This window comes from Streptomyces hawaiiensis (genome assembly GCF_004803895.1).
GTDB lineage: Bacteria > Actinomycetota > Actinomycetes > Streptomycetales > Streptomycetaceae > Streptomyces > Streptomyces hawaiiensis.
In genome coordinates this window covers 2,334,653-2,449,995 of sequence record NZ_CP021978.1, presented here as the reverse complement: position 1 = coordinate 2,449,995, position 115,343 = coordinate 2,334,653, and the positions used below count along the sequence as shown (strand labels likewise).

Below are 115,343 nucleotides of genomic sequence, written 5' to 3'. Positions count from 1 at the left end.
GGGCCTGCGCCTCGGTCTTCGCCAGCAACGGCGGGACCTTGGTGAACTGGCCGGAGTTGATGTACCAGACGCCCGCGCCGACGCCGAGGACCAGCAGCAGGGCGACGACGATCGAGACGGCACCACGGCGCGGCAGTCGCCGCCGGGGTGGTGGCGGAGGCGGTGTCTCCAGCCGGCTGGTGCGGTGCACCACCGGCTCGGCGTCCTCGTTGACGGGCAGGAGCCGCGGCACCGTCAACGAGCGCGGGATCACACTCGTACGGTCGTCGGCGTTGTCGTGCTCCAGGACGACCGCCTGCGGCGGCAGCGCGTCCAGCTGGTCCGCGCCGAGTTCCTCGCGCGACTGACGGGTCTGCGCGAGCAGAGCCACGGCGTCGTACGGGCGCAGATCGGGGTTGCGTGCGGTCGCCGACGCGACCAGCTCGTCCAGCTCGTAGGCCAGACCGGGCACGGCGGCCGAGGGCGGCGGCACGTCCTCGTGCAGGTGCTTGTAGAGGATCACCGCGGGGGAGTCCCCGTCGTGCGGCTTGTCGCCGGTCAGCATCTCGTACAGCATCACGCCGCACGCGTACACGTCGACGCGGGGATCGGCGGTGCCGTCCTCTATCTGCTCCGGGGCGAGGTACGCGACCGTGCCGAGGACGGTGCCGGTGGTGTTCGTCACCGTGTCCACGGCCCGGACGAGTCCGAAGTCGGCGACCTTGACCCGGCCGTCGTCACCTATGAGGACGTTCTCGGGCTTCATGTCGCGGTGCACGAACCCGGCGCGGTGCGCGGCGCCCAGCGCGGCCAGCACCGGCTCCAGGATGTCCAGGGCGGCGCGCGGCTGCAGGGCCCCGCGCTCGCGCAGCACGTCGCGCAGGGTGCAGCCCGCGACGTACTCCATCGCCAGGTACACGTACGAGCCGTCGGTGCCCTGGTCGAAGACCTGCACCACGTTCGGGTGGGCCAGCCGGGCCACGGACTTCGCCTCGCGGATGAACCGCTCGACGAACGAGGCGTCGACCGCGAGCGCGGGGTGCATCACCTTCAGCGCGAGGACCCGGTCGAGCCGGGTGTCCACGGCCCGGTAGACCGTGGCCATCCCGCCGACCGCGATCCGCGCGTCGATGCGATACCGGCCGTCGAGCACCTGCCCGACCAAGGGGTCCTGAAGGGTCGTGTCCACGCAGGCGAGTGTACGAGCCACGACCGACAGCCCCGTCCCCCCGGCGGTTTTCGCGGCGGGACTGCAGCCGACCTGTGACGTGTGTCGCGCGCCCTACCGGAACGCGGGCCGCTCCGGGTCCAGCGCGGGCATGCCCTCCGTCGGTGAGGAGGCCTCCGCGAAATGCCGCCGTGGGATACGCCCGGCCCGGTACGCCAGCCGCCCCGCCTCCACGGCATGCCGCATGGCGTCGGCCATCAGCACGGGCTCCTGTGCCCGCGTCACCGCCGAGGCGAGCATCACAGCCGCACACCCCAGCTCCATCGCCAGCGCCGCGTCCGAGGCCGTACCGGCGCCCGCGTCCAGGATCACCGGCACGCGCGCGTGCTCCACGATCAGCTGGAAGTTGTGCGGGTTGCGGATCCCGAGCCCGGAGCCGATCGGCGAGCCCAGCGGCATGATCGCCGCACAGCCCGCGTCCTCCAGCTTCCGCGCCAGCACCGGGTCGTCGTTGGTGTACGGCAGCACCGTGAACCCGTCGTCGACCAGTGTCTCGGCGGCCTCCAGTGTCTCGATCGGGTCCGGCAGCAGGGTGCGCTCGTCGGCGATGACCTCCAGCTTGACCAGGTCCGTGCCCAGGGCCTCGCGCGCGAGGCGGGCCGTGAGGACGGCCTCGCCGGCGGTGAAGCAGCCCGCCGTGTTGGGCAGCACCCGGATGCCGAGCCGGTCCAGGACGGACAGCACCGAGCCGTGCACCGAGGCGTTCACCCGGCGCATCGCGACCGTCGTCAGCTCCGTCCCGGACGCGACCAGCGACCGCTCCAGCACGTCGAGGCTGGGCGCCCCGCCCGTGCCCATGATCAGACGGGATGTGAAGGACGTACCACCGAGGACAAACGGATCATCGGCCATGGTCAGCCTCCTTGGACGGCGGTGAGCACTTCCACGCGGTCTCCCTCGGCGAGGGATGTGGCGGGCCACCGCGTGCGCGGGACGACGGTTTCGTTGAGGGCGGCGGCCACGCCCGAGGGCGAGGCGGTGAGCGACTTCACGACGGTGTCGAGAGCGGTGCCGGGCCGGACGTCCCGGGGCTCCCCGTTGACGGAGATGTTCATGCGGGCTGCTCCGTGAGTGCGGTGGCGGGGCTGAAGCGCTTCGGGCTGAAGGGGCGGGCCTCCTCGGGGAGTTCACCCGTCGCCAGGACGTGCGCCATGGCGTCGCCGGTCACCGGGGTGAGCAGGACGCCGTTGCGGTAGTGCCCGGTGGCCAGCAGCAGGCCCTCCAGACCGGTCGGGCCGAGCAGCGGCGCGTTGTCCGGGGAGCCGGGCCGCAGTCCGGCCCGGGTCTCGGTGAGCGGCAGCTCGGTGATGCCCGGGACCAGCTCGTGCGCGTCGCGCAGCAGCTCGTACACGCCGCCCGCGGTCACGGTGGTGTCCCAGCCCAGCTCCTCGCTGGTGGCCCCGACGACCAGTTCACCGCTCGCGCGCGGCACCAGGTAGACGTGGCTGCCGCGCACCACCGCGCGCACGGTCCGGCTCAGGAACGGCCCGTGCCGCTGCGGCATGGTCAGCCGTAGGACCTGCCCCTTCACCGGGCGCACGGGAGGCAGCACATCCTGCGGTACGCCCGCCAGCCGCCCGCTGAGGCTGCCCCCGGCGAGCACCACCTGCCCGGCGGCCGGCTCGGTCCCGTCGGCCAGGACGACACCCGTGACCCGGTCCCGTACGACGGTCAGCCGCTCCGCCCACACCCGGTGGAAGACCACGCCCGCCCGCTCGCACGCGGCGACCAGGGCACCGGCCAGCCGCCGCGGGTCGATCTGGTGATCGCCGTCGACCCGCAGCCCGCCGCGCACGCCCGGCGCGAGCATCGGCTCCAGGCGCCGGCACTCGCGCCCCGACAGCCACTGCGACTCCAGGCCCGACTGCTGCTGCAGGGCGTGCAGTTCGCGCAGGTGGGCCCGGTCGTCGGCGTCCAGGGCCACGGCGAGGGTGCCGCAGCGGCGGTAGCCGAGGTCCTGGCCGGTCAGCTCGGTGAGCTCGGCGGCGAAGTCCGGGTAGCGCCGGGCGGAGGCGAGGTTCAGGCCGAGCAGGGTCTGCTCGCCGTAGTGCAGTTCCGTGACGGCGGCCAGCATGCCGGCGGCCACCTGCGCGGCTCCGCCGCCCGGCTCGGGGTCCACGACGGCCGTGGCGAACCCGCGTTGCGCGGCCCGCCAGGCCGTGACCAGGCCGATGATCCCGCCCCCGATGACCAGGACGTCTGACGATGTGGACGTAGGCGACATGGGCGTCCAGCCCCTCCCTTCGCCGGCATGACCCGGATCAGGTTCGTACGGTCGGAGGCCGCCAGCCTCCCTCTCAGCCCGGTGCGTCCGGGCTCCCGCGAGTGCTTTACGTTGGCCACCCTAGCCCGATGCCGTGTGCCGCAGTAAGGGAGCCTCCGCCCATGGCCCGATCCCTCGACGGTCTCGTCCTCGCCCCGGTCGCCGACCAGGCACCGGGCCAGGTGGGCACCCGCACCCGGTTCACCTACCACGAGCGGGAGGGCGAGATCTGGGCCGAGTACGCGGGCGGCGACGTCGTACGCGGGCATCTCGTGGGTACCCGGGAAGGTGACCGGCTGGACTTCCGGTACGTCCAGCTCAAGCGGGACGGCACCACCTCCTCGGGGCACTGCGTGTCCACGGTCGTGGAGCTGCCCGACGGGCGGGTGCGGCTGGAGGAGACCTGGGAGTGGGAGTCCCGGCGGGGCAACGGCACGAGCGTTGTGGAGCAGGTCACGGCGCATGAGCACTGACTGACAATTCGTCAGGTGTCTATGGTGATCAGGTGAGCGAGCAGACGCAGGAACCAGGTTCGTCCGCGCCGCGGCGCGTCGTCGTGGCGGGTGCGGGCATGGCCGGCGTGCAGACCGCCGTCGCGCTGCGTGAGCAGGGCTTCGCCGGCGACGTGATCCTGATCGGCGCCGAGCCCCACCAGCCCTACGACCGGCCCCCGTTGTCCAAGGCCGTCCTGCTCGGCAAGTCCGAGGGTTCCGCCTTCGACGTCGACTTCGAAGCCCTCGGCATCGAACTGCGGCTCGGCTGCGAGGTACTGGGCCTGCGCCCCTCCGACCACGAGCTGGACACCGAGGACGGGCCCGTGCCGTACGACGTCCTGGTCGTCGCGACCGGCGCCGAACCGGTCGGGCTGCCCGGCGCGGAGGGCGTGCCCGGCGTGCATCTGCTGCGCACCCTGGACGACGCCGAGCGGCTGCGGCCGGTGCTGGCCCGCCGACACGCCATCGTGGTCGTCGGCGCGGGCTGGATCGGCGCGGAGTTCGCCACGGCCGCCCGCGAGGCGGGCTGCGCGGTGACCGTCGTGGAGGCCGCCGAACGGCCGCTCGCCGGGGCCCTGCCCGCCGAGGTCGCCGCCCCGATGGCCGGCTGGTACGCCGACGCGGGCGCGGTCCTGCGGACGCACGCGCGCGTGACGCGCGTCGAGCCGGGCGCGGTCCTCCTGGACGACGGCTCGCGGCTGCCCGCGGACGCGGTCGTCGTCGGTATCGGCGCCCGCCCCGCGACGGCCTGGCTGGCCGGCTCCGGGATCGAGCTCGGCTCCCACGCGGAGATCGTGGCCGACCAGCATCTGCGCACGGCCGTGCCGGATGTGTACGCCGTCGGCGACTGCGCCTCCTTCCCCTCGGCGCGCTACGGCGAGCGCCTGCTGGTCCACCACTGGGACAACGCCCTCCAGGGGCCGCGCACGGTCGCCGTGAACATCGTCGGCCGGGCCACGGGGGAGACACCGGCGGTGTACGACCCGGTGCCGTACTTCTGGTCCGAGCAGTTCGGGCGGTTCGTCCAGTACGCCGGGCACCATCCGGCCGCGGACACCACCCTGTGGCGGGGTGACCCCGCAGGACCGGCCTGGACGGTCTGCTGGCTGCGCGGTGAGCGGCTGATCGCACTGCTGGCGGTGGGGCGGCCCCGGGACCTGGCGCAGGGCCGCCGTCTGATCGAGTCGGGCACGCCGATGAACCGGGTGCTGCTGGCGGATCCGGCCAGGCCCATGAAGGCCGCGACGGCGTAGGCGCCGGGGCCGTCGCGGAGGGCCGGGGACGGCGCTGCCGGGTCCGACGCGTCCGCCCGGGTGGGCCGGGCCGACTTCCGACTGTCAGTGGCAGATGGCAGGCTGGTTTCCGTGACCGAGATTGACGCAAAGATCGATGCTCTCGTCCCCGCCTGGCTCACCCTCCCCGACATCGCCGAACAGTTCGGTGTCGAGGTGACGCGTGTGCGGCAGCTGGTCAAGGACGGCCAGCTCATCGCCGTACGCCGCGGTGAGAACCGCGCGCTGCACGTCCCCGCCGCCTTCATCGACGGGGACAAGGTCGTCAAGGGCCTGTCCGGGACCCTGACGCTCCTGCGGGACGACGGCTTCACGGACGAAGAGATGCTGGAGTGGCTCTTCACCCCGGACCCCAGCCTGCCCGGCACCCCCGCGCAGGCGCTCAGTGAGAATCGCGGCACGGAGGTGAAGCGCCGCGCCCAGGCGCTCGCGGTCTGACCCGGCCGCGACGGAACAACCGTCCGGTGCCGTGTGAGCGGGGCCGGACCTGAACAACCGCCCGATGTGGGGGCCGTGGCCGAGAGGTCACGGCCCGGGTCGGCCCGCGCCCTGTCGGGGGCTTTGGACGCCCCCGACGGGCCGGATCTACGCTGCTGACGCACGTGCGGGCCCACCCGGCCCGCATGCCACGACACCCTGGGGGACACGCATGACCGCCGCCGCCACCGCACGGGCCCAGCTCGCCGACGCCCGGGTCTATCTCTGCACCGACGCGCGCAAGCGGCAGGGCGATCTCGGGGAGTTCCTCGACGCCGTGCTGGCCGGCGGGGTCGACATCGTGCAGCTGCGGGACAAGGGCATGGAGGCCGGTGAGGAGCTGGAGCACCTGGCCGTCTTCGCCGACGCCTGTGCGCGGCACGGCAAACTGCTCGCGGTCAACGACCGGGCGGACGTCGCCCACGCCGCCGGCGCCGACGTCCTGCACCTCGGCCAGGGGGACCTGCCGGTCCCCGCGGCCCGTGCGCTCCTCGGCGACGCCATCCTGATCGGCCGCTCCACCCACGCCGAGTCCGAGGCCGCCGCGGCCGCCGTCCAGCAGGGCGTGGACTACTTCTGCACCGGCCCGTGCTGGCCGACCCCCACCAAGCCCGGCCGCCACGCGCCCGGCCTGGACCTCGTCCGGTACACCGCCGCCCTCGGCACCGACCGCCCCTGGTTCGCCATCGGCGGCATCGACCTCGGCAACCTCGACCAGGTCCTGGAAGCGGGGGCCCGGCGCGTCGTCGTCGTACGGGCGATCACCGAGGCCGACGACCCGGGTGCCGTGGCGGCCGAGTTCGCCAAGCGACTGCGGGAGGAGTAATCAGGACGGATTGTCCAAGGGGTGGACAGCGAGTGGACAATTCGGGCAAATGTCGGCCCACTGTTGGGGGACCGACCGCCCCTGGCTAACCTGCCGGTATGGCCCTCGGCACCGCATCCGTCAGATCGGACCACGCTCGCACCGTCCGCGACATGCTCGCGGCCGGCAAGACGACGTACTCGTTCGAGTTCTACGCCCCCAAGACCCCGAAGGGCGAGCGGAACCTGTGGAACGCGCTGCGCCGGGTCGAGGCCGTGGCGCCCGACTTCGTCTCCGTCACCTACGGCGCGGGCGGCTCCACCCGCGCGGGGACGGTCAAGGCGACCGAGGCGATCGCCTCCGACACCACCCTCACCCCGATTGCCCACCTCACCGCGGTCGACCACTCGGTGGCCGACCTGCGCAACATCATCGGCCAGTACGCCGACGCCGGGATCCGCAACATGCTCGCCCTGCGCGGCGACCCGCCCGGTGACCCGATGGGCGACTGGGTGCCGCACCCCCGGGGCCTCGCCTACGCCGCCGAGCTCGTCGAGCTGATCAAGGCGTCCGGCGACTTCTGCGTGGGCGTCGCCGCCTTCCCGGCGATGCACCCGCGCTCCGCCGACTGGGAGACCGACGTCCGCCACTTCGTCGACAAGTGCCGGGCGGGCGCGGACTACGCCATCACGCAGATGTTCTTCCAGCCGGAGGACTATCTCCGGCTGCGCGACCGGGTCTCGGCCGCCGGCTGCGACACCCCGATCATCCCCGAGGTGATGCCGATCGCGAGTGTGAAGACGCTGGACCGGATCGGGTCCCTCACCAACGCCGCGTTCCCGGCTGCCCTGAAAGAGCGGATCCTCACAGCAAAAGACGATCCGGCCGCTGTACGCTCCATTGGGATCGAATTCGCCACGGAGTTCTGTGCGCAGCTGCTCGCCGAGGGCGTGCCCGGCTTGCACTTCATCACGCTCAACAACTCCACCGCGACACTGGAAATCTACGAGAACCTGGGCCTGCACCACTCACCGCAGGCCTAGACCGTTCGCACGGGTCTACGACACACTGCGTAGCGGCCACTGGGAGAGGGGCGTACATGGGCTGGGCGGTCCTCTACATCGCGTTCGGCATCGTCGCGCTGTGGCTTCTGGGCGAGGTGCTGCTGCAGTACAAGGCGCGGCTGCGCTGGCGGCTGCTGGCCTTCGCCGGGTTCCTCGGTGTCGTCGTCGGTGTCCTGATCCCCTCGGTCGTCGTGATCGGACTGGGCGCGGCCGCCTTCGCGGTCGGGCAGACCTACGTCACCCTGTCGTTCCGCAGCGGCTTCGCGGCCGGCTGGGCGATGAACGCGCCCGCGCTGGGCGGCAGCAAGCGCCGCCGCGGTGAGCGCGGCCGTCAGGAGCCGACCCTGGAGGTCTCCGGCCTGGAGGCCGAGGGCCGCCAGGACGACGAGGCCGGCGGCTACCGCCGCGACCCCGCCGCCTACGGCCAGGACGACGACTACGACCGCGACGACGTCTTCACCCCCGCCCGCCCCGCCCACCGGCCGACGGCCGGCGAGACCACCGCCGTCTACGATCCGCAGCCCATGCCCGAGGACACCGGCTCCTACGGCGTCTACGACAACGGGTACCAGGCCGGGGAACAGCAGCCCCAGGACCAGTACGCCGCCCAGGCCGCCGACCAGTCCTACGGCTACGACTACTCCGGCTACGGCCAGCAGCAGGGCTACGACGCCACCGGTCAGCAGCAGTACGCCGCCTACTCCGACCCGTACATCGGCTCGTCGAACTACGGCCAGGCCGCCTACGACGGCACGTACGGCGACCAGCAGTACTACGGCCAGCAGGGCTACGGCCAGGACCAGTACGCCGGCACCTACGCCGGCGAGGCCCCGCCCGGCGGGGTCTGGGTCCCGCAGCAGCGCAACACCGACGAGTACGGGCAGGAGCTGCCGCCGGAGCAGCCGTACCCGTACCAGGGCGGCGGGCAGCAGCCCCAGGGGAACGGTTTCGACGAGCAGTACCGTTTCTGAAGCCTGAGTCCCGCCGGGGCGTCCCGCTCACTGCGAGCCGCGGAACTCCGGGCCCTCCACGATCAGTCCCGCGACCAGCGCCCCCGACATGCCCGCGTGCGGCAGTCCGCCGCCGGGGTGGGCCCAGCCGCCCACGGTGAACAGACCGGGCAGCCGCGTGCTGTTGGACGGATGCAGCAGCCGTCCGCCGGCCGCCGCCAGGGCCGGCACCGGCACCGCCCCGCCCTCCGCACCCGTCGCCTCCGCGATGTCGGCGGGGGTGCGCACCTCGTGCCAGAGGAGGCGCCTTCGCAGGCCCAGTACGGCGCGTTCGGCGACGGTGAGCATGTGATCCACGAGGTCGCCGTGGGGCCGGCCGGGCCGCGCGGGCACCACCGTCGTGAGGGTGACCGCCTCGTGGTCCGCCGGGGCCAGGCGCGGGTCGTCGGGCCGCAGCACCGTGACCGTGGGACTCGGATTTACGGCCGCCGTGCCGAACAGGGCGTCCAACTCGGCCTCGCGGTCCCGGGTGTGCACCACCGTGCGGTGCGCCGTGCCCCCGGGGCGGGGGCCGCGCAGGGCCAGCAGGAGGGTCAGCCGGGCGGCCGCCGCGGGCTGCGCGAGCACCTCGCCCTCGCCCCGGACGACGCTTCCCGACGTCAGCCGGTCCAGGACACCGGGCGCGACGCCGGCGACCACGAAGTCCGCCTCCGCGACCGACCCGTCGGCGAGTTCCACCCCCGACGCCCGGCCGTCCTTCTCCAGCACGCCGGTGACGTCCGCGCCGAAGTGGAACTCGACCCTGCGGGCCAGACACCGCTCGTACACCGCCCGCGCCAGCTCGCGCAGGCCGCCGCGCACGTACCAGATGCCGAAGGCGTGCTCCAGGTACGGCAGTACGGCCGCGCTCGCCGGGGCGGCCCGGGGATCCAGGCCGTACCCGAGGGCGTGGCTCTCCAGGAGTGCCGCGAGCCGGGGGTCGCGCAGCTCCCAGGCGCCGATCTCGGCGAGTGTGCCGGCCCGGCGGGTGCGCAGCAGCCGCTTGTGGGGCACCGACGGGTAGGGCTCGCGCTCGGCCAGCACCTGCCAGTTCGGCCAGAGCGGCTCCTCCAGCAGGGGCCGGCGGGTCCGGTCCCAGGCCTCGCGGGCCCGGACCAGGAAGTCGCCCCAGCGCTGTCCGGCGCCCGCGCCGAGCCCCTCGTCCAGGGCGGCGACGACGCCCGCGCGCGAGGCGTTCGGCAGCGACACCTCGGTGCCGTCCGCGAACACGTGCCGGGACGACGGGTCGACCTGGACCACCTCGACGCAGGACTCCAGCGGCTCCTTGCCGGTCTTGACGAACAGGTCGCGGTAGACGGCGGGCAGCGGCAGCAGGGCGGGACCCGTGTCGAAGGAGAACCCGTCGCGCTCGAAGCGGCGCAGCGCTCCGCCGTAGGTGTCCGTCCGCTCGTACACCGCCACCCGGTGGCCCGCGACGGCCAGCCGGGCGGCAGCCGCCAGCGCGCCCATCCCGGCGCCGATCACCGCAATCCGTGCCATGCCGGCGACTTTATCGGCCCCCGCTGACAGCCCCCGCCGGCCACCCCCGAGTACGGGCGCGGGCGTGATCGTGACCAGGCGGCGGTGGAGCGTTCTGGGCCCGGGTGCGCAGGAGTGAGTACCGCGTACCTAGCCGGGGAGTTGAGTACGCGCGCGGATGGGGGACGACCTGCGCGGACGAGAGAGTGGAGACACGGAGAGGGGCACGGCTCCGGCACCGGCGACACGGGGCGCCGGAACGGAGCCGGCCCATGATCCGCTCCTTCCGCCGGCGGTGTCGGCGGGAGCGAGGCACGGGGGAGTACCGGGGGACGACCGAACGGGGGTCCTGCGGGGGGACGTACGGGGGAGCAGGGAAGGCGCCGGTTCGAGGTGGCCCGCGGGGGACGCGGCCACACCGGACCGGCGCTTTCACCTGTGCACCGGGAGTTCGGTCAGCGGCGGCCGCTCACCCGGCCCTGAAGCAGCCGGGACAGTGCCGCGTGGACGTCGTCCAGGGAGCGTTCCGGCTGGAAGGACTTCCAGTCGAGGGCCGCCACCAGGACCATGCCGACCAGCGCGGACGCCGTCAGAGAGACATCGATCTCCTCGCTGAACTCGCCGCCCGCCACGCCGTCGCGCAGGACGTCCTCCACGACCGCGACGGCCTGCTGCCGGACCACCATCAGCGTGGACTGCCAGGCCCGGTTGGTGCGCCACAGCTCGGCCACGTACAGCTGGGTGAAGGCCGGGTAGCGGTCGATGAAGACCAGCCCCGCGCGGATCATCGCGTCCAGGGCGTCGACCTTGCTGCCGCCCTCCCGCGCCGTCCGCTCGGCCGCTTCCCGCAGGGAGGCGGTCAGCAGACCCACTCCGTGCCGCAGCAGTTCCTCGAAGAGGACGGACTTGCTCGCGAAGTTGTAGTAGACCGTGCCCTTCGCGACTCCCGCACGCTCGGCGATCTCGTCCACGGTCGTGGCGGAGAACCCCTGCTCGGCGATGAGCGTGACGGCCGCCTCGTAGAGCTTTTGCCGGGTGGCCTCGCGGCGCGTGCTGCCGCCCGACGCGGCACTGCTGCTTTCCATGGCCCTGATTGTCACAGGAACCTTTCCGGGGGAAGTGACGGTGGTGCTCCTGACGGTGGGGCTCACAGGCTGAGCTCCGGGTGCAGCCGGTCCAGCGTCCACACCTGGCGCCGGCGGGCCGCCACGGCGGTCAGCGCGAGGGCGCCCGCGGTGAACGCCGTCAGCACCACGCACGCGTGCCACACCGGTGCGAGTCCACCGCCGGTGATGAGCCGCCTGAGGGCCTCGACGACGTAGCTCATCGGGAGGAACGGGTGGAGCGCGTTGAAGAACCCGGGGCTGGTCTGTACGGGGTACGTGCCGCCCGCCGAGGTCAGCTGGAGCATCAGCAGCGCGAGGACGAGGATCCGGCCCGCCGCCCCGAAGCGCGCGTTCAGCCATTGCACGATTGCCGCGAAGCAGGCCGTCACCAGGAACAGGAATCCCACCGTCCCGGCCGCTCGCGCCATCTGAAGGCCGACCGCCCAGTGCAGCACCGACATCAGCGCCACCGTCTGCAACACGCCGATCGCCACCACCGGCAGCCAGCCCGCCAGCGCGATCCGCCACGCCGAGGCGCCCGCGGCGAGCGCCCGCCGGTTCATGGGCGCGATCAGCATGTACGCCACCATCGCGCCCACCCACAGGGACAGCGGGATGAAGTACGGGGCGAACCCGGTGCCGTAGTTGGGCGCCTTGTGCAGGTCCTGGGAGGCGAGCCGCACGGGATCGGCCATGACCTCGGTGCGCCGGTCGCGGTCCCGCTCGTCGTAGTCGGGGATCTGCTCCGCCCCGTCGTGCAGGCCGCCGGCGAGCTTCCCGGAGCCGTCGACGAGCTTGAAGATGCCCCCGTTGAGGTCGTCCGCGCCGGTCTTCAGCTTGCCGACGCCCTTGTCCAGGTCGACGGCGCCGGTCTTGGCCGTGCCGATCCCCTTGTGCAGCTTCTTCGCCCCGGCGGCGACCTCGGCCGCCCCGTCGTTCAGCTTGTTGATCTTCTTGACGGCGTCGGCGAGGTCCTCGGAGAGGTGTGGCGCGCGGTTCGCGAGGGCCTGGGACTGCTTCTGGAGAGTGGCGAGGTTCTTGTCGAGCTTGTCCAGATCGCCGTCCTGGTCCGCGATCAGCGTGTTGAGGTCGTCCGCGATGACGGTCACGTCGGCGGCGGCGTCCTTGGCCTTCTTCAGGTCGGAGCAGGCCGCGTCGGGCAGGACGGGATCGTCGCAGCGCCGGGCGTACACGTCGTTCAGGGTGCCGGACGCCGCGCGGGCGCCCTTCGCGGCGGTCGGGGCCGTCTTCACCAGGGTGTCCAGATGCTTGCGGATCACCCCGGAGGAGTCGGCGACCAGCTGGGCGGTGTCACCGATGGTCTTCTCGTTGCCCTTCAGGAAGGGACCGATCTTGTCGGAGGTGCCGTTGACCCGGTCGGCGAGCTTCTGTGTGCCCTCCGCGACCCGCTTCGAGCCGTCCTCCAGGTCGCCCGCGCCGGTGTTGAGCTTCTTCAGGCCCGTGGACAGCTTGCCGCTGCCGTCCTTGGCGTCCTTCAGGCCGTCGGCGAGGTCCTTGGAGCCCTTCTCGGCCTTGCCTATGCCGCCCTTGAGCCGGTCGGCGCCCTTCGCCGCCTTCACGGTCTTGCCGTGGATGTCGGAGAACGACACGAAGATCTTGTCCAGGAACGACCGGGACGTCTTCGTGGACGCCGCCTGCCGCACCTCGCCGAAGACCGTCCGGGAGATCTGCCCGACGATGTAGTTGTTCGCGTCGTTCGTGCGCACCTGGAGGGCGCCGGTCTCCGGGGTGTTCCCGGAGCTGGAGGCGATCCGCTCGCTGAAGTCGGCGGGCATGGTGAGCGACAGGTAGTAGCTGCCGTCCTCGACGCCCCTGCGGGCCTCGGCGGCGCTCACCTCCTGCCAGTCGAAGGTCTTGCTGTCGCGCAGGCCCTTCGTGATGTCGTCGCCCGCCGTGATCTCCTTCCCGTCGGCGGTCGCCCCCTTGTCGTCGTTCACGAGCGCCACGGGGATCCGGTCCAGACGGCCGTACGGGTCCCAGAACGACCACAGGTACAGCGCGCCGTACAGCAGCGGCAGCATCAGCAGCGCTACCAGCGCGGCGCGCGGAAGCTTCCCCCGCCCGAAGCGGCGCAGCTCAAGCGCGGCCAGTCTCGGCGAGCGCATCGGCCTTCTCCTCTCCCTGATCGGCCTGATCGGCCTGATCGGCCTGGCCTGCCTCGGCGGCCGGCTCTTCGGGGCTCTCCGCGGTGGAGACCCTGACGGCCCCATCGGGGACCTCGCTGCACACGGCCACGACCGTCGTCCCGGCGTCGGCGAGGGACCTGAGCAGCGCCCAGACCTCCTTCCGCTCCCCGTCCGAGAGCTTGAGGTCGGTGTCGTCGATGCCGAGCAGCCGCGGCCCGCCGACCAGGGCGAGCGCCACCGACAGCCGCAGCGCCTCCAGGCGCTCCAGGTCCCGTACGGCCGTGCGCGGCCCCTTGGGCAGGGCCTCCAGGTCGAGCCCGGCGGCTTCGAGTGCGGCGTCGACGTGCTGCCGGGCCTCGGCCGCCCGCTCGGCGCGGGGTCGCAGGAGGCCGCGCAGCGAGGCGCCGAACCGGCGCTGGAGCAGCGCTCGTTCCCGCAGGTGCTCGCCGACGGTCAGCGCCGGGTCGAGGTCGGTGACCCCCGGGACGTGCGCCAGCGCGCTGAGGCCCCGCACCGCCGCCATCTGCTTCGGCAACCGCGCGTCACCGACGGCGGCCGTGCCCTCCGAGACCTTCATCCGCCCCGTCAGCGCGAGCAGCAGGCACGTACGGCCGGACCCCGACGGGCCCTCGACCACGATGAGTTCCCCCGGCCCGGCGTCGACGGAGATCCCCCGGACCGCCCACCCCCGTGGCCCCTTGATCCCGAGGCCGTCGGCGGTGACCCGCACCCCTCCCGCTTGTTCCCCCACGAGGCTCCCTCGCATGTGCGTGGAATTGAACTGACTGGTCAGTGCAAAAACTACTCCGAACCTACGAGCGAAGCAAAACACCAGGTCAGAACGGATTGTCAGTGCCATACCTCACGATGGGTCACATACGGCACTTCGTGACCGGACGTGCCGTCACACAGACGACAGGAGGTTCGTCATGGCCAGCTACCACGCAGCAGCCGCCCGTCGGCGCCGCGCCACCGGCCCTGCCCCCTCACTGACCGGACCGGCGAGCGACGTGCACCCCGTGCTGCGCCGGGCCACGGCCCCGCCCGCCGCCCTCGACCTGCTCGCCCAGGCCCGCGCGAGCCTCGACGAGGCCACCGCCCTGGAAACACCGAACGAGCGCTACGCGACGGCCCACCTCGCCGCCCTGCGCACCGCCGCCGCGGTACTCGCCGCCCGGGGGCGCCCGGAGACCTCGCCCCGGGCCCGGGCCAAGATCCGGAGCGCCTGGGAAGTGCTCCCCGAGATCGCACCCGAACTGACCGACTGGAGCGCCCTGTTCGCCTCCGGCGCCCGGCGCCGGGCCCGGGCCGAGGCGGGCATCCAGGGCGCGGCCACCGGCCGGGACGCCGACGACCTGATACGGGACGTGGCGATGTTCCTGCGCCTCGTCGAGCGGATGCTGGTCCTCCAGCCGGTCCTCCCACAGCCCCGCCCGGACCAGGACCAGCCGGACCCCGGCACGGGAAGGGGCATGCCGGACGCGGGCTGACCGGGCAGCGGCGGTCCTGGTCCTGGGCTGATCAGGTGCCGTGCTGATCGGTGGCCGGCGGTCCGGGCCCGCCCGGTGGCACGGGCTCGTCCGACCCGTGAGCCATCCCGGCACCGGGTCATCCGGACGCCTCGGCCGAGGCAATAGGGTGGGGGACGCCTGAAGTCTTCCCTCCCCGTGGCCGGGGCCGGGAAGACGCCCCGTTCGCGCCGCCGTGCCAGAGGCGGTGCCGCGCCGAGGAGTCAACTGCCGTGTCGGACCCGATGCGCCCCCGCGCCTCACTCCGTACCGCCGTGGTCTGGGAGGTCCTCCAAGACGCCCTGGACCGCCGGGTCAAGGCCACGGGTCGGGAGTCGCTGGACGTCCTCGACACCGGAGGCGGCAGCGGCAACTTCGCGGTGCCCGTCGCCCGTCTCGGTCACCGGGTCACCGTCGTCGACCCCAGCCCCAACGCCCTGTTCGCCCTGGAGCGACGCACCGCCGAGGCCGGCGTCGCCGACCGGGTCAAGGGCGTCCAGGGCGACGCCCACGGCCTCTTCGACGTGGCCGAGCGCGGTGGCTATGACGTGGTGCTGTGCCACGGCGTCCTGGAGTACGTGGACGACCCGGCCGAGGGCGTCCGCAACGCGGTGGCGGCCCTGCGCGCGGAGGGCGTCCTCAGCCTGCTCGCCGCCGGCCTCGGCGGTGCCGTGCTGGCCCGCGCCCTCGCCGGGCACTTCAAGGAGGCCCGGCAGGCGCTCGACGACCCGAACGGACGATGGGGCACGGGTGACCCCGTGCCGCGCCGTTTCACCGCCGAGCAGCTCACGGGACTGGTGGAGGCCGCGGGCCTGCGCGTCGGTGCCGTGCACGGGGTGCGGGTCTTCGCCGACCTCGTGCCCGGCGTGCTCGTGGACACCGAGCCCGGCGCCCTGGAAGCGCTGCTGAAGCTGGAGGAGGCCGCGGCCGAGCTCCCCGCGTTCCACTCGGTGGCCACGCAACTGCATGTGCTCGGTGAAACCGGCGGGACTGGTGCGACAGGTGATGCTGGCGAGACCGATGGGGCGGTCGAGGCCTGAGCCGTTTCGTGAGGTACGGCCGCTGATCAGCGCCTTGGCTGCGCATGGAGTACGCCACAGGCCCCCCGAACGGGGGCGGCGCGCCGTATGATCGAGGGAGACCGTTCCGGCATGACGGGTCGGCCGCCGGGGAATGGAAGCCTCAGCGAGCCGGGACGCGCATGGCGGGTTCCGGTTGGTCAATTGGCGCAGAGGGGCGGGTTTCACGGGGGCGATTCCCTGCCTATCCTGAAGGGACCCCCCGGGTCGCCCCGGCGACTGCACGATGAGGAGGACTCCGTGCCGCTCTCGGAGCACGAGCAGCGCATGCTCGAGCAGATGGAGCGAGCGCTGTACGCCGAAGATCCCAAGTTCGCGACAGCGCTCGAGGGAAGCGGGCTGCGCACGTACACCCGGCGACGGGTCTACCAGGCGGTCGCGGGCTTCCTCGTAGGTATCGCGCTCCTCATGGCTGGAATGGTCGCCAAGCAGGTCTGGCTCAGCGTCGTGGGCTTCCTCGTCATGCTGGGCTGTGCGGTGCTCGCCGTGACCGGCTGGCGCAAGGCTCCCAAGCCGGGCGAACAGACGGCCGGTGCCGCCGGGCCCCAGGCCGGCCGACAGGGCCGGCAGCGCCGGTCCGTGATGGACCGCATCGAGCAGCGCTGGCAGAAGCGCCGCGATGAGCAGGGCGGCCACTAGCCCTCCGCGCAGCCTCTCCAAACCTACGTGAACACGTACGTCAGGGGGTGACCACCGGTTCGGTGGTCACCCCCTGACGCATGCCACGCACCGGCAGCCGGGACCAGGCCCTCGTACGCCGCCCCCCGGACACACACATGGCCGGCCGCCCCGGACGCGACCAGGCCGGCCGGCGCACCCGCGCCGGCCGGCCTGAGCCGCACGTACTCCTCAGCCCTGCTGGCCCGACGCCTTCCACCACGTCGGCCGCATCGCCACGGCGCGTTCCCGGACCCTCGTCCACCAGGCCGACGCCGCCCACACCACACGCACGGTGGAGCGGGGGACCAGCAGCGCGCGGAGCCTGGCCGCGCGGCCGGCCGCCGCGCCGAGACCCGCCGCCGCACGGTGGACGTCGTCCGTGAGCCCGGCCGCCGGGCGGGGGTGCGGTGCGTAAAGGACCTGCTCCACCGCGTTCGCCACCCGGTGCACCGAGGCCGCGGCCGTCGCGTCGAGGTCGCCCAGCCGGACGATACGGGCGGCCGCCGTGCGCGGCGTCTGCGACTCGTCCGGCACGATGCCGAAGTCCCACGCCGTGTCGGTCAGCTCCTGCCAGACGGCCAGCGTGCGCAGCGCCACGTCCGCCTCGTTGCGGCCGTGCGCCCCGAGCCGTACCGCCCGCGTCCGCTGCCGCCACAGCATCGGTGCCAGGGGGAGCGCGAGGACGGCGAGACCGGCGAGGGCCCACAGCAGGAACGCGTACCACTTCGGCCCGTCGTCGTCCGTGGGCAGCGCCGCCTGCGGCGACTCGCTCGCGCAGCCGCCGTCCAGCTTCTTCTGCTCCGGCGTGCAGCTCTCGCTCGCCGAGGGCGTCGCGGAGGGCGCGGTGGACGCCGCCTGGGACGGACGCGCCGGGTCCGGGACCGAACCGTCGGGGCTGTCCGGCAGGGTGTACGACGGTATCGAGCCGCGGTTCGGAGTGGGCTCGAAGCGGGTCCAGCCCACGCCCTCGAAGTACAGCTCCGGCCAGGCGTGCGCGTCCCGCAGCCCCACCGACACCGAGCCGTCCGCCTGCGGGGAACCGGGCGCGAAGCCCACGGCGACCCGGGCCGGTATGCCCAGGGAGCGGGCCATCGCCGCCATCGCGAAGGAGAAGTGCACGCAGAAGCCCTGCTTGTCCTTCAGGAAGCGGGCGATGGCCTGCGAGCCGCTGCCGACCTGCACCTGCGTGTCGTACTCGAAGCCGCCGGTCACGGCGAACCAGTCCTGGAGCTTGACCGCCTGGTCGTAGGGGTCGGCCGCCCCCGCGGTGACCTGCCGGGCGGTGCGGCCCACCACCGACGGCAGTGAGTCGGGCAGCTCGGTGAAGTCACGTTCGACGTCCGCGGGCGGTGGACCCGCCGAGGCCAGCTGCTCCGCCGACGGCCGCACGTCCAGGCTCCTGACCTGGTACGTCAGACCGCGGGTGTTCTGGCCGTGGTCGCCGACCAGCGTCATGCCCTGCGGCTCGTACCGCCAGTTGCCGCTGATGCGGACGTCGCTCGGCGGGTACGGCATGGGCAGCCAGTCCTGGGCATACCAGTCGGCCGCCGAGATCGTGGTGTCGACCTCCGTGCGCTTGACGTCCGGGCTGAGGCCGACCGGGGCCGGGAACGGGCCGTCCGGGACGGCGGTGATGGACCGCCTCGACGGCTTCCACGTGGTGCCGTCGAAGTCGTCCAGGGACACGATCCGCAGATACAGGTCCGAGACGTCCTCCATCTCGGTCTTCACGGACAGGACCTGCTGGTCGTCGTCCGCGTTCAGGCTGTCCCGCAGCGACACCAGCGGGTTCACCGCGGAGATCGTGCCCCCGCCGCCGGGGCCGCCGCCCGCGCCCGCGCCCACCGAGTCCAGCAGGCCGCCGTTCATCGCGGGCAGGCCCAGCGGCACCACCAGGGCGATACCCAGCGCGACCACACCGATGCGCCGGCCGGTGCGGACCGGGGCCACGGCACCGCCCGGCTCCCCGCCTGCCCCGCGCGGGGCACCACCGAAGACCCGCCCCCACTGCGAGAGCCGGTCCCGCCCCTCGGCCAGGAGCAGCATCAGATAGCCGGCCGCCGCGACCAGGAACCACAGCCAGTCGGTGCCCCCGTCGGACAGCCCGGCGGCCACGGAGTACAGGGCGAGCAGGGGCAGCCCGGCCGGGGCGGCGCTGCGGAAGGTCACCGCGAGGGTGTCCACCAGCAGTCCGATGACCAGGACCCCGCCGATGAGCATCAGCCGGATGCCGTCGGACTCCAGGGGCGCCGGGATCGCGTACCGGGCGATGTCGTCCCCGCCCTGCTGGAGCAGGAGCGCGAAGCGGTCGAAGGCCTGCGGCCCGGGGATCAGTCCGGCCAAGGCCTGCTCGCGGGCGAACACGAAGGTCAGCAGCATGACGGTGACCACGGCCTGCGCCGCGACGGTCAGCGGCCGGGCCAGCGGCACCCTGCGGGCAGCGGCACCCACACCCGACTGCAGGGCCAGCAGGAAGGCCGCCTGCACGATCCACGTGGCCGGCTTCACCAGGGGCAGCAGGGCGCAGGCGGCCATCAGCGTGGCCGCCCAGGCGCCCAGCGTCAGTCGTACCCGCCCGCTCATCACGGTCCCTCCCCGCCGCTCGCGGCGGCCACGCCCCTGCGCTCGCGGTCGGCCTGCCGCCACACCTCGTCCACGGAGGCGCCCCGCGGCACACGCAGGGCCGTCCAGCCTGCCTCACGCAGCATGCGCAGCCGTTCTCCGCTCCTGTCCGACGGGCCCGGGACGTCGCCCGGTTCCCGCGCCCAGGTGTCACTGTCCAGCACGAAGGCGACCGCGCCCGGGCTGCGCTGCCGCATCCGGCCCAGCACGGCCGCCTGGTCCTCGTCCAGGTCGCCGAGGAAGGCCAGCAGCAGCCCCTCGTTCCCGCCGCGCAGCACGTCGTAGGCCCGGGACAGGCCGGCGCCGTCGGAGTGGTCGATCACCGCGAGGGTGTCCATCATCAGCCCGGCCGCGTCCGCCGTCTCCTGACTCGCGCCCGCGAAGCCGTCACCGCCCTCGCCGGGCACCGCGTTGCCGGTGTCCGTCAGCAGCCTCACGGAGTAGCCGCGTTCGAGCATGTGCACCAGCACGGACGCGGCGCCCGACACGGCCCACTCGAAGGCCGAGTCCGGTCCCGCGCCCTGATAGGCGATGCCCCGGGTGTCCAGCAGCACCGTGCAGCGGGCGCGCTGCGGCTGCTCCTCGCGGCGCACCATCAGCTCGCCGTAGCGGGCGGTGGAGCGCCAGTGCACGCGGCGCAGGTCGTCGCCGTAGCGGTAGCCGCGCGGGATCAGGTCGTCCTCGCCGGCCAGGGCGAGGGAGCGCTGCCGCCCGTCGCCGTACCCCTTCGCCTCACCGCTGAGGCGCACCGGCGCCAGCGGCTCCACGCGCGGGATGACCGTGAGGGTGTCGTGCGCCGAGAAGGACCGGGTCAGCTCGCACATGCCGAACGGGTCGGTCAGGCGCAGCTGGAGCGGGCCCAGCGGGTAGCGGCCGCGCAGGTCGGAACGGACCCGGTAGGACACCTCGCGCCGGCCGCCCGCCTCCACCCTGTCGAGCACGAAGCGGGGCCGGGGGCCGAGCACGTACGGCACCCGGTCCTGGAGCATCAGCAGGCCCGTGGGCAGCCGCGAGACGTTGTCCATCCGCAGGTGGACCCGGGCCTCGCTGCCCGCGGGCACACGCGCGGGGGAGAGCCGGCGGCTGCCCGCGACCCGGTAGCGCGTGCGGTACAGCACCGCCGCGCACACCAGCGGCAGCACCGCCAGCAGCAGACCCACGCGCAGCAGGTCGCTCTGTCCGAGCACGTACGAGCAGATCGCGGCCGCGACGCCGGCGGCCAGGAAGGAGCGTCCGCGGGTGGTCAGACCGGCCAGGGCGGTGCGGATGCCGCCCTTCTCGCCCCGGTCGGCTTCCGCGTGCCCCGTCCCCGCGGTGGTCATCACAGCCTCCGCGGCGGCTGCTGAGGATACGCCGGCGCCGTACGGCCGAGGCCGCCGAAGCCGCTCTGCTGCGGCGCCGCCGGCACCGGGGTGCGCTGCAGGATCTCCTCGACGACCTGCTCGGCGGTGCGGCGGTTGAGCTGTGCCTGGGCGGTGGGCAGCAGCCGGTGGGCCAGGACTGCGGGGGCGAGGGCCTGCACGTCGTCCGGCAGCGCGTACTCCCTGCCGCTGAGGGCCGCGGACGCCTTCGCCGCGCGCAGCAGGTGCAGCGTCGCGCGCGGGGAGGCGCCGAGTCTCAGGTCGGGGTGCGTGCGCGTGGCGCCGACCAGGTCGACGGCGTAGCGCCGGACCGGCTCGGCGACGTGCACCCCGCGCACCGCCTCGATCAGCTTGAGGATCTCGTGCGCGTGGGCCACGGGCTGGAGGTCCTCCAGCGGCGAGACGCCGCCGTGCACGTCCAGCATCTGCAGCTCGGCCTCCGCGCTCGGGTAGCCGACCGAGACCCGGGCCATGAAGCGGTCGCGCTGGGCCTCCGGCAGCGGGTAGGTGCCCTCCATCTCGACCGGGTTCTGCGTGGCCACCACCATGAAGGGGCTGGGCAGCTCGTAGGTGGTGCCGTCGATGGTGACCTGGCGCTCCTCCATCGACTCCAGGAGCGCGGACTGCGTCTTGGGCGAGGCACGGTTGATCTCGTCGCCGATCACCACCTGCGCGAAGATCGCGCCCGGCTTGAACTCGAAGTCGCGGCGCTGCTGGTCCCAGATGGACACACCGGTGATGTCCGAGGGCAGCAGGTCCGGCGTGAACTGGATACGCCGCACCGAGCAGTCGATGGACCGCGCCAGCGCCTTGGCCAGCATCGTCTTGCCGACACCCGGGACGTCCTCGATCAGCAGATGTCCCTCGGCGAGCAGTACGGTCAGCGAGAGCCGTACGACCTCGGGCTTGCCCTCGATCACGCCTTCGACCGACTCCCGCACGCGCTCCACCACGGCGGTCAGATCATCCCCCACCCTCGAATACGCTCGGTCGGGGGCGCCCCCATGGCTCGCACGATCCTCATAGGTCGTCACCCGGCCCTCCTCGGCCTTTCCCGCGCTCTCAGGGAGCACGGGATACCCCATTTTCCCGGGCCGACGCCGCATGACGCGGGCCGGCCCACCCCGAACCACGGACACCACGCGTGAAAAGTTCCGCGCGACGCCACACCCGCATTCTTGCTGCCGTTACCGTTTCGTGTCACTCGACTGTGGACAACTGGCCGCGATATGTCGGTCTTACAGTCATTCGAACGCGTGACTGACAGGCTTTCGACAGCTACAGCAGGTGGCCTTGCGGGGCGGGCGGCCCGCGGCGCCCAGTCGGCAGGCGGGTCAGGAGGCCGGGTCGACCTCCCGCAGCAGGCCGGTCTTCACGTCGAACACGAAGCCGCGCACGTCGTCGGTGTGCGGCACGAACGGCGAGGTGCGCACACGCTGCATCGACTGCCGTACGTCCTGGTCGACGTCCCGGAAGGACTCCACGGCCCACGCCGGGCGCTGGCCGACCTCGGCCTCCAGCTCGTTGCGGAAGTCCTCGGTGAGGCTCTCCAGACCGCAGCCGGTGTGGTGGATGAGCACCACGCTGCGGGTACCGAGCTTGCGCTGGCTGATGGTGAGGGAGCGGATCACGTCGTCGGTGACGACGCCGCCCGCGTTGCGGATCGTGTGGCAGTCGCCGAGCTCCAGGCCGAGCGCCGCGTGCAGGTCGAGACGGGCGTCCATGCAGGCCACGACGGCGACGTGCAGCACGGGCCGGGCGTCCATCCCCGGGTCGGTGAAGGCGTCGGCGTACCGGGCGTTGGCCTCGACGAGGCGGTCGGTGACCGTGCCGCCCGCCGCTATGGCGCTCTCCGAACCTGTGGGAACCGATGCAGAAGTCGTCATAGGTATGACGCTACTGGTCACACCCCGTCCATGCCTCCTGTGGGAGTGGACAAAGAATGACGCCGAGGGGCGGTTGTGAGGTAACCCACAAGGGTGGTGCCCTGGTCTGCGTGCGAACGGCGGCGACGCGCAGGCCGGTTGATTGACCGGGCGACAGGGTGGACTAAAGTGACGCGAAGCGGGAGGCGAGACTCTCCCCGCTGGACTGAATTTCTTCGGAGACCCCGGCGACGACCGGAGATCTCCCCGCGTGCGCGGCGCGTACGTACGGCTCGGCCTCCTCCCGCTCCCGGTGGGCTGACGCTTCCGGCGCCGGCAGGCCTCCCTTTCACCGGGGCCCCAGCGAAGCTGGCGGCGGGCGGAGACCCGGCGGTGCGTACGGCCGCGCCGGATCTGAGAGGGCCCCTTGAGCGAGAGTCGACACGTCCCGGTGATGCTCCAGCGGTGCCTGGATCTGCTGGCACCCGCCCTGGAGGGCCCGGAGGCCGTGGTCGTCGACTGCACCCTCGGCCTCGGCGGGCACAGCGAGGCACTCCTCGAGAGGTTCCCCGACGCCCGGCTCGTCGCCCTGGACCGCGACAAGGAGGCCCTGCGGCTGTCCGGCGAGCGCCTCGCGCCCCACGGCGAGCGCGCCACCCTCGTCCACGCCGTCTACGACGAGCTCCCCGAGGTGCTCGACAGGCTCGGCATCGCGCGCGTGCAGGGCGTCCTGTTCGACCTGGGCGTGTCCTCCATGCAGCTCGACGAGGCCGGCCGCGGTTTCGCGTACGCCCAGGACGCCCCGCTCGACATGCGCATGGACCAGACGACCGGCGTCAGCGCCGCCGAGGTCCTCAACACCTACCCGCCGGGCGAACTGGTCCGCATCCTCCGGGCGTACGGCGAGGAGAAGCAGGCCAAGCGGATCGTGAGCGCGATCGTGCGCGAGCGGGAGAAGGAGCCGTTCAGCAACAGCGCGCGCCTGGTCGAGCTGATCCGCGATGCTCTGCCGCAGGCCGCCAAGCGCACCGGAGGCAACCCGGCCAAGCGCACCTTCCAGGCCCTGCGCATCGAGGTCAACGGCGAGCTCTCCGTCCTGGAACGGGCGATCCCGGCCGCCGTGAAGGCGCTCGACGTGGGCGGCCGGATCGCCGTGCTGTCGTACCACTCGCTGGAGGACCGGCTGGTCAAGCAGGTCTTCGCGGCGGGCGCCGCCACCACCGCGCCGGCCGGACTGCCCGTCGTCCCCGAGCGCTACCAGCCGCGGCTCAAGCTGCTCACGCGCGGTGCCGAACTCCCCACCGACGAGGAGATCGCCGAGAACCGGCGAGCGGCGCCGGCGCGGCTGCGCGGGGCCCAGCGCATCAGGGAGGACGTCGAGTGAGGCGCGTGCAGGCCGGACCGAGGGAGCGTGCGTGAGCGGCAAACCCGAACTGAAGGGGAGGGCGGCCCGACTCGCGCGGCTCCTCCCGACCGGCTCCGGGCAGGCGGCCCGCACGCCCTTCGTCCTCCTGGTCGTCCTCCTCCTCGGTGGCGGTCTCATCGCCCTCCTGGTGCTGAACTCGGCCCTCAGCGAAGGCGCGTTCAAGCTCGACGACCTCCAGCGCGGGACCAAGAACCTCACCGACGAGGAGCAGGCCCTCCAGCGGGACATCGACGCCTACTCCGCTCCCGGCGCCCTGCAGCGCCGCGCCCGCGAGCTCGGCATGGTGCCCGGCGGCGACCCCGCCTTCCTCGGTCCCGACGGCACCGTCAAGGGCGTCCCCAGCGCCGCCCCCGGCATCCGGCAGTCCTCCGTGCACACCCCCCTGGTCCTCGCCCCCGAGGCCATGACCGACGGCCCTACTCCGACCCCCGGCAGGTGACGGAAGTGTCCGACAGGGAACCGCCACGTCGCCGCGTGCCCGGCCCGGCCAGGCCCGCCCGCCCCGACGCCCGGCGCCGCCCCGGCCCCGGTGCCCGTCCGGCCCGTCGGCCGGGGCAGGGCCGCCCGGCGGCGCCCCGACCGCTGAGGCTCGGCAGCCCCCGCCCCCGCCTGCGCCTGGTCGGACTCGCGCTGACCCTGGTCCTGAGCGCCTTCGTCGTACGGCTGTTCCAGGTGCAGGCCGTCGACGCGAGCACATACGCCGCCAAGGCCGAGCAGAACCGCTACGTCGGGCAGATCCTCGCCGCGGACCGGGGCGAGATCACCGACCGGTCCGGTGTGGCCCTCGCGACCAGCGAGGACGCCTACGACATCACCGCCGACCCCACCATGTTCGCCCCGGACATGGTGAAGATCGGTGACGGGCCCGAGCAGGCGGCCGCACTCCTCGCGCCGATCCTGGGCCAGGATCAGGAAGACCTGGTCAAGAAGCTGCGCCCGAAGAACAAGGCCCTGCGCTACGTCAAACTGGCCTCCCGCCAGACCCCGCAGGTCTGGAAGCAGATCAAGGACCTCAAGTCGGCGCTCGCCAAGAAGGCGGAGACGGACAAGTCCACGCACAACGTCCTCTCCGGTGTCTTCTCCGTCGCCACCAGCAAGCGCGTGTACCCCGGCGGCGACCTCGCCGCGGGGATACTGGGCTGGGTCAACGCCGAGGGCAAGCCCGGCGGCGGCATCGAGCTGCAGCTGAACAAGCAGCTCGCCGGCAAGGACGGCAAGATCCGCTACGCCCAGTCCGGGGGCCGTCTCGTGCCCACCGCGGGCTCCACCGAGACACCCGCCGTCCCCGGCAGCGACGTCGAGCTCACCATCGACCGCGACATCCAGTGGGCCGCGCAGAACGCCATCAGCGACCAGGTGAAGGAGTCCGCCGCCGACCGTGGCTACGTCATCGTCCAGGACACTCGCACCGGGCAGATCCTGGCCATGGCCAACTCGCCCGGCTTCGACCCGAACGACCTGTCCGACGCCGACCCGGCCGCCCTCGGCAACGCCGCCCTCCAGGACGCCTTCGAGCCCGGCTCCACCGCCAAGGTCATGTCGATGGCGGCCGTCCTCCAGGAGAAAGCCGCCACACCGGGGACCCATGTGGTCGTGCCCAACCGGCTGCACCGCGGCGACCGGCTCTTCAAGGACGACATCGACCACCCGACCTGGTACCTGACGCTCAACGGCGTCCTCGCCAAGTCCAGCAACATCGGCACCATCCTCGCCACCGGACAGCTCGGCAGGACCCAGGCCCAGGCCAACAAGGTCCTCTACGACTACCTGCGTAAGTTCGGCCTCGGCAGCTACACCGGGCTCGGCTTCCCCGGCGAGACCAAGGGCATCCTCGCCCCGCCCGACAAGTGGTCGACCTCGCAGCAGTACACGATCCCTTTCGGCCAGGGCGTCTCCATCAACGCCATGCAGGCGGCCTCCGTGTACTCGACCATCGCCAACGGCGGCGTCCGTGTCGAGCCCACCCTCGTGCGCGGCACCAAGGGCCCCGACGGGCGCTTCACACCCGCCCCCAAGCCCGCGAAGAACCGGGTCGTCGGCGCCGCGACGGCGAAGACCCTCGCCCAGATGCTGGAGTCCGTCGTGGACGACGAGGAGGGCACCGGCACCAAGGCGCGCATCCCCGGCTACCGCGTCGCGGGCAAGACGGGCACCGCCAACCGCGTGGATCCGGCCACCGGCAAGTACCACGGCTACACCTCCTCGTTCGCCGGGTTCGCGCCCGCCGACAAGCCGCGCATCACCGTCTACTGCGCCATCCAGAACGCCACCCAGGGCAGCTACTTCGGCGGGCAGATCTGCGGACCCGTCTACAAGAAGGTCATGGAGTTCGCACTGAAGTCCCTCCAGGTCCCGCCGACCGGCGCCAAGCCCGCGAGGCTGCCCGTCTCCTACAAACAGTGATCAGGGCGAACCCGCCCTGATCAGCACTCAGCCCCACCGAGCCACCAGGACCGCCTCCGTGACAACGATCACCCCCGAGCCCGGCAACCAGCGCAGCCCCAGCCCCTCACTTCGCCCGGAGGCGGGTACGCCCGGTACGCTCACCGCCGTGCCACACGCTGATCAGTCCCAAACCACCCAGAAGGGCCATCCCGTGACATACCCCGGGCCGCCCAGGCCGGTGCAGGTCTCCGCCACACCCCTCGCGGAACTCGCCGATCAGCTGGGTGCTTCCACACCGGAGAGCGCCGCCGAGGTCACGGGCATCACCCACGACTCACGCGCCGTACGCCCCGGCGACCTGTACGCCGCCCTCTCGGGGGCCCGGCTGCACGGCGCCGACTTCGTCAACCAGGCCGCGGGCCTGGGCGCCGCCGCCGTGCTGACCGACCCGACGGGTGCCGAGCGCGCCGCCGCGTCCGGACTGCCGGTCCTGGTCGTCGACGACCCGCGCGCACGGATGGGCGAACTGGCCGCCACGATCTACGGCCACCCCGGCCGGGACCTGCTCCAGATCGGCATCACCGGCACCTCCGGCAAGACCACCACCGCCTACCTCGTCGAGGGCGGCCTGAAGACGGTCAGGTCCACCGGCCTGATCGGCACGGTCGAGATGCGCATCGGTGACGAGCGCATCAAGTCCGAGCGCACCACCCCCGAAGCCACCGACCTCCAGGCCCTGTTCGCCGTCATGCGCGAACGCGGTGTCGACGCGGTCGCCATGGAGGTCTCCAGCCACGCCCTGGTCCTCGGCCGGGTCGACGGCTGCGTCTTCGACATCGGCGTCTTCACCAACCTCAGCCCGGAACACATGGAGTTCCACTCCGGCATGGAGGACTACTTCCAGGCCAAGGCTCAGCTGTTCACGCCGGAGCGCGGCAAGCTCGGTGTGGTCAACGTCGACGACGAGTACGGCCGCAGGCTGGCGAAGGAGGCCACCGTCCCGGTCGTCACCTACTCCGCCGAGGGCCACCCCGACGCCGACTGGCGCGCCGAGGACGTCGAGATCGGCCGGCTGGACTCGACGTTCACCGCCATCGGGCCCAAGGGTGAGCGGATCGCCGCCAAGTCGCCGCTGCCGGGGCCCTTCAACGTGGCCAACACCCTCGCCGCGATCGTCGCCCTCGCCGTCGCCGGTCTCGACCCGCAGGCCGCCGCCGACGGCGTCGCCGCCGTCCCCGGCGTGCCGGGCCGGCTGGAGCGCGTGGACGCCGGTCAGCCGTTCCTCGCGGTCGTCGACTACGCGCACAAGACCGACGCCGTCGAGTCGGTGCTGCGCGCCCTGCGCAAGGTCACCGAGGGCAAGGTGCACATCGTCCTCGGCTGCGGCGGCGACCGCGACAAGACCAAGCGCGAGCCGATGGGGGCCGCGGCGGCCCGGCTCGCCGACACCGCCACACTGACCTCCGACAACCCCCGCGGCGAGGACCCCCTCGCGATCCTCGCCACGATGCTCCAGGGCGCGGCGTCCGTGCCCGCGCACGAGCGTGGCGAGGTGCAGGTCTTCGAGGACCGGGCCGCCGCGATCGCCGCCGCCGTCGCCCGCGCCGAACCCGGCGACACCGTGCTGGTCGCGGGCAAGGGCCACGAGCAGGGCCAGGACATCGCCGGGGTGGTCCGTCCCTTCGACGACCGCCAGGTGCTCCGCGAAGCCATCCAGAAGACCCAGGGATGAAAATCCAGAAGACCCAGGGGATGAACTTGTGATCGCCCTCTCCCTCGCCGAGATCGCAGAAGTCGTCGGCGGGCAGACGCACGACATACCGGATCCGTCCGTCCAGGTCACCGGGCCGGTCGTCCGGGACTCCCGGGAGGCGGGACCGGGCAGCCTGTTCGTGGCCTTCGCCGGGGAGCGCGTGGACGGCCACGACTTCGCCGCGGCGGTCGTCGAGGGCGGAGCGGTGGCCGTGCTCGGCACCCGCCCCGTCGGCGTGCCCGCGATCGTCGTGGACGACGTCCAGAACGCTCTCGGCGCCCTCGCCCGGCACGTCGTGCGGCGCCTCGGCGCCACCCTCGTCGCCCTCACCGGCTCGGCGGGCAAGACCAGCACCAAGGACCTCATCGCGCAGGTGCTCCGGCGCAAGGCCCCGACGGTGTTCACGCCCGGCTCGCTCAACAACGAGATCGGGCTGCCGCTGACCGCGCTCAGTGCCACCGAGGAGACCAGGTTCCTCGTCCTGGAGATGGGCGCCCGCGGCATCGGACACATCCGCTACCTCGCCGGCCTGACACCCCCGAAGGTCGGCCTCGTCCTCAACGTCGGCAGCGCCCACATCGGCGAGTTCGGCGGCCGCGAGCAGATCGCGCAGGCCAAGGGCGAGCTGGTGGAGGCACTCCCGGAGGACGGCACCGCGATCCTCAACGCGGACGACCCCTACGTACGGGCCATGGCCTCCCGTACGAAGGCGAAGGTGATCTTTTTCGGAGAGTCCGGCGAAGCGGACGTTCGAGCCGAGAACGTGCGACTCACGGACACCGGACAGCCCTCGTTCAGGCTTCACACACCCTCCGGTGCAAGCGATGTGACCATGCGCCTGTACGGTGAGCACCACGTGTCGAACGCGCTCGCCGCGGCCGCCGTCGCCCACGAGTTGGGCATGTCCGCTGACGAGATCGCCGTCGCGCTCTCCGAGGCGGGCTCCCTCTCCCGCTGGCGGATGGAGGTCACCGAGCGCCCGGACGGCGTGACGGTCGTCAACGACGCCTACAACGCGAACCCCGAGTCCATGCGAGCCGCTCTGCGCGCGCTCGCGGCGATCGGCAAGGGGCGTCGTACGTGGGCGGTGCTCGGCAAGATGGCCGAGCTCGGGGACGAGGCTCTCGCCGAGCACGACGCGGTCGGGCGGCTCGCCGTCCGGCTCAACGTCAGCAAGCTCGTCGCGGTCGGTGGCAGGGAAGCCGCCTGGCTGCAACTGGGCGCATATAACGAGGGTTCGTGGGGTGAGGAGTCGGTGCACGTGTCCGACGCACAGGCGGCGGTCGACCTGTTGCGCAGCGAGTTGCGCCCGGGGGACGTCGTGCTCGTGAAGGCGTCCCGTTCGGTCGGCCTCGAGAGCGTGGCGCAGGCGCTCATGGAGACCGGTGCCGAGGGTGAGGTTTCCGCCCGATGATGAAGCAGATCCTGTTCGCAGGAGTCATTGGTCTCTTCCTGACGATGGTCGGCACCCCGCTGCTGATCAAGCTCCTGGCCCGCAAGGGCTACGGCCAGTACATCCGCGACGACGGCCCGCGCGAGCACGCCAGCAAGCGCGGTACGCCGACGATGGGCGGTATCGCCTTCATCTTCGCGACGGTCGCCGCGTACTTCCTGGCCAAGGTGATCACGGGCTATCTGGACCCGGACGTCGACGCGGCGCCGACCTTCTCGGGCCTGCTGGTGCTCGGCCTGATGGTCGGCATGGGCCTGGTCGGCTTCCTCGACGACTACATCAAGATCGTCAAACGGCGTTCCCTGGGCCTGCGCGCCAAGGCGAAGATGGCCGGCCAGCTGATCGTCGGCATCGGCTTCGCGGTGCTGTCACTGCAGTTCGCGGACGCCCAGGGCCAGACCCCGGCGTCCACCAAGCTCTCCTTCGTCCATGACTTCGGCTGGTCCATCGGGCCGGTGCTGTTCGTCGTCTGGGCGCTGTTCATGATCCTCGCGATGTCGAACGGCGTGAACCTGACGGACGGTCTGGACGGCCTCGCCACCGGCGCGTCCGTGCTGGTGTTCAGCGCCTACACGTTCATCGGCGTCTGGCAGTTCCAGGAGTCCTGCGTGAACGCGGAGACCCTGACGAACCCGACGGCCTGCTACGAGGTGCGCGACCCGCTCGACCTCGCGGTCGTCTCCTCCGCGCTGATGGGCGCCTGCCTCGGCTTCCTGTGGTGGAACACCTCGCCCGCCAAGATCTTCATGGGGGACACCGGTTCGCTCGCCCTCGGCGGTGTGCTCGCCGGCCTTGCGATCTGCTCCCGCACCGAGCTGCTGCTCGCCATCCTCGGCGGCCTGTTCGTCCTGATCACCATGTCGGTGGTCATCCAGGTCGGCTCCTTCCGGCTCACCGGCAAGCGCGTCTTCAGAATGGCGCCACTCCAGCATCACTTCGAACTCAAAGGCTGGTCCGAAGTGCTCGTGGTGGTTCGTTTCTGGATCATCCAGGGCATTTGCGTGGTAGTCGGGCTGGGTCTTTTCTATGCGGGATGGGTAGCGGACAAGTGATCTCCTCGGAGCCCTTCGACTTCCAGGGCAAGCACGTCACCGTCGCCGGGCTCGGCGTCTCCGGCGTCCCGGCGGCCAAGGTGCTGCACGGCCTCGGCGCGAGCGTCACGGTCGTCAACGACGGCGCCGACGAGCGCGCGCGGGCGCAGGCGGCCGACCTGGAGGCGCTCGGCATCACCGTGCGCCTCGGTGACGGCGACTCCCTGCCGGAGGGCACCGAGCTGATCGTCACCGCGCCCGGCTGGAAGCCGGACAAGCCGCTGTTCGCGGCGGCCCGTGACGCGGGTCTGGAGATCTGGGGCGACGTCGAACTGGCCTGGCGCCTGCGCGGCCCCGACGCCGCCCCGTGGCTGGCCGTCACCGGCACCAACGGCAAGACCACCACCGTCCAGATGCTGGCGTCGATCCTGAAGGCGGCGGGCCTGCGCACGGCCGCCGTCGGCAACATCGGCGTCTCGCTGCTGGACGCGGTCCTCGGCGAGGAGCAGTACGACGTCCTGGCCGTGGAGCTCTCCAGCTACCAGCTGCACTGGGCGCCCTCCCTGCGCGCCCACTCGGCCGCCGTGCTGAACCTCGCCCCCGACCACCTCGACTGGCACGGCTCCATGGAGGCGTACGCCGCCGACAAGGGCCGTATCTACGAGGGCAACCGCGTCGCCTGCGTCTACAACGTGGATGCCACCGACAAGCCGTCCACCGAGGACCTGGTCCGCGAGGCCGACGTCGAGGAGGGCTGCCGGGCCGTCGGCTTCACCCTCGGCACCCCGGGCCCGTCCCAACTCGGCGTCGTGGAAGGCATCCTGGTCGACCGCGCCTTCGTCGAGAACCGGCACAAGAACGCCCAGGAGCTCGCCGAGGTCGCCGACGTCGACCCGCCGGCCCCGCACAACATCGCCAACGCCCTCGCGGCGGCGGCCCTCGCCCGCGCCTACGGCGTGCCCGCCGGGGCCGTACGGGACGGCCTGCGGGCCTTCACCCCGGACGCGCACCGCATCGCGCACGTGGCGGACGTGGACGGGGTCGCCTACGTCGACGACTCCAAGGCCACCAACACACATGCGGCACAGGCCTCGTTGGCGGCGTACGAGCCGATCGTGTGGATCGCGGGCGGGCTCGCCAAGGGCGCGACCTTCGACGAACTGGTCACCGAGTCGGCCAAGCGGCTGCGGGGCGCCGTACTGATCGGCGCGGACCGCGCGCTCATCCGGGAAGCCCTCGCGCGACACGCCCCGCAGGTACCCGTCGTCGACCTCGACCGGACCGACACTGGGGCGATGCGCGCGGCGGTCCAGGAGGCGCGGAAACTCGCTCACGCGGGCGACACGGTGCTACTGGCCCCGGCCTGCGCCTCCATGGACATGTTCGCCAACTACAACAAGCGCGGGGACGCTTTCGCGGACGCCGTTCGTGAGCTCGGCTCCGCCGACGGCTGACCCGGGTCCGCCTCGCCCGGCGGCGGTGCCGGGCGTACCTGGGAGGGACGCGTGACACGGATGTGGCTGGTGCCCGAGCGGCCGGGGGGCGTTCACCGCGCAACGCTCCCCTCCGGCATGGCAGGGTGAGCGGCGATGCCCACCAGCCGCACCGGACGGCCTCCGACCCCGCGCGCCCCCAAGCGCCCCGCCGCGCCCCGGCTCGCGCGGGAGAACCGCGTCCTGAGCCTCTACGCCCGCGCGCGCAAGGGCTGGGACCGGCCGCTGACCGCCTACTACCTGATCCTCGGCGGCAGTCTGCTGATCACCGTGCTGGGACTGGTGATGGTCTACTCGGCCTCCCAGATCACCGCGCTGCAGATGTCGTTGCCGGGTTCGTACTTCTTCCGCAAACAGTTGCTCGCGGCGGGGATCGGCACCGTTCTGCTACTCGCCGCATCGCGCATGCCGGTGAAACTGCACCGCGCGCTGGCCTACCCCATCCTCGCGGGCGCCGTCTTCCTCATGGCCCTGGTGCAGATCCCGGGGATAGGAGTGTCGGTCAACGGCAACCAGAACTGGATCGCCGTCGGCGGCTCCTTCCAGATCCAGCCCAGTGAGTTCGGCAAGCTCGCCCTCGTGCTGTGGGGCGCGGACCTGCTCGCCCGCAAGCAGGACAAGAGGCTGCTGAACCAGTGGAAGCACATGCTCGTGCCGCTGGTGCCGGCCGCCTTCATGCTGCTCGGTCTGATCATGCTCGGCGGCGACATGGGCACCGCGATCATCCTCACGGCCATCCTGTTCGGCCTGCTCTGGCTGGCCGGGGCCCCCACGCGGCTGTTCGCCGGGGTGCTGTCGATCGCCGCCGTCCTGGGCCTGATCCTCATCAAGACCAGCCCCAACCGCATGGCCCGCCTGCAGTGTCTGGGTGCCACCGAACCCCAGTCCGGGCCCGTCGACTGCTGGCAGGCCGTGCACGGGATCTACGCCCTCGCCTCGGGCGGAATCTTCGGTTCCGGGCTGGGTGCGAGTGTGGAGAAATGGGGCCAACTCCCCGAAGCCCACACCGACTTCATCTTCGCCGTCACCGGTGAGGAACTGGGCCTGGCGGGGACGCTGTCCGTACTCGCCCTCTTCGCGGCTCTAGGCTATGCGGGTATCCGCGTGGCCGGACGCTCGGAGGATCCCTTCGTGAGGTATGCCGCGGGAGGTGTGACCACCTGGATCACGGCGCAGGCCGTGATCAACATCGGTGCGGTGCTCGGTCTGCTGCCGATCGCCGGCGTCCCTCTCCCGCTGTTCTCCTACGGAGGATCCGCCCTGCTGCCGACCATGTTCGCCATCGGGCTGCTGATCGCCTTCGCGCGTCAGGACCCCGCTGCGCGGATGGCGCTTGCGATGCGGCAACCCCGCTTTGGTAGAAAGCGGGGGGCGGGGGGCACCGGTTCCGGTCGGAGTCCCCGGAGATGGAACACGATGCGACGGCGTGCCTCGGTGGCGCGCTCGTCCGGAGAGCGGTGAATTTCGGTGCATGTCGTACTCGCCGGCGGAGGAACCGCGGGCCACATCGAGCCCGCGCTCGCCCTCGCGGACGCCCTGCGCAGGCAGGACCCGAGCGTGGGCATCACGGCCCTGGGCACGGAGCGCGGCCTCGAGACCCGTCTCGTACCCGAGCGCGGGTACGAACTCGCGCTGATCCCCGCCGTTCCGCTGCCGCGCAAGCCCACCCCCGAGCTGATCACCGTCCCGGGCCGGCTGCGCGGCACCATCAAGGCGACCGAGCAGATCCTGGAGCGCACCAAGGCGGACGCCGTGGTCGGCTTCGGCGGCTACGTCGCCCTGCCCGGCTACCTCGCGGCCAAGCGCCTGGGCGTGCCGATCGTGATCCACGAGGCCAACGCCCGCCCGGGCCTGGCCAACAAGATCGGCTCGCGGTACGCCAGCCAGGTCGCCGTCTCCACGCCCGACAGCAAGCTGCGGGGCGCCCGCTACATCGGCATCCCGCTGCGCCGCTCCATCGCCACGCTCGACCGGGCCGCCGTACGCCCCGAGGCCCGGGCCGCGTTCGGGCTCGACCCGAACCTGCCCACGCTGCTGGTCACCGGCGGCTCCCAGGGCGCCCGCCGCCTGAACGAGGTCGTCCAGCAGGTCGCGCCCTGGCTTCAGCAGGCCGGAATCCAGATCCTGCACGCGGTCGGCCCGAAGAACGAACTGCCGCAGGTCCAGCAGATGCCGGGGATGCCCCCCTATATCCCGGTAAGTTACCTGGACCGGATGGACCTCGCGTACGCCGCGGCCGACATGATGCTCTGCCGCGCGGGCGCGATGACCGTCGCCGAACTCTCCGCCGTCGGGCTCCCGGCCGCCTACGTCCCGCTGCCCATCGGCAACGGCGAACAGCGGCTCAACGCCCAGCCGGTGGTCAAGGCAGGCGGCGGACTGCTGGTCGACGACGCGGAGCTGACCCCCGAGTGGGTCCAGCGAAACGTCCTGCCCGTGCTCGCCGACCCGCACCGGCTGTACCAGATGTCCCGCGCCGCCGCCGAGTTCGGCCGCCGGGACGCCGACGACCTGCTCGTCGGCATGGTGTACGAGGCGATCGCCGCCAGCCGTGCACACCGATAGGACTGTATGACGGAAGGCAGGGAGCGTGGCCGGATCGACCACCGCCGAGCGCGGTGAACGCCAGCGGGAGTCGTCCGGCCCGCCGCCCCTCCTGCGGTCCAGGCGGGCCCGGCTCCGCGCGATCGTCCTCCTGGGCCTCGTCCTGGTCTTCCTCGGCATCCCGACGGTCTGGCTGTTCTACGGCTCCGACTGGCTGCGCGCCGAGCACGTCTCCGTGTCCGGCACCCGGGTCCTGACGCCCGCTCAGGTCAAGGCTGCCGCGGAGGTTCCGCTCGGGAAGCCGCTGATTTCCGTCGACACCGATGCGATCGAGACGCGATTGCGCCGGAAATTGCCCCGCATTGACGCGGTTGACGTGGTCCGTTCCTGGCCCCGTGGAATCGACCTGAAAGTGGTGGAGCGGACTCCGGTTCTGATTGTCCAAAAGGGCGGAAAGTTTGTCGAAGTGGACGATGAAGGTGTCCGCTTCGCCACGGTTTCTGAAGCCCCGAAAGGCGTCCCCGCACTGGAATTGACGCTCTCCCGGTCCAGCTCCGCCGCCGCGAGCCTGCGCCGCTTCGGCGAGTCCCGGCTGGTGCGCGAAGCGGTCGGCGTCGCCCGCGCGGTTCCGGCCGCCGTCGCGCGCGACGCACGGACCGTCAAGGTCCGTTCCTACGACGACATCTCGCTGGAGTTGAGGGACGGGCGCACGGTCGTCTGGGGAAGCGGCGAGAAGGGCGCCGCGAAGGCCCGCACACTCACCGCTCTGATGAAAGCCTCGCCCGGTGCGCGGTACTTCGATGTGAGTGTCCCCACCGCGCCCGCGTCATCAGGGAGTTGACGCACATCCGCGCAGGCCAGCACCCTGGTTGGGCAGTGCTACGGCTGATCACATAGGGTGAAAAGAAAAACGGGAGGTTCGGCGTGTTCGTTGAACGTGCGCCACTTGTCGACTTAGTGTCCTGTTCAGAAGACTCCAAGGAACGGACACACTGGTAACCCTAAACTTCAGGGTTAGGGTTCGGGTCGGCGATACGGACCGTCCCATTCGGCATCAGTCGTCGGGTCGCGGGGCGCAGGGCGTCACGCTGATTCGGCGACACGTAACTCGAGGCGAGAGGCCTTCGACGTGGCAGCACCGCAGAACTACCTCGCAGTCATCAAAGTCATCGGTGTCGGCGGCGGTGGTGTCAATGCCATCAACCGGATGATCGAGGTCGGTCTCAAGGGCGTCGAGTTCATCGCCATCAACACCGACGCGCAAGCTCTGTTGATGAGCGACGCCGACGTCAAGCTGGACGTCGGCCGTGAACTCACCCGCGGACTCGGCGCCGGAGCCAACCCGGCCGTGGGCCGCAAGGCCGCCGAGGACCACCGCGAGGAGATCGAGGAGGTCCTCAAGGGGGCCGACATGGTCTTCGTGACGGCCGGTGAAGGCGGCGGCACCGGCACCGGCGGCGCACCCGTCGTGGCCAACATCGCCCGCTCGCTCGGTGCCCTCACCATCGGTGTGGTCACGCGCCCGTTCACCTTCGAGGGACGGCGCCGCGCGAACCAGGCCGAGGACGGCATCGCCGAACTCCGCGAAGAGGTCGACACCCTCATCGTCATCCCGAACGACCGGCTGCTGTCCATCTCGGACCGCCAGGTCTCGGTGCTGGACGCCTTCAAGTCGGCCGACCAGGTCCTGCTCTCCGGTGTCCAGGGCATCACCGACCTCATCACCACCCCGGGCCTCATCAACCTCGACTTCGCCGACGTCAAGTCGGTCATGTCCGAGGCAGGCTCGGCCCTGATGGGCATCGGCTCCGCCCGCGGCGACGACCGCGCGGTGGCCGCCGCCGAGATGGCGATCTCCTCGCCGCTGCTGGAGGCGTCCATCGACGGCGCCCGCGGTGTGCTGCTCTCCATCTCCGGTGGCTCCGACCTCGGTCTGTTCGAGATCAACGAGGCCGCCCAGCTGGTGAGCGAGGCCGCCCACCCCGAGGCCAACATCATCTTCGGCGCGGTGATCGACGACGCCCTCGGCGACGAGGTCCGGGTCACCGTGATCGCCGCCGGCTTCGACGGCGGACAGCCGCCCGCCAAGCGGGACAACGTCCTCGGCTCGTCCTCGGCCAAGCGCGAGGAGCCGGCCCCGGTACGGCAGACCGAGAGCCGCCCGTCCTTCGGATCGCTCGGCAGCGTGACCCCGAAGGAGGACCCGGAGCCCGCTCCGGAGCCGGTCAAGGACATCCCGGTCGCCCCGCCGGTCCCGCCGGCGCCGCGGACCTACTCGGACAGCGCGGCCGAGGAACTGGACGTACCGGACTTCCTCAAGTGATCCTTCAGTCGTGATAGGACAGCGCGAAAGCGCGAGCGGCGCGCACTTCGGCTTCACCGACCGGTGGGGCGGGGTGAGCGCCGCTCCGTATGAGGAGCTCAACCTCGGCGGAGCGGTCGGCGACGACCCCGACGCCGTACGCACCAACCGTGAGCTGGCCGCACAGTCCCTCGGCGTCGAGCCGGACCGGGTGGTCTGGATGAACCAGGTGCACGGGGCCGACGTGGCGGTGGTGGACGGACCCTGGGGATCTTCGACCCGGATCCCGCCGGTCGACGCGATCGTCACCGCCCGCCGGGGGCTCGCCCTCGCCGTACTCACCGCCGACTGCGTGCCGGTGCTGCTCGCCGACCCCGTCGCCGGGATCGCCGCCGCGGCCCACGCGGGCCGGCCCGGCATGATCGCCGGAGTCGTCCCGGCCGCGCTACGCGCGATGACGGAACTGGGCGCCGAGCCCACCCGGATCGTCGCCCACACCGGCCCCACCGTCTGCGGCCGGTGTTACGAAGTGCCCGAGGCGATGCGCGCCGAGGTGTCCGCCATCGAGCCGGCGGCGTACGCCGAGACGGGTTGGGGCACACCGGCGGTCGACGTGAGCGCCGGAGTGCACGCCCAGCTGGAGCGGCTCGGGGTGTGCGACCGGGAGCAGTCGCCGGTGTGCACGCTGGAGTCGCGCGATCACTTCTCGTACCGCCGCGACCGCACCACCGGTCGGCTCGCGGGTTATGTGTGGCTGGACTGATAGGGCATGACGGACCGTAAGAACGAACTCGCCGCGAATCTGGCGAAGGTGGAACGGCGCATCGCCGACGCGTGCGCCGCCGCGGGGCGCGCCCGCGACGAGGTGACCCTGATCGTGGTCACCAAGACCTACCCCGCGAGCGATGTGCGGATCCTCGCGGAACTCGGCGTGCGGCACGTCGCCGAGAACCGCGACCAGGACGCGGCCCCGAAAGCCGCCGCCTGCGCGGATCTGCCCCTTACTTGGCATTTTGTCGGTCAACTCCAGACCAACAAGGTGCGATCCGTGGCCGGTTACGCGGATTTCGTGCAGTCCGTCGACCGGTCCAAGCTCGTCACCGCCCTGTCGAAGGAAGCCGTCCGGGCCGGGCGCGAACTGGGATGCCTGCTCCAGGTCGCACTGGACGCCGGTGCGAGCGGCCGGGGCGAGCGCGGAGGGACCGGCCCTGGCGGAATCGGGGAGTTGGCCGACCTCGTGGCCGGGGCCCCGGGGCTCCGGCTCGACGGACTGATGACCGTGGCGCCGCTCACCGGGGAGTACGCGGGACGCGAACAGGCGGCCTTCGAGCGGTTGATGGATTTGTCGACCGACCTGCGCCGGAGTCATCCGGCTGCCACCATGGTCTCGGCAGGGATGAGTACGGACCTCGAACAGGCCGTGACGGCCGGAGCGACACATGTGCGCGTCGGCAGTGCGGTACTCGGAGTCCGCCCCAGGCTCGGGTAACGTCGCCAAGAAGTCGGACCACAGCAGAAAATATGGTCATTGCCGCCGAAAGGCGGATTCAAGGACCTCGTGGATCGCGGGCACTTGGCAGTCGTCAGCCGATCCACCACAGAGCGGAGGACTCAGAGCATGGCCGGCGCGATGCGCAAGATGGCGGTCTACCTCGGCCTCGTGGAGGACGATGGGTACGACGGCCGCGGATTCGACCCCGACGACGACTTCGAACCCGAACTGGACCCGGAGCCCGAGCGGGACCACCGACGGCACGAGCCGTCCCACCAGCCGCACGTCTCACATCTGTCCCAAAGGGACGAAGAGGTACGAGTCGTACAGGCGCCCGCGCCTCGCGAACCGGCCGCCCGCTCCGCTTCGCTCCCCGCGGAATCCAGCCGCCCGGCGCGCATCGCGCCCGTGGCATCCATCACACAAGAACGCGCAAGTCTGGAGAAGAACGCACCGGTGATCATGCCCAAGGTCGTGTCCGAACGAGAGCCTTACCGGATCACCACGCTTCACCCACGGACCTACAACGAGGCCCGTACCATCGGGGAACACTTCCGTGAAGGCACCCCGGTGATCATGAATCTGACTGAGATGGACGACACAGATGCGAAGCGACTTGTCGACTTTGCGGCCGGTTTGGTGTTTGGTCTTCACGGCAGCATCGAGCGGGTGACGCAGAAGGTGTTCCTGTTGTCGCCTGCTAACGTCGATGTCACGGCGGAGGACAAGGCCCGCATCGCAGAGGGCGGGTTCTTCAACCAGAGCTGAGACGCACCACCGGAAACAGCAGTAGACAGCACGACACAGCAGGGCACAGGGGAGAGGGAAGCAAGAGATCATGAGCGTGGTTTTGGATGTCGTCTACATCGCGCTGATGTGCTTCCTCATCGTGCTCATCTTCCGGTTGGTCATGGACTACGTCTTCCAGTTCGCCCGCTCATGGCAACCCGGCAAGGCGATGGTGGTCGTTCTGGAGGCCACCTACACTGTCACTGATCCACCGCTCAAGCTTCTGCGGCGGTTCATTCCGCCGCTGCGTCTCGGGGGCGTGGCGCTCGACCTGTCCTTCTTCGTACTGATGATCATCGTCTACATCCTGATCTCGATCGTGAGTCGGCTGTGAGCGATGTGAACTACGGTCTTGCCGAATGCCGACGACTACGTTGAGGTGAAGAGATGCCGTTGACCCCCGAGGACGTGCGGAACAAGCAGTTCACGACCGTCCGCCTCCGAGAAGGCTATGACGAGGACGAGGTCGATGCCTTCCTCGATGAGGTCGAAGCCGAACTGACCCGCCTGCTCCGTGAGAACGAGGACCTGCGCGCCAAACTGGCCGCGGCCACGCGCGCTGCTGCGCAGAACCAGCAGAACATGCGCAAGCCTCCGGAGCAGCAGGATCAGCAGCAACAGCAGCAACAACAGCAGCAGCAGGGCATGCGCGGTCCTGGTGGTCCCGTACCCGCCGGCATATCGGGCCCGCCGCAGCAGCAGATGGGTGGCCCCATGGGTGGTCCGCCCCAGCTGCCGAGCGGTGCCCCGCAGCTGCCCGCCGGTCCCGGCGGTCAGGGTGGACCTCAGGGTCCCGGCCCGATGGGTCAGGGTCCGGGTCCGATGGGCCAGCCCCCGATGCAGCAGCAAATGCAGCAGCAGATGGGCGGCCCGATGGGCGGCCCCGGCCCCATGGGCGGTCCGATGGGCGGCCCCGGTCAGCAAGGTCCCGGTGGCGACAGCGCCGCCCGTGTCCTCTCGCTGGCCCAGCAGACCGCCGACCAGGCGATCGCGGAGGCCCGTTCCGAGGCCAACAAGATCGTCGGCGAGGCCCGTTCGCGTGCCGAGGGTCTGGAGCGTGACGCCCGTGCCAAGGCCGACGCCCTGGAGCGGGACGCGCAGGAGAAGCACCGCGTCGCGATGGGCTCCCTGGAGTCCGCCCGCGCCACGCTGGAGCGCAAGGTCGAGGACCTGCGCGGCTTCGAGCGCGAGTACCGCACGCGCCTGAAGTCGTACCTGGAGTCGCAGCTGCGTCAGCTGGAGACCCAGGCCGACGACTCGCTGGCCCCGCCGCGCACTCCGGCGACCGCGTCCCTCCCGCCGTCCCCGGCGCCTTCCATGGCTCCGGCCGGCGCGAGCGCCCCGTCCTACGGCGGCAACCAGACGATGGGCGGCAACCCGTCCCAGTCCGCTCCGTCCTACGGCGGCGGCCAGCAGCAGATGTCTCCGGCCATGACCCAGCCGATGGCGCCGGTACGTCCGCAGGGCCCGTCCCCGATGGGTCAGGCGCCCTCGCCGATGCGGGGCTTCCTGATCGACGAGGATGACAACTGACGGCCTGATGGCCAGTAGTACGGCATAGACGTCGGCAGCGTTCAGGGCGAGGCCCCGGGTTCCTACCCGGGGCCTCGCCCTTTTGCCGCGCGCGTTCGTGTCTGCGTCCTCACGTTCGTGCGTACGCAATCGCGTTCGTGCGCACGCAACGCCGAAGGCCCGGACCCGCCAAGATCTTTGGCGGGTCCGGGCCTTCGGCCTGAGGGTTACGCCTTGCGCAGGCGGAACGTCAGGGACAGTCCCTCGTCGGTGAAGGGCTCGCCGTAGGTGCCGTCAGCCTCGCCCTGGGCGCTGTGCTCATTCAGGAAGGCCGTCGCCAGGACCTCGTCGGCGATCAGGCCGGCGTGGTCGGTCAGGGCCTCTACTGTCGCCTGGTCCGTGGCGGTCCAGCGCAGCGCGATGCGGTCGGCCACGTCGAGGCCGCTGTTCTTGCGGGCCTCCTGGATCAGGCGGATCGCGTCACGGGCCAGGCCCGCACGGCGAAGCTCCTCCGTGATCTCCAGGTCCAGAGCGACCGTCGCGCCCGAGTCGGAGGCCACCGACCAGCCCTCGCGCGGGGTCTCCGTGATGATGACCTCGTCGGGAGCCAGCGTGATGGTCTCGCCGTCGACCTCGACCGACGCCGTGCCCTCGCGCAGGGCCAGGGACAGGGCGGCCGCGTCCGCGTTGGCGACGGCCTTGGCGACGTCCTGGACGCGCTTGCCGAACCGCTTGCCCAGCGCACGGAAGTTGGCCTTCGCCGTGGTGTCGACCAGGCTGCCGCCGACCTCGCTCAGCGTCGCCAGGGACTCGACGTTCAGCTCCTCCGTGATCTGCGTGCGCAGTTCGGAGTCCAGCGTCTCGAAGCCCGTCGCCGCGATCAGCGCGCGGGAGAGCGGCTGACGCGTCTTGACGCCCGACTCCGCGCGCGTGGCACGGCCGAGCTCCACCAGCCGGCGCACCAGCACCATCTGCTTCGACAGCTCCGGGTCGATGGCGGTGAGGTCCGCCTCCGGCCAGGACGACAGATGGACCGACTCCACAGCGCCCGGGGTGACCGGGACGATCAGGTCCTGCCACACCCGCTCGGTGATGAACGGGGTCAGCGGGGACATCAGCTGCGTGACCGTCTCGACGACCTCGTGCAGCGTGCGCAGGGCCGCCTTGTCGCCCTGCCAGAAGCGGCGACGGGAGCGGCGCACGTACCAGTTGGACAGGTCGTCGACGAACGCGGACAGCAGCTTGCCGGCGCGCTGGGTGTCGTAGGCGTCCAGCGCCTGGGTGACCTGGTCGGTGAGCGCGTGCAGTTCGGACAGCAGCCAGCGGTCCAGGACCGGGCGGTCGGCCGGGGCCGGGTCGGCCCCGGAGGGGGCCCAGTTCGACGTACGGGCGTACAGGGCCTGGAAGGCGACCGTGTTCCAGTACGTCAGGAGCGTCTTGCGGACGACCTCCTGGATCGTGCCGTGGCCCACGCGGCGGGCCGCCCACGGGGAGCCGCCGGCCGCCATGAACCAGCGGACCGCGTCGGCGCCGTGCCGGTCCATGAGCGGGATCGGCTCCAGGGTGTTGCCCAGGTGCTTGGACATCTTGCGGCCGTCCTCGGCGAGGATGTGGCCGAGGCAGACGACGTTCTCGTACGAGGACTTGTCGAAGACGAGCGTGCCGACCGCCATCAGCGTGTAGAACCAGCCGCGGGTCTGGTCGATGGCCTCGCAGATGAACTGCGCCGGGTAGCGGGCCTCGAACAGCTCCTTGTTCTTGTACGGGTAGCCCCACTGCGCGAACGGCATCGACCCCGAGTCGTACCAGGCGTCGATCACCTCGGGCACGCGCGTGGCCGTCTTCCCGCAGCCGCCCTGCGGGCAGGCGAACGTGACGTCGTCGATGAACGGGCGGTGCGGGTCCAGGGCCGACTGGTCCGTGCCGGTCAGCTCGGTCAGCTCGGCGAGGGAGCCGGCGCAGGTGAGGTGGTCGTCCTCGCAGCGCCAGATCGGCAGCGGCGTGCCCCAGTAGCGGTTGCGGGACAGCGCCCAGTCGATGTTGTTGTTCAGCCAGTCCCCGTAGCGGCCGTTCTTGACCGTCTCCGGGAACCAGTTGGTGCCCTCGTTCTCCGCGAGGAGGCGGTCCTTGAGCGCCGTGGTGCGGATGTACCAGGAGGGCTGCGCGTAGTAGAGCAGCGCGGTGTGGCAGCGCCAGCAGTGCGGGTAGCTGTGCTCGTAGGGGATGTGCTTGAAGAGCAGGCCGCGGCTGTCGAGGTCCTCGGTGAGCTTCTCGTCGGCCTTCTTGAAGAAGACGCCGCCGACGAGCGGGACGTCCTCCTCGAAGGTGCCGTCCGGGCGGACCGGGTTCACGACGGGGAGGCCGTAGGAGCGGCAGACCTTGAGGTCGTCCTCACCGAAGGCGGGGGACTGGTGGACCAGACCCGTGCCGTCCTCGGTCGTGACGTACTCGGCGTTGACCACGAAGTGGGCCGCCTCGGGGAACTCCACCAGCTCGAAAGGCCGCTGGTACGTCCAGCGCTCCATCTCGGCGCCCGTGAAGGACTGGCCGGTGGGCTCCCAGCCCTCGCCGAGGGCCTTGGCGAGGAGCGGCTCGGCGACGACCAGCTTCTCCTCGCCGTTCGTCGCGACGACGTAGGCGACCTCGGGGTGGGCGGCGACGGCGGTGTTGGACACCAGGGTCCAAGGGGTCGTCGTCCACACCAGGAGCGCGGCCTCGCCGGCCAGCGGGCCGGAGGTGAGCGGGAAGCGGACGAAGACCGAGGGGTCGACGACCGTCTCGTAGCCCTGCGCCAGCTCGTGGTCCGACAGGCCCGTGCCGCAGCGGGGGCACCAGGGGGCGACGCGGTGGTCCTGGACCAGCAGGCCCTTGTTGAAGATCTCCTTCAGCGACCACCAGACCGACTCGATGTACTCGGGGTCCATCGTGCGGTACGGGTCGTTCAGGTCGGTCCAGTAGCCCATGCGGGTCGTGAGCTCTTCGAAGGCGTCCGTGTGCCGGGTCACCGACTCACGGCACTTCGCGTTGAACTCGGCGATGCCGTACGCCTCGATGTCCTGCTTGCCGGAGAAGCCGAGCTCCTTCTCGACGGCGAGCTCCACGGGGAGGCCGTGGCAGTCCCAGCCGGCCTTGCGGGCCACGTGGTAGCCGCGCATGGTGCGGAAGCGGGGGAAGACGTCCTTGAAGACGCGCGCCTCGATGTGGTGGGCACCGGGCATGCCGTTGGCGGTGGGCGGGCCCTCGTAGAACACCCACTCGGGGCGGCCCTCGGACTGCTCCAGGCTCTTGGCGAAGATCTTCTGCTCGCGCCAGAAGTCGAGCACGGCGTGCTCGAGGGCGGGCAGGTCGACCTGGGCGGGTACCTGGCGATACGTCGGCGATGTCATCAGCGGGCTTCCTCCGGCGGACTTGCTGCCTTCCGTCCGGAGGGACGAGAGCTAGGTCTGCCTGCGCCGCCTTCGGCGCGCTCCCGCGGTACCACCCTCCTTGGCCCTCCGGCACGGGGTGTGCGCCGACGAGCCCCCTCATTGGGGTCGCGATGCCGGGTCTACTGGCCGTCGCTCGCTGGCTCCGGTGTTCTTCCGGCGGCTCCGGGGTGATCTTCACGTCGCGCTCGCCCCCGGGCTTCCACCGTCCCCGGGTCGCTCTGGGCTGCGTACGCCGCTACTCGTCCCCATCCACGCTTTTCGCTCCGCCCAGTGTACGGCGCCGCGCGGATGGCGGCCGACCGGTTTTCGGGGCGGTCGGGGGTGAGGTGGCGGGTGGGGTGCGAAATGGGTTTGGTGACCCGAATGGGGTGGTATGGGTGTTCGGATCCTGGGACGTCTCGCCTGGCGGATTACCGGGCGGGGAGCTGGGCACAACGGATGCAGGTTCGCCGCGCGGCGTGCGCGAGGCGGGCGAATCGGGCGGTGTGCCCCGTTGCCGCGGGACTCGAGTCGATTTATCGTCCCAGCACGATGCGCGAGCAAGATCACAATATGTGAAGGGGCCGCGGCCATGGTGGCGAAGAAGACCGCCGTACAGCAGCCGGCGTCCGGCAGGTCCTCGGAGGCCTCCGGCGGTGCGGCCAAGGACGTGGGCGGGAAGAAGTCAGCGCAGGGGGGCTCGGCGGGGCGGGCGGCGAAGGAGGGCGGGGGGAAGGCGGCCGAGGGGACGAAGGCGGCCGGGAAGAAGGCGACGGCCAGGAAGGCCGCGGCCAAGGAGACCGCGAGCAAGGAGGCCGGGGCCAAGCCGGCCGGGGCCGAGGAAGGCGGGGCCGAGAAAGCCGTGGCCGAGAAGGCGGCGGCCAAGGCGGCATCGGCCGGAACGGCAGGGGCCAAGAAGGACACGGCCAAGGCACCGGCGGAGAAGGCATCAGCCAAGGCTCCGGTGGAGAAGACGTCGGCCGAGGCACCGGCGGAGAAGGCACCGACGGAAAGGGCGCAGACCAAGCCATCGGCAGCGAGGGCGTCGGCCGAGGCGCCGGGAGAGAGGGCATCGGCCAAGGCATCGGCAGCGCGGGTGCCGGCCGAGAAGGCGGCAGGGAAGAAGACGGCGAGGAAGACCGACCCGGCCGACAAGGCCGCCGTCAGGAAGAAGGCGGGGAAGAAGGCGGCCGCGAGGAAGACCGCCGCCAAGAAGGCCCCGGCCGAGAAGGTCGCCGGAGGCAAGAGCACCACCACGAAGAGCGCGGCCGGCAAGGGCACTGCCCGGACCGGCGCGGTCACACAGGACATGGCCGCGAGCAGCACGGCCACAAAGGCGGGCGCGGCCGAGGCCGCGCAGCAGACGGGAGCGACGACGGTGGTTGCGAAGAAGACTCCTGGCACGGCGACGGCGGCGAAGACCGCCGTTCCGAAGGCACGCATCGCCGCGGCGGACCCCGGTGAGCTCGCGGTACGCCCGGGCGAGGACCCCTGGACGGCGGAGGAGGTCGAGGAGGCGCGGTCCGAGCTGACGTCCGAGGAGACCCGGCTGAGCGAGGAGATCTCCTCGTCGGAGCGGTCGCTCGCCGGTCTGATGCGGGACTCCGGGGACGGCGCGGGCGACGACCAGGCGGACACCGGCACCAAGAACATCACCCGCGAGCACGAGCTGGCCCTGGCCGCCAACGCGCGGGAGATGCTGATCCAGACCGAACGCGCCCTGGAACGCCTGCACGCGGGCACCTACGGCCTGTGCGAGAACTGCGGCAATCCCATCGGCAAGGCGCGCATGCAGGCCTTCCCCCGGGCCACGCTCTGCGTGGAGTGCAAGCAGAAGCAGGAGCGCCGGTATTGACCGGCCGCCGAATGCCTCCTGAGCACGTGGGGCGTACGGGGTGTGCCGTACCCTCGTCCTCAGTCAGGCACCTAGGTTGAGGGACTCACGTGGCAGAGGCGGAGCGCATCATCGGTACGCCGGACACACCGGACGCGGCCGGGGGCGGCAAGGAGCGGCCCGACTCCGAGGGCACCCCCGCCGGCGAGCCCGGCGCCGGGCGGGGCCGGCGCCGGATCGCGGTGCTGTTCGCCGTCGCCTCGTTCGCGTACGCCCTCGACCTGATCAGCAAGATGATCGTGGTGGCCAAGCTGGAGCACCACCCGCCCATCGAGATCATCGGGGACTGGCTGAAGTTCGAGGCGATCCGCAACGCGGGCGCGGCCTTCGGCTTCGGCGAGGCCTTCACCGTGATCTTCACCATGATCGCGGCGGCGGTGATCGTGGTGATCGCCCGTCTCGCCCGCAAGCTCTACAGCCTGCCCTGGGCGATCGCGCTCGGCCTGCTGCTCGGCGGTGCGCTGGGCAACCTCACCGACCGGATCTTCAGGGCGCCGGGCGTCTTCGAGGGCGCGGTCGTGGACTTCATCGCGCCCAAGCATTTCGCCGTGTTCAACCTGGCCGATTCGGCGATCGTGTGCGGCGGCATCCTGATCGTGCTGCTGTCGTTCAAGGGGCTCGACCCGGACGGGACCGTCCACAAGGACTGAGCGCGCGTACGGCCCTGTCGGTGCCGTCCGGCATACTCGACGGGTGAGCACGCTTCCCGAGATCCGTACCCTGCCCGTGCCCGACGGCCTGGAGGGCGAGCGCGTCGACGCCGCCATCTCCCGCATGTTCGGCTTCTCCCGTACCAAGGCGGCCGAGCTCGCCGCCGCGGGGAAGGTCACGGTCGACGGGTCGGTGGTCGGCAAGTCGGAGCGCGTGCACGGCGGCGCCTGGCTGGAGGTCGAGATGCCGCAGGCGCCCGCGCCGGTGCAGGTGGTGGCCGAGCCGGTCGAGGGCATGGAAATCGTGCACGACGATGATGACGTGGTCGTGATCGTCAAGCCGGTCGGCGTCGCGGCGCACCCGTCGCCGGGCTGGACCGGGCCGACCGTCATCGGGGGCCTGGCCGCCGCCGGGTACCGGATCTCCACCTCCGGCGCCGCCGAGCGCCAGGGCATCGTGCACCGGCTCGACGTGGGCACGTCGGGGCTGATGGTGGTCGCCAAGTCGGAGTACGCGTACACGTCGCTGAAGCGCCAGTTCAAGGAGCGCACGGTCGACAAGCGGTACCACACGCTCGTCCAGGGCCACCCCGACCCGACCAGCGGCACCATCGACGCGCCCATCGGGCGGCACCCCCAGCACGACTACAAGTGGGCGGTCACGGCCGAGGGCAAGCCGTCCGTCACGCATTACGACCTCATCGAGGCGTTCCGCGCGGCTTCGCTGCTCGACGTGAAGCTGGAGACCGGCCGCACGCACCAGATCCGCGTCCACATGGCCGCCCACCGGCACCCCTGCGTCGGCGACCTCACCTATGGCGCCGACCCGACGCTCGCCAAGCGTCTCGGCCTGACCCGCCAGTGGCTGCACGCGGTGCGGCTCGGCTTCGAGCACCCCGGGGACGGGCAGTGGGCGGAGTTCTCCTGCGACTACCCGGAGGACCTGGAGAAGGCTCTGGAGCAGGTCCGCGAGGAGACGTACGCGTGAGCACCCCGTACATGGTGCGGGTCGCCGAGGGTCCGGCCGACCGTGAGGCGTGCTTCGCGGTGCGCAAGGAGGTCTTCGTCGGCGAGCAGGGCGTGCCGGAGGACCTCGAGTACGACGCGTACGACGCCGACGCGGTGCATGTGCTGGCGGTCCGGGAGGACGGTGTGCCGCTCGGGACCGGGCGGCTGCTGCACGGGGCGGCGGCCGTGGCGCAGACCGGCGCCGGCCCGTCCGTGGGCTCCCTGGGCCGGCTGGCCGTGACGGGTTCCGCGCGCCGGCTCGGTGTCGGTGCCGCCCTGGTGCGGGCCGTCGAGGACGCGGCACGCGCGCGGGGGCTCGCGGCCGTGGACCTGCACGCGCAGACGCACGCGCTCGGCTTCTACGAGCGGCTCGGCTATGAGCCGTACGGGCCCGAGTACTTGGAGGCGGGCATTCCGCACCAGGGGATGCGGCGTTCGCTCTAGTTCTCGGTGGCGGGTGCTGAAACGGTTTGTCATGGGAGTTGCGTGGCAGGCTTGAAGTCAGTCGTGTGACCACTTGACCTCCCGGAGCGCTGACCGTGGATCAGTTGGCCCTGCTGTTCGTGCTGCTGCTCGGGGCCGTGATCAGTGTCCCCGTGGGTGACCGGTTCAAGATGCCCGCGCCGGTGCTGATGACGCTCCTGGGGATAGTCCTCGCGCTGCTGCCGTTCGTACCGAACGTCGAGATCGCGCCGGACCTGATCCTGCCGCTGCTGCTGCCGCCCCTGCTCTACGCAGCCGTGCGGCGCACGTCCTGGCGGCAGTTCGCGGCGAACAAGAGGCCGATCTTCCTGCTGGCCGTGGCGCTGGTGTTCGTCACCATGGCCTGCGTGGCCGCCGTGGCCGACGCGATCGTGCCGGGGCTGCCGCTCGCCGCGGCGTTCGCGCTGGGCGCGCTGGTGGCGCCGCCGGACCCGGTCGCGGCGACCGCCGTGGCCGGGCAGCTGGGACTGCCGCGCCGGCTGGTGTCGATCCTGGAGGGCGAGGGGCTCTTCAACGACGTGACGGCCATCGTCCTCTACCACGTGGCCATCGCCGCCGCCGTCAGCGGGACGTTCTCCCCCTGGAAGGCCGGGCTCGATCTGGTGCTGTCGGCCGTGGTGGCGGTGGCCGTGGGCCTCGCGCTGGGCTGGGGCGCGAACAAGCTGATGGAGGTGCTCGGCGACGCGACCCTGCAGATCGGGCTGACCCTGCTGGTGCCGTACGCCTCGTACGTCATGGCCGAGGAGCTGCACGGGTCCGGGGTGCTCGCTGTGCTCACCACCGCGCTGTTCCTCGCGGAGTACGGCTCCGACGCCGACGACGTCATGACGCGGCTGGCCGGGCACACGTTCTGGAACATCGTCGACACGCTCGTCACCGGCGTGGCGTTCGGGCTGGTCGGTCTTGAGCTGCACAACGCGATCCGCACGGCCTCCGGGCGGTGGGGCGAACTGCTCTGGTGGGCGGCGGTGGTGGTGGTCGTCGTCGTGTTCGCCCGGCTGCTGTGGCTGCTGCCGGCGACCTGGCTGACCAAACGGCTGCACGCGCGGCGGGACTACGACGAGGACATCCCGGTGAGCTGGCGCGAGACCGTGGTGATGTGGTGGTCGGGGATGCGCGGGGTGGCCTCGGTCGCGCTGGTGCTGGCGATTCCGCTGGAGACCGACGCGGGCACGCCGTTCCCCAGCCGGGACGAGATCATCTTCATCGCCTTCGGGGTGATCATGGCGACGCTGGTGCTGCAGGGGCTGACGTTGCCGTGGCTGGTGCGGCGGCTCGGGGTGAAGGCCGACACGGACCAGGAGAAGGAGTTCGCGAAGACGCTGGCGATCCGGGCGGCCAAGGCGGCGAAGCAGAGACTGCGGGAGATCGAGGACAACGAGGAGCTGCCGGAGGAACTGTCCGAGCAGATGCTGCGCCGGGCCTACGACATCGGGGTGCGGATCAGTCCCGAACTCGCGGAGGACGAGCGGCGGGAGGCGTACCGGGAGGGCGCCCGGCGGGTGAAGCGGTTGCGGCGCATCCAGCAGGAGATGCTGAGCGCGGCGCGGCACGAGGTGCTGGCGGCGCGCAGTGAGCCGGGCGCGGATCCCGAGGTGGTGGACCGGGTGCTGCGGCACCTCGACGTCCGCAGCCTGCGATGAGCGGGCTGCTGTCGCCGGTTTGACGGAGGACGATCACGGCGTCGTAGGGTCGGTCGTATGGCACGAAACGTAATAATCAGTGGCGGAGGTACGGGAATCGGGCTCGCGGCGGCCCGGCTGTTCGCCGCCGGCGGGGACCGGGTGCTGCTGCTCGGGCGGCGGGCGGATGTGCTGGAGAAGGCCGAGGTGCCCGGCGCGCTGACGTACGCCGCCGATCTCGCCGAGCCGGCGGACGTGCGCGGTGTCGCCGCCTTCGTGGAGCGGGAGTTGGGGGCTGTGGACGTGCTCGTGCACAGCGCCGGGGGCAGCGGACTGCTCGAACCGGACGCCCCGGGTGACGATCCGCTCGCGGCCGTCGCGCACACCTGGAGCGTGAACTTCCGGCTCAACACCCTGACCGCGGTCCTTCTCACCGAGGCGCTGAAGCCGCGGCTCTCCGAGCCCGGGGGACGGGTGCTGTTCCTCAGCTCCATCGCCGCCTACCGGGGATCCGGGAGCGGGGCGTACGCGGCGGCCAAGGCGGGACTGCACCCGTACGCCCACGATCTGGCCCGGGAGCTCGGGCCGCGTGGCATCACCGCGAACGTGGTCGCGCCCGGGTACATCGAGGACACCGAGTTCTTCGGGGACGCGATGGCCGAGGAGCGGCGGGCGCGGCTCATCGATGAGACCTCGAACGGCCGGGCCGGGACCCCGGGGGACGTCGCCGAGACCCTGCACTGGCTGGCCTCCCCGGGCGCCGGGCACATCACCTCGCAGATCATCCAGGTCAACGGCGGCGCCGAGCGCGGCCACTGACCCGACAGCACGGAGGAGGGCTGCCCGCGGCGCGGGCAGCCCTCCTGTCGTCCGTGCGGGCGCCGGCCCGTGTCGTCACCGCTCCGGCCGGCCCGAGCCGTTGCCGTGGTAGCGACGCTGCTGGGCCGGTACGGCCTCCTGCGGGGACGGGCGGTGGCCGTTGCTCCCCGGAGACGGCGGAAGGACCGCGTCCGCCGTGTTGACCCGGGGCAGGGCGTACGGGTGCTCGCGGGTCAGCCAGCGGATCATCTCCTCGCGGACGGTGACCCGCACCGTCCAGATGTCGTCCGCGTCCTTGGCCGTCACCAGGGCCCGCACCTGCATGGTGTTCGGAGTGGTGTCCGTGACGGACAGGTTGTAGGCGCGGCCGTCCCAGGCCGCGCACTCGCGCAGGATGTCGCGGAGCTTGTCGCGCATCGCCTCCACGGGGGCGGTGTGATCGACGTGCCAGAAGACGATGCCCGTCATCTGCGGCGTGCCGCGCGACCAGTTCTCGAACGGCTTGGACGTGAAGTACGACACCGGCATGGTGATGCGGCGCTCGTCCCAGGTGCGGACGGTCAGGAAGGTCAGCGTGATCTCCTCGACCGTGCCCCACTCGCCGTCCACCACCACCGTGTCCCCGATGCGCACCATGTCGCCGAAGGCGATCTGGAACCCCGCGAACATGTTGCTCAGCGTGGACTGGGCGGCGACACCGGCGACGATGCCGAGGATGCCGGCCGAGGCCAGCAGCGAGGCACCCGCCGCGCGGAACGCCGGGAAGGTCAGCAGCATGCTCGCCGCGGCCACCACGCCGACGATCGCGGACACCACGCGCATGATCAGTGTCACCTGGGTGCGCACCCGGCGGACCCTGGCCGGGTCGCGGTGGGCCCGGGCGCTGGCGTACCGGCTGTACGACGTCTCGACGATCGCCGCCGCGATACGGATCACCAGCCAGGCGGTCGACCCGATCAGTACCAGGGTCAGCACCCGGCCGACGGCCTCGTCGCGGCTCTCCAGCAGTTGGGCCTCGTCGTACGACCCTCTCAGCAGGGCCGCGCACAGCACGAGCTGGTAGGGGATACGGCCACGGCGGAGCAGATCCCACAGTGGGGTGTCGTGGTGCCGTTCGTCGGCCTTGCGCAGCAGGAAGTCGGTGGCCCAGCCGATCACCAGCGTGAGCACGACCGAGCCACCGACCACGATCAGCGGTCGTAGCAGGTTCTCCATGCCACCGAACCTAACCGGCTCCCGGGGTGCATGAACATGTGACTTCCGTTGCGTCGGGGGTAGTGCCGGGATCCCGGCCGGTCACACCCGGCTGGCACCATGGCCTCATGAACATCATGCTCTTTCACTCGACCCATGGACTGCGGCCCGCGGTGCTCCAGGCCGCTGACCGGCTGCGGTCGGCCGGACACGAGGTGTGGGCGCCCGACCTCTTCGAGGGGCGCACGTTCGAGTCGGTCGAGGAGGGCATGGAACACAAGGAGAAGATCGGCAAGGACGAACTGCTGAAGCGGGCCGTGCTGGCCGCCGCTCCCTACTCCGAGCGCGGGCTGGTGTACGCCGGGTTCTCGCTCGGCGCCTCCATCGCCCAGACCCTCGCCCTGGGCGATGACAAGGCGCGGGGCCTGCTGCTCCTGCACGGCACCTCGGACATCGCGCCGGACGTCACGGCCGAGGACCTGCCGGTCCAGCTGCACGTGGCGGAGCCGGACCCCTTCGAGACGGACGACTGGCTCAGCGCCTGGTACCTCCAGATGGGCCGCACCGGCGCCGACGTGGAGGTGTACCGGTACGCCGGGGCCGGTCATCTCTATACCGACCCCGACCTGCCGGACTACGACGCCGAGGCCGCCGAGGCCACCTGGCGGGTGGCACTCGGCTTCCTCGACACCCTGTAGCGGCGGTTACACCGGGTCGTAGGAGCGCTCGGCCTTCTGCGTACCGCTGCGCGTGCGGTACGAGCGCGTCCACTTGGCCGTCGCGTCACGCTTGGCGCGGTCGGAGATGACGTAGTAGTCCATCTGCGCGCGCTCGGCCGTGATGTCCAGGACGCCGAAGCCGTGCCGGTCGGTGTCGACCCAGTGGACATGGCGGTTGGCGGCGCGGATGACCGGCGCGGCGACCGCGGAGACCGTGCCCTGCGGGACCTTGACGATGTCGTCGAGGTTGTCGGAGGTGACCGACGTGACGACGAACTCCGTGGCGGCCGAGGGGGACAGCGGATACGTGCCGGCGTCCACCGGCACGTCGTTGGCCCAGGCCATGTGGATGTCGCCGGTGAGGAAGACCGTGTTGCGGATCGCGTTCGTCCGCAGGTGCGCCAGGATCTCGCGGCGGTCGTCGGTGTAGCCGTCCCACTGGTCGGTGTTGAGGGCGAGGCCCTCCTGCGGCAGGCCCAGCAGCTTGGCGAGGGGCTTGAGCAGGTCGGCGGAGAGCGAGCCGATGGCGAACGGCGAGATCATCACCGAGTTGCCGACCAGTCGCCAGGTGGTGTCGGACGACTTCAGCCCCGCCTTGAGCCAGTCGAGCTGGGCGCGGCCGGTGAGCGTGCGGTCCGGGTCGTCGACCTCGCCGTCACCGACCTTGACCTGCTGCGAGCGGAAGGAGCGCAGGTCCAGCAGCGACAGGTCGGCCAGCTTGCCGAAGCGCAGCCGGCGGTAGGTGGTGCCCGCGGTCGCGGGGCGTACCGGCATCCACTCGAAGTAGGCCTGCTTGGCGGCGGCCTGCCGGGCGGACCAGGCGCCCTCCGCGCCCTCCGTGTGGTTCTCCGCGCCGCCGGAGAAGGCGTCGTTGGCGAACTCGTGGTCGTCCCAGATCGCGACGACGGGGGCCGCGGCGTGCAGTGCCTGAAGGTCGGGGTCGGTCTTGTACCGCGCGTGCCGGACGCGGTAGTCGGCGAGCGTGAGGATCTCGTGGGCCGGGGCGTGCGGGCGGACGACCTTGTCGCGGGTGCCGTACTCGCCGGTGCCGTACTCGTAGATGTAGTCGCCCAGGTGCAGCCAGGCGTCCAGGTCGCCGCGGGCCGCGAGATGACGGTACGGGGAGAAGTAGCCGGCCTCCCAGTTGGCGCAGGAGACCACGCCGAAGCGCAGGCCCTGGACGGCGGCGTCGTGGGCCGGGGCGGTGCGGGTGCGTGCGGCGGGGGAGTCGGTGCCGCCGGCGGAGAAGCGGAACCAGTAGTCGGTGCCCGGCTCCAGGCCGCGGATGTCGGCCTTCACGGTGTGGTCGGAGGCGGCCGTCGCGGTGGTGGAGCCCTTGGCGACGACGGTGCTGAACGCCTTGTCCCTGGCGACGATCCAGCTCACCTCGGTGTCCGGGCCGACTCCGGAGCCGGGTATCGCCTCCGGCATCGGCGTGACGCGGGTCCACAGCAGGATGCCGTCCGGCAGCGGGTCACCGGAGGCGACGCCGTGCAGGAACGCGGGTGCCTGGTCGACGGCGCGCGCGGGCAGGGTCGCCGCCAGCGGTCCGGCCAGGACAGCGGTCGCCGCCGCGGCCTTGACGACCGAACGGCGGCGCGGGGTGAGGGAGTTGAAGCCCTCCGACGTATTCGATGATCTGTATCGACTGGTCACAGCCGATCAGGTTACTGGTCGGTATGCACCGGAGCGGGCGAACTCCGGAAGTTCGCCCGCTCTTCACATGCCGACCGGTCCCCGACCTGCCGTCACTTCTTGAGGGCCTCGCCCACGACCCGGTTGAAGTCGGCCACCGTCATCAGCGGCGTGCCCTGGCTGTCGGCGGTGAGCTGCTTGCCGTCCATGACGAAGCCCGGCGTGCCCTTCACCCCGTCCTTGTTGTCGTCGAAGGTCTTCGACATGGCCATCGCCCAGGCGTCGTAGGTGCCCTTCTCGACCGCGTCCTGGAACTTCTTGTTGTCCTTCAGTTCGGGGACGGTGTTCGCGACCTTGATGAGGTAGCTGTCGTCCTTGAACTTGTCGGTCGTCTCCTCCGGGTGGTACTTCGCCGAGTACAGCGCGGCCTTGTAGTCGAGGAACGCCTCGTCGCTCACGTTCAGCGCGGCGCCCAGGGCGCTCAGCGCGTTCTTGGAGCCCTCGCCGTTGTCCTTGTTGTCGATGAACGTGGCGCCGATGAACTGCATCTTGAACTTGCCGTCGTCGATGTCCTTCTTCACGGTCGGACCGACGGTCTGCTCGAACTGGGCGCACACCGGGCAGCGCGGGTCCTCGTAGATCTTGAGGGTCTTCTTCGCCGAGTCCTTGCCGATGACGACCGTGGTGCCGTCGGTGCCCGTGGTGTTGGCCGGGGCGACGACCTTGGCGTCCTTCTGGCCTTCCCAGTAGGTGGGCTTGTTGGCCTGGACGACGGCGTAGCCGATGCCGCCGGCTATCGCCAGCACGCCGACTATGGAGGCCGCGACGATGATCTGGCGCTTGGCCTTGGCGCGCTTGGCCTCGCGCTCGCGCTCGGCGCGCAGCCGCTCGCGGGCTGCCATCTTCGCCGCCTGGGTGTTCCGCTTGCTCATGGTGATGTCTCCGTGGGGGACGCGCACATCTGTGTGTGCGGGCTACGTAAGGGGGACTGCTGGTGCTCGAAAGTGCCGAGGAGAGGGCGGGAGCCTTCCGCGGCGAGTGCCTCGTGCGAAGACGCGTGCCTTACGCGAAGGCGGGCGAGCACGGCGGTCCGCGCCGTCCCAGGGAGTAGGCGAGGATCCGGTCGCGCGTGGTGGGCGTGCGGTCGGCGGCGCGCGCCGGCAGGCGCCGCCCGGCCGGGGCCCGCTCCACCGTGACCGCGGCGACCGCCAGCAGCAGCGGCCGGAACGTCGTCGCCGTCACCGCCCGCAGCAGCTGGGCCAGGGCCCGCTCGCCGCGGCGCAGCCAGACGGCGGCGAGGAGCCCGACGCCGATGTGCGCGCCGAGCAGAAGCCAGGCTGTGGCCGGGTCGGCATGGACCACCGCGGCCGCCAGCCGGTCGGTGCCGGTGGCCCCGGCCATCCGGGCCAGGGGGGTGCCGACCTCGCCGCCGCCGCAGAGCACGTCCAGGCCGACCGAGCGCAGGGGGCCGGTGACCGGGCCGCCCGCCCGCCCGTAACAGGCGTGCTGGCCCGTGGTGAACACCGTGTCGGCGGCCAGTTCCAGCGGGATCAGCAGGGCCGCGATCCTCCCGAAGGAGCGCTCGCGGCCCGCCAGGGCGAACGCGATCACGAACACGGCGGCGGCGACCGCGGCCACCGTGCCCACCGGCAGCGGGGCCCGGGACAGCAGCACGTGCGACGCGGTGCTGAGCGTCACGACCACGGCCGTGAACAGCGCCGCGCGTACGGCTCTGAGCTGGATCCCGGATATGTCCATAGCGATAGGAGAGTGTGTCACGCGGTCCCGTAAGAGACCCCTAAAGGATGCCTGTGTGAGCCCGCTTCCGTCACAGACCCGGAATCCGGCCGTTGCGGAACAGGTCCACGAAGGTCTGGTGGTCGGCACGCGCGCGTGCGCCGTAGCTGTGCGCGAAGTCGACCAGGAGGGGGGCGAAGCCCTCCTCGTCGGCCGCGATCGCCGCGTCGATGGCCCGCTCCGTGGAGAACGGCACCAGGGACTCGCCGGACTGGTCGTCCGCTGCCGCGTGCATCGTGGCCGTCGCCCGGCCGAGGTCGGCCACCACCTGGGCGATCTCCTCCGCCTCGTCGATGTCGCCCCAGTCGAGGTCCACCGCGTACGGCGAGACCTCGGCGACCAGCTGGCCCGCGCCGTCCAGCTCGGTCCAGCCCAGCCACGGGTCGGCGTGCGCCTGGAGGGCGCGCTGGGAGATGACCGTGCGGTGCCCCTCGTGCTGGAAGTACCCGCGGATCGCCTGGTCCGTGATGTGCCGGGAGACGGCCGGCGTCTGGGCCTGCTTGATGTAGATCACGACGTCGTTCTCCAGGGCGTCGCTGTGCCCCTCCAGCAGGATGTTGTACGACGGCAGACCCGCCGAGCCGATGCCGATGCCGCGCCGGCCGACGACGTCCTTCACGCGGTAGGAGTCCGGGCGGGTCAGCGAACTGTCCGGGAGCGTCTCCAGGTAGCCGTCGAAAGCGGCGAGGACCTTGTAGCGGGTGGCCGCGTCCAGCTCGACGGAGCCGCCGCCCGGCGCGAAGCGGCGCTCGAAGTCGCGGATCTCCGTCATCGAGTCCAGCAGGCCGAAGCGGGTCAGCGAGCGGGCGTCACGCAGCGCGTCCAGCAGCGGGCCCTGCGCGGTGTCCAGCGTGAACGGCGGCACCTCGTCGCTCTTCGCGCCCGTCGCCAGGGCGTGGATCCGCTCGCGGTAGGCGACCGCGTAGATCGTCACCAGCTCGGAGATCTGCTCGTCGCCGAGAGCCTTCGCGTACCCGATGAGGGCGACGGAGGCGGCGAAGCGCTTCAGGTCCCAGGTGAAGGGGCCGACGTAGGCCTCGTCGAAGTCGTTGACGTTGAAGATCAGGCGGCCGTTGGCGTCCATGTAGGTGCCGAAGTTCTCCGCGTGCAGGTCGCCGTGGATCCACACGCGGGAGGTGCGCTCGTCCAGGTACGGGCCGCCCCGCTTCGACCCGAACTGATCAGACACAGTGAGGTCGTGGTAGAAGAGGCCGGCCGTGCCCCGGTAGAAGGCGAAGGCCGAGGCCGCCATCTTGCGGAACTTCACACGGAACGCGGCCGGGTCGGCGGCCAGCAGCTGCCCGAAGGCGGTGTCGAATACGGCGAGGATCTCCTCACCGCGGTGCTCGTCGTCGAGCGGCGGGAACGACATCGCTGGGTGCCTCCTGGTGCGTACATTTCAGGGCGGCAGGTCCGCCCTCTGCCTAACGTGCGGCGGCTCGCGGGAGTGCCCGCGAAGCCTCGCACGAAGGTACGCGGGTCAGCCCTCCGGGTGTCAGTGCCGAGGCATAGACTTCGACGCTGTCCCCCAGACTGTCCGCAGCCTGCCGGACCCATTCGACCGACGTTTTCCCTGGAGGCCGCAGCCGTGTCAAAGCCGCCGTTCACGCACCTGCACGTCCACACCCAGTACTCGCTGCTGGACGGTGCCGCGCGGCTGAAGGACATGTTCAACGCGTGCGACGAGATGGGCATGACGCACATCGCCATGTCCGACCACGGCAACCTCCACGGCGCCTACGACTTCTTCCACACCGCCCAGAAGGCCGGAGTGACCCCGATCATCGGGATCGAGGCCTATGTCGCGCCCGAGTCCCGGCGCAACAAGCGCAAGATCCAGTGGGGCCAGCCGCACCAGAAAAGGGACGACGTCTCCGGTTCCGGTGGTTACACCCACAAGACGATGTGGGCGGTGAACAGCACCGGCCTGCACAACCTCTTCCGGCTGTCCTCCGACGCGTACGCCGAGGGCTGGCTGCAGAAGTGGCCCCGGATGGACAAGGAGACCATCGCCAAGTGGTCCGAGGGGATCGTCGCCTCCACCGGCTGCCCCTCCGGCGAGGTCCAGACCCGGCTGCGCCTCGGCCACTTCGACGAGGCCCTGAAGGCCGCCGCCGACTACCAGGACATCTTCGGCAAGGACCGCTACTTCCTGGAGCTGATGGACCACGGCATCGAGATCGAGCGCCGGGTCCGCGACGGCCTGCTGGACATCGGCAAGAAGCTCGGCATCCCCCCGCTGGTCACCAACGACTCGCACTACACGTACGCGCACGAGTCGGTCGCCCACGACGCCCTGCTGTGCATCCAGACCGGCAAGAACCTCTCCGACCCCGACCGCTTCAGGTTCGACGGCACCGGCTACTACCTGAAGTCCACGGACGAGATGTACGCCATCGACTCCTCGGACGCCTGGCAGGAGGGCTGTGCCAACACCCGTCTGATCGCCGAGATGGTCGACACCACGGGCATGTTCGAGAAGCGCGACCTCATGCCCAAGTTCGACATCCCGGAGGGGTACACCGAGGTCAGCTGGTTCCGCGAGGAGACCCTGCGCGGCATGAACCGCCGCTTCCCGGACGGCATCCCGGACGACCGCATGAAGCAGGTCGAGTACGAGATGGACACCATCATCTCGATGGGCTTCCCGGGCTACTTCCTCGTGGTCGCCGACTTCATCATGTGGGCCAAGAGGCAGGGCATCGCGGTCGGCCCCGGCCGAGGCTCCGCGGCCGGCTCGATCGTCGCCTACGCCCTCGGCATCACCGACCTCGACCCCATCCCGCACGGCCTGATCTTCGAGCGGTTCCTCAACCCCGAGCGCATCTCCATGCCCGATGTCGACATCGACTTCGACGAGCGCCGGCGCGTCGAGGTGATCCGGTACGTGACGGAGAAGTACGGCGCCGACAAGGTCGCCATGATCGGCACCTACGGCACCATCAAGGCCAAGAACGCGATCAAGGACTCCGCGCGCGTGCTGGGCTACCCGTACGCGATGGGCGACCGCCTCACCAAGGCCATGCCCGCCGACGTCCTCGGCAAGGGCATCAACCTGGACGGCATCACCAACCCCGAGCACCCCCGGTACTCGGAGGCGGGCGAGATCCGGGCGATGTACGAGAACGAGCCGGACGTCAAGAAGGTCATCGACACCGCCAAGGGCGTCGAGGGCCTGGTCCGGCAGATGGGCGTGCACGCCGCCGGCGTGATCATGTCCAGCGAGACCATCACCGACCATGTGCCCGTCTGGGTCAGGCACACGGACAAGGTCACCATCACCCAGTGGGACTACCCGAGCTGCGAGTCGCTCGGCCTGCTGAAGATGGACTTCCTGGGCCTGCGCAACCTGACGATCATGGACGACGCCGTCAAGATGGTGAAGTCCAACAAGGGGGTCGACATCGACCTCCTGAGCCTCCCGCTCGACGACCCCACGACCTTCGAACTGCTCCAGCGCGGCGACACCCTCGGTGTCTTCCAGTTCGACGGCGGCCCCATGCGCTCCCTGCTCCGGCTCATGAAGCCGGACAACTTCGAAGACATCTCCGCCGTGTCGGCCCTGTACCGCCCGGGCCCCATGGGCATGAACTCCCACACGAACTACGCGCTGCGCAAGAACGGCCAGCAGGAGATCACGCCCATCCACCCCGAACTGGAGGAGCCGCTCAGGGAGGTCCTGGACGTCACCCACGGCCTGATCGTCTACCAGGAGCAGGTGCAGAAGGCCGCCCAGATCATTGCCGGCTACTCGCTCGGCGAGGCCGACATCCTGCGCCGCGTGATGGGCAAGAAGAAGCCCGAGGAACTGGCGAAGAACTTCGTCCTCTTCCAGGAGGGCGCCCGCAGGAAGGGCTTCAGCGACGAGGCCATCCAGGCTCTGTGGGACGTGCTGGTCCCCTTCGCCGGCTACGCGTTCAACAAGGCGCACTCCGCCGCGTACGGACTCGTCTCGTACTGGACGGCGTACCTCAAGGCGAACCACCCGGCCGAGTACATGGCCGCGCTGCTCACATCAGTGAAGGACGACAAGGACAAGTCGGCCGTCTACCTCAACGAGTGCCGCCGCATGGGCATCAAGGTGCTCCCGCCGGACGTCAACGAGTCGATGTCCAACTTCGCGGCCCAGGGCGACGACGTGATCCTCTTCGGCCTCTCCGCCGTCCGCAACGTCGGCACGAACGTGGTCGAGTCGATCATCAGGTGCCGCAAGGCCAAGGGGAAGTACGTCTCCTTCCCGGACTACCTCGACAAGGTGGAGGCGGTGGTCTGCAACAAGCGCACCACCGAATCGCTGATCAAGGCCGGCGCCTTCGACGCCATGGGCCACACCCGCAAGGGCCTCACCGCGCACTACGAGCCGATGATCGACAACGTGGTCGCGGTCAAGCGCAAGGAGGCCGAGGGACAGTTCGACCTCTTCGGCGGCATGGGCGAGGCCGAGACCAGCGAGCCGGGCTTCGGGCTCGACGTGGAGTTCTCGCCCGACGAGTGGGACAAGACCTATCTGCTCGCCCAGGAGCGGGAGATGCTCGGTCTGTACGTCTCCGACCACCCGCTGTTCGGACTGGAGCACATCCTGTCCGACAAGGCCGACGCGGGTATCTCCCAGCTGACCGGGGGCGAGCACTCCGACGGCGCGGTCGTCACCATCGGCGGCATCATCTCGGGCCTGCAGCGCAAGATGACCAAGCAGGGCAACGCCTGGGCCATCGCGACCGTCGAGGACCTCGCCGGCTCGATCGAGTGCATGTTCTTCCCCGCGACCTACCAGCTCGTCTCGACGCAACTCGTCGAGGACGCCGTGGTGTTCGTCAAGGGCCGCCTCGACAAGCGCGAGGACATCCCGCGGCTCGTCGCGATGGAACTGCAGGTTCCCGATCTGTCGAACGCGGGCACCAACGCGCCCGTGGTCCTCACCATCCCGGCCACCCGGGTCACCCCGCCGCTGGTCAGCCGCCTCGGCGAGGTCCTCAGCCACCACAAGGGCGACAGCGAGGTCCGCATCAAGCTCCAGGGGCCGACCAAGACGACCGTGCTGCGGCTGGACCGGCACCGGGTGAAGCCGGACCCGGCGCTCTTCGGTGACCTGAAGGTGCTGCTCGGACCGTCCTGCCTGGCCGGGTGACACAGGGCTTTCGATGCGCGTGAGGGGCGTACCCGGCTGCGGGTACGCCCCTCGTGCGTGTGTGGGCGCAACAACCCGTCACACGATGTCAGTTGTGGCCGAAGCTGCGCTTTCGCTTGCCGGCCGGTGCCATGTCGCCGGGGGCCACCTCGACCTCGGGCTGGGGCTCCGTCTGCGAGGCGGGGCTGCGGTCCGCCCGCTGACCACGCTCGGTCGGACGCTGCTGCTTACGGTCACGGTTCTTGTTCTTGGCCATGGTGATGCCTCCTGTAGGGGACTAGGGGCCAGGGCCGGGACCAGATTCACACAGGCCGACAACGATCGCATGTCGGACAATTACCGTGCGTGACAGGGGTGGTCGGAGCGGCGCGCCCCGAAACGCCACGCCGAAGATCGAGTTCCGGCCGTTAACCTCCGCGCCGTCGGGCAGACTCGAAGCAAGCCCGAAGCAAACCTCCTGGGAAGAGGGTGAGTCGCGTGGACCGCTGCATCGTCCTGGTGGACGCTGGGTATCTGCTGGGAGCCGCGGCGAGTCTCCTCGCCGGGGAGCCCTCGCGGTCCCGCATCACCGTCGACCACACCGCCCTCATCCAGGGGCTGCGAGAACGTGCCGAGTCCGACACGCAGCAGCCGTTGCTGCGCATCTACTGGTTCGACGGCGCCCCTGACCGCGTCCCGCAACCCGAGCACCGCAGGCTGCGCGTGATGCCCCGGGTCACCGTCCGGCTCGGCGCCCTGACCCGCAGCGACGGCCGCTGGGCGCAGAAGGGCGTGGACGCCGCGATGCACGCCGAGCTCACCGAACTGGCCCGCAACCGTGCCTGCTCCGACGTCGTCCTCGTCACCGGCGACGGCGATCTGCTGCCCGGCATGATGGCCGCCAAGGAGCACGGCGTCGCCGTCCACCTGTGGGCCGTCCAGGCCGCCGACGGCGACTACAACCAGTCCGAGGACCTGGTCGCCGAGGCCGACGAGCGGCGGGTCCTGGACCGCACGTGGATCACCAAGGCCGTCCGCGCCAAGGACCACACCGGCGGGTGCGCGCCGCAGCCCGCCCCCCGGCCCGAGATCGCCGCGATCCTCTCCGCGCCGCTGCCGGAGTCCGCGCTCGGCACCACGACCGAACGGCCCGACCCGCAGCCCCGGCACCCGGCGGCCGGCCCCGGGCAGAACGGCACCGAGGAGCGGGTGCCGGCCGCCAAAGGGGTCCCCACCCCCAAAGACCTGGCCGCCCTGCGCGCCCCCGGCACCCAGCCCCCCCAGCACCCCGCCTCCGCCACCCTGCGGTGGTCCTCCGACAAAGGCTGGGTCGACCGGCCCACGGCCGAGCCCCCCGAGGCCGCCTCGATGCCGACGCTCGCCCAGCTGACCACCGCAGAGCAGCGGTGGGCCGACCGCGAGGAGGACATCACCACCGTCGGCGGTGACCCCTTCGAGGTGGGGCAGGTCTTCGCCCGGCGCTGGGTCGAGCGCCTCGGCGACCAGAGCCACCTGCCGAAACTGTCAGGGATGTACCCCCGCATCCCGCACCGCGTCGACGGGGAGCTGCTGCGCTACGCCGCCCGTTTCGGCCTGCTCGCCCACAAGGACGACCAGATCGACGAGCGGGACCGGTACGCCATCCGGGCCGGCTTTTGGCGGGAGATCAGCGTGCGCACGGGCGTGGAGCACCCACCCCTCGACGGCTGAGTTCTCCGCCGGCGGATTTCCCGGTATCGGCCGACCCGAGAGCGGACCGGGGCCGCCGACCCCGTAGTCTCGTCCCTTGTGAGGAAGCAGGCGGCACAGGCATTTCGGCACGATGGTGACGTCGTGTGCGCGGTGCGCGGGCTGACCAAGACCTATGCGGCGGTCCGGGGCCGGCGCGGCGCACCCGGAACACCCGAGGTCCGGGCCACGGACGACGTGACGCTGGACATCCGCCGAGGCGAGATCTTCGGCCTGCTCGGTCCGAACGGCGCCGGAAAGTCCACCCTCGTACGCCAGCTCACCGGGCTCATGCGGCCCGACCGCGGCAGTGTGGAGATCCTCGGGCACGACATCGTGCGCCACCCCGAGCGGGCAGCGCGGATCCTCGCCTACCTCGGGCAGGAGTCGAGCGCCCTCGACGAGCTGACCGTGTCGCTCGCCGTCGAGACCACCGGACGGCTGCGCGGCCTGGACGTACGGCAGGCGCGGGCCGAGCGGGATGCCGTCCTCGACGAGCTGGGCCTCGCGGCGCTCGCCGGGCGGCCGCTGAAGAAGCTCTCGGGGGGCCAGCGGCGCCTGGCGTGCTTCGCCGCGGCCCTGGTGGGGGAGCGGCCGCTGCTCGTGCTCGACGAGCCGACCACCGGCATGGACCCGGTGGCGCGGCGGGCCGTGTGGTCCGCCGTCGACCGGCGCCGGGCCGAGCGCGGGACGACGGTGCTGCTCGTCACCCACAACGTCATCGAGGCCGAGACGGTGCTGGACCGGGTGGCCGTCCTGGACCGGGGGCGGGTGATCGCCTGCGACACCCCCGCCGGGCTCAAGGAGCAGGTCGCCGGTGAGGTGCGCGTCGACCTGGTGTGGCGGGACGCGGCTCCGCTGCACGTGCCAGAGGTGGCCGCGCTGAAGGACCGCGTCGTGGAGTCGGGCCGCCGCTGGACGCTGCGGCTCGGGCCCGAGGAGGCCCGGGCGGTCGTCGCGACCGTCACCGGCGGGGCCGCCTTCGCCGCCCTGGACGACTTCACCCTGGCCACGCCGAGCCTGGAGGACGTGTACCTGGCCCTCGGCGGTGCCGCGCAGCAGGGGCTGGTGAAGGTGTGAGCACGAGGGCGCCGGGCGCGCGGGTCGTGAGCACACCGGCCGCCGCATCCGTACCGAACAGGCGACTGCCGCAGTGGACCCGAGCGAAGGGGAGCAGCGCGACGTGAGTGTCGTACCCGCCGATGTCCTGCCGGGCAGTGTCCTGGCCGTGGAGGAGCCCGCCGCGTGCGCGGCCGAGCTCGGACCTCGGGCACGGCTGTGGCCGTCGCTGGCGGCCGTGTACCGGGCCCAGCTGTCCCGGGCGAGGGTGGCGCGGATCCCGCTGCTGTTCGTGGCGACCTTCCAGTCGGTCGGGATCATGATCCTGATGCGCGGGGTCGTGGACGACGGGGCGGAGGCGCAGGCCGTCGTCGCCGGGTCGTCGGTCCTGGTGGTGGCCTTCGTCGCACTGAACCTGCTCGCGCAGTACTTCGGGCAGCTGCGGGCCAGCGGCGGGCTCGACCACTACGCGACGCTGCCGGTGCCGCCGGCGGCCGTGGTGCTGGGCGCGGCGGGCGCGTACGCCTCGTTCACCGTGCCCGGGACCGTCGTGACGGCGGTCTTCGGCTGTGTGCTGTTCGGGCTGCCGATGGCCCATCTGTGGGTCCTCATGGCGGTGATCCCGCTCGCGGGCGCCGCGCTCGCCGGGCTCGGTGCGGCGCTGGGGCTGCTCGCGCCCCGGCCGGAACTGGCCACGCTGCTCGGGCAGCTGGGCATGTCGGCGGCGCTGCTGCTGGGCGTGCTGCCGGCGGACCGGATGCCGGAGGCCGTGCGCTTCACGCGGGACCTGCTGCCGTCGACGTACGGCGTGGAGGCCTTCGCGCGGACGTTCGGACCGCACCCCGACTGGGCCTTCGTCCTCGGTGACCTCGCCGTGTGCGGGGCCGTGGGCGTCGTCTCGCTGGTCGTGGCGACCTGGGCGTACCGCCGGGCGGCCGTCCGGTGAGCGCGGAGCGGTCGTCCGGTGACGCGGCACACAGGCGGGCCTGGCACGATGGCAGGGTGACCGCACCACTGACTCCGCCACCGCCGCCGCATGAGCATTCCGCACAGGGTTCGTGGCAGCCGCCGGCCGCCGGGCCTCAGGCTCCCGGGTCCCAGCACGCCGAGTATGCCGAGTACGCCGGGCACGGCTGGTACGGACAGGACGGCCCCGGGATGAAGACGGAACTGCGGGAAGCCGCCTGGATCGCGGTGGCCGTGGCGCTCGGCGGGGTGCTGCTCGGAGTGCTGTGGTGGTGGCTCGCGCCGCACGTGCCGCTGATCGGCGACGTGGCCGAGGGGAACTGGGTCGTCTACCTCCAGGACACCGAGGGTGAGCAGGGCATCGGTGTCGACGGCACGTTCACGCTGCTCGGTCTGGGCTTCGGAGTCGTGAGCGCGCTCGTGGTCTTCCTGCTGCGCCGGCGTGGCGGTGTGCCGCTGGTGGCGGGGCTGGCCCTCGGAGGGCTGCTCGGGTCGTTGCTCGCCTGGCGGGTGGGGGTGTGGATCGGGCCCGCGGAGGATGTCGTCGCCCACGCGCGGGAAGTGGGGCGGGGGGTGACGTTCTCCGCGCCGCTGAAGCTGGGGGCGAAGGGGGCGTTGCTGGCCTGGCCGTTCGCCGCGCTGGTGTTGCATCTCGGGCTGATGGCGTTGTTCGGGCCTCGGGATCCGGAACCCGAGCCGTATCAGGGGACGCCCGCTTCGTAGGGGCTCGGCGTTGGGGCTGAGGGCGGGCGCGTTGCGGTGCCGCCCTCTTTGGGACGGGTGCCGCGTCGGCAGCACCATCGCCCGCAGCTCAGCGAGATCTAGGCGCGGCCGATCGGGGCCAGGACCGCCTCCGTCAGCTTCTGCAAGTCCTGCGGCGACAGCTCCACCTCCAAGCCCCTCCGCCCCGCCGACACGCAGATCGTCGCGTGGGTCGTAGCCGAGTCGTCCAGGACCGTCGGCAGGCGCTTGCGCTGGCCCAATGGTGAGATGCCACCCCTGACATAGCCCGTCGTGCGTTCCGCCAGGGTCGGGTCGGCCATGGTCGCGCGTTTGCCGCTCACCGCTGCTGCCAGGGCCTTGAGGTCCAGTTGGCCCGCGACCGGGACCACCGCGACCGTCAGCGTGCCGTCCACGTCCGCCACCAGCGTCTTGAAGACCCGATCGGGCGAGACACCCATCGCCTCGGCGGCCTCCTCGCCGTAGGAGGGGTGTGAGGGATCGTGGTCGTAGGCGTGGACGGTGTACGTGACGTCCGCCGCCGTCAGGGCCACGGTCGCGGGCGTGCCGCCGGACTGCTGCTTCTTCGACTTCTTCGCCATGGAGCGGCATCCTTCCAGACGGTGGAACGCGGACCGCCCCGCCCGGAGAGGTCCCGGACGGGGCGGCACACGAGGTCGGTCACACCTGCTGAGCCTGGGTCAGCAGGTCGCCCACGGGGTCTCGAAGGTCCCCTGGCCCTCGACCTTGATCAGGCCCTTCCAGTCCACGTCACAGCGGTAGCTCATGGTCCAGGTCGAGACCTCCCGGTCGCCTACCGAGATGGTGTCGGTCCCTCCGTACGTGGTCCCGCCGTTGGTGGTGCGGTAGCCCAGTTGCGCCCTGATCTGCCCGCCGGACTTCTTCGTGTAGAAGACCTCGACACGGCTGGGGCTCGTGTTCAGCGATATGCACAGCTGCCCGTTGCTCAGGCTGGTGCACTCGACGCGGTCCTGGGCCTTGGCGGGCGCCGCGTGCGCGGGCGCGACCAGGAGCGTGGAACCGATCGCGACACCGGCGGCGACGGTGAGAATGCGTGCACGACTCATTGGGTATCCCCCTTGATGCGGTCATGGCCATGATCATGGCCGGTCGGGCTTGATCATAAGCAGGTCGATCACGGGGGTCCCACAGGTTTTCAGTCGTCCCGGTGGCCGGATTCGCCCCTTGCACCCCGGCGGGAAACCGTCCTCTTCGTCTCCGTCGAGACGTGTCCTTCCCTCAGTTGAGACTCATCGGGCCGCGCGTCAGCTCCGACGCCGGCAACGACGGCAGACTACGGATGATCGCCGTCTCGGAGCGAAGGAGCTTCAGCTCGTCGCGCAGCCGCGACGCCGTGTCGGGGGCCTGGAGCAGGCGCTGCTTGGCCGGGGTGTCCAGCATCATTGCGGCCGCCACGAGGTACGACACCACGCCCGGCTCGTCCGGCAGGTCGGCCCCCGTCGCCAGGGACCTTTCCCGGGCCCCGGCCAGCCGCTTCTGGTACTGGCGGAAGGACCGCAGCACTCCCTCTGCCAACGGCGCGGCCTCGTCGCCCGGTTCCTCCGCCAGCGGCTCCAGTTCGGCCGTCAGAAAGGGCCCGGACGCCTCGACGGACAGCAGCTTCACCCGGGTCGTGCCCGTCGCCAGCACCTCGAAGGAGCCGTCGGTGTGCTCCCGGATCGTCGCCGCGTCCGCGATACAGCCGACTGTGTGGAACGCCTTGACCGGGTCCGTGCCGAAACCGGCCGCGGGTCCCCGCTGGGGCAGGGCTGTCGGGTCGGGCATGCCCGGTGCGGTCGAGGCCACCTCGTGGCCGTCGCGGATCGCCACGACGGCGAACCGGCGCGGCTCGTCCTCAGGTGTCTTCAGCAGCTCGCGCATCATGGCGCGATACCGCTCCTCGAAGACGTTGAGCGGGAGCACGAGCCCCGGGAACAGCACCGAGTTCAAGGGGAAGAGGGGAAGCCGGACGGTGGTCACGACGCAAAAGCCTAATGGTCGCCGGGGCGGACTCGTCCGCCCCGTTCACTGCGTGGATGCCCGAAGGGGCCTCCGGCCGCCGCGGCCCGGATGTCCTCGCGTACCCGCAGGAAGTGGCCGAGCGGGTCGTCCGACACCTGGTCCCAGGGGAAGGAGGTGGCGTACGGGCCGTTCAGGCGCAGCTGTTCGGCGGCGTCCGGCCAGCGCTCCAGACACACCAGGACGAAGATCAGCAGGTTGCGCATCCGGGCCGGCCAGGGGTCGGCCGCCGGCAGCCGCGGGGACAGCGCGATCGCCCGGTCGACGGCCGCGTCCAGCCGCTCGCGCGGCACCTCGGGCCCGCAGTCGTCGGTGAGGTAGCCGAAGGCGGCCCGCAGCGGCAGGGCCTGGACGAGCGCTCCGGCCGGAGCGTCCTGCGCGGCCCGGTCGGCGAAGTCGAAGCACTCGTGGTGCGATCCGTGCCAGTAGGTGGCCAGGTAGCGCAGGGCCGCCCCGTGGCAGCCGTAGTGGTGCGGGGCACGGCGGACGGCCGCCGTCCACAGTTCCTCGAAGTACGTGTGCCCGGCCTGTGCGCCCCGGGCGTGGTCGAGCGCGAGCCGCCACGGCACCGGGTCCCGCTGGTCGCCCCGGGCCGCGGCCGTGATCAGCGGGCTCACCTCGCGCAGCAGCTCGGCCCGGGCCGGTGACCGCCAGGCGCGGTCCACCGCCAGCTGGGCCCCGAGCAGCAGCGCGTCGGGGTCCTGCGGGGCGGTGGCGAGCCAGGCGTCCAGCCACTCGGGCCGCGAGCGCGCGAAGGCGGCCAGCCGGGTCACGTACCGGTCGCGCCGCTCCCACTCGCCGGCCACGCGCGTGGCCCGGAGCAGCGTGGCGGCCGGCCCGTGGTCGCCGCGGGCGGCGGCGACCAGGGCCGGACTCAGCCGGGCGTCGGGCGCGTCGAGCAGCACCTCGTCGTCGGCGCGCGGCTCGCCGACGAGGTGGGGGGCGGGCCTTGCCATCCGGCTCGCGCGGATGAACGGGAGCTGCATTGCCATGGTGCCGACCATTGAAAGTCGGCCGGTCCTGACGGCGCCAGACTGTTCATGGAACCTACGGAAAGTTGTACATCCGATGGTCAAGAGAACGTAAAAACGTGACAGTTTCACAACTGTGGTCACACCAGCACCATCAGTTGCGTCGCAGCAGCCGCGTCGCCCCCGCCGCCACCGTCGTCGCCAGGATCCAGCCGAGCAGGATCATCGCCGCCGCCAGCCACTGCCAGCCGCCGCGCAGCTGCCAGAAGCCCACCTGGCCCAGGTCGATGACCGGCAGCAGCAGATCGAGGGTGAACAGCGCGGGGTTCCACTCCGGATGCTCGCCCCGCTTCATCGGCGGATGCCCGGCCTGCGCGAAGGCGAGGGAGCCCGCCGCCCACAGCACCGCCATCCACACCGCGGCCCGGCCCGGCCGGTACCCGTAGGCGACCGTCCAGTCCTGCGCGTAACCCCACAGCTTGGCCGCCATCGGCAGGCTCTCGCGATGCCGGCGCTGCTTGGCGAGCAGCACCTCGCGGGCGTCCTCGTCCTCCCCGCCGGCCCGCAGTACGGCCGCGAGCCGCTCGTACGGCTCCGGGTTGTACTCGGCGGTCGCCGCCGCCACCCAGTCCAGCCGCTCGGCCAGCGGGAACGGCCCGCGTGGCACCAGGTTCTCGTAGGCGAAGCCGCCCATGTGCAGCCGCCCCGGGCCCGGCCAGGCGTCCGCCCGGTCCATCAGGTTGATGACCTTCGCCCCGGACAGCACCACCCGGCCGCGCACCGGCTGCTCCCCGAGGAAGCGCAGCTCCGGCGTCTGCACCCGGCGCAGCGACAGCTCCTGGTCGTCGCCGAGGGTGAACCGGGCCTGCTCGAAGTCGACGGCGTCGCCGAAGCGGCCGTCGTCCAGCCGGATCCCGCCCTCGCACGCGAAGCGCTGGATCAGCGTCCCCTGCGCCGGGGTCATCCCGCTCATCGCCTGGGCGCCGACCCCCGCCGGCGTCAGATACAGGCTGCGCTCGACGGTCAGCTGCGGGGCGTTGAGCGCGAGCCGCTCGAAGGGGTTGGACAGGCGCGCACCGCGCAGGCTCAGGGAGACGCCGATGGTGGCCGCGCGCAGGCTCAGCTCGCCGTGCGACTCCAGCAGCTCCGCCTGTAAGTCCTGGCCGACGGTCATACCGTCCCCGGCGATGGACCGGCCGCTGCGGTCCCGGTGCACGATCGTCTGGTTGAGCATCAGGTCCGTGCCGATCTGCGCGTCCGTGAGCCGGATGCCGCGGCGGAAGCGGCAGCGCGGCAGATGCAGGTCACCCTCCGTGTGCACCCGCGCCGCCTCGAGCCGCGGCACCGAGCAGTCCACCATCCGCAGCGTCGTGAAGCGGGCCTCCGGCAGCAGCACGTCCCGCTCGAACCGGCACCGGCGCATCTCGACGTACGGCACCACCGTGCCGCCGGCGAGGTCCAGTGAGCCGCTGACCCGCACACCGGTCAGCTTCAGCGACGACACGCGGCCGGCCAGGGCGGGCGGGCCGTCCAGGAGCAGCCAGCACACGATCCGGGCCCTCACGGTCCGCTCCTCGCCCCACGGGTGGCCGCCGTGCGGATCGTCCACCAGGGCGTCGCCGCCGCTCAGGTCGTACACGGTGCCGTTGCGGAAGGCCTGCCACATGCCGGCCTCGGCCGCTGTCAGGTCGTCGGGCACATCCCCGGCACGGACGCCGGCCCCCTCGGTCACAGCTCTTCCTTCCTCCCCGGGTACTCGCGGGTCACTTCCCTCGTACACCAGTTCATGCCCGCCGCGTGACGCGCCGAACACACAAAGTGAGGTGGATCTTCCGCGTGCCTGCGGCGTTCTGTATCAGCCATTGATACGCGCGAACGGTGCCTCACCCGGGTCTGAGAGAATTGGGCACGTGCTGCGAAATTCCCTCCTGGCCCGAATCGATCTGCGCGGCGACGCCCTCCCCGAGGGCCCCGCCCTGCGCGACCTGCTGCCCCGAGCCGACTTCGACGTGGCGGCCGCCCTCGAGAAGGTGCGTCCGATCTGCGAGGACGTGCATCATCGGGGCGACGCGGCGCTGATCGACGCGGCCGAGCGGTTCGACGGGGTCAGGCTCGACCAGGTCCGGGTGCCGGCCGCCGCGCTCACGCGCGCGCTGGAGGAGCTCGACCCGGCCGTGCGCGCGGCCCTGGAGGAGTCCATCCGCCGCGCCCGGATCGTCCACCGCGAGCAGCGCCGTGCGACGCACACCACCCAGGTCGTGCCCGGCGGCACCGTGACCGAGAAGTGGGTTCCAGTCGACCGCGTCGGGCTCTACGCGCCCGGCGGCCGGTCCGTGTATCCGTCCTCCGTGATCATGAACGTGGTGCCCGCGCAGGAGGCCGGCGTCGGGTCCGTCGCGCTCGCCTCTCCCGCCCAGGCCGACTTCGGCGGCCTGCCGCACCCGACCATCCTCGCCGCCTGCGCGCTGCTCGGCGTCGACGAGGTGTACGCGGCCGGCGGTGCCACGGCCGTCGCGATGTTCGCCTACGGCACCGAGTCCTGCGCCCCCGCGAACATGGTCACCGGCCCCGGCAACATCTGGGTCGCCGCAGCCAAGCGCTACTTCACCGGCAAGATCGGCATCGACGCCGAGGCCGGCCCGACCGAGATCGCGGTCCTCGCCGACGACACGGCCGACCCGGTGCACGTCGCCTCCGACCTGATCAGCCAGGCCGAGCACGACCCGCTGGCCGCCGCCGTCCTCGTCACCGACTCCGCCGACCTCGCGGACGCGGTCGAGAAGGAGCTGGACCCGCAGCTCGCGGCCACCAAGCACGTCGACGACCGGATCGTCCCGGCCCTGTCCGGCAGGCAGTCCGCGATCGTGCTGGTCGACGGTATCGACGAGGGCCTGAGGGTGGTCGACGCGTACGGCGCCGAACACCTGGAGATCCAGACGGCCGACGCGGCAGCCGTGGCCGACCGGGTCCGCAACGCCGGCGCGATCTTCATCGGCCCCTGGGCGCCGGTCTCCCTCGGCGACTACGCGGCCGGCTCCAACCACGTCCTGCCCACCGGCGGCTGCGCCTGCCACTCCTCGGGCCTGTCCGTCCAGTCCTTCCTGCGCGGCATCCACATCGTCGACTACACGCGGGACGCCCTGGCCGAGGTCGCGCACCACGTGGTGACGCTGGCGGAGGCGGAGGACCTGCCCGCGCACGGCGCGGCGATCAAGGCCAGGTTTGTCGGAGACGAACACGTCTCGCGTGGCTGGAAGGTACCCGAGAGCCAGTGAACGACGTACGTATCGACGATCTCCCCGTACGGGACGAGCTGCGCGGCAAGTCCCCCTACGGCGCGCCCCAGCTGGACGTCCCCGTACGGCTGAACACCAACGAGAACCCCTACCCGCTGCCCGAGCCGCTGGTCGAGCGGATCGCCGAGCGGGTCCGTGAGGCGGCCCGCGACCTCAACCGCTACCCGGACCGGGACGCGGTCGAGCTGCGCACGCAGCTGGCGAAGTACCTCACCGACACCTCCGGCCACGAGGTCGGCGTGGCCAACGTCTGGGCGGCCAACGGCTCCAACGAGGTCATCCAGCAGTTGCTGCAGACCTTCGGCGGACCGGGCCGCACGGCCATCGGCTTCGAACCGTCGTACTCGATGCACGGCCTCATCGCACGCGGTACGGGCACGGGCTGGATCTCCGGACCCCGCCACGAGGACTTCACGATCGACCTCGCCGCCGCCGAGAAGGCCATCGCCGAGAACCAGCCGGACGTCGTCTTCGTCACCACCCCCAACAACCCCACGGGCACCGCCGTCCCGCCCGAGACGGTCCTCGCGCTGTACGAGGCCGCGCAGGCGGCGAAGCCCTCGATGGTGGTCGTCGACGAGGCGTACATCGAGTTCAGCCACGGCGACTCCCTGCTGCCGCTGCTTCAGGGCCGCCCGAACCTCGTCGTCTCCCGCACGATGTCGAAGGCGTTCGGCGCGGCGGGCCTGCGCCTCGGCTACCTCGCGGCGCACCCCGCCGTCGTCGACGCCGTCCAGCTGGTCCGGCTGCCCTACCACCTGTCGGCCGTGACCCAGGCGACCGCCCTGGCCGCCCTGGAGCACACCGGAACGCTGCTCGGCTACGTCGAGCAGCTCAAGACCGAACGGGACCGCCTGGTCACCGAACTGCTCGCGATCGGCTACGCGGTGACCGCGTCGGACGCGAACTTCGTGCAGTTCGGCCGGTTCGAGGACTCCCACGAGACCTGGCAGAAGATCCTCGACCGGGGCGTCCTGGTCCGGGACAACGGCGTACCCGGCTGGCTCCGGGTCACCGCCGGAACCCCCGAAGAGAACGACGCGTTCCTCGACGCGGTCCGTGAACTGAAGAAGGAGCAGGAGCTATGAGCCGCGTAGGACGCGTGGAACGGACGACCAAGGAGACGTCCGTCCTTGTCGAGATCGACCTCGACGGCACCGGCAAGACGGAGATCTCCACCGGCGTCGGCTTCTACGACCACATGCTCGACCAGCTCGGCCGGCACGGTCTGTTCGACCTGACCGTGAAGACCGAGGGCGATCTGCACATCGACTCGCACCACACCATCGAGGACACCGCCCTCGCCCTCGGCGCCGCCTTCAAGCAGGCCCTCGGCGACAAGGTGGGCATCTACCGCTTCGGCAACTGCACGGTCCCGCTGGACGAGTCCCTCGCCCAGGTCACCGTCGACCTCTCCGGCCGCCCGTACCTCGTGCACACCGAGCCCGAGAAGATGGCGCCGATGATCGGCGAGTACGACACCACCATGACCCGGCACATCCTGGAGTCCTTCGTGGCCCAGGCGCAGATCGCGCTTCACGTGCACGTGCCCTACGGGCGCAACGCGCACCACATCGTGGAGTGCCAGTTCAAGGCGCTCGCCCGGGCCCTGCGTTACGCGTCCGAACGCGACCCGCGTGCGGTCGGCATCCTCCCGTCCACGAAGGGCGCCCTGTGAACGGCACCTCGACCCTGCTGATCGTCGTCGGTCTCTTCCTCCTCGGCGGGATCTACTCCTTCATCAAGCAGAAGATGCCCAAGGGCCTGATCGTGCTGCTCTCCATCGGCGCCGCGATGTGCCTGGCGGCCGGTGTCGTGAGGCTGGAGGTGTGGAATTGAGCGCCCTTCAGAAGAAGGTCGTCGTCTTCGACTACGGCTTCGGCAACGTCCGTTCCGCCGAGCGCGCCCTCGCGCGCGCGGGAGCCGACGTCGAGATCACCCGTGACTACGACAAGGCTCTGAACGCCGACGGCCTGCTGGTGCCCGGCGTCGGCGCCTTCGCCTCCTGCATGACGGGCCTGCGCGAGGCGCGCGGCGACTGGATCGTCGACCGCCGGCTGTCCGGCGGCCGCCCGGTCATGGGCATCTGCGTCGGCATGCAGATCCTCTTCGCCCGCGGCATCGAGCACGGCGTGGAGAGCGAGGGCCTCGACGAGTGGCCCGGCTCGGTCGAGCCGCTCCAGGCCGAGATCGTGCCCCACATGGGCTGGAACACCGTAGAGGCGGCGCCCGGTTCGCGGTTGTTCGCGGGCCTGGACGCGGACGCCCGCTTCTACTTCGTGCACTCCTACGCCGTCCACGACTGGTCGCTGGAGACCCACAACCCGGCGATGGAGGCCCCCAAGGTCACCTGGTCCACGCACGGCAAGCCGTTCGTCGCTGCCGTCGAGAACGGCGCCCTGTGGGCCACGCAGTTCCACCCCGAGAAGTCCGGCGACGCCGGAGCCCAGCTGCTGAACAACTGGATCGGAACCCTCTGATGGTCTCGAAGCTCGAACTCCTGCCCGCTGTCGACGTCCGTGACGGCCAGGCCGTCCGCCTGGTGCACGGCGAGTCCGGCACGGAGACCTCCTACGGATCCCCGCTGGAGGCCGCCCTCGCCTGGCAGCGCTCCGGCGCCGAGTGGCTGCACCTGGTCGACCTGGACGCCGCGTTCGGCACCGGGAACAACCGCGAGCTGATCGCCGAGGTCGCCCGGGCGATGGACATCAAGGTGGAGCTGTCCGGCGGCATCCGCGACGACGACACCCTCGCCGCCGCCCTCGCCACCGGCTGCAAGCGCGTCAACCTGGGCACGGCCGCCCTGGAGACCCCGGAGTGGGTCGCCAAGGTCATCGCCGAGCACGGCGACAAGATCGCGGTGGGTCTCGACGTGCGCGGCACGACCCTGCGCGGGCGCGGCTGGACCCGCGACGGCGGCGACCTCTACGAGACGCTGGAGCGCCTCGACCAGGAGGGCTGCGCGCGGTACGTCGTCACCGACATCGCCAAGGACGGCACCCTCCAGGGCCCGAACCTGGAGCTGCTGCGCAATGTGTGCGCCGCGACCGACCGCCCGGTCGTGGCCTCCGGCGGGGTCTCCTCGCTCGACGACCTGCGGGCCATCGCCGACCTCGTCCCGCTCGGTGTCGAAGGTGCCATCGTCGGGAAGGCGCTGTACGCGAAGGCGTTCACCCTGGAAGAAGCCTTGGAGGCTGTGTCGTCATGACCGTACGGCGTGTGCAGAGCGGAAGTCCCTGGGAAGAGTCCTTCGGTTTTGCACGAGCCGTCGCGGCGGGCGACCGCGTGCTGGTCGCGGGCACGACCTCCTTCAAGGGCGACGTCGTCTACGGCGACGGCGACCCGTACGAGCAGGCCAAGGTGGCCTTCGCCACCGCTCTGGAGGCGATCGGCGAGTTCGGGCTCGGAGTCGAGTCCGTGATCCGCACCCGTGTGTACCTGGCACACGCCCGGGACGTCGACGCGGTGGGCCGGGCCCACAAGGAACTGTTCGACGCCGTACGCCCGGTCACGACCCTGCTGGTCGTGCAGGGCTTCATCGACTCCCGGGTCCTGGTGTCGGTGGAAGTGGAAGCATTCAGAGGGACACCCTCACAGGAACACTAAGAGGAGCAGGATTCATGACCCTGGCGGTCCGAGTCATCCCCTGCCTGGACGTGGACAACGGCCGGGTCGTCAAGGGCGTCAACTTCCAGAACCTGCGCGACGCGGGCGACCCCGTCGAGATGGCCAAGGTGTACGACGCCGAGGGCGCCGACGAGCTGACGTTCCTGGACATCACCGCCTCGTCGGGCAACCGCGAGACCACCTACGACGTGGTGCGCCGCACGGCCGAGCAGGTGTTCATCCCGCTCACGGTCGGCGGCGGCGTCCGCACAGCCGAGGATGTGGACAAGCTGCTGCGCGCGGGCGCGGACAAGGTCGGCGTCAACACCGCCGCCATCGCCCGCCCGGAGCTGATCCGCGAGATCGCCGAGCGCTTCGGCCGCCAGGTCCTGGTCCTGTCGGTGGACGCCCGCCGTACGGAGTCCGGTTCCTTCGAGGTGACCACCCACGGCGGCCGCACAGGCACCGGCATCGACGCCGTCGAGTGGGCCCACCAGGCCGCGGAACTCGGCGCGGGCGAGATCCTGCTCAACTCGATGGACGCGGACGGCACCAAGGACGGCTACGACCTGGAGATGATCCGGGCCGTCCGTAAGCACGTCACGGTCCCGGTCATCGCCTCGGGCGGCGCCGGCAGGCTCACCGACTTCCCTCCGGCCGTCGGGGCAGGCGCGGACGCGGTCCTGGCGGCGTCGGTCTTCCACTTCGGCGACCTGCGGATCGGCGAGGTCAAGCAGACGCTCAGGGAGGCGGGCCACCCGGTGCGGTGACGCCCCCTCCCTCGCACAAGCCCCGGTCGCGTGGCGCGGCCGGGGCTTTCTCGCGGGAAGACACAAAAGAGAAGTTGGGCAAAATTTATTGCGCAACCTTCCCTTCCTGTCCTGATCGGGGTGTCGTTACCGGTGTTGTGGGTCCTGCGGGCCGGTGGACCGGTGCCGGACGAGAAGGACACGTCCACCCCCGACGAAGGCCGCCCCCGCCGCACCGCCCGGGCCGACCTGCGCGACGGACTGCGCCACATCGTCCACGACCGCGTCCTGCGTCCCCTGGCCATCGCCATGGCCCTGGCCGATCTCGGCTTCGTCGGGCCGATGAATCTGGGGCTGACCCTGCTGGCCCGGGAGCAGGGATGAGGGTCCGCCGGGACGGGGTGGGTACTGGCCGGGTTCGGGGTCGGCGCCGGGGGCGCGTCGCTGCTGCTCGCACTGCGCGGGCGGATTGCCCGGGCCGGGCTGGTCATGGCCGTGGGGGAGCTCATCGGCTGCTTGGCGATCGCCGCGCTGGCACACGTGCCGTCCGTGCCGGCGGCGACCGCGGTGGGCCTGGTCATCGGCCTGGCGGCCGGGCTCGGCGGTGCCCTGAGAGGGGCGCTGCTCCAGGTCACGGCCGGTCCGGCCTATGTCGGCCGGGTCACCTCCGTCGCCACCCTGGTCGGCTTCGGCGTCGCCCCGCTCGCCTTCCCGCTGGTGGGCGCCGCGGTCGAGCGCTGGTGGGCGGGCCCGGTCTTCGCGGTGTGCGCGGCGATCTGCGCCCTGGGCGTTGTCGTCACGTTGTGCTCGGCGCCGCTGCGCCGCGCCGAGCTCCCGCGCTGACCGGTCCGCCGGTCCGTGGTGGCCGCCTCAGATCCCGAGCTGCTTCGTCTCGTGGAGCTTCGCGATGGCGTTCTCGTCGCCGTCCAGGTCGACCTTGGCCGCGCTCTGGCGGCCGTAGCAGAACAGGACCAGTTCCGACGGCTCGCCGGTCACCGTGACCACCGGGGTGCCGCGGTGGGCGACCGCCGTCTGGCCGTCGGGGCGGCGCAGGACCAGGCCTGTGGTGACGCCGCGGCCCATCAGACGGGCGGTGCGCTCCAGGCGGGACCACAGGGCGTCCTGGAAGACCGGGTCGAGCTCGCGGGGCGACCAGTCGGGCTGGGCGCGGCGGACGTCCTCGGTGTGGACGTAGAACTCGATGATGTTCGACGCCTCGTCGAGCGGCTTGAGGGAGAAGGGCGAGAAACGCGGGGGGCCCGTACGGATCAGCTGGATCAGCTCCTCGTACGGCTTGTCGGTGTACTCCGCCATCACCTTGTCCAGGCGCGGCGCGAGCTGCTTGATCAGTATCCCGCCGGCGGCGTCCGGGCGGCGCTCGCGCACCACCACGTGCGCGGCGAGGTCCCGGGTCGTCCAGCCCTCGCACAGGGTGGGCGCGTCCGGGCCCGCGGTCTCCAACAGGTCGGCGAGGAGAAGTCGTTCACGCTTGGCATGGGTCGACATGCGCCCCAGCCTACGGCCGGCCCCCCGGTCCGCCCAGTGGACACTCCACCTGGGCTGTCAGCGGTGCGCGGCACAATGGACGGCATGACCAGCACGCCCGCCCGTCGCCCGGCCACCGCTCCTCACGGGGGCGCTCCGCGCCACAGTGCTCCATCCAGTCGCCTCGACCCGGAGATCGCCGCGCGTCTCAAGCGCAGCCCCGACGGTCTCCTGCCCGCCATCGCCCAGCAGCACGACACCGGAGAGGTGCTCATGCTCGGCTGGATGGACGACGAGGCGCTGTATCGCACCCTGACCACCGGCCGGTGCACCTACTGGTCGCGCAGCCGCCGGGAGTACTGGGTCAAGGGCGACACCTCCGGCCACTTCCAGTGGGTGAAGTCCGTCGCCCTGGACTGCGACGCCGACACCGTGCTCGTCAAGGTCGACCAGGTCGGCGCCGCCTGCCACACCGGCGCGCGCACGTGTTTCGACACCGACGTGCTGCTCAAGGACGGCCGTCCCGACGGCTCCGCCACGGATCAGTAAGGTCAGCCGCCATGGACCTCGAGACCTTCCGCAAGCTCGCCACCGACCGGCGGGTCATCCCCGTCACCCGCAAGCTCCTCGCCGACGGCGACACCCCGGTCGCGCTCTACCGCAAGCTCGCCGCCGAGCGCCCCGGCACCTTCCTGCTGGAGTCCGCGGAGAACGGCCGCTCCTGGTCCCGGTACTCGTTCGTCGGCGTACGCAGCCACGCCACCCTCACCGCACGCGACGGGCAGGCCCACTGGCTCGGTGCCCCACCGGTCGGCGTCCCCACGGACGGCGACCCCCTCGTCGCCCTGCGCGCCACCATCGAAGCCCTGCACACGCCCCACCAGGAGGGCATGCCGCCCTTCACCGGCGGCATGGTCGGCTACCTCGGCTACGACATCGTCCGCCGTCTGGAGAAGATCGGCCCCGGCGAGCGCGACGACCTGAAGCTGCCCGAGCTGACCATGCTCCTCACCAGCGACCTGGCCGTCATGGACCACTGGGAGGGCTCGGTCCTGCTGATCGCCAACGCGATCAACCACAACGACCTGGAGACGGGCGTCGACGAGGCCTACGTGGGCGCCGTCGCCCGCCTCGACGCCATGGAGGCCGACCTCTCCCGCGCGGTCGCCCAGCCCCCGGCCGTGCTCCCGCCCTCCGAGCTCCCCGAGTACACGGCGCTGTGGGGCGGCCCCGACTTCCGGGTGGCCGTCGAGGACATCAAGGAGCGCATTCGGGCGGGCGAGGCCTTCCAGGTGGTCCCTTCCCAGCGCTTCGAGACGCCGTGCACGGCGAGCGCGCTGGACGTCTACCGGGTCCTGCGGGCCACCAACCCGTCCCCGTACATGTACCTGTTCCGCTTCGACGGGTTCGACGTCGTCGGCTCGTCCCCCGAGGCCCTGGTCAAGGTCGAGGACGGCCGGGCCATGGTCCACCCCATCGCCGGCACCCGCTGGCGCGGCGCCACGCCGCAGGAGGACCAGGCCCTCGCCGACGAACTGCTCGCCGACCCCAAGGAGCGCGCCGAGCACCTGATGCTCGTCGACCTGGGACGCAACGACCTGGGACGGGTCTGCGAGCCCGGCTCGGTCGAGGTCGTCGACTTCATGTCCGTCGAGCGGTACTCGCACGTCATGCACATCGTCTCGACCGTGACGGGCCGCGTCGCCCCGGGCCGCACGGCCTTCGACGTCCTCACCGCCTGCTTCCCGGCCGGCACCCTCTCCGGCGCCCCCAAGCCCCGCGCCATGCAGATCATCGACGAACTCGAACCGTCCCGGCGCGGGCTGTACGGCGGCTGCGTGGGCTATCTCGACTTCGCCGGCGACTCCGACACCGCCATCGCCATCCGCACGGCCCTCCTGCGCGACGGCACCGCCTACGTCCAGGCCGGCGCGGGCATCGTCGCCGACTCCGACCCGGTCGCCGAGGACACCGAGTGCCGCAACAAGGCGGCCGCGGTGCTGCGGGCCGTCCACACGGCGAACCGGCTCGGAAAGGGCTGAGATGAACCCCGGGTGACGGTTCGCCCGGGGTTCAGGCGATAGTGGGGTACGTGACTGCTGTACCGCACCCCCGTTCCGAAGCCCCCGGATCCGCCCGGGCCGGCCGCCTGAGCCTCGCCGTCGCGCTGCTGAGCGGCGCGCTCGGCGCGGCCGTGGCGCTGCTCGCCACCCGCCAGCAATGGTCGGAGGGCACCGCGACGGTGGCCGGTGGCGCCTTCCCCCTGACCGCCAAGGGCAGCGACGTCACGGGCGTTCCCGCGGCGCTCGCCATAGTGGGCCTCGCCGCGCTCGTCGCCGTCTTCGCCGTCCGCCGCGCCGGCCGCTTCGCCGTCGCCGCGCTGCTGGCGCTCTCCGGCGCCGGCATCGTCGCCGCGGCCCTGCTCGGCGCCTCCGACAGCTCCGCGCTCGACGAGCAGGCCGCCCAGGCCTCCGGCGACACCTCGGCCTCCGTCGACGCCCTCAGCCACACCGCCTGGCCGTACGTCGCGGTCGTCGGCGGTGTCCTGATCCTCCTGGCCGGACTGCTCGCCCTGCGCTACGGCCGGCTGTGGCCCGCCATGTCCGGCCGCTACGAGCGCGGCGGCACGCCCCAGCCGCGCCGCAAGGCACCCGCCGTCGACCCCGACCGGCCCGAGGACCTGTGGAAGGCACTCGACCGCGGTGAGGACCCGACCGGGGCCTGAGCCCACGCGGGGGACCCCGGGGGCCCGGGGGAGCACCCCCGCTCACCCTGCGGGCGCGCGTGCGGGACAATGACCCCGAGCGTCCTGCTCAGACACGCACACAGCAACGAGGAGCAAGCAATGGCGGGCAGCAGCCACGGTCACACCCCGGCCGCCTGGACCGGTGTCACGATCGCCTTCATCGGTTTCTGCGTCTCGGGCGCGTTCATGGTGATGGACCAGCCGGTGGGCTTCTGGGCGGGCATGGTGGTCGTGCTCCTCGGCGGTGTCGTCGGCGCCATCATGCGGATGATGGGCCTCGGCCAGCCCAAGGAGCTGCACCGGCCGCACCAGATGACCGGCGACCGCGAGCCGGCGCGCGCCGAGGGCTGATCCGCGGCGGAACACAGCGTTGTCGCGTGAGGGGCGGCCGGCACACGTGCCGGGACCGCCCCTCACGCGCGTGCGGGGCACAATGCATACCGTGAACGCCGAGAGCCGAAGGGTGACGCAGAGCGTCCCGAGCCGCCTGGCCGTCCCCGCCGGGGTGCTCGCGGCCGTCGCCGCCGCCTTCGCCTACGTGGGCACCGTGGACCCCAACGAACCCGGCCACTACCCCGCCTGCCCGCTGCTGCGCTACACCGGCCTGTACTGCCCCGGCTGCGGCGGACTGCGCAGCGCGCACGCCTTCATCCACGGGGACCTGCCGACGGCGCTGCACGCCAACGCGCTCGCGACCCTCGGCTATCTGGGCTTCGCCGTGCTGTGGACCGTATGGGTGGTGCACGCGGCCCGCGGGCGCCCGCTGCGGATCGACCCCCGCCCCGGGCTGGTGTGGAGCCTCGGGGCGTTGCTGCTGGTCTTCACGGTTGTCCGGAACCTGCCCTTCGGTGGCTGGCTCCATCCTTGATCAACGGGCGGACGTCCAGGTAGTGGGACCGGCGTCAACCGGATGTGAGGCCTACGCCCCGCTGCGGATACCATCGCAGTGACCATCGGTTTTCCGATCGGTCGCTGGAACTGTCAAGAGTCTGGAAGGGGGCCGCTCGCGTGAGTGTGCTCGACGAGATCATCGACGGAGTCCGTGCCGACCTCGCGGAGCGGCAGGCGCGCGTCAGCCTCGACGAGCTCAAGGAGCGCGCGGCGAAGGCTCCCGCGGCCAAGGACGGCGCGGCCGCACTGCGCGGCGACGGCGTGAAGGTCATCTGTGAGGTCAAGCGCTCCAGCCCGTCCAAGGGCGCGCTGGCCGCGATCGCCGACCCGGCCGGACTCGCCGCGGACTACGAGGCGGGCGGCGCGGCCGTCATCTCCGTCCTCACCGAGGAGCGCCGCTTCGGCGGCTCACTCGCCGACCTGGAGGCGGTCCGCGCCCGCGTGGACATCCCGGTCCTCCGCAAGGACTTCATCGTCACGTCGTACCAGCTGTGGGAGGCCCGCGCCTACGGCGCCGACGTCGTGCTGCTGATCGTCGCCGCCCTCGACCAGGCCGCCCTGGAGTCCCTCATCGAGCGCGCCGAGTCCATCGGGCTCACGCCGCTCGTCGAGGTGCACGACGAGGACGAGGTCGAGCGCGCGGTCGACGCCGGCGCCCGTGTGATCGGCGTCAACGCGCGCAACCTCAAGACCCTCGAGGTCGACCGCGGCACCTTCGAGCGCGTGGCTCCCGAGATCCCGGACCACATCATCAAGATCGCCGAATCCGGCGTCCGCGGCCCGCACGACCTCATCGCCTATGCCAACTCCGGTGCCGACGCGGTCCTGGTCGGCGAGTCCCTCGTCACCGGCAAGGACCCCAGGACGGCGGTCTCCGACCTGGTGGCGGCGGGCGAGCACCCCGCACTCCGCCACGGCCGGAGCTGATTCACCCGCTAGGCTTGCCCCGATGACTCCCACCCTGACGACCGTGGACCGGTACGCCCGCCTCGCGCGCGGCTGCCGCCCCCGCGGCTGCCGTGCGCCCGCGCGCCGCGTTCACGGCCGCCGCGTCCGGTACGTCATCGGTGACGAACCCGGGCAGGTCAACGGCATGCGATGGCAGCAGCGCCCCTTCCTTTAGGGGCGCGGGGAACTGCGCGAGCAACCACACACAGCCCGCAGCGGACAGACAATCCTCGCCCCCACGGCGATTAGTGATCAACACGCACTCACCGTGAGGTATTCGCATGCCCAGTCAGTTCTTCATCCCCGACCCCGAGGGTCAAACGCCCAACCCCGAAGGCTACTTCGGGGCCTTCGGCGGCAAGTTCATCCCCGAGGCCCTCGTCGCAGCCGTCGACGAGGTGGCCGTCGAGTACGACAAGGCCAAGCACGATCCGGAGTTCGCGAGGGAACTCGACGACCTCCTGGTCCACTACACCGGCCGCCCCAGCTCCCTCACAGAAGTGCCCCGCTTCGCCGAGCACGCCGGAGGCTGCCGCGTCTTCCTCAAGCGCGAGGATCTGAACCACACCGGCTCCCACAAGATCAACAACGTCCTCGGCCAGGCCCTGCTCACCAAGCGCATGGGCAAGACCCGGGTCATCGCCGAGACGGGCGCCGGCCAGCACGGCGTGGCCACGGCCACCGCCTGTGCGCTGTTCGGCCTCGAGTGCACGATCTACATGGGCGAGATCGACACTCAGCGCCAGGCCCTCAACGTGGCCCGCATGCGCATGCTCGGCGCCGAGGTCATCGCCGTGAAGTCCGGCAGCCGCACGCTGAAGGACGCCATCAACGAGGCCTTCCGGGACTGGGTCGCCAACGTCGACCACACCCACTACCTCTTCGGCACCGTCGCCGGACCGCACCCCTTCCCGGCGATGGTCCGCGACTTCCACCGGGTCATCGGCGTCGAGACCCGCCGCCAGCTCCTGGAGCGCGTCGGACGCCTCCCCGACGCGGCCGTCGCCTGCGTCGGCGGCGGCTCCAACGCCATCGGCCTCTTCCACGCCTTCATCCCGGACACCGACGTCCGCCTCATCGGCTGCGAACCGGCCGGGCACGGCGTCGAGACCGGTGAGCACGCCGCGACCCTCACCGCGGGCGAGCCCGGCATCCTGCACGGCTCGCGCTCCTACGTCCTCCAGGACGAGGAGGGCCAGATCACCGAGCCCTACTCGATCTCGGCCGGGCTGGACTACCCGGGCATCGGCCCCGAGCACTCCTACCTGAAGGACTCCGGCCGCGGCGAATACCGCGCGGTCACCGACGACGCGGCGATGCAGGCCCTGCGCCTGCTGTCGCGCACCGAGGGCATCATCCCGGCCATCGAGAGCGCCCACGCGCTGGCCGGCGCCCTGGAGGTCGGCAAGGAGCTGGGCAAGGACGGGCTGATCGTGGTCAACCTGTCCGGCCGCGGCGACAAGGACATGGACACCGCCGCGCGCTACTTCGGCCTGTACGACACCGACGCCGAGGTCGCCGAGGACGCCTCCGGCACCGCCGAGATCGAGGGGGACGCCAAGTGAGCGGGACCATCCAGCTGTTGAGCGACACCCTCGCCGCGGCGAAGTCCGAAGGGCGCGCCGCGCTCATCGCCTACCTCCCGGCCGGGTTCCCGACCGTGGACGGCGGCATCGACGCGATCAAGGCCGTCATCGACGGCGGCGCCGACGTCGTCGAGGTGGGTCTGCCGCACAGCGACCCCGTCCTCGACGGCCCCGTCATCCAGACCGCCGACGACATCGCCCTGCGCGGCGGCGTCAAGATCGCCGACGTGATGCGCACGGTCCGCGAGGCCCATGCCGCCACCGGCAAGCCCATCCTCGTCATGACGTACTGGAACCCCATCGACCGCTACGGCGTCGAGCGGTTCACCGCCGAACTCGCCGAGGCGGGCGGCGCCGGGTGCATCCTGCCCGACCTGCCCGTGCAGGAGTCGGCCCTGTGGAGGGAGCACGCGGAGAAGCACGCTCTCGCCACCGTCTTCGTCGTCGCCCCCAGCAGCAAGGACGAGCGGCTCGCGCAGATCACCGCGGCGGGCAGCGGCTTCGTCTACGCGGCCTCCCTCATGGGCGTCACCGGAACCCGGGCCAGCGTCAGCTCCCAGGCCCAGGACCTGGTGGAACGCACCCGGGCCACGGGGACGGACCTGCCGGTCTGTGTCGGGCTCGGTGTCTCCAACCCCGCCCAGGCCGCCGAGGTCGCCGGCTTCGCCGACGGCGTGATCGTCGGCTCTGCCTTCGTCAAGGCGATGCTGGACGCCCCGGACGACGCCGCCGGTCTTGAAGCCGTGCGCGGGCTCGCGGGCGACCTCGCCAAGGGCGTGCGCGGACAGGCGTAAGAAGGCGGGAAGTCATACAGGTCCCTCGTACGGGTGGACCTGGGGCCGGGGAGGCGCGGTGCGCCTCCCCGGTTCGTTTCCGGGGTGTGAGCGAGAAGAACCGTGAGGGTAAGCGCACCGCCCGGGAGAAGCTGGCGGTCGAGCGCGAGAAGCAGAAGTCCGCGGACAAGCGCCGGCGCGCGCTGGTCGTGGGCGGGGCCGTCGTCGCCGTCCTGGGGCTCGCGGCGGTGATCGGCGTCGTCGCGGCCAACGCCGGCAAGGACGACGGCGGCGAGGCATCGGGCCCGGTCGTGGCCCCTTCGGGGGCGCAGGGCAAGGACGGCCTCGCGATCCCGGTCGGCAAGGACAGCGCCAAGTCCACGCTCACGGTGTGGGAGGACTTCCGCTGCCCCGCCTGCAAGTCCTTCGAGACGGCGTACCGGCCGGTGATCCACGAGCTGACGAACGCCGGCCGGCTGAAGGTCGAGTACCACCTGGTCACCCTCATCGACGGCAACATGCGCGGCACCGGCTCCCGCAACGCCGCCAACGCCGCGGCCTGCGCCCAGGACGCCGGGAAGTTCCCCGCGTACCACGACGTGCTGTTCGACAACCAGCCCTCGGAGATCGACGACGCCTACGCGGACAACGGCAAGCTGGTCGAGCTGGCCGGCAAGGTCGACGGCCTGGACACCCCGGCCTTCCGCACATGCGTCGAGGACGGCACGCACAACGCCTGGGTCGCCAAGTCCCACCAGGCCTTCAACAAGGGCAACTTCTCGGGTACGCCCACCGTGCTGTTCGACGGCGAGAACATCTACCAGGACCGGACGATGACCCCGGCCAAGCTGAAGCAGATGGTGCAGGAGGCGAACCAGGGGTAAGGGACATTCACCCGCCCCTGTTATGGACCCGTAGCCGGGCCGCCCACCGCGGGCCCGGTCCGGCACGGTAGCGTCGACCTTGCCATGGAACTTGCCTTCATTCCCAGCCCGTCGCGCGGGGTGCTGTACCTCGGCCCCATTCCGCTGCGCGGCTACGCGTTCTGCATCATCATCGGCGTCTTCGTCGCGGTCTGGCTCGGCAACAAGCGCTGGATCGCCCGGGGCGGGCGGGCCGGCACGGTGGCCGACATCGCCGTGTGGGCCGTGCCCTTCGGCCTCGTCGGCGGCCGGCTCTACCACGTGATCACGGACTACGAGCTGTACTTCAGCGAGGGCCGCGACTGGGTGGACGCCTTCAAGATCTGGGAGGGCGGCCTCGGCATCTGGGGCGCGATCGCGCTCGGCGCGGTGGGTGCGTGGATCGGCTGCCGCCGCCGTGGCATCCCGCTGCCCGCGTACGCCGACGCCATCGCCCCCGGCATCGCCTTCGCCCAGGCGATCGGCCGCTGGGGCAACTGGTTCAACCAGGAGCTGTACGGCAAGCCCACCGACCTGCCGTGGGCCCTGGAGATCACCTCCTCCTCGGACGGGCGGGTGCCGGGCACGTACCACCCGACGTTCCTGTACGAGTCGCTGTGGTGCATCGGCGTGGCGTTCCTGGTCATCTGGGCGGACCGCCGCTTCCGGCTCGGACACGGCCGGGCGTTCGCGCTGTACGTCGCCGCGTACTGCACGGGCCGGGCGTGGATCGAGTACATGCGGGTCGACGACGCCCACCACATCCTGGGCGTCCGGCTGAACGTCTGGACCGCGCTCTTCGTGTTCCTGCTCGCGGTGACGTACCTGATCGTGTCGTCGAAGAAGCGGCCCGGGCGGGAGGACGTGGTGGAACCGGCTGCCGCGGTCTCCGGAGACGACGCCGACGGCGGCGAGAAGCCGGAGAACGCCGACAAGGACGACGAGGTCGCGGACGACTCCGAGGCGGACGCGGGGGCCGGGTCGGGCAAGAAGACCTGACGGCCTGCCTCATCTGACGGTCCGAGAGCGCCCGGGAAGAATCCCGGGCGCTCTCGGCATGTCAGCGGCGGCGGGCCAGGGACAGGGTGCGCTGGGCCGCCGTCACCACCGCCGCGTCGATGAAGCGGCCGTCCGCGAGTGCCTGGGCGCCCTGCTCCGTGGCGGCTGCCTTGAGGACCGTCTCCGCCTGCTCGATCTCCGCCCCGGTGGGCAGGTAGGCGCGTTCGATCACCGGGAGCTGGCGGGGGTGGATCGCGGCGCGGCCGAGGAAACCCAGGGCGCGGCCACGGGCGCAGGAGACGGCCAGCCCGTCCAGGTCGCGGGTGTCCGGGTGGACGGACTGGGGCGGCGGGGGCAGACCGGCGGCCCGGGCCGCCACGACCACCCGGGAGCGGGGCCAGTCGAGGCCCGTGTCGTCGCGTACGCCGAGGTCGGCCAGCAGGTCGGCCTCGCCGAGTGCGATGCCGCGCAGGTGCGGATGGGCGCAGGCGATGGCGTACGCCTGCTCCACGGCGAGGGCCGTCTCCAGCAGGGCGTACAGATCGGCCCGAGCGGCCCGGTGCGCGACGTGGGTGACCTCGGCGGATGAGGTGATCTTGGGGAGGCGGAGCCCGGAGAGCCCGGGAGCCGGGGCCAGGGCCGCGATGTCCTGCTCGCCCCAGGGGCTGTCCAGGGCGTTGACGCGGACGTGGACCGGGACGGCCGGCACGTCGTGGAGCAGGTCGGCGGTGGCGGCGCGGGCGTAGGCCTTGCGGTCCGGGGCGACTGCGTCCTCCAGGTCGGCGACGACCACGTCGGCGCCGGAGGCGAGGGCCTTCGCCACTACGTCGGGGCGGTCGCCCGGGGCGTAGAGCCAGGTGAGGGGGTACGCCGTCACAGGGCGCCCTCCGCGCGCAGCGCCGTGACGTCGTCCGGGGACAGGCCCAGCTCGGTCAGGACCTCGTCGGTGTCGGCGCCGTGCGGGCGGCCGGCCCAGCGGATCGCGCCGGGGGTGGCGGAGAGCCGGAAGAGGACGTTCTGCATGCGCAGCGGGCCGAGTTCGGGGTCGTCGACGGTGGTGATGGTGTTCAGGGCCTGGTACTGCGGGTCCGCCATCACGTCCCGGACGTCCTGGACCGGGGCCACCGCCGCCTCGGCCTTCTCGAAGGCGGCCATGACGTCGGTGCGGGTGCGCGCGGCGATCCAGCCGCCGACCGCCTCGTCCAGGACGTCGGCGTGCCGGGCGCGGTCGGCGCCCGAGGCGAACCAGGGCTCGTCGATCAGTTCCGGGCGGCCGACCAGGCGCATCACGCGCTCCGCGACCGACTGGGCCGAGGTGGAGACGGCCACCCAGGTGCCGTCCGCGGTGCGGTAGACGCCGCGTGGTGCGTTGTTGGGGGAGCGGTTGCCGGTGCGGGGCTGGACGTGCCCGAGCTGGTCGTACCAGAGGGGCTGGGGGCCGAGGGCGGCCAGGATCGGTTCGATCAGGGCCAGGTCGACGACCTGGCCCTCGCCGGTGCGGTCGCGGGCGGCGAGCGCCGTCATCACCGCGTACGCCGTCGTCAGGCCCGCGATGGAGTCGGCCAGGCCGAACGGCGGGAGCGTCGGGGGCGCGTCCGGTTCGCCGGTGATCGCCGCGAAGCCGCTCATCGCCTCGGCCAGGGTGCCGAAGCCGGGGCGGTGCGCGTAGGGGCCGAACTGGCCGAAGCCGGTGACGCGGGCCAGGACGAGCCGGGGGTTGACGGCCGACAGCTCCGGCCAGCCCAGGTCCCACTTCTCCAGGGTGCCGGGGCGGAAGTTCTCGATGATCACGTCGGTGGTGGCGGCCAGCCGCAGGAGGGTGGCGCGGCCGCCGGGCTTCGACAGGTCGAGGGTCATGGTGCGCTTGTTGCGGCCGAGCATCTTCCACCACAGGCCCGCGCCGTCCTTCGACGGGCCGTGGCCGCGGGAGGGGTCCGGCTTCCGCGGGTGCTCGATCTTGACGACCTCGGCGCCGAAGTCGCCGAGCAGGGTGGCGGCCATCGGGCCGGCGAAGAGGGTGGCGAGGTCGAGGACGCGCAGGCCGGTGAGGGGCGCGGTCGTGGGCGCGGTCATGGGCGGTGGGTCTCCCGGTGCGTGAGGTGGGCGAGGGTGTCGAAGCCGATGCCGTTGAAGTCGCCGACGGACGTGGCCAGCCGGTTCTTCAGGGGTGCCGTCCAGCGGTCGGGGAGCGCCGCGGGGTGTCCGGCCAGCAGCCCGGCGATGGAGCCGGCGGTCGCGCCGTTGGAGTCGGTGTCCCAGCCGCCGCTCACGGCGCGGCAGACGGAGCCGGCGAAGTCGCCGTTCGCGTGGGTGAGGGCGGCGGCGATCAGGGCGGTGTTGGGGACGGCGTGCACCCAGTGATGGGTGCCGGCGTGGGCGGCGTGGAGTGCGTCGACGACCGTGTCGAAGTCTTCGTGCCGGTGGGCCAGTTGGACGGCTCGGCGGACGGCCCGGGCCAGGCGGGAGCGCGAGGGGACGACGGTGAGGCCGGTGCGCAGGCAGGTGTGGATGTCGTGCCCGCCGCTCGCCGCCGTGGCGATGGCGGCCGCCGTGAACATCGCCGCGTAGACGCCGTTGGCGGTGTGGGTGAGGGCGGCGTCACGGTGGGCCTGTTCGGCTGCCGCGGCCGGGTGGCCGGGGTTGGTCCAGCCGTGGACGTCGGCGCGGATCAGGGCGCCGATCCACTCGCGGAACGGGTTGCGGTGGCGGGCGGTGTGCGGGGGTTCCAGGCCGGTGAGGAGGTTGCGGTAGGCGATGCGTTCGGCGGTGAAGGTGCGGCCGGCGGGGAGTTCGTCGAGCCAGACGCGGGCCACGTCCATGGTGGTGAAGGCCTTGCCGTGGCGCTGGAGGAGGACGAGGTTGAGGAGGGGGTAGTTGAGGTCGTCGTCCTCGGGCATGCCGTCGATGTTCTCGGCGAGGGAGGTGCTCGCCGAGCGGCGGTTCCAGGGGTGCTGCCGCAGGAGGCCTTCGGGGACGCCCCGGGCGGTGAAGTAGGTGGTGAGGGGCCAGTTGCCGGTGGACCGGGCGAGTCGGCGGATGGCGTCGAGGGGGAGCTTCTCGACCGGTTTGCCCAGGAGGCAGCCGGTGGCGCGGCCGAGCCAGGCGGCTTCGAGGTGGTGCGGGGTGGTGGCCGGGGTGCCCGCGGGCTCTGGCCAGTCGGGGCAGGCGGACCTGATCTTCTCCAGGTCCGTTGGTTCGTCGTCCGCCAACGCGCTCGGGAGGTCGGCCAGTTCGTCCAGGAGGTCCTCCGCCAGCTGGCGGAGGTATCGGGACGCCGGGGTGGGGGAGGCGCCCGCGGTGGCCGGAGCCTCCTGGCCGCCCGCCGCTCGCCAGCGGGCCGCGATGGCCTTCGGCTCGCGGCCGTCCTGGACCGCCTGGCGGAGTTCGTGGCCGATCAGGTCCTCCGGCTGGACCCAGGTCAGTCGGAGCATTCCTGGCCTCCGAGGGACGCGAAGGCCTGCTCGTGGGTGCGGCGGCGGGCCACGTCCCGGGCGAAGATCTCGCGGGTCACGGCGGTGAGGGTGGCCGCCGGTTCCCACAGATCCAGGCGGCTGGCCTCCGCGACCGTCTTGGCCCACTCCTCCGGGACCGGTGAGCCCAGGGCGCCTGCCAGCGCGCCGGCCATCGTGGCGATGGAGTCGCAGTCGCGGCCGTAGTTCACCGCGCCGAGAACGGCGTGGCGGTAGTCGCCCCGCGCCACGAGCAACATGCCCAGCGCGATGGGGAGTTCCTCGATCGAATGCAGGCGGGAGGGGCGGCGGGCGCCGAGTGACGGGGCGCGGTAGTCGGGGCCCACCGTGTCGTAGGGGGCCACCGCCTCGCGCAGTGGGCGCAGCGCCGACTCGACATCCGTGTGGCGGGAGGCCTCCTCGCAGACCCGCTCGATCGCGGCCCGGGTGCCGTCCTTCGCGAGGGAGAGACACGTCGAGACGACGGAGTCCGGGGTCGCACCGGGGGTGCACGCCGCCGCCACGGCAGCGGCCAGGACGCCCGCCGCCTCACGGCCGTACGACGACTGGTGCGCACCGGCGATGTCGAGGGCCTCGGCGTAGGCCGCACGCGGATCGGCCGCGTTGACCAGGCCGGCCGGGGCCATGTACATCGCCGCCCCGCAGTTGACGATGTTGCCGCTGCCGGCCTCGCGGGGGTCGGCGTGGCCGTAGTGGATCCTCGTCACCAGCCACTTCTCCGCCAGGAAGATCCGCTGGAGGGGTAGTGCCTCGGACTCCAGTTCCGGGATCCAGCGTGGCTCGGTCATCAGGTCCGGGACCAGGTGGTCGGCGATCGCGTAGGCGTCGAGGTGGTCGCGGACCCGGGCGTAGACACGGACCAGGGCGTGGGTCATCAAGGTGTCGTCGGTGACGTGGCCGTCGCCCTTGTGGTACGGGGCGAGGGGGCGGGCCGTGCGCCAGTCGTCGCCGTGCCAGGGGCCGACGATGCCGTGGACGCGGCCGCCGTGGCGTTCGAGGATCTGCTCGGGCGCGTAGCCCTCGACGGGGCCGCCGAGAGCGTCGCCGACCGCGGCCCCGACCAGGGCGCCGGTGATCCGCTCGTCCAGGGAGGTGTTTTGGTGTGGTTTGGGCTGCATGGCCGCATCATCCACCCGGGTGGGCCGCTTGTACGGCTTCCAGGAGTTCGGCGAGTTCCACGAGGTCCGTGCCGGTGAGGCGGGGGAGGACACAGCCGGAGAGGGTGCGGCAGGTCTCCCGCCAGGAGGCGGGGATCGAGGCGCCGCCGCCCAGGGCGCCGGTCAGGGCGCCCGCCAGGGCCGGGGCGGAGTCCGCGACACGGGACAGGCAGGCCGCCGCGGGGATCGCCTCCGCGATGCGGCCGCGGGCTGCGGTGGCCAGGGCGAGGGCGACCGGAACCGTCTCGGCGGCGGCGATGCCGTAGCTGTAGACGTGGTCGACGATCTGGTGCTCCAGGGGCGGGACCAGGGCGAAGGCACTGTCCGCGGCGGCGGCGAGCTTCAGGGCGTGCCGGGCGTTGCGGCCGATCTCCGTCTCATCGGGGAGTTCGGCCAGGGCCGCCGTGACGCAGGCGTCGACGTGTGCGCCGGCCAGGGCGAGGGCGAGCGCCGCCGCCATCGCGCGGGCGCCGTGGACACCGTCGCCGTCCTGGGTGTAGCGGGCGTCGAACTCGGCGAGGTCGGCGGCGCGCCGGGGGTCTCCGGGGTGGGCCACGGCCAGGACGCAGGCGCGTACGCAGGCGGCGTCGTCGAAGTAGTGCGGGTTGTCGTGGCCGGTGGCGGGCGGGCGCAGGCCGGTGGCGAGGTTGCCGAGGCCGGCGCGGACGGAGATGCGGGCGCGCAGGGGGAGGACGGCGGACTCGATCTCGGGGGCGCGGTCCGCCGCGGCGGCGACCTCGCTTGCGAGGGTGTTCCAGGTGAGGTCGATCGCGGCGCGGGTGCGGCGTTCCCGGCTGAGGTCGTTCAGGACGGTGTCGTCGCCCGCGCGCAGGAGGGCTTCCGCGGCGAACGCCGCCCATTCGGCGTCGTCGGAGGGGCCGAGGCGGAGGGGCTCGGAGGGCTGGTTCAGGGCGATGGGGACCGGGAGGGTGGTGGTGGCGTTGTGTTCGGCGAAGGTGTCCAGTTCGCGGGTGAGGCGGCGGGTCCAGTCGGGCATGCGGGCGGCTCTGTGGCGGGCTGCGGGCCAGCCTGCGGCGTCGCCTGCGGCCAGTCCGAGCAGGAGGCCTTCGGCCCTTCGTGTGGCCTCGGCTTCGCCTTCGGCCCGTCTGTCTCCCACCCGCGCACCGCCCGTGACCGTCACCCGAGGGGTCCTGGTCACCCGTGGGGCGATCCCGCCATCGGCGGCTTCCGCTTCGTACGTCGTCACGAGAGAACCTCCGCCGGTGTCAGCAGGTCCGCCACGTCCAGGACGTGGTAGCCCGCCATGGCCGGCAGGCATGACCCGCGGGCCGGGGTGATGGCCGCGGCCCACGCCGCGGGGATCGCCGACACGCCCCGCGTCGCTCCCGCCAGCGCCCCCGCCACCGCCGCCGTCGTGTCCGCGTCGCGGCCCATGTTCACCGCGGTCAGGACGGACTGCTCGAAGTCGCCGTCGGCCGCCGCGTAGGCGCCGAAGGCGAGGGCGACCGCCTCGGGGGCCAGGTCGGTCCAGGGGTAGCCGCCGATGACGACCGCGGAGCGGACCGCGCGTTCGCCGCGATGGGCGACGGCCACCGCGCGGCGCAGGCTGCGGGCCGTCCAGGAGTCGTCGGGTACGACCGCGAGGGCCGCGGCCACGACCGCGGTCGACGGGGCGCCCGCCATCGCCGCCGCGACGCCCGCCGCCACCGCCTGGCCGCCGTAGATGCCCTCGCCGTCGTGGCTCACCGAACCGTCGATCGCGACCAGCCGGGCCGCCTCCGCCGGGCGGCCCGCCGCGAACACCCCGAAGGGGGCCGCCCGCATGGCCAGACCGTCGCTCCAGGCGTGCCGGTGCTGGGCGGAGATCGGGGCGGCCAGGCCCCGGCGCAGGTTCTCCAGCGTGCCGCGTTCGCTGAAACCGGCGCCACGGAAGGGGCCCTCGTCGCGGTCGGCGATCCACTCGTGCCAGGCCGCTTCCACATGGAGCGGGGTGAGCGCGGAGCCGTGCCGGGACAGCAGGAGGCCGGAGAAGATCGCGTACTCGGTGTCGTCGGTACCCGCCGGCTTCTCGGCGACGTACCCGGTGATCCGGCCCCACCGGGCGCGGATCTCGGAGGGCTTCATGTTCTCGGCCGGCGCCCCGAGGGCGTCACCGACGGCCAGGCCCAGCAGCGCGCCGCGGGCCCGTTCGCGAAGTCCGGCGGCGTCCCCGGGCGCCGGGACGGAGGGGATGCAGGCGATCGATGCCATACGGCATGTGTCCCACTCCGCTGACTCCGCTGAGCCTCACGAGCCCCAGCATCACCCGGTCGACATCTGCGCACAGTGATGATCAAGTGAGCGCGAAACGGTAAAACCGCAGGTTAGCCCAGCCTTTCCTTGCTGGCGGCGACGGAATCCGGGGCGTAGTTTTGGTGTTGTAAAACTCTGGAACTTGTCCAAAGAGCGGGGAGTGGGGATCTTCCATGGCCATCATCGAGACCGAGGCGACGCTGCACGAGGCGCACCGGGACAACCACACGCACCGGGACGTGAACGGCGGCTGGCTGCGTCCCGCGGTGTTCGGTGCGATGGACGGCCTCGTCTCCAACCTCGCCCTGATGACCGGTGTCGCGGGCGGCAATGTCAGTCAGCACACCGTCGTCCTCAGCGGGCTCGCGGGCCTGGCCGCCGGTGCCTTCTCCATGGCCGCCGGTGAGTACACCTCCGTCGCCTCGCAGCGCGAGCTCGTCGAGGCCGAGCTGGACGTGGAGCGGCGCCAGCTGCGCAAGCACCCCAAGGACGAGGAGGCCGAGCTCGCCGCGCTCTACGAGTCGAGAGGCGTCGAGCCGCGACTGGCCCGCGAGGTGGCCCGGCAGCTGTCGCAGGACCCCGAACAGGCACTGGAGATCCACGCCCGGGAGGAGCTGGGCATCGACCCCGGCGATCTGCCCTCGCCCACCGTGGCCGCCGTGTCGAGCTTCGGCTCCTTCGCACTGGGCGCGCTGATTCCCGTGGCGCCCTATCTGCTGGGGGCGAGCAGCATGTGGCCGGCCGTGCTGCTGGCGCTGCTCGGGCTCTTCCTGTGCGGTGCGGTGGTCGCCAAGGTGACGGCACGGACCTGGTGGTACAGCGGGCTGCGGCAGCTGCTCCTGGGAGGCGCGGCGGCCGGTGTGACGTACGCCCTGGGTACCTTGTTCGGAACGGCCGTAGGATAGTGCGGCCCGGATTTATGCGATGGGCCGCATAAGTAGCCGTTACTCGCTGGTTTCGAATGTGCGACCACCGGGCATGAGCCGTAAGCGCTGCGGGCAACGACGCTCGCCGCGCACCCGCAGCAGGGTGGGCGAAGACGCCTGCCCCGCTCCCGGGCCGACGGAAACCGATCTGACCGATCGTTCCGTGCGGTCCCTCCATAGCTTCCACTGCTGGCGCGGCATCCCGCCGTGAACCCGCGGTGTCCGCATGCTGGAACGGATTATCCCGGTTCCCGAGAACCGCTCCATCATGTAACCTGCACGAAATTTTGCGATCACGCGAGGGCCAACGTCGTCCCTCGGCACTTGCATATGCCATGACGACGACGGGAGAGCCGATGCGTACGCCGCGCCAGCCGTCCCAGCATTCCGCGAATGGCCAGAACTGGTCCTTCATGGATGCTCGCCCTGCTGCGCAGGGTATGTACGACCCCCGCAACGAGCACGACGCCTGCGGCGTCGGCTTCGTCGCCACCCTCACCGGCGAGGCGTCCCACACCCTGGTCGAGCAGGCTCTGACCGTCCTGCGCAACCTCGAACACCGCGGTGCCACCGGCTCCGAGCCCGACTCCGGCGACGGCGCCGGCATCCTGTCGCAGGTCCCGGACGCCTTCTTCCGTCAGGTGGCCGGATTCGAACTGCCCGACGCCGGTTCCTACGCCGTCGGCATCGCCTTCCTGCCGGAGGACTCCACCGCCGCCGCCGTCTCGCAGATCGAGACGATCGCCGCCGACGAGGGCCTGACCGTCCTCGGCTGGCGCGAGGTGCCGGTCGCGCCCCAGCTCCTGGGTGCCACCGCCCGGTCGACCATGCCGGTCTTCCGCCAGATCTTCGTCGGCGACGGCGCGACCGTGCCCGCCACGGGCATCGCGCTCGACCGCAAGGCCTTCGTGCTGCGCAAGCGCGCCGAGCGCGAGGCCGGCGTGTACTTCCCGTCACTGTCCGCGCGGACCATCGTCTACAAGGGCATGCTGACCACCGGCCAGCTGGAGCCCTTCTTCCCGGACCTGTCCGACCGCCGCTTCGCCTCCGCGATCGCGCTCGTGCACTCCCGGTTCTCGACGAACACGTTCCCCTCGTGGCCGCTGGCCCACCCCTACCGCTTCGTCGCGCACAACGGTGAGATCAACACCGTCAAGGGCAACCGCAACTGGATGGTGGCCCGCGAGTCGCAGCTCGTCTCCGACCTGTTCGGGTCCGACGACAAGGCCATCGACCGGATCTTCCCGGTCTGCACGCCCGACGCCTCCGACTCCGCCTCCTTCGACGAGGTCCTGGAACTCCTGCACCTGGGCGGCCGTTCCCTGCCGCACTCCGTGCTGATGATGATCCCGGAGGCGTGGGAGAACCACGACTCCATGGACCCGGCCCGGCGCGCCTTCTACCAGTTCCACTCCACGCTGATGGAGCCCTGGGACGGCCCGGCCTGCGTCACCTTCACCGACGGCACCCAGGTCGGCGCGGTCCTCGACCGCAACGGCCTGCGCCCCGGCCGCTACTGGGTCACCGACGACGGCCTCGTCGTCCTCGGCTCCGAGGTCGGCGTCCTGGACATCGACCCGGCCAAGGTCGTCCGCAAGGGCCGCCTGCAGCCCGGCCGGATGTTCCTCGTCGACACCGCCGAGCACCGCATCATCGAGGACGACGAGATCAAGGCCGAGCTCGCCGCCGAGAACCCGTACGCGGAGTGGGTGGAGGCCGGCGAGATCGAGCTCTCCGACCTGCCCGAGCGCGAACACATCGTGCACACCCACGCCTCGGTCACCCGACGCCAGCAGACCTTCGGCTACACCGAGGAGGAGCTGCGCGTCATCCTCGCGCCGATGGCCAAGGCCGGCGCCGAGCCGATCGGCTCGATGGGCACCGACTCGCCGATCGCCGCGCTGTCGGACCGCCCGCGGCTGCTCTTCGACTACTTCACGCAGCTGTTCGCGCAGGTCACCAACCCGCCGCTGGACGCCATCCGCGAGGAGCTCGTCACCTCGCTGCGCTCCGCACTGGGCCCCCAGGGCAACCTGCTGGACCCGAACGCGGCCTCCTGCCGCAGCGTCCTGCTGCCCTTCCCGGTGATCGACAACGACGAGCTGGCCAAGCTCATCCACATCAACGCCGACGGCGACATGCCCGGTTTCAAGGCCGCGACGCTCTCCGGCCTGTACCGGGTGCACGGCGGCGGTGACGCGCTGGCCGCGCGCATCGAGGAGATCTGCACCGAGGCCGACGCCGCCATCGAGAACGGCGCCCGCCTGATCGTCCTGTCGGACCGCCACTCGGACGCCGAGCACGCGCCGATCCCGTCGCTGCTGCTCACCGCGGCCGTCCACCACCACCTCATCCGCACCAAGCAGCGCACCCAGGTGGGCCTGCTGGTCGAGGCCGGTGACGTCCGCGAGGTCCACCACGTCGCCCTGCTCATCGGCTACGGCGCCGCCGCCGTCAACCCGTACCTGGCGATGGAGACCGTCGAGGACCTGGTGCGCGCCGGCACCTTCCTGCCCGGCATCGAGCCCGAGCAGGCCATCCGCAACCTCATCTACGCCCTCGGCAAGGGCGTGCTGAAGGTCATGTCCAAGATGGGCATCTCGACCGTCGCCTCCTACCGCGGCGCCCAGGTCTTCGAGGCCGTCGGTCTCGACGAGGCCTTCGTCGTGAAGTACTTCAACGGCACGGCCACCAAGATCGGCGGTGTCGGCATCGACGTCGTCGCCAAGGAGGTCGCCGCCCGCCACGCCAAGGCCTACCCGGCCTCCGGCATCGCCCCGGCGCACCGCGCGCTGGACATAGGCGGCGAGTACCAGTGGCGCCGTGAGGGCGAGCCGCACCTGTTCGACCCGGAGACGGTCTTCCGCCTCCAGCACTCCACGCGCTCCGGCCGCTACGACATCTTCAAGAAGTACACCGAGCGTGTGAACGAGCAGTCCGAGCGGCTGATGACGCTGCGCGGTCTGTTCGGCTTCAAGTCCGGCCGACAGCCGATCTCCATCGACGAGGTCGAGCCGGTCTCCGAGATCGTCAAGCGGTTCTCCACGGGCGCCATGTCGTACGGCTCCATCTCCCAGGAGGCGCACGAGACCCTCGCCATCGCCATGAACCAGCTGGGCGGCAAGTCCAACACCGGTGAGGGCGGCGAGGACCCGGAGCGCCTGTACGACCCGGCCCGCCGGTCGTCCATCAAGCAGGTCGCCTCCGGCCGCTTCGGTGTGACCTCCGAGTACCTGGTCAACTCCGACGACATCCAGATCAAGATGGCCCAGGGCGCCAAGCCCGGCGAGGGCGGCCAGCTGCCCGGCCACAAGGTCTACCCGTGGGTCGCCAAGACGCGTCACTCGACGCCGGGCGTCGGCCTCATCTCGCCGCCCCCGCACCACGACATCTACTCCATCGAGGACCTGGCCCAGCTGATCCACGACCTGAAGAACGCGAACCCGCAGGCGCGGATTCACGTGAAGCTGGTCTCCGAGGTCGGCGTCGGCACGGTCGCCGCGGGTGTCTCCAAGGCGCACGCGGACGTCGTGCTCATCTCCGGCCACGACGGCGGTACGGGTGCCTCGCCGCTCACCTCGCTGAAGCACGCCGGCGGTCCCTGGGAGCTCGGCCTCGCCGAGACCCAGCAGACGCTGCTGCTCAACGGCCTGCGCGACCGCATCGTCGTCCAGACCGACGGCCAGCTGAAGACCGGCCGCGACGTGGTCATCGCCGCGCTCCTCGGCGCCGAGGAGTTCGGTTTCGCGACCGCGCCGCTCGTCGTCTCCGGCTGCGTCATGATGCGCGTCTGCCACTTGGACACCTGCCCGGTCGGCATCGCCACGCAGAACCCGGTCCTGCGCGAGCGGTACAACGGCAAGGCCGAGTACGTCGTGAACTTCTTCAAGTACATCGCCGAAGAGGTCCGCGAGATCCTCGCCGAGCTGGGCTTCCGCTCCATCGAGGAGGCCGTCGGCCACGCCGAGACCCTCGACGTCACGCGGGCCGTCGACCACTGGAAGGCGCAGGGCCTGGACCTGGCACCGCTGTTCCACGTGCCCGAGCTGCCCGAGGGCGCGGCGCGCCACCAGCTCATCGCGCAGGACCACGGCCTGGAGAAGGCGCTCGACAACCAGCTGATCAAGCTGGCCGCCGACGCGCTCGCCGCGTCCGGTGCCACCGACGCCCAGCCGGTCCGTGCCCAGGTGCAGATCCGCAACATCAACCGCACGGTCGGCACCATGCTCGGCCACGAGGTGACGAAGAAGTTCGGTGGCGCGGGCCTGCCCGACGACACCATCGACATCACCTTCACCGGCTCCGCGGGCCAGTCCTTCGGCGCCTTCGTGCCGCGCGGTGTCACCCTCCGCCTGGAGGGCGACGCCAACGACTACGTCGGCAAGGGCCTGTCCGGCGGCCGGATCGTCGTCCGCCCGGACCGCGCGGCCGACCACCTCGCCGAGTACAGCGTCATCGCCGGCAACACCATCGGCTACGGCGCCACCGGCGGCGAGATGTTCCTGCGCGGCAAGGTCGGCGAGCGCTTCTGCGTCCGCAACTCCGGCGCGACGGTCGTCGCCGAGGGCGTGGGCGACCACGGCTGCGAGTACATGACCGGCGGCCACGCGGTGGTGCTCGGCGAGACGGGCCGCAACTTCGCGGCCGGCATGTCCGGCGGTATCGCGTACGTGATCGACCTGGACCCCGACAACGTCAACGTCGGCAACCTGGACGCCGTGGAGGCGCTGGACGACACCGACAAGCAGTGGCTGCACGACGTGGTCCGCCGCCACCAGGAGGAGACGGGCTCCACCGTCGCCGCGAAGCTCCTGGCCGAGTGGGACACCGCTGTCGAGCGCTTCAGCAGGATCATCCCCAGCACGTACAAGGCAGTGCTCGCCGCCAAGGAAGCCGCCGAGCGAGCCGGTCTCTCCGAGACCGAGACCCACGAGAAGATGATGGAGGCGGCGATCAATGGCTGACCCGAAGGGCTTCCTGAACCACGGGCGTGAGCTCGCCAAGTCCCGCCCCGTCGAGGAGCGCGTCCGGGACTGGAACGAGGTCTACGTTCCCGGCTCGCTGCTGCCCATCATCAGCAAGCAGGCCAGCCGCTGCATGGACTGCGGCATCCCGTTCTGCCACAACGGCTGCCCACTGGGGAACCTGATCCCCGAGTGGAACGACTACGCCTACCGCGAGGACTGGGCGGCCGCGCAGGAGCGCCTGCACGCCACCAACAACTTCCCGGAGTTCACCGGCCGCCTGTGCCCGGCTCCGTGCGAGTCGGCGTGTGTCCTCGGCATCAACCAGCCGCCGGTCACCATCAAGAACGTCGAGGTCTCGATCATCGACAAGGCGTGGGAGACCGGGGACGTCGCCCCGCAGATCCCGGAGCGCCTGTCCGGCAAGACCGTCGCGGTCATCGGCTCGGGCCCGGCGGGTCTCGCCGCCGCCCAGCAGCTGACCCGTGCCGGCCACACCGTCGCCGTCTACGAGCGCGCGGACCGCATCGGAGGCCTCCTCCGCTACGGCATCCCCGAGTTCAAGATGGAGAAGCGGCACATCAACCGCCGTATCGAGCAGATGCGCGCGGAGGGCACCCGCTTCCGCACGGGCATCGAGATCGGCCGCGACCTGAAGGCCACGGACCTGAAGAAGCGCTACGACGCGGTCGTCCTGGCCGTCGGCGCGACCATGGCCCGTGACCTGCCGGTGCCGGGCCGTGAGCTCAAGGGCGTCTACCAGGCCATGGAGTACCTGCCGCTGGCCAACAAGGTCCAGGAGGGCGACTTCGTGGCGCCCCCGATCTCGGCCGAGGGCAAGCACGTCGTGGTCATCGGCGGCGGCGACACCGGCGCGGACTGCGTGGGCACCGCCAACCGCCAGGGCGCGGCCTCCGTCACGCAGTTGGAGATCATGCCCCGCCCGAGCGACGAGCGGCACCCGATCAACCAGCCCTGGCCGACCTTCCCCATGCTGTACAAGGTCACCTCGGCCCACGAGGAGGGCGGCGAGCGGGTCTACTCGGTCTCGACGACCCACTTCGAGGGCGACGAGGACGGCAACGTCCAGTGGCTGCACCTCACCGAGGTGGAGTTCATCGACGGCAAGCTGACCCAGAAGCCGGGCACCGAGCGCAAGATCCCCGCCCAGCTGGTCACCCTCGCCATGGGCTTCACCGGCACCGACCGCGAGAACGGCCTGGTCGAGCAGTTCGGCCTGGAGCTCGACGAGCGCGGCAACATCGCCCGCGACGCCGACTTCCAGACCAACGTGCCGGGCGTGTTCGTCGCCGGTGACGCCGGCCGCGGCCAGTCGCTCATCGTCTGGGCGATCGCGGAGGGCCGCTCGGCGGCACGCGGGGTGGACCGCGCCCTCACGGGTGCGAGCGAGCTGCCGGCGCCGATCCGCCCGACGGACCGCGCCCTGATGGTCTGACCGCCTCACAACACGTCCCGCACAACGGCGTGCGGAACACTGACAGCGCCTGCCCCACAGTCCCCGACCGGACGACCGGGCAGGCGCTGTCGCACGTCCTCAGCCGGTTCCGTTCCCGTTCTCGTCGGGCCACACCTGGATGTGGTCCTCCTCCAGCTCCAGCAGCACCCGGTCCGCCATGCCCAGGGCCGCCGTGTACTCGGCCGGCAGCTGAAGGCGGCCCGCGCGGTCGAGCATCGCGTACTCACGCGCCACCACGGACTCCCGGCCCGCCTCGTCGACCTCCGTGCGGCGCAGCACCTCCGTCGAGGTGCGGCCGTCACGGATCGCGACCGTGCGGCGGACCTCACCGGCGACCGCCTGGTCGTGCGTGACGATGACGATCGTCGTGCCCAGCTCCTCGTTGGCGCGGCGGAACGCCGCGAAGACCTGCTGCCCGGTCGCCGAGTCCAGCTCGCCGGTCGGCTCGTCGGCGAGCAGGACCGCGGGGGCGTTGGCGAGGGCGACGGCGATCGCGACGCGCTGCTGCTGGCCGCCGGACATCGCTTGCGGGCGCCGGTCCCGGCAGTCGGCGACACCGAGCAGGGACAGCAGGTCGTCCGCCCGTCCGGCCCGTTTCCGCCGGGAGCCGCCCGCCAGCTGCATCGGCAGGGCGACGTTCTGCACCGCCGTCAGATACGGCAGCAGATTGCGTGCCGTCTGCTGCCAGACGAAGCCGACCACCTCACGCCGGTACCGCAACCGCGCCTTCGCGTCCATCGTCAGCAGATCGCGCCCCGCGACTTTCGCGGCCCCCGCGGTGGGGACGTCCAGGCCCGCGAGGATGTTCATCAACGTCGACTTGCCGCTGCCGGACGCCCCCACCAGGGCCATCAACTCACCCTCCCGCACCAGGAGATCGAGTCCCTGGAGCGCCTGCACCTCGACGGCGGCGTCCCCGGCACCGCGCCTGGCGAAGATCCGCACCAGCCGGTCGCAGGCGATCAGGGCGTCGTGCCCGTACGCGGGCCGGTCGCGGTGGTGCGCCACCCGCCGCTCCAGCTCCTCGAGCGACTCCGTCGTACCGCTCATCGCATGTCTCCTGCCCTGAGGTGAGTGATCGGTGTCCGGCGCCCCGCCCACCAGGCCTGCGCGACGGCCACCGCCCCCGCCAGCAGCACCGCGCCCACGGCCGGCAGGGCCAGCGACCACACGTCGGCCCGCAGCACGGCAGCCGGCGCCGAGACACCGGATGTGCCGGCCAGGGCGAGCCGGTCCAGGTCGATGCCGGGGGCGAGCAGTCGTACCGTCGCCCAGCCGGCGGCCATGCCCCCACCGGCCGCGAGCAGCGTCTGGGGCAGGGACTCCAGGCCGAGCAGGCGCCGCCCCCGGCGGGCCGTCATGCCGAGGGTGCGCAGCCGGGCCAGCAGCGCGGCTCGTTCCGGCGCGGACCGCAGCAGGCCGAGCACCAGGGCGAGTACGGCGTACCCCGCGCCCGCGGCGACGGCCCAGACGTAGATCCGTTCGGCGCCCGCCTGCAACGGGGAGTCGGACAGCGCCGCGCGTTCCTCGCTCCGCAGGGTCACGGAGAGGTGCGGCCCGGCGCCGCGCACCGCCGCCCGCAGCGCCTTGGCGTCGAGCCCGGCACCGGCCGCCAGCAGGACCGTGGGGTCGCCGGAGCCCTTCAGGCCCGCCGCGTCGAGAAGGAGGAACTCGCCCTCGGGGACGGCCGGGGTGCGGGGGCGCACGGCGGTGATCCGCACCGTGACCGGTCCGCCCTCCGTCACGATCCGGCGCGGAGCCCGCCCGAGCCGCTTTGCGACCGCGGGGGAGGCGACCGCGTCCAGCACCCCGCCCCGGATCCGCAGCCGGTCGGCCGCGAAGCCCCCGAGTCCCGTCCGCCCGGCCAGTTCCGCGTACGCGTCCGGCTCGACGCCGGCCACGGTCAGCGACCGCGTCTCGTCCTGCGCGCGCTCCGAGGCGTACCCGATGCCCACGGCCGTGACCTGCCGTACGCCTGCCACATCCCGTACGGTCCGCGCCAGTCCCGCCGGGAGCGGGGTGCCGTCGGCGGTGGCGATCCGCGCGTCCGCGCCCGTCTCCAGCAGCGCGGCCCGGTCCCGGGCGTCCGCCACGCCCGTCAGCACGGACCCCCCGAACGCGGCCGTGGTCAGGGCCGTCAGCAGGGCGAGCAGCGGCAGCGTGGCGACTGCCGCCGGTGAGCGGCCCGCGCGGGCCAGCGAGAGGAACCCGACCGCGCCGCGCAGCCGCCCGGCCGGTCCGGCGGCCCACCGCAGCGGCAGCGGATACAGCCGGACGAGGACCAGCGCGGCGACCAGCCCGACGAGGACCGGGGCGGCGCTCACCAGCAGATCGCCCGCTCCGTCCGTGCCGCGGCGGCGCAGCGTCAGCACCGAGCCGCCGGCCAGCACCAGCACGGTCAGTTCAGCGACCGTGCGGCGCCCGCCGGGCCTGGCGTGGGCGAGGTCGTCGCGCTGCCGGTACGCCCGCGGTCTGCGATGTGCCGCGGCGGCGCGCACCGGCAGCGCGGCACAGGCGAGCAGCGCCACGGCACCCGCCCCGAGCACGGCGGGCAGCAGCCGGGCCTCGTCCACGACGAGCAAGGCGAGCAGCAGACCGCAGGCCGCGGCGGGCAGCGCCGGCACGGCGTTCTCGGCCAGCAGCCGCCCGGCGATGCCGTGCAGGGAACCACCCCGGGCCCGCAGCAGGGCGAGTTCGCCGTCGCGGCGGGCGGCGGCCAGGCCACCACTCATGACCAGGACGACGAAGGCGATCGCGGTGATCCCGAAGACCGCGACGGCGACCACGGGCGTGATCGCGTCACGCGTCTGCCCATAGGAGGCGACGACCTGCTCCAGGCCGGTGGACAGCTGCGCCGTCGGACCGGCGGCCCCGCGCATCCGCACCAGCCCGGGCCCGTCCTCCAGGGACGCGACCGTCTCGACGAGCGCCGAGGTGTCCGCCCCGGTGAGCCGCCCGGTCGCGGGGGCGAACCGCCAGTACCGCTCCGGCTCTCCCTGACCGCCGAGCAGGGCCGGGGCGGCTCCGGGCGCGAGCAGGACGCCCGCCTCCCAGTAGTACTGCGGCGGCCGGCCGCCGTTGCTCGCCATGGTCGGTGTACGCAGGACCGGTTCCGCGGACCAGTAACTCCGCTCCGGATGCCGGGGCTGGAGGACGCCGGTGACACGGACCGTCAGCGGTCCGTTCGCGAAGCCGCCCAGCGTGAGCGTGGAGCCGGTCCGCAGCCGCAGCGTGCGGGCCGTCTCGGTGGTCACGGCACCTTCCAGCGTCCGGTTGTCCACGGTGACCGAGCCGTCGGCGGTGGGCAGCCGGCCCTCCCGCACGGTGGCGTGGCCGGCCGCTCCCGACTGGGCGAGCAGGGTGAAGCGGGGCAGCAGCCCGTCGGGCCGGGGCAGCCACGCGTCCAGTGCCTGCAGGCTCTTCCCGGTCCGCACCCCGTACGCCGACTCGGCCGGGTCCACCCGCAGCGGCTCGGGCAGCAGCGCCCGCGCCCGGTCGTCGACCGCCGCGAGTGCCTCCGGCCGGACCTCGTCGGCCCGGGCCTCCTCCGGCCGTTCGAGACCGGGCTGCGCCGCCTTCAGCTCCAGCACCGTCGACTCGGGGGCGGCCGTCGCGACGGCCTCGCGCAGCCCGTCCGTCTCGTAGGCCTCCACGGCCCGGGGCAGGACGGCCGCGAGGAACGCCGTGACCAGCACCAGCACACCGAAGGCCACGGTGGACACGGGCATGGCCCGCAGCCGGGTCCGCACCCAGGGCGCGCCCTGCGCGTTCGGCGGCATCTCAGTCCTCCCCCTGGTGGCGGAGCGCGACCGCCGGTTCGGCACGGCGCAGCGCCGAACCGGCGGTGATCAGCAGCAGCGGGGCGGCCACCCCCAGGAGGAGCAGGGCGACCCGGTGCACCGGGAGTTCGACGAGGACGGGCGGGACCGGCCGCCCCGCGTCGGAGGTCAGGACGATCAGCGGTACGACGGCCCGGGTCAGGAGGGTGCCGAGACCCAGCCCGGCGAGCAGCCCGGCGCCGACGAGCAGGCTCTGCTCCGTCGCGACCAGCCGGGCGAGATCCCGGCGGGAGGTGCCCAGGGCGCGCAGCACCGCGAACTCCGCGGACCGCTCCCGCCGCGCACCGGCGGCGCTCACCGCGAAGCCCCCGGCGGCCAGGGCCGCCGCGGCCACCGCCACCGCCGTCAGCGCCGAGCGCGGCCCGGCACCGAGCGGATCGCGCAGCAGTTCGGCCGCGGTCTCGTCCCGCACCAGGACCTGCTGCGGTTCGAGGTCCGGGCGCGCCCGCAGAGCGGCGGCGACCTCGGCCGCCTTGCCGGGGGCCGCGCTCACCCACCACTCCGTGGGGCCGAGCGGCGCGGCGGCCCGCTGGGCCAGCACGGCGTCGACGGCCCGCAGATCGAGCAGCAGCGCCCCGCCGTCCGTCGTCTCTGCGTCCGGTCCGGGGCCGGTGGTCGGCAGCTCCTCGACCGTCCGGACGATCCGCACCCGCAGCTGCTCCCCGGACAGCGGTACGTCGATGGTGTCGCCCGGCCCGGCCCCCGCCGCCCGCAGGAAGTCCCGGGTGGCGACGGCGGCGATGCTCCGCGGCGCCCCGTCCCCTGCGGTGGTGACACGAACGGTGTAGAGCGGGGCGGCGTTGAAGCTCTCGTCGGGGTCGGCGCCGGTGCCGTACGACACGGTCAGCGGCGCGGTCCCCGACACGGTGGGCTTCATGACCGCACGGGCGAGGACGGTGCCGTTCTCCGTCACCGTCCAGCCGCCCCGCCAGCGCGTCCCGTCGGGTGCGGGAACGGTCCGCGCGGCGCCGTCGCGGCCGGTGGCTCGCAGCCGTTCGACGGTGAACCGGTGCCGTTCGGCGCGGCCGACGGGCGCGGTGTCGTCGAGCTGGAGCCCGGTCAGCCGCAGCGGCCCGGCCGGGGCGGCGCGGCGGCCCGTCGCCGTCACGCCCAGGTCGAGCGCGACCGGGTGAACCCGTCCGTCCACCGGGACCTCTCCGGCGCCCAGCCGGTAAGAGATGCCGTACCGGTCCTCGACGACCACCGTGAGCTGGGGCGCGCGGCCGGAAGGAGACTGTCCCGTCCGGGCCCGCAGGTCGGTGATCCGCACGTCGAGGCCGAGCCGCCGGGTGCCGTCGGGCAGCCGTATCGCCCGGTCCGCGTCCTGCTCGGGCAGGGCCAGTGTCCGCAGCAGCTTCGCCGCGGGCTCGTCGGCGAGATCGCCCCGCATCAGCATCCCGTCCGCGGCACGGGCCGTGTCCAGGGCGAGGACCGTCGCGTCACGACCGCCGGACAGGGTCAGGCCGGTGCGGTGCGCGGGAGCGGCGTCCCGGGCCCCGGGCAGCGCGGCGTAGAGGCCGGTCTGTCCGGGACTGCCCGGCCTGTAGTCGAGAACCCGTACGGAGGCGCCCGTCCTGAAGTCGGCCTGGTCGTCCTGCGACCGGTCCCAGGACGCGCCGTGCCCGATCGCCAGCATCCCGGTCGCCACGGCGATGACAAGCAGCAGCACCGGACCCGCTCCGCGCAGCGGGCGCCGGCTGAACTGCCAGCCCGCCAGCGCCGCCGGCAGCCCGCGCCCGCTCGCCGAACGCCGCTCCGCGAGCCGGGCCGCGAGCGGCAGCAGACGCAGCGTCAGCACTGTGCCCGCCAGCAGCGCCAGCGCGGGCGCCGCGACCAGCAGCGGATCGATGCCCAGCTGTCCGGCCCGGTCCCGGCTGAGCACACCGCCGTCGCTCGCCGCGGTCTGCCGTTGGAGCTGCCAGTACGCCACGCCCGCGATCAGCAGCAGCCCGGCATCGGCTCCGGCGCGCACGGGCGCGGCCGTCGTGGCGGCACGCACGCGCCGCAGCCGTGCGGGTACGCCTGCCGTCGCCGCCAGCGCGGGCGCCACGACCGCCACACCGCACGCCAGCGCCACACCGCCCGCGACCAGCCAGACCCCGCCCGACGGGGCGGCCTCCAGCCGCAGCCCGATCCGGTCGAGCGAGGACCAGCGGGCCAGCAGCCGGGCCAGCGGGCCGGACATCAGCGCGGCACAGACCGCGGCCGGTACCGCCAGCAGCAGCGCCTCCAGCGCGGCGAGCCCCGCGATCCGGCCGCGCGAGCTGCCCCGGGCGCGCAGCAGCTCGGTCTCGCCCGCCCGTTCGCTGTCCAGCAGCCGGGCCACCAGCAGCAGCGCGTACCCGGCGAGCAGGACCAGCTGCACGGAGACGATCATCAAGGTGGACCGGGACACCAGCAGGGCCCGCCCGGTCCGGTCGAGCAGCTCCGGCAGCCCGGTGCGCACGGTCGCGTCGCCTCCGAGCACCGGGTCCTTGCGCAGCGCCCCGGCCGCGCGCACGGCATCCGCGCGGAGCGCGCCGATGCCGTCGGTGGTGACGGTGCGGTAGTCGGCCGTCGCCACCCAGCCGGTGTTGTCCACGGAGGCGCGGCCGGAGGCGAGCACCGACGCGTCGGCCAGCAGCGGCCCGTAGGTGGTGAAGGCGAGGGTGCGTACGCCCTGGCCGCCGACGGTGTCCGCCTGCCAGTAGGGATCCGAGCCGTCGGCCGCCCGGTACACCCCCGTCACCCGTACCCGGATCGGTGCGCCGCCCAGCCGGTCGGTGAGCGCGAGGTGCGCTCCGGACCGCAGCTTCAGCCGGTCGGCGGCCGCCTCGGGCAGGGCGACGGGCACGGCGGTCTCACCGCCCGCCCGGGCCGGGCCGGGCAGGGCGCCCGAGACCAGTCTGATCCTGGACCGGTCGAGGGCGGCGAGATACGTGAGGTCGGGTTGCCCGGCCCGGGCGTCCGCGTCCCGCAGGGACCGGGGCAGCGCGTACGGCCCGGACCGCTCCAGCCTCCGCACGGTCACCGGCAGCCCGCCGAAGGCCTCCCGCGCCCCGCGCACCACGGTCCGGTGCGCCGCGTCCCGCCGCTCCCGGGGCACGTCCGCCTCGACGACGAGGGAGGCGGGCACCGCGGCCCGGCCGCTCAGGGTGCCGCGCAGCGCCGCGTTCCCGACGGAGCCGGAGAAGGCCGCGAGGGTGGCGAGAACCGAGGTGGTCAGCAGGACGGCGAGCAGGGCGGCCGTGAGCAGCAGCCGATGCGCGCGCAGGCGCAGCAGCAGTAAGCCCGTCACTCTTCCCCCACCCGATGGCCGAGCCGCTGTTCCCCAACCCGGCATGCATATCACGGAGTTACGGGCCCGGCACATGAGTTCGAACGCGGGTCGTCCGGCCCTTGACCGCCCGGACCGCTTCCGTATGGGATGCGGTGATGACCGAGAACACCAGCCCGCGGCCCGGTGCCACCCTCGCCGACGACGCATCCGGCGGGCCGATGCTACGGGTGGAGGACGTGCACCACTCCTACGGCACGGGCGCGGCGGCCGTGCACGCGCTGCGCGGGGTGTCCTTCACCGTCCGGCGCGGTGAGCTGGTCGCTCTCAAGGGCCGCTCAGGCTCCGGCAAGTCGACGCTGCTCCATCTGATCGGCGGTCTCGACTCCCCGCACAGCGGCCGTGTCGTCGTGGCCGGCGCCGACCTGTCGGCGCTGAGTGAGAACGAGCTGCTGGAACTGCGCCGCGACCGCATCGGCTTCGTCTTCCAGTCCTTCGGGCTCATCCCCATCCTCACCGCCGCCGAGAACGTGGGCGTGCCGCTGCGGCTGCGCCGGACCGGGCCGCGTGAGCGCGAGGAGCGGGTGGCGCTGCTGCTCGCCCTGGTGGGACTGGCCGGACACGAGGCACAGCGGCCCGCCGAGCTGTCCGGCGGGCAGCAGCAGCGGGTCGCCATCGCCCGGGCGCTCGCCAACAGCCCGGCCCTGCTGCTCGCCGACGAGCCGACCGGCCAGCTCGACGCCGCCACCGGCCTGGCGGTGATGGAGCTGCTGCGGGCGGTGGTCCGCAGCGAGGGCGTCACGGCCCTCGTCGCCACCCACGACCCGCAACTCCTCGGTCTGGCCGACCGGGTGCTGGAACTGAGCGACGGAGTGGTCGTCGAGGAGTGAGAGGATGCGGGCCATGGCCGCGATCACTCTCACCAAGGTCGAAGAGACCGCTCCGTCCCTGGTGAACCTCTACAAGAGCGCCGGGGTGTCCCTCGCGAAGCACGGCCTCGGCGGGCTGCGGGCCGCGGTCTACCTCGTGGTCGACCACTCCGGCTCGATGAAGCCGTACTACAAGGACGGCAGTGTGCAGGCGCTGGCCGACCGGGTGCTCGGGCTGTCGGCGCATCTGGACGACGACGGCAGCGTGCCCGTGGTGTTCTTCTCCACCGACGTCGACGCCGTCACCGACATCGCGCTCGCCGACCACCGCGGAAGGGTCGAGCGGATCGTGGCCGGGCTCGGGCACATGGGGAAGACCAGCTATCACCTGGCGATGGACGCCGTGATCGACCACTACCTCGACAGCGGGGCGGCCGAGCCCGCCCTGGTCGTCTTCCAGACCGACGGCGGGCCGATCAACAAGCTCGCCGCCGAGCGGTACCTCTGCAAAGCGGCCGGGCTCCCGCTGTTCTGGCAGTTCGTCGGGTTCGGCGACCCGGGCAGCAGGCAGTTCGACTTCCTGCGCAAGCTCGACGAGCTGGCCGTGCCGGGCAAGCGGGTCGTCGACAACGCCGGGTTCTTCCACGCGGGGGCGGATCCGCGGAAGGTCTCGGACGCCGAGCTGTACGACCGGCTGGTGGGCGAGTTCCCGAAGTGGCTCGTGGCCGCACGGGCGCAGGGCATCGTGAGGGACCCCGGCAGCAGCTGAGCCGCCCGCTCGCCTCCCCGGCCCAACCCGCTCCGCCCCTTGGCCCAACCGCCCGTACGCCCCGTTTGCACGGCCGCGGCGCCGTGCCACGCTGGGAAGGATCCGACCGGGAGGCGACGACGTATGGGCGACGACGGCGCACGACGGATGTACGGGACGCAATCCGCTGACCGGAGACCTCCCGCCGGCCAGGGCGAGAAGCTCGCCGACTGGGCGGACGGGCGGCTGGGGCTCTACGCCCTGGCCAAGGCCAACATGCGCAAGGTCTTCCCGGACCACTGGTCCTTCATGCTGGGCGAGGTCACCCTCTACAGCTTCGTCGTGCTGATCCTCACCGGCGTCTACCTCACCCTGTTCTTCGAGCCGAGCATGCAGGAGGTCGTCTACGACGGCACCTACACGGAGCTCAACGGCGTTCTCATGAGCAGGGCGTTCGAGTCCACCCTGGACATCAGCTTCGATGTGCGCGGCGGGCTGCTGATCCGGCAGATCCACCACTGGGCGGCGCTGGTGTTCATCACCGGCATGCTGGTGCACATGATGCGGGTGTTCTTCACGGGCGCCTTCCGCAAACCGCGCGAGCTGAACTGGGTGTTCGGCTGGACCCTGCTGATGCTCGGCATCATCACCGGCCTGACCGGCTACTCCCTGCCCGACGACCTGCTGTCCGGCACCGGCCTCCGCTTCGCGCACGGCGCCATCCTGTCCATCCCGATCGTCGGGACGTACGTGGCGTTCTTCCTGTTCGGCGGGGAGTTCCCGGGTGAGGACATCATCTCGCGGCTGTACCCCGTCCACGTCCTACTGTTGCCCGGGATCATGTTGGGCCTGGTGACCGCCCATCTGATCCTGGTCTTCTACCACAAGCACACCCAGTTCCCGGGCCCGGGACGCAAGGAGCGCTCGGTCGTCGGGATGCCCTTCCTGCCGGTCTACCTGGCCAAGGCCGGGGGGTTCTTCTTCCTCGTCTTCGGCGTCCTGACGGTGATGGGCGCGATCGCCCAGATCAACCCCGTGTGGGCGTTCGGCCCCTACCGCCCCGACCTGGTCACCACCGGCGCCCAGCCCGACTGGTACCTCGGCTTCTCCGAGGGGCTGATCCGGGTGATGCCGGGATGGGAGATCAACCTCTGGGGGCACACGCTCGTCCTCGGCGTGTTCATTCCCTTCTCGCTCTTCCCGCTGATCCTGCTCGCCCTCGGCGTCTACCCCTTCATCGAGGCGTGGATCACCGGCGACAAACGCGAGCACCACATCCTGGACCGGCCGCGCAACGCGCCCGTGCGCACCGGCCTCGGCGTGGCCTGGCTGACCTTGTACGCGGTACTGCTGATCGGCGGCGGCAACGACATCGTCGCCACCCATCTGCATTTGTCCATCAACGTGATCACGTGGTTCGTGCGGATCGGCGCCTTCGTGCTGCCGGTCGCCGCCTTCATCGTCACGAAGAAGATCTGCATGGGTCTGCAGCGCCGCGACCGTGCCATGGTGCTGCACGGCCGGGAGAGCGGCACCATCAGGCGGCTGCCGACCGGCGAGTACATCGAGGTCCACGAGCCCCTCACCCAGGCCGACCTGTTCACGCTCACCCAGCACGAGCAGAAACCGCCGTACGAGGTCGGGCGCGAGGTCGACGCGGGGGGTGTCCGCCGCAGGGTCAAGCGGTCCGAGCGGCTGCGTGCCCGGCTGGCGAAGGCCATGTTCGGGCCCGACGCGCGGATCGAGAAGCCGACGGTGGAGGAGTACCGGGAGATCACCAGCGGCGATCACCGGCACTGACGACCAGGGCCCGGCACGCCTCGGGATCGCCCCAGGCCGTGCGCAGGGCCCGGGCCTTGGTCAGCCACAGCGACAGGCCGTACTCCGCGGTGTAGCCGATCGCCCCGTGCAGTTGCAGCGCGGTACGGGCGGTGGCGTACGCCGCCTCGCACGCGGCGGCCTTGGCGGCGGCGACGTCGGCCGGACGCATCGTGAGCGCGGCACCGAAGAGCAGGGGACGCGCGAACTCCAGGGCCGTCCTCGCATCGGCCAGCCGGTGCTTGACCGCCTGGAACGATCCGACGGGGACGCCGAACTGGGTGCGCCGTCTGACGTATCCGACGGTTGTGCCGAGCAGAGAGAGGCCCACGCCGAGGGCTTGCGCGGCGGTGGCGAGGCGGGCCCAGGTGAGGGCCTCTTCCGGGGGCGGACCGAGGAGCTCACCGCCGGGGGTCAGGGGGGTGAGGCGGCGGGCCGGGTCGAGGGAGGGCAGGACGGGGCCGTGGCCGGGGGAGAGGCGGACGCCGTCGGGCTCCCAGGAGAGCCGGAGGGTGGCCGCGTCGCCGTCCAGGGCGTACGCACCTTCGGGGGCCACCGTCGCCATCGTCTCGCCGGATGCCAGTGCCGGCAGCAGCCGTTCGGCGATCTCGGGGCCGGCCCCCGTGAGGAGCGCCGCCGCCGTGACCGTCTCCACCAGCGGTCCTGGCACCGCGTGGCGGCCCAGCTCCACGAAGGCCACGGCCAGTTCGACGGGTCGCGGGCCCAGCCCGTCGTACGCCTCCGGCACCGCCAGCGCGAACACGCCCGCTCCGGCGACACGGGACCACAGTGCCCGCCCGCCCGCATGGTCGCCCCGGCTCCAGGCCCGTATCACCGCCGGGGTGTCCGCCGCCGTCAGCAGGGCGTCCAGCGACGCGGCGAAGGCCCGCTGCTCGGGATCGAGGAGGAAGCGCATCAGAGACGCCCCTTATACGGAGTTCCCGGCATCAGAGGCGCTCCTCATGCGGAGTCCCCGGCATCACAGGCGCTCCTTCCGCAGAGTCCCCGGCATCAGCGGCGTCCCTTCGGCAGGCCGAGCAGGCGCTCGGCGATGATGTCGCGCTGGATCTCGTTCGTGCCCGCGTAGAGCGGTCCGGCGAGGGCGAAGACGTACCGCTCCGCCCAGTCGGTGTCCGCCCTCTCGCCCTCGGGGCCGAGCAGGTCGAGGGCCGTCTCGTGCAGCGCGAGGTCCAGTTCGGACCAGAAGACCTTGTTGAGGCTCGACTCCGGGCCGACGGCCTCGCCCTCCAGGAAGCGGGAGGCGGCCGCGTACGTGAAGAGCTGGTAGGCGCGGGCGCCGATCAGCGCGTCGGCCACCCGGCCGCGCGCCGCCTCCGGGCTGCCCCGCTCCCGCCACAGCTCCTCCAGCCGGCGCGCGGCGGCGAGGAAACGGCCGGGGGAGCGGAGCATCAGACCGCGTTCGCTGCCAGCCGTCGACATCGCGATCCGCCAGCCCTGGCCCGGCTCGCCGATCACGTCCTCATCGGGCACGAACACCTCGTCCAGGAACAGCTCCGCGAAGGCCGGCTTGCCGTCCAGACGGGCGATCGGGCGGACCGTGACCCCGGGAGCGCGCAGGCCGAACATCAGGTACGTCAGACCCTGGTGGGGCCTCGCCGCGTCCGGGTCGCTGCGGAACAGGCCGAAGGCGCGGTCGGCGAACGCGGCCCGGGAGGACCAGGTCTTCTGGCCGGTCAGCAGCCAGCCGCCGTCCGTGCGCACGGCCTTCGCCCGCAGGGACGCCAGGTCCGAACCGGCCTCGGGTTCCGACCAGGCCTGCGCCCAGACCACCTCCCCGGAGGCCATCGGGGGCAGGACCCGGGTCCGCTGCTCCTCGGTGCCGTGATCGAGGAGGGTGGGGGCCAGCAGCTGGATGCCGTTCTGACCGACGCGGCCCGGTGCGCCCGCCGCCCAGTACTCCTCCTCGAAGAGCAGCCACCGCACGAGCCCCGAGTCACGGCCGCCGTACCGAGACGGCCAGTTGACCACTGACCAGCGGTCCGCGGCGAGCTCCGCCTCCCAGGAGCGGTGCGCGGCGAAGCCCTCCTCGGTCTCCAGGGAGGGCAGGGGTACGCGCGGCACGTGCGCGTGCAGCCACTCCCGCACCTTTGCGCGGAACTCCTCGTCCGCAGGGGAGAACGCCAGGTCCACGACCGCTCCCTTCTTCCCTAACAAGTGTTTGGTAGGTTAGCGTGAACCCATGACAGACGTCGAGAGTCCGTCGTACGTGCCCGGCCACGGCCTGCTGAAGGGACGGACCGCCGTCGTCACCGCGGCGGCCGGCGCGGGGATCGGCGGGGCCACGGCGCGGCGCTTCCTGGAGGAGGGCGCGCGGGTGCTGATCAGCGACGCGCACGCGCGCCGTCTCAAGGAGTACGAGGCGCGGCTGGCCGGTGAGTTCGGCGGAACGTCGGTCACCGCGGTGCCCTGCGACGTCACCGACGAGACGCAGGTACGCGTGCTCTTCGAGACGGCCGCGGCGGAGCACGGCCGCCTCGACGTCGTGGTCAACAACGCCGGCCTCGGCGGCACGGCGGACTTGGTCGACATGACCGACGAGCAGTGGTCCCGCGTCCTGGACGTGACGTTGAACGGCACGTTCCGGTGCGTGCGGGCCGCGCTCCGGCACATGAAGGGCACCGGCGGCGGAGTGATCGTCAACAACGCCTCCGTCGTCGGCTGGCGCGCCCAGGCCGGGCAGGCCCACTACGCCGCCGCCAAAGCGGGCGTGATGGCGCTGACCCGGTGTGCGGCGGTCGAGGCGGCCGGGTACGGGGTGCGGGTCAACGCCGTGGCGCCCAGCCTCGCCATGCACCCCCACCTGGTGAAGGTGACCACGCCCGAGCTGCTCGCCGAGCTGACCGCCCGAGAGGCCTTCGGGCGGCACGCCGAGCCCTGGGAGGTGGCCAACGTGATCGTGTTCCTGGCGTCCCGCTACTCCTCGTACATGACGGGAGAAGTGGTGTCCGTCAGCAGCCGGCACGCCTAGGACGACAATGGACCCGTGCCTCCTACGAAGAAGAATCCCCAGGTGACCGCCACCGAGCCCCCAGCCGCTGCCGCCGCCCGCGACCGCCGCGGCGAACTCCTCGGCACCGCCGCCGAGGTCTTCGCCGAGCAGGGCTACAACGCCACCACCGTCCGCAAGATCGCGGACCACGCGGGGATGCTCGCAGGCAGCCTCTACTACCACTTCGACTCCAAGGAGTCGATGCTGGAGGAGATCCTGCGCACCTTCCTCGACGAGCTGTGGGACGGCTACGACACCGTCCTGGCCGCCGGGCTCGGGCCGCGCGAGACGCTTCAGGCCCTGGTCACCGAGTCGTTCCGGGAGATCGACCGGCACCGCGCGGCCGTCGCGATCTACCAGAAGGAGAGCAGGCAGCTCGTGGCGCAGGAGCGGTTCGCGTTCCTCGCCGAGTCGCAGCGCAGGTTCGAGAAGGCCTGGCTGTCCACGCTGGAGCGCGGCGTCGCCGAGCGGGCCTTCCGGGCCGACCTCGACGTCCGGCTCACCTACCGGTTCGTGCGCGACACGGTGTGGGTCGCCGCGTCCTGGTACCGGCCGGGCGGACAGCACAGCCCGGACGAGATCGCCCGGCAGTACCTGTCGATGGTGCTGGACGGGATCGCCGTACGCGAATAGCCCCTACTTGCCAGGGAGTTGTCATGGCCGAGGCCTACATCGTCGAAGCCGTCCGGACGCCCGTCGGGCGACGCGCGGGAGGACTGAGCGCGGTCCACCCGGCCGACCTCGGCGCGCACGTCCTGGGAGAGCTGATGAGCCGCTCGGGCGCCGACCCGGCCGCCGTGGAGGACGTCGTCCTCGGCTGCCTGGACGCGGTCGGGCCGCAGGCCGGGGACATCGCGCGGACCTGCTGGCTGGCGGCCGGGCTGCCCGAGGAGGTGCCGGGCGTGACCGTCGACCGGCAGTGCGGCTCCTCGCAGCAGGCCGTGCACTTCGCGGCGCAGGCCGTGCTGTCCGGCACCCAGGACCTGGTGGTCGCCGGCGGGGTGCAGAACATGTCGATGATCCCCATCGCCTTCGCCACCCGGCAGGCCGCCGAACCGCTCGGGCTGACGCAGGGCCCCTTCGCGGGCAGCGCCGGCTGGCGGGCACGGTACGGGGACCAGCCCGTCAACCAGTTCGTGGGCGCCGAGATGATCGCCG

Annotated in this window: 103 protein-coding genes and 1 riboswitch (2 of these 104 running past the window's edge); of the genes, 67 read left to right on the top strand and 36 right to left on the bottom strand. The window is 71.9% G+C overall.

The genetic code is table 11. From position 1 onward, the window contains the following. From pknB to thiO, 4 genes are all read right to left on the bottom strand, one after another. Window positions 1-1,168, bottom strand: the 5' portion of a protein-coding gene (gene pknB / locus CEB94_RS11300; RefSeq protein ID WP_175432081.1) for a Stk1 family PASTA domain-containing Ser/Thr kinase. Its footprint begins 755 nt before the window's first position; the window shows 1,168 of its 1,923 coding nt (coding positions 1-1,168); the start codon lies at window positions 1,166-1,168; its stop codon lies off the left edge, out of view. Between the two features lie 93 nt (window positions 1,169-1,261). After that, window positions 1,262-2,059, bottom strand: a complete 798-nt coding sequence (locus CEB94_RS11295; RefSeq protein ID WP_175432080.1) for a thiazole synthase — start codon at window positions 2,057-2,059, stop codon at window positions 1,262-1,264. Between the two features lie 2 nt (window positions 2,060-2,061). Further along, window positions 2,062-2,262 carry a sulfur carrier protein ThiS gene (gene thiS, locus CEB94_RS11290; protein ID WP_175432079.1) on the bottom strand — a complete coding sequence of 67 codons (201 nt, stop codon included), beginning with the start codon at window positions 2,260-2,262 and terminating at the stop codon, window positions 2,062-2,064. Continuing rightward, the gene (gene thiO / locus CEB94_RS11285) at window positions 2,259-3,431 is read right to left on the bottom strand and encodes a glycine oxidase ThiO (RefSeq protein ID WP_175432078.1); all 1,173 of its coding nucleotides are present in this window, start codon (window positions 3,429-3,431) and stop codon (window positions 2,259-2,261) included. The genes thiS and thiO overlap by 4 nt, the downstream gene beginning before the upstream one ends. After that, window positions 3,429-3,540: riboswitch (TPP riboswitch) on the bottom strand. (Overlaps the previous gene by 3 nt.) Before the next feature lie 52 nt (window positions 3,541-3,592). Between thiO and CEB94_RS11280 the strand changes: the two genes are divergently transcribed. The 6 genes from CEB94_RS11280 (at window position 3,593) to CEB94_RS11255 (ending at window position 8,573) form a co-directional block, all read left to right on the top strand. Further along, the gene (locus tag CEB94_RS11280) at window positions 3,593-3,943 is read left to right on the top strand and encodes an avidin-fold protein (protein ID WP_175432077.1); all 351 of its coding nucleotides are present in this window, start codon (window positions 3,593-3,595) and stop codon (window positions 3,941-3,943) included. A gap of 32 nt (window positions 3,944-3,975) precedes the next feature. Beyond that, window positions 3,976-5,217, top strand: coding sequence for an NAD(P)/FAD-dependent oxidoreductase (locus CEB94_RS11275; RefSeq protein WP_175432076.1), 1,242 nt, complete (start codon window positions 3,976-3,978; stop codon window positions 5,215-5,217). A gap of 111 nt (window positions 5,218-5,328) precedes the next feature. Continuing rightward, entirely contained in the window at window positions 5,329-5,694 is a 366-nt protein-coding gene (locus CEB94_RS11270) for an Rv2175c family DNA-binding protein (protein ID WP_031131943.1), read from the top strand. A 211-nt stretch (window positions 5,695-5,905) separates the two neighbouring features. Then, entirely contained in the window at window positions 5,906-6,559 is a 654-nt protein-coding gene (thiE, locus tag CEB94_RS11265) for a thiamine phosphate synthase (protein WP_175432075.1), read from the top strand. Window positions 6,560-6,657: 98 nt separating this feature from the next. Next, on the top strand, window positions 6,658-7,581 hold the full coding sequence (metF, locus tag CEB94_RS11260) for a methylenetetrahydrofolate reductase [NAD(P)H] (RefSeq protein ID WP_175432074.1): 924 nt from the start codon (window positions 6,658-6,660) through the stop codon (window positions 7,579-7,581). A gap of 56 nt (window positions 7,582-7,637) precedes the next feature. Then, complete coding sequence (locus CEB94_RS11255; protein WP_175432073.1) at window positions 7,638-8,573, top strand: SCO2102 family sporulation regulator; 936 nt, start codon at window positions 7,638-7,640, stop codon at window positions 8,571-8,573. A gap of 27 nt (window positions 8,574-8,600) precedes the next feature. Here the strand turns inward: CEB94_RS11255 and CEB94_RS11250 are convergent, their stop codons facing one another. The 4 genes from CEB94_RS11250 to CEB94_RS11235 form a co-directional block, all read right to left on the bottom strand. Beyond that, window positions 8,601-10,091, bottom strand: a complete 1,491-nt coding sequence (locus CEB94_RS11250; RefSeq protein ID WP_175432072.1) for a phytoene desaturase family protein — start codon at window positions 10,089-10,091, stop codon at window positions 8,601-8,603. Window positions 10,092-10,525: 434 nt separating this feature from the next. Continuing rightward, window positions 10,526-11,155 (bottom strand): TetR/AcrR family transcriptional regulator, encoded by a 630-nt coding sequence (locus CEB94_RS11245; protein WP_175432071.1) that lies wholly within the window; start codon window positions 11,153-11,155, stop codon window positions 10,526-10,528. A gap of 62 nt (window positions 11,156-11,217) precedes the next feature. Next, the gene (locus CEB94_RS11240; RefSeq protein WP_175432070.1) at window positions 11,218-13,302 is read right to left on the bottom strand and encodes a YhgE/Pip family protein; all 2,085 of its coding nucleotides are present in this window, start codon (window positions 13,300-13,302) and stop codon (window positions 11,218-11,220) included. Continuing rightward, window positions 13,274-14,089: an ATP-binding cassette domain-containing protein gene (locus tag CEB94_RS11235; protein ID WP_175432069.1), complete on the bottom strand. Its 816-nt coding sequence runs from the start codon at window positions 14,087-14,089 to the stop codon at window positions 13,274-13,276. Before CEB94_RS11235 ends, CEB94_RS11240 begins: the two co-directional genes overlap by 29 nt. 163 nt (window positions 14,090-14,252) lie before the next feature. Here CEB94_RS11235 and CEB94_RS11230 point away from each other — a divergent pair, with 163 nt between their 5' ends. The 3 genes from CEB94_RS11230 to CEB94_RS11220 all read left to right on the top strand — a co-directional run bounded on the left by CEB94_RS11230 (window position 14,253) and on the right by CEB94_RS11220 (window position 16,549). After that, window positions 14,253-14,813 carry an SAV_6107 family HEPN domain-containing protein gene (locus CEB94_RS11230; protein WP_175432068.1) on the top strand — a complete coding sequence of 187 codons (561 nt, stop codon included), beginning with the start codon at window positions 14,253-14,255 and terminating at the stop codon, window positions 14,811-14,813. A 251-nt stretch (window positions 14,814-15,064) separates the two neighbouring features. Next, window positions 15,065-15,871 (top strand): methyltransferase, encoded by an 807-nt coding sequence (locus CEB94_RS11225; protein WP_175432067.1) that lies wholly within the window; start codon window positions 15,065-15,067, stop codon window positions 15,869-15,871. Window positions 15,872-16,150: 279 nt separating this feature from the next. Next, window positions 16,151-16,549 (top strand): DUF3040 domain-containing protein, encoded by a 399-nt coding sequence (locus CEB94_RS11220; RefSeq protein ID WP_175432066.1) that lies wholly within the window; start codon window positions 16,151-16,153, stop codon window positions 16,547-16,549. 210 nt (window positions 16,550-16,759) lie between these two features. Here CEB94_RS11220 and CEB94_RS11215 read toward each other — a convergent pair whose 3' ends face one another. The 4 genes from CEB94_RS11215 to CEB94_RS11200 form a co-directional block, all read right to left on the bottom strand. After that, on the bottom strand, window positions 16,760-19,153 hold the full coding sequence (locus tag CEB94_RS11215; protein ID WP_175432065.1) for a transglutaminase TgpA family protein: 2,394 nt from the start codon (window positions 19,151-19,153) through the stop codon (window positions 16,760-16,762). Next, on the bottom strand, window positions 19,153-20,514 hold the full coding sequence (locus tag CEB94_RS11210; RefSeq protein ID WP_175432064.1) for a DUF58 domain-containing protein: 1,362 nt from the start codon (window positions 20,512-20,514) through the stop codon (window positions 19,153-19,155). The genes CEB94_RS11215 and CEB94_RS11210 overlap by 1 nt, the downstream gene beginning before the upstream one ends. Continuing rightward, the gene (locus tag CEB94_RS11205) at window positions 20,514-21,587 is read right to left on the bottom strand and encodes an AAA family ATPase (RefSeq protein ID WP_381108114.1); all 1,074 of its coding nucleotides are present in this window, start codon (window positions 21,585-21,587) and stop codon (window positions 20,514-20,516) included. Before CEB94_RS11205 ends, CEB94_RS11210 begins: the two co-directional genes overlap by 1 nt. Window positions 21,588-21,887: 300 nt before the next feature. Then, window positions 21,888-22,439, bottom strand: a complete 552-nt coding sequence (locus CEB94_RS11200) for a beta-class carbonic anhydrase (RefSeq protein ID WP_175432062.1) — start codon at window positions 22,437-22,439, stop codon at window positions 21,888-21,890. 406 nt (window positions 22,440-22,845) lie between these two features. On the opposite strand from CEB94_RS11200, the gene rsmH reads away from it, so the two are divergent. The 16 genes from rsmH (at window position 22,846) to CEB94_RS11120 (ending at window position 40,619) form a co-directional block, all read left to right on the top strand. Then, complete coding sequence (gene rsmH / locus CEB94_RS11195) at window positions 22,846-23,802, top strand: 16S rRNA (cytosine(1402)-N(4))-methyltransferase RsmH (RefSeq protein WP_175432061.1); 957 nt, start codon at window positions 22,846-22,848, stop codon at window positions 23,800-23,802. A gap of 31 nt (window positions 23,803-23,833) precedes the next feature. Then, window positions 23,834-24,283, top strand: a complete 450-nt coding sequence (gene ftsL, locus CEB94_RS11190) for a cell division protein FtsL (protein ID WP_175432060.1) — start codon at window positions 23,834-23,836, stop codon at window positions 24,281-24,283. Window positions 24,284-24,288: 5 nt separating this feature from the next. Beyond that, window positions 24,289-26,247, top strand: a complete 1,959-nt coding sequence (locus tag CEB94_RS11185) for a peptidoglycan D,D-transpeptidase FtsI family protein (protein WP_281292499.1) — start codon at window positions 24,289-24,291, stop codon at window positions 26,245-26,247. A 193-nt stretch (window positions 26,248-26,440) separates the two neighbouring features. Then, window positions 26,441-27,961 (top strand): UDP-N-acetylmuramoyl-L-alanyl-D-glutamate--2,6-diaminopimelate ligase, encoded by a 1,521-nt coding sequence (locus tag CEB94_RS11180; protein WP_175432058.1) that lies wholly within the window; start codon window positions 26,441-26,443, stop codon window positions 27,959-27,961. 28 nt (window positions 27,962-27,989) lie between these two features. Next, window positions 27,990-29,396, top strand: coding sequence for a UDP-N-acetylmuramoyl-tripeptide--D-alanyl-D-alanine ligase (locus CEB94_RS11175; protein ID WP_175432057.1), 1,407 nt, complete (start codon window positions 27,990-27,992; stop codon window positions 29,394-29,396). Beyond that, window positions 29,396-30,487: a phospho-N-acetylmuramoyl-pentapeptide-transferase gene (gene mraY / locus CEB94_RS11170; protein WP_175436964.1), complete on the top strand. Its 1,092-nt coding sequence runs from the start codon at window positions 29,396-29,398 to the stop codon at window positions 30,485-30,487. Before CEB94_RS11175 ends, mraY begins: the two co-directional genes overlap by 1 nt. After that, entirely contained in the window at window positions 30,469-31,920 is a 1,452-nt protein-coding gene (gene murD, locus CEB94_RS11165) for a UDP-N-acetylmuramoyl-L-alanine--D-glutamate ligase (RefSeq protein WP_175432056.1), read from the top strand. The genes mraY and murD overlap by 19 nt, the downstream gene beginning before the upstream one ends. Before the next feature lie 135 nt (window positions 31,921-32,055). Next, window positions 32,056-33,420: a putative lipid II flippase FtsW gene (gene ftsW / locus CEB94_RS11160; RefSeq protein ID WP_175432055.1), complete on the top strand. Its 1,365-nt coding sequence runs from the start codon at window positions 32,056-32,058 to the stop codon at window positions 33,418-33,420. 6 nt (window positions 33,421-33,426) lie between these two features. Further along, window positions 33,427-34,524 (top strand): undecaprenyldiphospho-muramoylpentapeptide beta-N-acetylglucosaminyltransferase, encoded by a 1,098-nt coding sequence (murG, locus tag CEB94_RS11155; RefSeq protein WP_175432054.1) that lies wholly within the window; start codon window positions 33,427-33,429, stop codon window positions 34,522-34,524. A 25-nt stretch (window positions 34,525-34,549) separates the two neighbouring features. Next, window positions 34,550-35,344, top strand: a complete 795-nt coding sequence (locus tag CEB94_RS11150; protein ID WP_175432053.1) for a cell division protein FtsQ/DivIB — start codon at window positions 34,550-34,552, stop codon at window positions 35,342-35,344. A gap of 288 nt (window positions 35,345-35,632) precedes the next feature. Next, entirely contained in the window at window positions 35,633-36,826 is a 1,194-nt protein-coding gene (ftsZ, locus tag CEB94_RS11145; protein WP_031131993.1) for a cell division protein FtsZ, read from the top strand. A gap of 10 nt (window positions 36,827-36,836) precedes the next feature. Continuing rightward, window positions 36,837-37,568, top strand: a complete 732-nt coding sequence (gene pgeF, locus CEB94_RS11140; protein WP_175432052.1) for a peptidoglycan editing factor PgeF — start codon at window positions 36,837-36,839, stop codon at window positions 37,566-37,568. A 6-nt stretch (window positions 37,569-37,574) separates the two neighbouring features. Further along, window positions 37,575-38,294 (top strand): YggS family pyridoxal phosphate-dependent enzyme, encoded by a 720-nt coding sequence (locus CEB94_RS11135; protein ID WP_175432051.1) that lies wholly within the window; start codon window positions 37,575-37,577, stop codon window positions 38,292-38,294. Between the two features lie 129 nt (window positions 38,295-38,423). Beyond that, on the top strand, window positions 38,424-39,065 hold the full coding sequence (locus CEB94_RS11130; RefSeq protein WP_175432050.1) for a cell division protein SepF: 642 nt from the start codon (window positions 38,424-38,426) through the stop codon (window positions 39,063-39,065). A 70-nt stretch (window positions 39,066-39,135) separates the two neighbouring features. Beyond that, window positions 39,136-39,420: a YggT family protein gene (locus CEB94_RS11125; protein WP_007448661.1), complete on the top strand. Its 285-nt coding sequence runs from the start codon at window positions 39,136-39,138 to the stop codon at window positions 39,418-39,420. Between the two features lie 53 nt (window positions 39,421-39,473). Further along, window positions 39,474-40,619: a DivIVA domain-containing protein gene (locus CEB94_RS11120; protein ID WP_175432049.1), complete on the top strand. Its 1,146-nt coding sequence runs from the start codon at window positions 39,474-39,476 to the stop codon at window positions 40,617-40,619. Between the two features lie 206 nt (window positions 40,620-40,825). Here CEB94_RS11120 and ileS read toward each other — a convergent pair whose 3' ends face one another. Then, entirely contained in the window at window positions 40,826-43,984 is a 3,159-nt protein-coding gene (ileS, locus tag CEB94_RS11115) for an isoleucine--tRNA ligase (protein WP_175432048.1), read from the bottom strand. A gap of 613 nt (window positions 43,985-44,597) precedes the next feature. Here ileS and CEB94_RS11110 point away from each other — a divergent pair. The 6 genes from CEB94_RS11110 (at window position 44,598) to CEB94_RS11085 (ending at window position 50,481) form a co-directional block, all read left to right on the top strand. After that, window positions 44,598-45,860, top strand: coding sequence for a TraR/DksA family transcriptional regulator (locus CEB94_RS11110; RefSeq protein ID WP_175432047.1), 1,263 nt, complete (start codon window positions 44,598-44,600; stop codon window positions 45,858-45,860). A gap of 89 nt (window positions 45,861-45,949) precedes the next feature. Further along, the gene (gene lspA, locus CEB94_RS11105) at window positions 45,950-46,549 is read left to right on the top strand and encodes a signal peptidase II (RefSeq protein ID WP_175432046.1); all 600 of its coding nucleotides are present in this window, start codon (window positions 45,950-45,952) and stop codon (window positions 46,547-46,549) included. A gap of 43 nt (window positions 46,550-46,592) precedes the next feature. After that, entirely contained in the window at window positions 46,593-47,537 is a 945-nt protein-coding gene (locus CEB94_RS11100) for an RluA family pseudouridine synthase (RefSeq protein WP_175432045.1), read from the top strand. Continuing rightward, window positions 47,534-48,001, top strand: coding sequence for a GNAT family N-acetyltransferase (locus CEB94_RS11095; RefSeq protein WP_175432044.1), 468 nt, complete (start codon window positions 47,534-47,536; stop codon window positions 47,999-48,001). The genes CEB94_RS11100 and CEB94_RS11095 overlap by 4 nt, the downstream gene beginning before the upstream one ends. A gap of 95 nt (window positions 48,002-48,096) precedes the next feature. Then, window positions 48,097-49,683: a Na+/H+ antiporter gene (locus tag CEB94_RS11090; RefSeq protein WP_175432043.1), complete on the top strand. Its 1,587-nt coding sequence runs from the start codon at window positions 48,097-48,099 to the stop codon at window positions 49,681-49,683. 57 nt (window positions 49,684-49,740) lie between these two features. Then, window positions 49,741-50,481, top strand: coding sequence for an SDR family NAD(P)-dependent oxidoreductase (locus CEB94_RS11085; protein ID WP_175432042.1), 741 nt, complete (start codon window positions 49,741-49,743; stop codon window positions 50,479-50,481). A gap of 75 nt (window positions 50,482-50,556) precedes the next feature. Here the strand turns inward: CEB94_RS11085 and CEB94_RS11080 are convergent, their stop codons facing one another. Then, window positions 50,557-51,696 (bottom strand): mechanosensitive ion channel family protein, encoded by a 1,140-nt coding sequence (locus tag CEB94_RS11080; protein WP_175432041.1) that lies wholly within the window; start codon window positions 51,694-51,696, stop codon window positions 50,557-50,559. A gap of 107 nt (window positions 51,697-51,803) precedes the next feature. Here CEB94_RS11080 and CEB94_RS11075 point away from each other — a divergent pair, with 107 nt between their 5' ends. After that, entirely contained in the window at window positions 51,804-52,373 is a 570-nt protein-coding gene (locus tag CEB94_RS11075; RefSeq protein ID WP_175432040.1) for a dienelactone hydrolase family protein, read from the top strand. A gap of 6 nt (window positions 52,374-52,379) precedes the next feature. On the opposite strand, the gene CEB94_RS11070 is transcribed toward CEB94_RS11075, so the two are convergent. The 4 genes from CEB94_RS11070 to CEB94_RS11055 form a co-directional block, all read right to left on the bottom strand. Next, window positions 52,380-54,050, bottom strand: a complete 1,671-nt coding sequence (locus CEB94_RS11070; protein ID WP_175432039.1) for an alkaline phosphatase D family protein — start codon at window positions 54,048-54,050, stop codon at window positions 52,380-52,382. Window positions 54,051-54,142: 92 nt separating this feature from the next. Next, entirely contained in the window at window positions 54,143-54,961 is an 819-nt protein-coding gene (locus CEB94_RS11065; RefSeq protein ID WP_175432038.1) for a thioredoxin domain-containing protein, read from the bottom strand. Window positions 54,962-55,091: 130 nt separating this feature from the next. Beyond that, window positions 55,092-55,787, bottom strand: coding sequence for a hypothetical protein (locus CEB94_RS11060; RefSeq protein ID WP_175432037.1), 696 nt, complete (start codon window positions 55,785-55,787; stop codon window positions 55,092-55,094). Window positions 55,788-55,857: 70 nt separating this feature from the next. Continuing rightward, window positions 55,858-57,198 (bottom strand): DUF2252 domain-containing protein, encoded by a 1,341-nt coding sequence (locus tag CEB94_RS11055; protein WP_175432036.1) that lies wholly within the window; start codon window positions 57,196-57,198, stop codon window positions 55,858-55,860. A 216-nt stretch (window positions 57,199-57,414) separates the two neighbouring features. On the opposite strand from CEB94_RS11055, the gene dnaE reads away from it, so the two are divergent. After that, window positions 57,415-60,954 (top strand): DNA polymerase III subunit alpha, encoded by a 3,540-nt coding sequence (gene dnaE / locus CEB94_RS11050; RefSeq protein ID WP_175432035.1) that lies wholly within the window; start codon window positions 57,415-57,417, stop codon window positions 60,952-60,954. Between the two features lie 88 nt (window positions 60,955-61,042). Here the strand turns inward: dnaE and CEB94_RS11045 are convergent, their stop codons facing one another. Then, window positions 61,043-61,210, bottom strand: a complete 168-nt coding sequence (locus CEB94_RS11045; protein WP_175432034.1) for a hypothetical protein — start codon at window positions 61,208-61,210, stop codon at window positions 61,043-61,045. Between the two features lie 221 nt (window positions 61,211-61,431). Between CEB94_RS11045 and CEB94_RS11040 the strand changes: the two genes are divergently transcribed. The 4 genes from CEB94_RS11040 (at window position 61,432) to CEB94_RS11025 (ending at window position 65,409) form a co-directional block, all read left to right on the top strand. Continuing rightward, entirely contained in the window at window positions 61,432-62,643 is a 1,212-nt protein-coding gene (locus CEB94_RS11040) for an NYN domain-containing protein (RefSeq protein ID WP_175432033.1), read from the top strand. A gap of 123 nt (window positions 62,644-62,766) precedes the next feature. Beyond that, window positions 62,767-63,741: an ABC transporter ATP-binding protein gene (locus tag CEB94_RS11035; protein WP_175432032.1), complete on the top strand. Its 975-nt coding sequence runs from the start codon at window positions 62,767-62,769 to the stop codon at window positions 63,739-63,741. Window positions 63,742-63,844: 103 nt separating this feature from the next. Beyond that, window positions 63,845-64,666, top strand: a complete 822-nt coding sequence (locus CEB94_RS11030; RefSeq protein ID WP_175432031.1) for an ABC transporter permease — start codon at window positions 63,845-63,847, stop codon at window positions 64,664-64,666. 56 nt (window positions 64,667-64,722) lie between these two features. Continuing rightward, the gene (locus CEB94_RS11025; protein ID WP_175432030.1) at window positions 64,723-65,409 is read left to right on the top strand and encodes an AAA family ATPase; all 687 of its coding nucleotides are present in this window, start codon (window positions 64,723-64,725) and stop codon (window positions 65,407-65,409) included. 98 nt (window positions 65,410-65,507) lie between these two features. Here the strand turns inward: CEB94_RS11025 and ybaK are convergent, their stop codons facing one another. The 5 genes from ybaK to CEB94_RS11000 form a co-directional block, all read right to left on the bottom strand. Beyond that, window positions 65,508-66,008, bottom strand: a complete 501-nt coding sequence (gene ybaK, locus CEB94_RS11020) for a Cys-tRNA(Pro) deacylase (RefSeq protein WP_175432029.1) — start codon at window positions 66,006-66,008, stop codon at window positions 65,508-65,510. Window positions 66,009-66,107: 99 nt separating this feature from the next. Next, window positions 66,108-66,494 carry a hypothetical protein gene (locus CEB94_RS11015; RefSeq protein ID WP_175432028.1) on the bottom strand — a complete coding sequence of 129 codons (387 nt, stop codon included), beginning with the start codon at window positions 66,492-66,494 and terminating at the stop codon, window positions 66,108-66,110. Window positions 66,495-66,666: 172 nt separating this feature from the next. After that, the gene (locus CEB94_RS11010; RefSeq protein WP_175432027.1) at window positions 66,667-67,407 is read right to left on the bottom strand and encodes an LON peptidase substrate-binding domain-containing protein; all 741 of its coding nucleotides are present in this window, start codon (window positions 67,405-67,407) and stop codon (window positions 66,667-66,669) included. Between the two features lie 11 nt (window positions 67,408-67,418). Beyond that, window positions 67,419-68,450 (bottom strand): hypothetical protein, encoded by a 1,032-nt coding sequence (locus tag CEB94_RS11005; RefSeq protein WP_175432026.1) that lies wholly within the window; start codon window positions 68,448-68,450, stop codon window positions 67,419-67,421. A 121-nt stretch (window positions 68,451-68,571) separates the two neighbouring features. After that, a complete protein-coding gene (locus CEB94_RS11000) occupies window positions 68,572-70,149 on the bottom strand; it encodes an oxidoreductase (protein WP_175432025.1) in 1,578 nt (525 codons plus the stop codon). A 178-nt stretch (window positions 70,150-70,327) separates the two neighbouring features. Between CEB94_RS11000 and hisD the strand changes: the two genes are divergently transcribed. The 10 genes from hisD (at window position 70,328) to CEB94_RS10950 (ending at window position 76,911) form a co-directional block, all read left to right on the top strand. Then, window positions 70,328-71,692, top strand: a complete 1,365-nt coding sequence (gene hisD / locus CEB94_RS10995) for a histidinol dehydrogenase (RefSeq protein WP_175432024.1) — start codon at window positions 70,328-70,330, stop codon at window positions 71,690-71,692. Beyond that, window positions 71,689-72,801, top strand: coding sequence for a histidinol-phosphate transaminase (locus CEB94_RS10990; protein WP_175432023.1), 1,113 nt, complete (start codon window positions 71,689-71,691; stop codon window positions 72,799-72,801). The genes hisD and CEB94_RS10990 overlap by 4 nt, the downstream gene beginning before the upstream one ends. Beyond that, window positions 72,798-73,391 carry an imidazoleglycerol-phosphate dehydratase HisB gene (gene hisB, locus CEB94_RS10985; RefSeq protein ID WP_175432022.1) on the top strand — a complete coding sequence of 198 codons (594 nt, stop codon included), beginning with the start codon at window positions 72,798-72,800 and terminating at the stop codon, window positions 73,389-73,391. Before CEB94_RS10990 ends, hisB begins: the two co-directional genes overlap by 4 nt. After that, the gene (locus CEB94_RS10980) at window positions 73,388-73,552 is read left to right on the top strand and encodes a hypothetical protein (protein ID WP_031132048.1); all 165 of its coding nucleotides are present in this window, start codon (window positions 73,388-73,390) and stop codon (window positions 73,550-73,552) included. The genes hisB and CEB94_RS10980 overlap by 4 nt, the downstream gene beginning before the upstream one ends. After that, the gene (gene hisH / locus CEB94_RS10975) at window positions 73,543-74,193 is read left to right on the top strand and encodes an imidazole glycerol phosphate synthase subunit HisH (RefSeq protein WP_175432021.1); all 651 of its coding nucleotides are present in this window, start codon (window positions 73,543-73,545) and stop codon (window positions 74,191-74,193) included. The genes CEB94_RS10980 and hisH overlap by 10 nt, the downstream gene beginning before the upstream one ends. Next, window positions 74,193-74,921 (top strand): bifunctional 1-(5-phosphoribosyl)-5-((5-phosphoribosylamino)methylideneamino)imidazole-4-carboxamide isomerase/phosphoribosylanthranilate isomerase PriA, encoded by a 729-nt coding sequence (priA, locus tag CEB94_RS10970; protein WP_175432020.1) that lies wholly within the window; start codon window positions 74,193-74,195, stop codon window positions 74,919-74,921. The genes hisH and priA overlap by 1 nt, the downstream gene beginning before the upstream one ends. After that, window positions 74,918-75,319: a RidA family protein gene (locus CEB94_RS10965; RefSeq protein ID WP_175432019.1), complete on the top strand. Its 402-nt coding sequence runs from the start codon at window positions 74,918-74,920 to the stop codon at window positions 75,317-75,319. The genes priA and CEB94_RS10965 overlap by 4 nt, the downstream gene beginning before the upstream one ends. A 14-nt stretch (window positions 75,320-75,333) precedes the next feature. Next, complete coding sequence (gene hisF, locus CEB94_RS10960) at window positions 75,334-76,089, top strand: imidazole glycerol phosphate synthase subunit HisF (RefSeq protein ID WP_175432018.1); 756 nt, start codon at window positions 75,334-75,336, stop codon at window positions 76,087-76,089. Window positions 76,090-76,251: 162 nt separating this feature from the next. Then, window positions 76,252-76,452, top strand: a complete 201-nt coding sequence (locus CEB94_RS10955; RefSeq protein ID WP_175432017.1) for a hypothetical protein — start codon at window positions 76,252-76,254, stop codon at window positions 76,450-76,452. A 111-nt stretch (window positions 76,453-76,563) separates the two neighbouring features. Then, window positions 76,564-76,911 carry an MFS transporter gene (locus tag CEB94_RS10950; protein WP_175432016.1) on the top strand — a complete coding sequence of 116 codons (348 nt, stop codon included), beginning with the start codon at window positions 76,564-76,566 and terminating at the stop codon, window positions 76,909-76,911. Between the two features lie 27 nt (window positions 76,912-76,938). Here CEB94_RS10950 and CEB94_RS10945 read toward each other — a convergent pair whose 3' ends face one another. Next, window positions 76,939-77,574, bottom strand: coding sequence for a TIGR03085 family metal-binding protein (locus CEB94_RS10945; RefSeq protein ID WP_175432015.1), 636 nt, complete (start codon window positions 77,572-77,574; stop codon window positions 76,939-76,941). Between the two features lie 84 nt (window positions 77,575-77,658). Here CEB94_RS10945 and hisI point away from each other — a divergent pair, with 84 nt between their 5' ends. The 11 genes from hisI to lgt all read left to right on the top strand — a co-directional run bounded on the left by hisI (window position 77,659) and on the right by lgt (window position 86,398). Further along, window positions 77,659-78,102, top strand: a complete 444-nt coding sequence (gene hisI, locus CEB94_RS10940; RefSeq protein WP_175432014.1) for a phosphoribosyl-AMP cyclohydrolase — start codon at window positions 77,659-77,661, stop codon at window positions 78,100-78,102. An 11-nt stretch (window positions 78,103-78,113) separates the two neighbouring features. Beyond that, window positions 78,114-79,595: an anthranilate synthase component I gene (locus CEB94_RS10935; protein WP_175432013.1), complete on the top strand. Its 1,482-nt coding sequence runs from the start codon at window positions 78,114-78,116 to the stop codon at window positions 79,593-79,595. Between the two features lie 41 nt (window positions 79,596-79,636). Next, window positions 79,637-80,278 (top strand): TIGR02234 family membrane protein, encoded by a 642-nt coding sequence (locus tag CEB94_RS10930; protein ID WP_175432012.1) that lies wholly within the window; start codon window positions 79,637-79,639, stop codon window positions 80,276-80,278. A gap of 120 nt (window positions 80,279-80,398) precedes the next feature. Beyond that, window positions 80,399-80,650, top strand: a complete 252-nt coding sequence (locus CEB94_RS10925; protein ID WP_175432011.1) for an HGxxPAAW family protein — start codon at window positions 80,399-80,401, stop codon at window positions 80,648-80,650. An 82-nt stretch (window positions 80,651-80,732) separates the two neighbouring features. Further along, a complete protein-coding gene (locus tag CEB94_RS10920) occupies window positions 80,733-81,167 on the top strand; it encodes a DUF2752 domain-containing protein (RefSeq protein WP_175432010.1) in 435 nt (144 codons plus the stop codon). A 140-nt stretch (window positions 81,168-81,307) separates the two neighbouring features. Next, on the top strand, window positions 81,308-82,117 hold the full coding sequence (gene trpC / locus CEB94_RS10915; protein WP_175432009.1) for an indole-3-glycerol phosphate synthase TrpC: 810 nt from the start codon (window positions 81,308-81,310) through the stop codon (window positions 82,115-82,117). A gap of 22 nt (window positions 82,118-82,139) precedes the next feature. Next, entirely contained in the window at window positions 82,140-82,313 is a 174-nt protein-coding gene (trpM, locus tag CEB94_RS10910) for a tryptophan biosynthesis modulator TrpM (RefSeq protein WP_175432008.1), read from the top strand. A gap of 106 nt (window positions 82,314-82,419) precedes the next feature. Next, window positions 82,420-83,703: a tryptophan synthase subunit beta gene (trpB, locus tag CEB94_RS10905; RefSeq protein ID WP_175432007.1), complete on the top strand. Its 1,284-nt coding sequence runs from the start codon at window positions 82,420-82,422 to the stop codon at window positions 83,701-83,703. Beyond that, window positions 83,700-84,518, top strand: coding sequence for a tryptophan synthase subunit alpha (gene trpA / locus CEB94_RS10900; RefSeq protein WP_175432006.1), 819 nt, complete (start codon window positions 83,700-83,702; stop codon window positions 84,516-84,518). Before trpB ends, trpA begins: the two co-directional genes overlap by 4 nt. Window positions 84,519-84,604: 86 nt before the next feature. After that, window positions 84,605-85,381, top strand: coding sequence for a DsbA family protein (locus CEB94_RS10895; RefSeq protein WP_175432005.1), 777 nt, complete (start codon window positions 84,605-84,607; stop codon window positions 85,379-85,381). Between the two features lie 84 nt (window positions 85,382-85,465). After that, complete coding sequence (lgt, locus tag CEB94_RS10890) at window positions 85,466-86,398, top strand: prolipoprotein diacylglyceryl transferase (RefSeq protein WP_175432004.1); 933 nt, start codon at window positions 85,466-85,468, stop codon at window positions 86,396-86,398. Window positions 86,399-86,459: 61 nt separating this feature from the next. Here lgt and CEB94_RS10885 read toward each other — a convergent pair whose 3' ends face one another. Genes CEB94_RS10885 through CEB94_RS10860 form a run of 6 tightly spaced genes read right to left on the bottom strand, consistent with a single transcriptional unit; the run spans window position 86,460 to window position 93,236 of the window. Next, window positions 86,460-87,275, bottom strand: coding sequence for an HpcH/HpaI aldolase/citrate lyase family protein (locus CEB94_RS10885; protein WP_175432003.1), 816 nt, complete (start codon window positions 87,273-87,275; stop codon window positions 86,460-86,462). After that, entirely contained in the window at window positions 87,272-88,471 is a 1,200-nt protein-coding gene (locus tag CEB94_RS10880; RefSeq protein WP_175432002.1) for a CaiB/BaiF CoA transferase family protein, read from the bottom strand. Before CEB94_RS10880 ends, CEB94_RS10885 begins: the two co-directional genes overlap by 4 nt. Further along, entirely contained in the window at window positions 88,468-89,829 is a 1,362-nt protein-coding gene (locus tag CEB94_RS10875; RefSeq protein ID WP_175432001.1) for an ADP-ribosylglycohydrolase family protein, read from the bottom strand. The genes CEB94_RS10880 and CEB94_RS10875 overlap by 4 nt, the downstream gene beginning before the upstream one ends. Continuing rightward, entirely contained in the window at window positions 89,817-90,986 is a 1,170-nt protein-coding gene (locus CEB94_RS10870; protein WP_175432000.1) for an ADP-ribosylglycohydrolase family protein, read from the bottom strand. Before CEB94_RS10870 ends, CEB94_RS10875 begins: the two co-directional genes overlap by 13 nt. Window positions 90,987-90,993: 7 nt before the next feature. Further along, the gene (locus CEB94_RS10865) at window positions 90,994-92,304 is read right to left on the bottom strand and encodes an ADP-ribosylglycohydrolase family protein (protein WP_425472451.1); all 1,311 of its coding nucleotides are present in this window, start codon (window positions 92,302-92,304) and stop codon (window positions 90,994-90,996) included. Then, complete coding sequence (locus CEB94_RS10860) at window positions 92,229-93,236, bottom strand: ADP-ribosylglycohydrolase family protein (protein ID WP_175431999.1); 1,008 nt, start codon at window positions 93,234-93,236, stop codon at window positions 92,229-92,231. Before CEB94_RS10860 ends, CEB94_RS10865 begins: the two co-directional genes overlap by 76 nt. A 215-nt stretch (window positions 93,237-93,451) precedes the next feature. On the opposite strand from CEB94_RS10860, the gene CEB94_RS10855 reads away from it, so the two are divergent. The 3 genes from CEB94_RS10855 (at window position 93,452) to CEB94_RS10845 (ending at window position 100,624) form a co-directional block, all read left to right on the top strand. Next, window positions 93,452-94,183 carry a VIT1/CCC1 transporter family protein gene (locus CEB94_RS10855; RefSeq protein ID WP_175431998.1) on the top strand — a complete coding sequence of 244 codons (732 nt, stop codon included), beginning with the start codon at window positions 93,452-93,454 and terminating at the stop codon, window positions 94,181-94,183. A gap of 377 nt (window positions 94,184-94,560) precedes the next feature. After that, complete coding sequence (gene gltB / locus CEB94_RS10850) at window positions 94,561-99,168, top strand: glutamate synthase large subunit (protein WP_175431997.1); 4,608 nt, start codon at window positions 94,561-94,563, stop codon at window positions 99,166-99,168. Then, a complete protein-coding gene (locus tag CEB94_RS10845) occupies window positions 99,161-100,624 on the top strand; it encodes a glutamate synthase subunit beta (RefSeq protein ID WP_175431996.1) in 1,464 nt (487 codons plus the stop codon). The genes gltB and CEB94_RS10845 overlap by 8 nt, the downstream gene beginning before the upstream one ends. A 99-nt stretch (window positions 100,625-100,723) precedes the next feature. Here CEB94_RS10845 and CEB94_RS10840 read toward each other — a convergent pair whose 3' ends face one another. The 3 genes from CEB94_RS10840 to CEB94_RS10830 are packed head-to-tail and all read right to left on the bottom strand — an operon-like array spanning window position 100,724 to window position 107,761. Continuing rightward, a complete protein-coding gene (locus CEB94_RS10840) occupies window positions 100,724-101,695 on the bottom strand; it encodes an ABC transporter ATP-binding protein (RefSeq protein ID WP_175431995.1) in 972 nt (323 codons plus the stop codon). Next, on the bottom strand, window positions 101,692-104,424 hold the full coding sequence (locus CEB94_RS10835) for an ABC transporter permease (protein WP_175431994.1): 2,733 nt from the start codon (window positions 104,422-104,424) through the stop codon (window positions 101,692-101,694). Before CEB94_RS10835 ends, CEB94_RS10840 begins: the two co-directional genes overlap by 4 nt. Window position 104,425: 1 nt before the next feature. Next, window positions 104,426-107,761 carry an FtsX-like permease family protein gene (locus CEB94_RS10830; protein ID WP_175431993.1) on the bottom strand — a complete coding sequence of 1,112 codons (3,336 nt, stop codon included), beginning with the start codon at window positions 107,759-107,761 and terminating at the stop codon, window positions 104,426-104,428. Window positions 107,762-107,898: 137 nt separating this feature from the next. Here CEB94_RS10830 and CEB94_RS10825 point away from each other — a divergent pair, with 137 nt between their 5' ends. From CEB94_RS10825 to qcrB, 3 genes are all read left to right on the top strand, one after another. Beyond that, the gene (locus CEB94_RS10825; protein WP_175431992.1) at window positions 107,899-108,630 is read left to right on the top strand and encodes an ABC transporter ATP-binding protein; all 732 of its coding nucleotides are present in this window, start codon (window positions 107,899-107,901) and stop codon (window positions 108,628-108,630) included. A gap of 13 nt (window positions 108,631-108,643) precedes the next feature. After that, window positions 108,644-109,378, top strand: a complete 735-nt coding sequence (locus tag CEB94_RS10820) for a vWA domain-containing protein (protein WP_175431991.1) — start codon at window positions 108,644-108,646, stop codon at window positions 109,376-109,378. 123 nt (window positions 109,379-109,501) lie between these two features. Further along, the gene (gene qcrB, locus CEB94_RS10815; RefSeq protein ID WP_425472450.1) at window positions 109,502-111,157 is read left to right on the top strand and encodes a cytochrome bc1 complex cytochrome b subunit; all 1,656 of its coding nucleotides are present in this window, start codon (window positions 109,502-109,504) and stop codon (window positions 111,155-111,157) included. Here the strand turns inward: qcrB and CEB94_RS10810 are convergent. Together CEB94_RS10810 and CEB94_RS10805 are read right to left on the bottom strand one after the other, a co-directional pair. Then, window positions 111,132-112,091: an acyl-CoA dehydrogenase family protein gene (locus CEB94_RS10810; protein ID WP_175431990.1), complete on the bottom strand. Its 960-nt coding sequence runs from the start codon at window positions 112,089-112,091 to the stop codon at window positions 111,132-111,134. The genes qcrB and CEB94_RS10810 overlap by 26 nt on opposite strands. A 95-nt stretch (window positions 112,092-112,186) precedes the next feature. Beyond that, window positions 112,187-113,326 carry an acyl-CoA dehydrogenase family protein gene (locus tag CEB94_RS10805; protein WP_175431989.1) on the bottom strand — a complete coding sequence of 380 codons (1,140 nt, stop codon included), beginning with the start codon at window positions 113,324-113,326 and terminating at the stop codon, window positions 112,187-112,189. A 49-nt stretch (window positions 113,327-113,375) separates the two neighbouring features. Between CEB94_RS10805 and CEB94_RS10800 the strand changes: the two genes are divergently transcribed. The 3 genes in view from CEB94_RS10800 to CEB94_RS10790 are tightly spaced (at most 23 nt apart) and all read left to right on the top strand, a layout consistent with a single transcriptional unit that may run on beyond the window. Continuing rightward, on the top strand, window positions 113,376-114,164 hold the full coding sequence (locus tag CEB94_RS10800) for an SDR family oxidoreductase (RefSeq protein WP_175431988.1): 789 nt from the start codon (window positions 113,376-113,378) through the stop codon (window positions 114,162-114,164). Between the two features lie 15 nt (window positions 114,165-114,179). Continuing rightward, window positions 114,180-114,818, top strand: a complete 639-nt coding sequence (locus CEB94_RS10795) for a TetR/AcrR family transcriptional regulator (protein ID WP_381108008.1) — start codon at window positions 114,180-114,182, stop codon at window positions 114,816-114,818. A 23-nt stretch (window positions 114,819-114,841) separates the two neighbouring features. After that, window positions 114,842-115,343: the start of an acetyl-CoA C-acetyltransferase gene (locus CEB94_RS10790; RefSeq protein ID WP_175431987.1), read on the top strand. The gene runs 656 nt beyond the window's last position; only the first 502 of its 1,158 coding nucleotides appear in the window; its start codon is at window positions 114,842-114,844; its stop codon lies off the right edge, out of view.

Coding starts and splice junctions, on each gene's coding strand:
- CEB94_RS11280 (WP_175432077.1), top strand. CDS start 3,593: ATGGCCCGATCCCTCGACGGTCTCGTCCTCGCCCCGGTCGCCGACCAG.
- CEB94_RS11060 (WP_175432037.1), bottom strand. CDS start 55,787: ATGGACATATCCGGGATCCAGCTCAGAGCCGTACGCGCGGCGCTGTTC.
- thiO (WP_175432078.1), bottom strand. CDS start 3,431: ATGTCGCCTACGTCCACATCGTCAGACGTCCTGGTCATCGGGGGCGGG.
- hisF (WP_175432018.1), top strand. CDS start 75,334: ATGACCCTGGCGGTCCGAGTCATCCCCTGCCTGGACGTGGACAACGGC.
- CEB94_RS11250 (WP_175432072.1), bottom strand. CDS start 10,091: ATGGCACGGATTGCGGTGATCGGCGCCGGGATGGGCGCGCTGGCGGCT.
- CEB94_RS10825 (WP_175431992.1), top strand. CDS start 107,899: ATGACCGAGAACACCAGCCCGCGGCCCGGTGCCACCCTCGCCGACGAC.
- CEB94_RS10820 (WP_175431991.1), top strand. CDS start 108,644: ATGGCCGCGATCACTCTCACCAAGGTCGAAGAGACCGCTCCGTCCCTG.
- hisB (WP_175432022.1), top strand. CDS start 72,798: ATGAGCCGCGTAGGACGCGTGGAACGGACGACCAAGGAGACGTCCGTC.
- CEB94_RS10935 (WP_175432013.1), top strand. CDS start 78,114: ATGGACCTCGAGACCTTCCGCAAGCTCGCCACCGACCGGCGGGTCATC.
- CEB94_RS10860 (WP_175431999.1), bottom strand. CDS start 93,236: ATGGCATCGATCGCCTGCATCCCCTCCGTCCCGGCGCCCGGGGACGCC.
- CEB94_RS10835 (WP_175431994.1), bottom strand. CDS start 104,424: ATGCCGCCGAACGCGCAGGGCGCGCCCTGGGTGCGGACCCGGCTGCGG.
- CEB94_RS11080 (WP_175432041.1), bottom strand. CDS start 51,696: ATGGAGAACCTGCTACGACCGCTGATCGTGGTCGGTGGCTCGGTCGTG.
- CEB94_RS10875 (WP_175432001.1), bottom strand. CDS start 89,829: ATGCTCCGACTGACCTGGGTCCAGCCGGAGGACCTGATCGGCCACGAA.
- CEB94_RS11200 (WP_175432062.1), bottom strand. CDS start 22,439: ATGACGACTTCTGCATCGGTTCCCACAGGTTCGGAGAGCGCCATAGCG.
- CEB94_RS11245 (WP_175432071.1), bottom strand. CDS start 11,155: ATGGAAAGCAGCAGTGCCGCGTCGGGCGGCAGCACGCGCCGCGAGGCC.
- CEB94_RS10925 (WP_175432011.1), top strand. CDS start 80,399: ATGGCGGGCAGCAGCCACGGTCACACCCCGGCCGCCTGGACCGGTGTC.
- CEB94_RS10865 (WP_425472451.1), bottom strand. CDS start 92,304: ATGCCTGCCGGCCATGGCGGGCTACCACGTCCTGGACGTGGCGGACCT.
- CEB94_RS10810 (WP_175431990.1), bottom strand. CDS start 112,091: ATGCGCTTCCTCCTCGATCCCGAGCAGCGGGCCTTCGCCGCGTCGCTG.
- CEB94_RS11015 (WP_175432028.1), bottom strand. CDS start 66,494: ATGAGTCGTGCACGCATTCTCACCGTCGCCGCCGGTGTCGCGATCGGT.
- CEB94_RS11210 (WP_175432064.1), bottom strand. CDS start 20,514: ATGACCACCGCGGGGACGGGGCACGCGGAAGCCGACCGGGGCGAGAAG.
- CEB94_RS11130 (WP_175432050.1), top strand. CDS start 38,424: ATGGCCGGCGCGATGCGCAAGATGGCGGTCTACCTCGGCCTCGTGGAG.
- CEB94_RS10855 (WP_175431998.1), top strand. CDS start 93,452: ATGGCCATCATCGAGACCGAGGCGACGCTGCACGAGGCGCACCGGGAC.
- thiS (WP_175432079.1), bottom strand. CDS start 2,262: ATGAACATCTCCGTCAACGGGGAGCCCCGGGACGTCCGGCCCGGCACC.
- murD (WP_175432056.1), top strand. CDS start 30,469: ATGGGTAGCGGACAAGTGATCTCCTCGGAGCCCTTCGACTTCCAGGGC.
- CEB94_RS11295 (WP_175432080.1), bottom strand. CDS start 2,059: ATGGCCGATGATCCGTTTGTCCTCGGTGGTACGTCCTTCACATCCCGT.
- CEB94_RS11110 (WP_175432047.1), top strand. CDS start 44,598: ATGGTGGCGAAGAAGACCGCCGTACAGCAGCCGGCGTCCGGCAGGTCC.
- CEB94_RS11120 (WP_175432049.1), top strand. CDS start 39,474: ATGCCGTTGACCCCCGAGGACGTGCGGAACAAGCAGTTCACGACCGTC.
- CEB94_RS10870 (WP_175432000.1), bottom strand. CDS start 90,986: ATGCAGCCCAAACCACACCAAAACACCTCCCTGGACGAGCGGATCACC.
- CEB94_RS11065 (WP_175432038.1), bottom strand. CDS start 54,961: ATGAGCAAGCGGAACACCCAGGCGGCGAAGATGGCAGCCCGCGAGCGG.
- CEB94_RS10945 (WP_175432015.1), bottom strand. CDS start 77,574: ATGTCGACCCATGCCAAGCGTGAACGACTTCTCCTCGCCGACCTGTTG.
- CEB94_RS10965 (WP_175432019.1), top strand. CDS start 74,918: ATGACCGTACGGCGTGTGCAGAGCGGAAGTCCCTGGGAAGAGTCCTTC.
- CEB94_RS11215 (WP_175432065.1), bottom strand. CDS start 19,153: ATGAGCGGGCGGGTACGACTGACGCTGGGCGCCTGGGCGGCCACGCTG.
- CEB94_RS11135 (WP_175432051.1), top strand. CDS start 37,575: ATGACGGACCGTAAGAACGAACTCGCCGCGAATCTGGCGAAGGTGGAA.
- CEB94_RS11125 (WP_007448661.1), top strand. CDS start 39,136: ATGAGCGTGGTTTTGGATGTCGTCTACATCGCGCTGATGTGCTTCCTC.
- ybaK (WP_175432029.1), bottom strand. CDS start 66,008: ATGGCGAAGAAGTCGAAGAAGCAGCAGTCCGGCGGCACGCCCGCGACC.
- CEB94_RS10800 (WP_175431988.1), top strand. CDS start 113,376: ATGACAGACGTCGAGAGTCCGTCGTACGTGCCCGGCCACGGCCTGCTG.
- lgt (WP_175432004.1), top strand. CDS start 85,466: ATGGAACTTGCCTTCATTCCCAGCCCGTCGCGCGGGGTGCTGTACCTC.
- ftsW (WP_175432055.1), top strand. CDS start 32,056: ATGCCCACCAGCCGCACCGGACGGCCTCCGACCCCGCGCGCCCCCAAG.
- trpM (WP_175432008.1), top strand. CDS start 82,140: ATGACTCCCACCCTGACGACCGTGGACCGGTACGCCCGCCTCGCGCGC.
- CEB94_RS11230 (WP_175432068.1), top strand. CDS start 14,253: ATGGCCAGCTACCACGCAGCAGCCGCCCGTCGGCGCCGCGCCACCGGC.
- mraY (WP_175436964.1), top strand. CDS start 29,396: ATGAAGCAGATCCTGTTCGCAGGAGTCATTGGTCTCTTCCTGACGATG.
- CEB94_RS11075 (WP_175432040.1), top strand. CDS start 51,804: ATGAACATCATGCTCTTTCACTCGACCCATGGACTGCGGCCCGCGGTG.
- priA (WP_175432020.1), top strand. CDS start 74,193: ATGGTCTCGAAGCTCGAACTCCTGCCCGCTGTCGACGTCCGTGACGGC.
- CEB94_RS11055 (WP_175432036.1), bottom strand. CDS start 57,198: ATGTCGTTCCCGCCGCTCGACGACGAGCACCGCGGTGAGGAGATCCTC.
- CEB94_RS11005 (WP_175432026.1), bottom strand. CDS start 68,450: ATGGTCGGCACCATGGCAATGCAGCTCCCGTTCATCCGCGCGAGCCGG.
- CEB94_RS11255 (WP_175432073.1), top strand. CDS start 7,638: ATGGGCTGGGCGGTCCTCTACATCGCGTTCGGCATCGTCGCGCTGTGG.
- thiE (WP_175432075.1), top strand. CDS start 5,906: ATGACCGCCGCCGCCACCGCACGGGCCCAGCTCGCCGACGCCCGGGTC.
- CEB94_RS10880 (WP_175432002.1), bottom strand. CDS start 88,471: ATGACCGCGCCCACGACCGCGCCCCTCACCGGCCTGCGCGTCCTCGAC.
- trpB (WP_175432007.1), top strand. CDS start 82,420: ATGCCCAGTCAGTTCTTCATCCCCGACCCCGAGGGTCAAACGCCCAAC.
- CEB94_RS11085 (WP_175432042.1), top strand. CDS start 49,741: ATGGCACGAAACGTAATAATCAGTGGCGGAGGTACGGGAATCGGGCTC.
- CEB94_RS10845 (WP_175431996.1), top strand. CDS start 99,161: ATGGCTGACCCGAAGGGCTTCCTGAACCACGGGCGTGAGCTCGCCAAG.
- CEB94_RS10920 (WP_175432010.1), top strand. CDS start 80,733: ATGCATACCGTGAACGCCGAGAGCCGAAGGGTGACGCAGAGCGTCCCG.
- hisI (WP_175432014.1), top strand. CDS start 77,659: ATGACCAGCACGCCCGCCCGTCGCCCGGCCACCGCTCCTCACGGGGGC.
- CEB94_RS11235 (WP_175432069.1), bottom strand. CDS start 14,089: ATGCGAGGGAGCCTCGTGGGGGAACAAGCGGGAGGGGTGCGGGTCACC.
- metF (WP_175432074.1), top strand. CDS start 6,658: ATGGCCCTCGGCACCGCATCCGTCAGATCGGACCACGCTCGCACCGTC.
- CEB94_RS11240 (WP_175432070.1), bottom strand. CDS start 13,302: ATGCGCTCGCCGAGACTGGCCGCGCTTGAGCTGCGCCGCTTCGGGCGG.
- qcrB (WP_425472450.1), top strand. CDS start 109,502: ATGGGCGACGACGGCGCACGACGGATGTACGGGACGCAATCCGCTGAC.
- CEB94_RS11045 (WP_175432034.1), bottom strand. CDS start 61,210: ATGGCCAAGAACAAGAACCGTGACCGTAAGCAGCAGCGTCCGACCGAG.
- ileS (WP_175432048.1), bottom strand. CDS start 43,984: ATGACATCGCCGACGTATCGCCAGGTACCCGCCCAGGTCGACCTGCCC.
- gltB (WP_175431997.1), top strand. CDS start 94,561: ATGCGTACGCCGCGCCAGCCGTCCCAGCATTCCGCGAATGGCCAGAAC.
- CEB94_RS10840 (WP_175431995.1), bottom strand. CDS start 101,695: ATGAGCGGTACGACGGAGTCGCTCGAGGAGCTGGAGCGGCGGGTGGCG.